This window comes from Heliobacterium mobile (genome assembly GCF_009720735.1).
Taxonomy (GTDB): Bacteria; Bacillota; Desulfitobacteriia; order Heliobacteriales; family Heliobacteriaceae; genus Heliobacterium; species Heliobacterium mobile.
On the sequence record NZ_WNKU01000014.1, the window covers coordinates 1 to 90,056 of the forward strand.

Annotated in this window: 95 protein-coding genes, 2 tRNA genes and 3 rRNA genes; 83 read left to right on the top strand and 17 right to left on the bottom strand. The window is 49.1% G+C overall.

What is annotated here, in order from left to right; translation table 11 throughout:
* From GJ688_RS11980 to rrf, 4 genes are all read left to right on the top strand, one after another.
* Nucleotides 1-181 (top strand): 23S ribosomal RNA (locus GJ688_RS11980); the annotation flags it as partial.
* A 59-nt stretch (nt 182-240) separates the two neighbouring features.
* Nucleotides 241-315: transfer RNA gene (locus GJ688_RS11985), tRNA-Asn, on the top strand.
* Between the two features lie 4 nt (nt 316-319).
* Nucleotides 320-395: transfer RNA gene (locus tag GJ688_RS11990), tRNA-Met, on the top strand.
* 4 nt (nt 396-399) lie between these two features.
* Nucleotides 400-516: ribosomal RNA gene (gene rrf, locus GJ688_RS11995) — 5S ribosomal RNA — on the top strand.
* A gap of 48 nt (nt 517-564) precedes the next feature.
* Here rrf and GJ688_RS12000 read toward each other — a convergent pair.
* Nucleotides 565-732 carry a hypothetical protein gene (locus GJ688_RS12000; RefSeq protein WP_155476795.1) on the bottom strand — a complete coding sequence of 56 codons (168 nt, stop codon included), beginning with the start codon at nt 730-732 and terminating at the stop codon, nt 565-567.
* A 188-nt stretch (nt 733-920) separates the two neighbouring features.
* On the opposite strand from GJ688_RS12000, the gene GJ688_RS12005 reads away from it, so the two are divergent.
* Genes GJ688_RS12005 through GJ688_RS12015 form a run of 3 tightly spaced genes read left to right on the top strand, consistent with a single transcriptional unit; the run spans nt 921 to nt 2,350 of the window.
* Nucleotides 921-1,346, top strand: coding sequence for a DUF3842 family protein (locus GJ688_RS12005; RefSeq protein WP_155476796.1), 426 nt, complete (start codon nt 921-923; stop codon nt 1,344-1,346).
* Entirely contained in the window at nt 1,339-1,536 is a 198-nt protein-coding gene (locus GJ688_RS12010) for a CooT family nickel-binding protein (RefSeq protein ID WP_170291923.1), read from the top strand. The genes GJ688_RS12005 and GJ688_RS12010 overlap by 8 nt, the downstream gene beginning before the upstream one ends.
* 46 nt (nt 1,537-1,582) lie before the next feature.
* Nucleotides 1,583-2,350, top strand: coding sequence for a YebC/PmpR family DNA-binding transcriptional regulator (locus GJ688_RS12015; RefSeq protein WP_155476797.1), 768 nt, complete (start codon nt 1,583-1,585; stop codon nt 2,348-2,350).
* Between the two features lie 108 nt (nt 2,351-2,458).
* Here GJ688_RS12015 and GJ688_RS12020 read toward each other — a convergent pair whose 3' ends face one another.
* Entirely contained in the window at nt 2,459-2,929 is a 471-nt protein-coding gene (locus GJ688_RS12020; protein WP_155476798.1) for an Lrp/AsnC family transcriptional regulator, read from the bottom strand.
* A 265-nt stretch (nt 2,930-3,194) separates the two neighbouring features.
* Here GJ688_RS12020 and GJ688_RS12025 point away from each other — a divergent pair, with 265 nt between their 5' ends.
* The 44 genes from GJ688_RS12025 to GJ688_RS12240 all read left to right on the top strand — a co-directional run bounded on the left by GJ688_RS12025 (nt 3,195) and on the right by GJ688_RS12240 (nt 47,003).
* Nucleotides 3,195-3,755, top strand: coding sequence for a hypothetical protein (locus GJ688_RS12025; protein WP_155476799.1), 561 nt, complete (start codon nt 3,195-3,197; stop codon nt 3,753-3,755).
* 59 nt (nt 3,756-3,814) lie between these two features.
* Complete coding sequence (ruvC, locus tag GJ688_RS12030; RefSeq protein WP_155476873.1) at nt 3,815-4,303, top strand: crossover junction endodeoxyribonuclease RuvC; 489 nt, start codon at nt 3,815-3,817, stop codon at nt 4,301-4,303.
* On the top strand, nt 4,300-5,067 hold the full coding sequence (gene ruvA / locus GJ688_RS12035; protein WP_155476800.1) for a Holliday junction branch migration protein RuvA: 768 nt from the start codon (nt 4,300-4,302) through the stop codon (nt 5,065-5,067). The genes ruvC and ruvA overlap by 4 nt, the downstream gene beginning before the upstream one ends.
* Before the next feature lie 14 nt (nt 5,068-5,081).
* Entirely contained in the window at nt 5,082-6,176 is a 1,095-nt protein-coding gene (gene ruvB, locus GJ688_RS12040; protein ID WP_155476801.1) for a Holliday junction branch migration DNA helicase RuvB, read from the top strand.
* A gap of 85 nt (nt 6,177-6,261) precedes the next feature.
* Nucleotides 6,262-6,804, top strand: coding sequence for an epoxyqueuosine reductase QueH (locus GJ688_RS12045; protein WP_170291924.1), 543 nt, complete (start codon nt 6,262-6,264; stop codon nt 6,802-6,804).
* Between the two features lie 2 nt (nt 6,805-6,806).
* A complete protein-coding gene (locus tag GJ688_RS12050) occupies nt 6,807-7,031 on the top strand; it encodes a DUF2905 domain-containing protein (protein ID WP_328597364.1) in 225 nt (74 codons plus the stop codon).
* 60 nt (nt 7,032-7,091) lie between these two features.
* On the top strand, nt 7,092-7,850 hold the full coding sequence (sigI, locus tag GJ688_RS12055; protein WP_155476802.1) for an RNA polymerase sigma factor SigI: 759 nt from the start codon (nt 7,092-7,094) through the stop codon (nt 7,848-7,850).
* Nucleotides 7,851-7,909: 59 nt separating this feature from the next.
* Nucleotides 7,910-9,085 (top strand): anti-sigma factor domain-containing protein, encoded by a 1,176-nt coding sequence (locus GJ688_RS12060; RefSeq protein WP_155476803.1) that lies wholly within the window; start codon nt 7,910-7,912, stop codon nt 9,083-9,085.
* Between the two features lie 152 nt (nt 9,086-9,237).
* Complete coding sequence (locus GJ688_RS12065; protein ID WP_170291925.1) at nt 9,238-10,653, top strand: SpoIID/LytB domain-containing protein; 1,416 nt, start codon at nt 9,238-9,240, stop codon at nt 10,651-10,653.
* Entirely contained in the window at nt 10,654-11,688 is a 1,035-nt protein-coding gene (queA, locus tag GJ688_RS12070) for a tRNA preQ1(34) S-adenosylmethionine ribosyltransferase-isomerase QueA (protein ID WP_155476805.1), read from the top strand.
* 141 nt (nt 11,689-11,829) lie between these two features.
* On the top strand, nt 11,830-12,954 hold the full coding sequence (gene tgt, locus GJ688_RS12075; protein ID WP_155476806.1) for a tRNA guanosine(34) transglycosylase Tgt: 1,125 nt from the start codon (nt 11,830-11,832) through the stop codon (nt 12,952-12,954).
* Between the two features lie 48 nt (nt 12,955-13,002).
* Nucleotides 13,003-13,266, top strand: a complete 264-nt coding sequence (yajC, locus tag GJ688_RS12080) for a preprotein translocase subunit YajC (RefSeq protein ID WP_155476807.1) — start codon at nt 13,003-13,005, stop codon at nt 13,264-13,266.
* A 167-nt stretch (nt 13,267-13,433) separates the two neighbouring features.
* Nucleotides 13,434-13,634: an aspartyl-phosphate phosphatase Spo0E family protein gene (locus GJ688_RS12085; RefSeq protein ID WP_170291926.1), complete on the top strand. Its 201-nt coding sequence runs from the start codon at nt 13,434-13,436 to the stop codon at nt 13,632-13,634.
* 61 nt (nt 13,635-13,695) lie between these two features.
* Nucleotides 13,696-14,358, top strand: a complete 663-nt coding sequence (locus tag GJ688_RS12090) for an HD domain-containing protein (protein ID WP_155476809.1) — start codon at nt 13,696-13,698, stop codon at nt 14,356-14,358.
* A gap of 138 nt (nt 14,359-14,496) precedes the next feature.
* On the top strand, nt 14,497-15,705 hold the full coding sequence (gene secD, locus GJ688_RS12095) for a protein translocase subunit SecD (RefSeq protein WP_155476810.1): 1,209 nt from the start codon (nt 14,497-14,499) through the stop codon (nt 15,703-15,705).
* Nucleotides 15,706-15,722: 17 nt separating this feature from the next.
* The gene (gene secF, locus GJ688_RS12100) at nt 15,723-16,604 is read left to right on the top strand and encodes a protein translocase subunit SecF (protein WP_155476811.1); all 882 of its coding nucleotides are present in this window, start codon (nt 15,723-15,725) and stop codon (nt 16,602-16,604) included.
* Between the two features lie 115 nt (nt 16,605-16,719).
* Nucleotides 16,720-17,622, top strand: coding sequence for a cation diffusion facilitator family transporter (locus tag GJ688_RS12105; protein ID WP_170291927.1), 903 nt, complete (start codon nt 16,720-16,722; stop codon nt 17,620-17,622).
* 195 nt (nt 17,623-17,817) lie between these two features.
* A complete protein-coding gene (locus GJ688_RS12110) occupies nt 17,818-20,022 on the top strand; it encodes a RelA/SpoT family protein (RefSeq protein WP_155476812.1) in 2,205 nt (734 codons plus the stop codon).
* 10 nt (nt 20,023-20,032) lie between these two features.
* Entirely contained in the window at nt 20,033-20,485 is a 453-nt protein-coding gene (gene dtd / locus GJ688_RS12115; protein ID WP_155476813.1) for a D-aminoacyl-tRNA deacylase, read from the top strand.
* Nucleotides 20,482-21,105: an MBL fold metallo-hydrolase gene (locus GJ688_RS12120; RefSeq protein WP_170291928.1), complete on the top strand. Its 624-nt coding sequence runs from the start codon at nt 20,482-20,484 to the stop codon at nt 21,103-21,105. The genes dtd and GJ688_RS12120 overlap by 4 nt, the downstream gene beginning before the upstream one ends.
* 32 nt (nt 21,106-21,137) lie before the next feature.
* Nucleotides 21,138-22,718: a coproporphyrinogen dehydrogenase HemZ gene (gene hemZ / locus GJ688_RS12125; RefSeq protein WP_155476814.1), complete on the top strand. Its 1,581-nt coding sequence runs from the start codon at nt 21,138-21,140 to the stop codon at nt 22,716-22,718.
* A complete protein-coding gene (hisS, locus tag GJ688_RS12130; protein WP_155476815.1) occupies nt 22,712-23,974 on the top strand; it encodes a histidine--tRNA ligase in 1,263 nt (420 codons plus the stop codon). The genes hemZ and hisS overlap by 7 nt, the downstream gene beginning before the upstream one ends.
* 206 nt (nt 23,975-24,180) lie before the next feature.
* Nucleotides 24,181-25,989, top strand: a complete 1,809-nt coding sequence (gene aspS, locus GJ688_RS12135; protein ID WP_155476816.1) for an aspartate--tRNA ligase — start codon at nt 24,181-24,183, stop codon at nt 25,987-25,989.
* A 3-nt stretch (nt 25,990-25,992) separates the two neighbouring features.
* Nucleotides 25,993-26,766 carry a tRNA threonylcarbamoyladenosine dehydratase gene (locus GJ688_RS12140; RefSeq protein ID WP_170291929.1) on the top strand — a complete coding sequence of 258 codons (774 nt, stop codon included), beginning with the start codon at nt 25,993-25,995 and terminating at the stop codon, nt 26,764-26,766.
* 92 nt (nt 26,767-26,858) lie between these two features.
* Nucleotides 26,859-27,131 (top strand): metal-sensitive transcriptional regulator, encoded by a 273-nt coding sequence (locus tag GJ688_RS12145; RefSeq protein ID WP_155476817.1) that lies wholly within the window; start codon nt 26,859-26,861, stop codon nt 27,129-27,131.
* Nucleotides 27,132-27,163: 32 nt separating this feature from the next.
* Nucleotides 27,164-27,493: a thioredoxin gene (gene trxA, locus GJ688_RS12150; RefSeq protein ID WP_155476818.1), complete on the top strand. Its 330-nt coding sequence runs from the start codon at nt 27,164-27,166 to the stop codon at nt 27,491-27,493.
* A 183-nt stretch (nt 27,494-27,676) separates the two neighbouring features.
* Nucleotides 27,677-30,145, top strand: a complete 2,469-nt coding sequence (locus GJ688_RS21355) for an EAL domain-containing protein (RefSeq protein ID WP_155476819.1) — start codon at nt 27,677-27,679, stop codon at nt 30,143-30,145.
* Between the two features lie 197 nt (nt 30,146-30,342).
* Nucleotides 30,343-31,719, top strand: a complete 1,377-nt coding sequence (locus tag GJ688_RS12160) for a putative DNA modification/repair radical SAM protein (protein WP_155476820.1) — start codon at nt 30,343-30,345, stop codon at nt 31,717-31,719.
* 280 nt (nt 31,720-31,999) lie between these two features.
* Nucleotides 32,000-33,364 carry a deoxyribodipyrimidine photo-lyase gene (locus GJ688_RS12165; protein ID WP_155476821.1) on the top strand — a complete coding sequence of 455 codons (1,365 nt, stop codon included), beginning with the start codon at nt 32,000-32,002 and terminating at the stop codon, nt 33,362-33,364.
* Between the two features lie 165 nt (nt 33,365-33,529).
* A complete protein-coding gene (locus tag GJ688_RS12170) occupies nt 33,530-33,982 on the top strand; it encodes an RrF2 family transcriptional regulator (RefSeq protein WP_155476822.1) in 453 nt (150 codons plus the stop codon).
* A gap of 84 nt (nt 33,983-34,066) precedes the next feature.
* Nucleotides 34,067-35,254 (top strand): cysteine desulfurase NifS, encoded by a 1,188-nt coding sequence (gene nifS, locus GJ688_RS12175; RefSeq protein ID WP_155476823.1) that lies wholly within the window; start codon nt 34,067-34,069, stop codon nt 35,252-35,254.
* Nucleotides 35,236-35,610: a Fe-S cluster assembly scaffold protein NifU gene (gene nifU, locus GJ688_RS12180; RefSeq protein WP_155476824.1), complete on the top strand. Its 375-nt coding sequence runs from the start codon at nt 35,236-35,238 to the stop codon at nt 35,608-35,610. The genes nifS and nifU overlap by 19 nt, the downstream gene beginning before the upstream one ends.
* 256 nt (nt 35,611-35,866) lie before the next feature.
* Nucleotides 35,867-36,997: a tRNA 2-thiouridine(34) synthase MnmA gene (mnmA, locus tag GJ688_RS12185; RefSeq protein WP_155476825.1), complete on the top strand. Its 1,131-nt coding sequence runs from the start codon at nt 35,867-35,869 to the stop codon at nt 36,995-36,997.
* 62 nt (nt 36,998-37,059) lie between these two features.
* Nucleotides 37,060-37,548 (top strand): PRC-barrel domain-containing protein, encoded by a 489-nt coding sequence (locus GJ688_RS12190; protein WP_170291930.1) that lies wholly within the window; start codon nt 37,060-37,062, stop codon nt 37,546-37,548.
* 20 nt (nt 37,549-37,568) lie between these two features.
* Nucleotides 37,569-37,751, top strand: a complete 183-nt coding sequence (locus tag GJ688_RS12195) for a hypothetical protein (protein ID WP_155476878.1) — start codon at nt 37,569-37,571, stop codon at nt 37,749-37,751.
* Between the two features lie 56 nt (nt 37,752-37,807).
* The gene (locus GJ688_RS12200; protein ID WP_170291931.1) at nt 37,808-38,830 is read left to right on the top strand and encodes an AI-2E family transporter; all 1,023 of its coding nucleotides are present in this window, start codon (nt 37,808-37,810) and stop codon (nt 38,828-38,830) included.
* Nucleotides 38,831-39,030: 200 nt separating this feature from the next.
* Nucleotides 39,031-41,682, top strand: a complete 2,652-nt coding sequence (alaS, locus tag GJ688_RS12205; protein ID WP_155476828.1) for an alanine--tRNA ligase — start codon at nt 39,031-39,033, stop codon at nt 41,680-41,682.
* 406 nt (nt 41,683-42,088) lie between these two features.
* Complete coding sequence (locus GJ688_RS12210; protein WP_155476829.1) at nt 42,089-42,361, top strand: IreB family regulatory phosphoprotein; 273 nt, start codon at nt 42,089-42,091, stop codon at nt 42,359-42,361.
* Nucleotides 42,352-43,296 carry an aldo/keto reductase gene (locus tag GJ688_RS12215; RefSeq protein ID WP_155476830.1) on the top strand — a complete coding sequence of 315 codons (945 nt, stop codon included), beginning with the start codon at nt 42,352-42,354 and terminating at the stop codon, nt 43,294-43,296. The genes GJ688_RS12210 and GJ688_RS12215 overlap by 10 nt, the downstream gene beginning before the upstream one ends.
* Nucleotides 43,297-43,299: 3 nt before the next feature.
* Nucleotides 43,300-43,725: a Holliday junction resolvase RuvX gene (ruvX, locus tag GJ688_RS12220; RefSeq protein WP_207708807.1), complete on the top strand. Its 426-nt coding sequence runs from the start codon at nt 43,300-43,302 to the stop codon at nt 43,723-43,725.
* Nucleotides 43,726-43,898: 173 nt separating this feature from the next.
* Entirely contained in the window at nt 43,899-44,171 is a 273-nt protein-coding gene (locus GJ688_RS12225; protein WP_170291932.1) for a DUF1292 domain-containing protein, read from the top strand.
* Nucleotides 44,172-44,314: 143 nt separating this feature from the next.
* Nucleotides 44,315-45,337, top strand: a complete 1,023-nt coding sequence (mltG, locus tag GJ688_RS12230) for an endolytic transglycosylase MltG (RefSeq protein ID WP_155476831.1) — start codon at nt 44,315-44,317, stop codon at nt 45,335-45,337.
* Between the two features lie 37 nt (nt 45,338-45,374).
* Nucleotides 45,375-46,751 (top strand): U32 family peptidase C-terminal domain-containing protein, encoded by a 1,377-nt coding sequence (locus tag GJ688_RS12235; RefSeq protein ID WP_235910949.1) that lies wholly within the window; start codon nt 45,375-45,377, stop codon nt 46,749-46,751.
* A 45-nt stretch (nt 46,752-46,796) separates the two neighbouring features.
* Nucleotides 46,797-47,003, top strand: a complete 207-nt coding sequence (locus tag GJ688_RS12240; protein ID WP_155476833.1) for a hypothetical protein — start codon at nt 46,797-46,799, stop codon at nt 47,001-47,003.
* Nucleotides 47,004-47,070: 67 nt separating this feature from the next.
* On the opposite strand, the gene GJ688_RS12245 is transcribed toward GJ688_RS12240, so the two are convergent.
* Nucleotides 47,071-47,217 (bottom strand): hypothetical protein, encoded by a 147-nt coding sequence (locus GJ688_RS12245; RefSeq protein ID WP_155476834.1) that lies wholly within the window; start codon nt 47,215-47,217, stop codon nt 47,071-47,073.
* Between the two features lie 193 nt (nt 47,218-47,410).
* Here GJ688_RS12245 and GJ688_RS12250 point away from each other — a divergent pair, with 193 nt between their 5' ends.
* A complete protein-coding gene (locus GJ688_RS12250; protein WP_155476835.1) occupies nt 47,411-47,659 on the top strand; it encodes an AbrB/MazE/SpoVT family DNA-binding domain-containing protein in 249 nt (82 codons plus the stop codon).
* A gap of 122 nt (nt 47,660-47,781) precedes the next feature.
* Here the strand turns inward: GJ688_RS12250 and GJ688_RS12255 are convergent, their stop codons facing one another.
* Nucleotides 47,782-48,315 (bottom strand): phosphatase PAP2 family protein, encoded by a 534-nt coding sequence (locus tag GJ688_RS12255; RefSeq protein WP_155476836.1) that lies wholly within the window; start codon nt 48,313-48,315, stop codon nt 47,782-47,784.
* Nucleotides 48,316-48,586: 271 nt separating this feature from the next.
* Here GJ688_RS12255 and lexA point away from each other — a divergent pair, with 271 nt between their 5' ends.
* Complete coding sequence (lexA, locus tag GJ688_RS12260) at nt 48,587-49,219, top strand: transcriptional repressor LexA (protein ID WP_155476837.1); 633 nt, start codon at nt 48,587-48,589, stop codon at nt 49,217-49,219.
* A 36-nt stretch (nt 49,220-49,255) separates the two neighbouring features.
* On the opposite strand, the gene GJ688_RS12265 is transcribed toward lexA, so the two are convergent.
* Nucleotides 49,256-49,456 (bottom strand): hypothetical protein, encoded by a 201-nt coding sequence (locus GJ688_RS12265; protein ID WP_155476838.1) that lies wholly within the window; start codon nt 49,454-49,456, stop codon nt 49,256-49,258.
* A gap of 103 nt (nt 49,457-49,559) precedes the next feature.
* Here GJ688_RS12265 and GJ688_RS12270 point away from each other — a divergent pair, with 103 nt between their 5' ends.
* The 5 genes from GJ688_RS12270 (at nt 49,560) to GJ688_RS12290 (ending at nt 53,531) form a co-directional block, all read left to right on the top strand.
* Entirely contained in the window at nt 49,560-50,363 is an 804-nt protein-coding gene (locus GJ688_RS12270) for a M48 family metallopeptidase (protein WP_170291933.1), read from the top strand.
* Between the two features lie 30 nt (nt 50,364-50,393).
* On the top strand, nt 50,394-51,017 hold the full coding sequence (locus GJ688_RS12275) for an RNA polymerase sigma factor (RefSeq protein WP_170291934.1): 624 nt from the start codon (nt 50,394-50,396) through the stop codon (nt 51,015-51,017).
* Nucleotides 51,010-51,213, top strand: coding sequence for a hypothetical protein (locus GJ688_RS12280; protein ID WP_155476841.1), 204 nt, complete (start codon nt 51,010-51,012; stop codon nt 51,211-51,213). Before GJ688_RS12275 ends, GJ688_RS12280 begins: the two co-directional genes overlap by 8 nt.
* Nucleotides 51,214-51,249: 36 nt before the next feature.
* A complete protein-coding gene (locus tag GJ688_RS12285) occupies nt 51,250-52,275 on the top strand; it encodes a DUF4367 domain-containing protein (RefSeq protein WP_155476842.1) in 1,026 nt (341 codons plus the stop codon).
* A gap of 95 nt (nt 52,276-52,370) precedes the next feature.
* Nucleotides 52,371-53,531: an FprA family A-type flavoprotein gene (locus GJ688_RS12290; RefSeq protein WP_155476843.1), complete on the top strand. Its 1,161-nt coding sequence runs from the start codon at nt 52,371-52,373 to the stop codon at nt 53,529-53,531.
* A gap of 65 nt (nt 53,532-53,596) precedes the next feature.
* Here the strand turns inward: GJ688_RS12290 and GJ688_RS12295 are convergent, their stop codons facing one another.
* Nucleotides 53,597-54,664 (bottom strand): HD-GYP domain-containing protein, encoded by a 1,068-nt coding sequence (locus GJ688_RS12295; protein WP_170291935.1) that lies wholly within the window; start codon nt 54,662-54,664, stop codon nt 53,597-53,599.
* A gap of 181 nt (nt 54,665-54,845) precedes the next feature.
* Entirely contained in the window at nt 54,846-56,459 is a 1,614-nt protein-coding gene (locus GJ688_RS12300; protein WP_155476845.1) for an MDR family MFS transporter, read from the bottom strand.
* A gap of 259 nt (nt 56,460-56,718) precedes the next feature.
* On the opposite strand from GJ688_RS12300, the gene GJ688_RS12305 reads away from it, so the two are divergent.
* The 9 genes from GJ688_RS12305 to GJ688_RS12345 all read left to right on the top strand — a co-directional run bounded on the left by GJ688_RS12305 (nt 56,719) and on the right by GJ688_RS12345 (nt 66,467).
* On the top strand, nt 56,719-57,498 hold the full coding sequence (locus GJ688_RS12305; RefSeq protein WP_155476846.1) for an ATP-binding cassette domain-containing protein: 780 nt from the start codon (nt 56,719-56,721) through the stop codon (nt 57,496-57,498).
* A gap of 16 nt (nt 57,499-57,514) precedes the next feature.
* Nucleotides 57,515-58,225: a GTP-binding protein gene (locus GJ688_RS12310; RefSeq protein WP_155476847.1), complete on the top strand. Its 711-nt coding sequence runs from the start codon at nt 57,515-57,517 to the stop codon at nt 58,223-58,225.
* A gap of 1 nt (nt 58,226) precedes the next feature.
* Nucleotides 58,227-58,874 (top strand): (Fe-S)-binding protein, encoded by a 648-nt coding sequence (locus tag GJ688_RS12315; RefSeq protein WP_155476881.1) that lies wholly within the window; start codon nt 58,227-58,229, stop codon nt 58,872-58,874.
* Between the two features lie 193 nt (nt 58,875-59,067).
* Complete coding sequence (locus GJ688_RS12320) at nt 59,068-60,141, top strand: S-layer homology domain-containing protein (protein WP_155476848.1); 1,074 nt, start codon at nt 59,068-59,070, stop codon at nt 60,139-60,141.
* A 145-nt stretch (nt 60,142-60,286) separates the two neighbouring features.
* Entirely contained in the window at nt 60,287-61,330 is a 1,044-nt protein-coding gene (locus tag GJ688_RS12325) for a cation diffusion facilitator family transporter (protein WP_170291936.1), read from the top strand.
* A 22-nt stretch (nt 61,331-61,352) separates the two neighbouring features.
* On the top strand, nt 61,353-62,984 hold the full coding sequence (locus GJ688_RS12330) for a putative manganese-dependent inorganic diphosphatase (protein ID WP_155476849.1): 1,632 nt from the start codon (nt 61,353-61,355) through the stop codon (nt 62,982-62,984).
* A gap of 170 nt (nt 62,985-63,154) precedes the next feature.
* A complete protein-coding gene (pepF, locus tag GJ688_RS12335) occupies nt 63,155-64,963 on the top strand; it encodes an oligoendopeptidase F (RefSeq protein WP_155476850.1) in 1,809 nt (602 codons plus the stop codon).
* 252 nt (nt 64,964-65,215) lie between these two features.
* Complete coding sequence (locus GJ688_RS12340; RefSeq protein WP_155476851.1) at nt 65,216-65,920, top strand: nitrite reductase; 705 nt, start codon at nt 65,216-65,218, stop codon at nt 65,918-65,920.
* 97 nt (nt 65,921-66,017) lie between these two features.
* Nucleotides 66,018-66,467 (top strand): hypothetical protein, encoded by a 450-nt coding sequence (locus GJ688_RS12345; protein WP_155476852.1) that lies wholly within the window; start codon nt 66,018-66,020, stop codon nt 66,465-66,467.
* 101 nt (nt 66,468-66,568) lie between these two features.
* On the opposite strand, the gene GJ688_RS12350 is transcribed toward GJ688_RS12345, so the two are convergent.
* From GJ688_RS12350 to GJ688_RS12360, 3 genes are read right to left on the bottom strand one after another with little or no spacing between them, the layout of a single operon-like run.
* Nucleotides 66,569-69,664, bottom strand: a complete 3,096-nt coding sequence (locus GJ688_RS12350) for an efflux RND transporter permease subunit (protein WP_155476853.1) — start codon at nt 69,662-69,664, stop codon at nt 66,569-66,571.
* Nucleotides 69,661-70,929: an efflux RND transporter periplasmic adaptor subunit gene (locus GJ688_RS12355; protein WP_155476854.1), complete on the bottom strand. Its 1,269-nt coding sequence runs from the start codon at nt 70,927-70,929 to the stop codon at nt 69,661-69,663. Before GJ688_RS12355 ends, GJ688_RS12350 begins: the two co-directional genes overlap by 4 nt.
* 18 nt (nt 70,930-70,947) lie before the next feature.
* Nucleotides 70,948-71,487, bottom strand: coding sequence for a PadR family transcriptional regulator (locus GJ688_RS12360; protein WP_155476855.1), 540 nt, complete (start codon nt 71,485-71,487; stop codon nt 70,948-70,950).
* A 337-nt stretch (nt 71,488-71,824) separates the two neighbouring features.
* Between GJ688_RS12360 and GJ688_RS12365 the strand changes: the two genes are divergently transcribed.
* Together GJ688_RS12365 and GJ688_RS12370 are read left to right on the top strand one after the other, a co-directional pair.
* Complete coding sequence (locus tag GJ688_RS12365) at nt 71,825-72,871, top strand: PocR ligand-binding domain-containing protein (protein WP_170291937.1); 1,047 nt, start codon at nt 71,825-71,827, stop codon at nt 72,869-72,871.
* Nucleotides 72,872-72,905: 34 nt separating this feature from the next.
* Nucleotides 72,906-73,361 carry a chemotaxis protein CheW gene (locus GJ688_RS12370; RefSeq protein WP_155476856.1) on the top strand — a complete coding sequence of 152 codons (456 nt, stop codon included), beginning with the start codon at nt 72,906-72,908 and terminating at the stop codon, nt 73,359-73,361.
* A gap of 128 nt (nt 73,362-73,489) precedes the next feature.
* Here GJ688_RS12370 and GJ688_RS12375 read toward each other — a convergent pair whose 3' ends face one another.
* The 5 genes from GJ688_RS12375 to GJ688_RS12395 all read right to left on the bottom strand — a co-directional run bounded on the left by GJ688_RS12375 (nt 73,490) and on the right by GJ688_RS12395 (nt 78,136).
* Nucleotides 73,490-73,774: a ferredoxin family protein gene (locus GJ688_RS12375; protein WP_155476857.1), complete on the bottom strand. Its 285-nt coding sequence runs from the start codon at nt 73,772-73,774 to the stop codon at nt 73,490-73,492.
* An 82-nt stretch (nt 73,775-73,856) separates the two neighbouring features.
* Nucleotides 73,857-75,218, bottom strand: a complete 1,362-nt coding sequence (locus GJ688_RS12380) for an FAD-dependent oxidoreductase (RefSeq protein WP_155476858.1) — start codon at nt 75,216-75,218, stop codon at nt 73,857-73,859.
* 19 nt (nt 75,219-75,237) lie between these two features.
* Entirely contained in the window at nt 75,238-76,410 is a 1,173-nt protein-coding gene (locus GJ688_RS12385) for an electron transfer flavoprotein subunit alpha/FixB family protein (RefSeq protein ID WP_235910950.1), read from the bottom strand.
* Between the two features lie 64 nt (nt 76,411-76,474).
* Entirely contained in the window at nt 76,475-77,293 is an 819-nt protein-coding gene (locus GJ688_RS12390) for an electron transfer flavoprotein subunit beta/FixA family protein (RefSeq protein WP_170291938.1), read from the bottom strand.
* Between the two features lie 111 nt (nt 77,294-77,404).
* Nucleotides 77,405-78,136: a SagB/ThcOx family dehydrogenase gene (locus GJ688_RS12395; protein WP_235910951.1), complete on the bottom strand. Its 732-nt coding sequence runs from the start codon at nt 78,134-78,136 to the stop codon at nt 77,405-77,407.
* Between the two features lie 281 nt (nt 78,137-78,417).
* Here GJ688_RS12395 and GJ688_RS12400 point away from each other — a divergent pair, with 281 nt between their 5' ends.
* From GJ688_RS12400 to GJ688_RS21360, 4 genes are all read left to right on the top strand, one after another.
* Nucleotides 78,418-78,639, top strand: coding sequence for an indolepyruvate ferredoxin oxidoreductase subunit alpha (locus GJ688_RS12400; RefSeq protein ID WP_155476859.1), 222 nt, complete (start codon nt 78,418-78,420; stop codon nt 78,637-78,639).
* 94 nt (nt 78,640-78,733) lie between these two features.
* Nucleotides 78,734-79,255 (top strand): DUF2867 domain-containing protein, encoded by a 522-nt coding sequence (locus GJ688_RS12405; RefSeq protein WP_155476860.1) that lies wholly within the window; start codon nt 78,734-78,736, stop codon nt 79,253-79,255.
* Between the two features lie 16 nt (nt 79,256-79,271).
* Nucleotides 79,272-79,511, top strand: a complete 240-nt coding sequence (locus GJ688_RS12410; RefSeq protein WP_155476861.1) for a type I restriction-modification enzyme R subunit C-terminal domain-containing protein — start codon at nt 79,272-79,274, stop codon at nt 79,509-79,511.
* Between the two features lie 45 nt (nt 79,512-79,556).
* On the top strand, nt 79,557-79,784 hold the full coding sequence (locus GJ688_RS21360; RefSeq protein WP_328597365.1) for a LexA family protein: 228 nt from the start codon (nt 79,557-79,559) through the stop codon (nt 79,782-79,784).
* A 209-nt stretch (nt 79,785-79,993) separates the two neighbouring features.
* On the opposite strand, the gene GJ688_RS12415 is transcribed toward GJ688_RS21360, so the two are convergent.
* A complete protein-coding gene (locus GJ688_RS12415; protein WP_155476862.1) occupies nt 79,994-80,203 on the bottom strand; it encodes a hypothetical protein in 210 nt (69 codons plus the stop codon).
* 236 nt (nt 80,204-80,439) lie between these two features.
* Here GJ688_RS12415 and GJ688_RS12420 point away from each other — a divergent pair, with 236 nt between their 5' ends.
* The 7 genes from GJ688_RS12420 (at nt 80,440) to GJ688_RS12450 (ending at nt 86,446) form a co-directional block, all read left to right on the top strand.
* Nucleotides 80,440-82,227 (top strand): PAS domain-containing sensor histidine kinase, encoded by a 1,788-nt coding sequence (locus tag GJ688_RS12420; RefSeq protein ID WP_170291939.1) that lies wholly within the window; start codon nt 80,440-80,442, stop codon nt 82,225-82,227.
* 510 nt (nt 82,228-82,737) lie between these two features.
* Nucleotides 82,738-82,884 carry a DUF1540 domain-containing protein gene (locus GJ688_RS12425; protein WP_155476864.1) on the top strand — a complete coding sequence of 49 codons (147 nt, stop codon included), beginning with the start codon at nt 82,738-82,740 and terminating at the stop codon, nt 82,882-82,884.
* Between the two features lie 217 nt (nt 82,885-83,101).
* Nucleotides 83,102-84,301, top strand: coding sequence for an EAL domain-containing protein (locus GJ688_RS12430; RefSeq protein WP_170291940.1), 1,200 nt, complete (start codon nt 83,102-83,104; stop codon nt 84,299-84,301).
* 97 nt (nt 84,302-84,398) lie between these two features.
* The gene (locus tag GJ688_RS12435; RefSeq protein ID WP_155476866.1) at nt 84,399-84,779 is read left to right on the top strand and encodes a response regulator; all 381 of its coding nucleotides are present in this window, start codon (nt 84,399-84,401) and stop codon (nt 84,777-84,779) included.
* Between the two features lie 167 nt (nt 84,780-84,946).
* Complete coding sequence (locus GJ688_RS12440; protein ID WP_155476867.1) at nt 84,947-85,303, top strand: response regulator; 357 nt, start codon at nt 84,947-84,949, stop codon at nt 85,301-85,303.
* A gap of 276 nt (nt 85,304-85,579) precedes the next feature.
* Nucleotides 85,580-86,023, top strand: a complete 444-nt coding sequence (locus GJ688_RS12445; protein ID WP_155476868.1) for a response regulator — start codon at nt 85,580-85,582, stop codon at nt 86,021-86,023.
* Between the two features lie 144 nt (nt 86,024-86,167).
* Nucleotides 86,168-86,446, top strand: coding sequence for a SpoVG family protein (locus GJ688_RS12450; protein ID WP_155476869.1), 279 nt, complete (start codon nt 86,168-86,170; stop codon nt 86,444-86,446).
* Between the two features lie 168 nt (nt 86,447-86,614).
* Here GJ688_RS12450 and GJ688_RS12455 read toward each other — a convergent pair whose 3' ends face one another.
* The gene (locus GJ688_RS12455; RefSeq protein ID WP_155476870.1) at nt 86,615-87,346 is read right to left on the bottom strand and encodes an SIR2 family NAD-dependent protein deacylase; all 732 of its coding nucleotides are present in this window, start codon (nt 87,344-87,346) and stop codon (nt 86,615-86,617) included.
* 305 nt (nt 87,347-87,651) lie between these two features.
* On the opposite strand from GJ688_RS12455, the gene nagA reads away from it, so the two are divergent.
* The 3 genes from nagA to GJ688_RS12470 form a co-directional block, all read left to right on the top strand.
* Complete coding sequence (nagA, locus tag GJ688_RS12460) at nt 87,652-88,827, top strand: N-acetylglucosamine-6-phosphate deacetylase (protein ID WP_155476871.1); 1,176 nt, start codon at nt 87,652-87,654, stop codon at nt 88,825-88,827.
* Between the two features lie 315 nt (nt 88,828-89,142).
* Nucleotides 89,143-89,577, top strand: a complete 435-nt coding sequence (gene mscL, locus GJ688_RS12465) for a large conductance mechanosensitive channel protein MscL (protein ID WP_155476872.1) — start codon at nt 89,143-89,145, stop codon at nt 89,575-89,577.
* A gap of 309 nt (nt 89,578-89,886) precedes the next feature.
* Nucleotides 89,887-90,056, top strand: a 16S ribosomal RNA gene (locus GJ688_RS12470); the annotation flags it as partial.

Genomic DNA, 90,056 nt, shown 5'->3' on the forward strand with positions numbered 1-90,056 from the left:
GTAGCTATGTCGGGAGCGGATAAGCGCTGAAAGCATCTAAGCGCGAAACCGACCCAAAGATGAGACTTCCCACTACGCAAGTAGGTAAGACCCCAGGAAGATGACCTGGTCGATCGGCCCGAGATGTACACGCCGTGAGGCGTTTAGTCGACGGGTACGAATCGGTCGAGGACTTGACCTTAATCGCTTTACTTTCCTTGGTGTAGTTTTTAAGGGACAAATCAATGTCCCTGATACCGTTCCTCGATAGCTCAACGGTAGAGCAACCGGCTGTTAACCGGTAGGTTGTAGGTTCGAATCCTACTCGAGGAGCCAATGACGCGGGGTGGAGCAGTTGGTAGCTCGTCGGGCTCATAACCCGAAGGTCACAGGTTCGAGTCCTGTCCCCGCAACCAATGATCTGGTGACAATGGCGGAGGGGTCACACCCGTTCCCATCCCGAACACGGCAGTTAAGCCCTCCTGCGCCGATGGTACTTGGGGCGTTGGCCCCTGGGAGAGTAGGTCGTTGCCGGATGAAAGCAAAGAACCAATGATGGAATGTCATTGGTTCTTTGCTTTTATTTTAACATTCAGTTTCTTCTGGCACAGGGACGACCGGACTAGTAGGAGGAAATGTACAAGGGGTACAGGGTCGATGGCGGCGGCGACGGCGACAGCGAGTGCGGATAATCACCTGCTCGCCCGGGCGCAGAGTAATCACCCGAACTGTCCTTTGACGGCAACGTCTCATTCAATTCACCTCCTTTGCAATCCCATATTACATAGTATGTTAAATGGAAAATAATTGTTATTTGATTCTCCTTTAGGGCGAATCATAGATTGGCGAAAAGTGAAAATAGCGATGTTGTTCATTCCACCAGTGAACGGTTAAAATAAAGATAAATATACCGCAAAAGCGGCTTATAGAAAGGGCGTTTCATGCGTATCGCAGTAATAGATGGCCAAGGTGGAGGTATTGGTAAACATATTGTAGAAAAGCTTCGGCAGGAATTTGCGGACAAGGTTGAACTCTGGGCTTTTGGTACCAATGCATTGGCCACAGCGGCGATGATGAAAGCCGGTGCTAACGATGGCGCTACAGGTGAAAATGCAATGGTTCAAAACTTGTCCGATGTCGACATTATCGTAGGTTCCGTTGCCATCGTTGCTGCCCATAGTATGATGGGGGAAATGACCCCTGTCATGGCAGAGGCGGTTTCGAAATCGAAGGCGAAGAAGATGCTAATCCCGATCAACCGGTGTCGAATAGAAGTCGTCGGTATCAAGTCAGAGCCTTTGCCGCACCAGGTTCATCATTTAGTGAAACGGATCCGAGATCTATGGGAGGTAGAACAGAGTGTGTGAGGCTAATGCCTATATCCGTCGGAACGGCCATGACGAATTAGTACTGGAGGCGGTCGATAAACTGATCCCCGAAAATAACCAAGTCTGCATGGTCAACATATTCGGACAACAAAAAACAGTGAAAGCTCGCGTCATAGAACTCTCACTGGTAGACCACAAAATCATCCTCGAAGAAATTACAAACATTTAAACTTATGCTAAAATACCTATTTGGATAATGTATAAGGGGGAAGCACATGTCTGGTCACTCTAAATGGGCAAATATTAAGCACAAAAAAGCGAAAGTCGATGCACAAAAGGGTAAGATGTTTACCAAAGTCGGCCGTGAATTAATTGTTGCCGCTCGCCAGGGCGGGGGCGATCCGAATAACAATTTTCGATTGAAGATCGCCATTCAAAAGGCGAAAGAAGTCAACATGCCTAACGACAATATTCAACGGGCGATTCAACGAGGCTTGGGCGGCACAGAGGGTGCTAACTATGAAGAGATCGTTTACGAAGGATACGGCCCTGGCGGTGTAGCTATCATGATTGAAGCGATGACCGATAATCGTAACCGCACTGCTGGAGAAGTTCGACATCTTTTCTCTAAGAGCGGCGGTAACTTGGGAGAGTCCGGATGCGTATCCTGGATTTTTGAATCCAAAGGTGTAATCCTTGTCAACACCGACCTCGAAGCAGGTGGGATAACCGTCGATGAGGAAGAGTTTATGTTGACAGCCCTCGAAGCGGGTGCTTTGGATGTATCTGTCGATGGGGAAGAAGTAGAAGTCCTGACTGCACCGGATGAGTTGTCCGCAGTTCGCCAGGCTATCGAAGATGCCGGCTACCCAATAGCCTCTGCAGAAGTCACGCTGGTACCTCAAAACACGACGGAAATTACTGACAAAGATATGGCGATAAAATTGCTCAAGCTGATGGACGCTTTGGAAGAGCATGATGACGTGCAAAACGCTTATGCCAATTTCGATATCGATGATGAATTGATGGATCAGATAGGCTAATCGCTAGTTTGACGAAATGACCTGAGCACGTATATAACTTGTATCACTATAAAATGCCAAACAAAAAAGGAGTCCCAGCGGGACTCCTTTTTTGTTTGGATCCATATATCAGGCTGACTGATCGTCTTCGCGAAGAGGTAAAATACTCTCCTCTTTCGGGGTGGCCAGTGCAATTGAGGTACGGGTGTGGCTGACGCCGGGAATGGTTAGAATGTAGGTGGTTAAAACGTTTTCAAGTTCTAATGTGTCTTTTACTCGAATTTTCAAGAAAAAGCCGTCTTCGCCAGTTACGCGATGACATTCCATTATGTAGGGACAACTTTCAACTTGTTCTATAAATGCTTGGTACGAACTGGGATGATCGAGCCGCAGGGATACAAATGCTGTTAGACCGAGGTCTAGGGCTTGGGGATTTAACCGGGCTTGAAAACCCCGAATGACCCCTTTTTCCTCCAACTTTTTGATTCTTTCGGCCACTGCCGGCGATGAGAGGCCGACGAGCGATGCCAATTCAGTTTGTGTAACTCGTCCATTGCGCTGGAGGTGCTGAAGAATTCGGCAATCTACGGCATCATACATAAATTTTTGGCCTCCTTGCCTAAAACCACCAACCATTTGATAAGAATATATAAAAAATTTGAGGAAAAGTCAAGGTATAAACCTATTTCAATCAAATATATAAGGAATGTTTCACCTTTTTGAGAATGGGAAAGAATAGTAAATGCAATTCTGGTTGAATTTGCTATAAGAGTACCAAAGGAAAAGGTGAATCACCAATATGATCCCTGTCGAACAGATTCGTACATATAAAAAAAGTGGGAAAGGTTCCTGGAGATTTGCCCTTTTGTCCTTAATCTTTCTTTATTTCCTGACTTTTACCTTGACGTATATGACGGTTTTCGCCTATGATTTTATGGTTGTAAACGGGCAAAGCTCCTGGGAAGAACGGTACGGGAAGGACTACCTCGATCATCCCATTGCGCCGGGCGTTGCTATCACCGTTGAAACGACTCATCAATTATGCGGACACAAGACGACAGAAAATCTCGAACGACCGGAAGATTGGACCGGTCGACCTTTCCGGGAGTTAATGCAGCGATATCCGGAAAAAGAGGGCTGGCAGTGGGAATTGCGACCGGGAAACATTATTTTTTCTCGTTCTGTTTCAGGTCTTTGCGCTGATGATAGTACCAAACGGCATCTCGGTGTGGCCGAAGGTGTCGTGGCTGTGATCGTAGGTCCTCCGGGGGTGTACGGTGGTATTGATCGACTGACGAACATAGAAGCCAGTCGCCTGCCGGATCCTCTCCGTCGGATGGCCGAATCAGGCTGGCTGTCACCGGAGCTCGAAGACCAGATATCCCTCTATCTGGATGGCATGGACGAATCTAACGGTCATAAATAAAAGGAATCCTCCGAACATCGTCGAATACCTTCAGGGTATAACACAGGGAGGTGGCAGAGCTGGTCATCCTGGGAATCGACCCGGGGACAGCCATTTGTGGTTACGGTCTGATTGAGATGTGCGGAAACCGACTGTCGGCGATCGCCTATGGCGCCATACGCACACCAGCCCATACCCCCCTGGCATCCCGGCTTCTGACAATATTCAATGACCTCGAAGCGATTATTGCCGAGTATAAACCGGAACTTATCGCCGTCGAGGAACTTTTTTTCAGCCGCAATGTAACAACAGCACTCGCCGTAGGCCATGCGAGGGGAACGGTTCTGCTGGCGGCGGCCCGGGCTGGGTTGCCGGTGAATGAATATAAACCGGCCCAAGTCAAGCAGGCCGTGGTCGGCTATGGTCGTGCAGAAAAAAGTCAAGTTCAGGAAATGGTTCGCCGCTTGTTGGCCTTGCAGGATACGCCTAAGCCCGATGATGTGGCTGATGCACTGGCCGTGGCCATCTGCTGTGCCCATAGTTTGACTTGGGAGGTGGCCTATCGATGATCGCTTTTTTGCGTGGCCGCCTCGTGGGACGGGGAGAGGACTGCCTATTAGTTGACGTATCCGGCGTCGGGTATCGCGTATTCGTACCGGCGACTCTCTTCGGCTCTTTGCCTCGGGAAGGCAAGGAGGTACTCATTCATACGTATTTTCATCTGCGAGAGGATCAAGCCCAACTATACGGTTTTCTGAGTGAAGAAGAGCTGGAATTCTTCCGGCTGCTTCTGGAAGTGAGCGGTATAGGACCGAAAGTCGGGTTGGGGATTCTTTCGTCTTTTTCTGCCACCGATGTACAGCGGGCGATCATCTCGGAAGATGTGATGGCCTTAACCCGGATTCCCGGAATTGGACGAAAAACGGCTCAGCGGCTTGTGATTGAACTGAGGGACAAGCTGCTGAAACAGGGGCTGCGGATCGTCCGCGTCGCCGTTGAGCGTCAAGAAACGGCTGAAGCGGAAACAGCGGTTGCCGCAACAATAGACACATCGACGGTGACGGAAACGGGACAAACACCTTCTGAGGTGAGTCCAGCCGGTTCCTCGGAAGCTTCCTCATCCCGTTCAAAGAAAAAATCTCCTGCCTCGGTGCCTCCATCCCGGTTATGGAAAACGACTGCCCGTGATGATGCTTTTTTGGCCCTGCAATCCTTAGGCTACTCATCCAATGAGGCTCGGGACGCCTTAATCGATGCGGCCCCTTCAGTGTCACCGGAGGCTGACGTGGAAATGTGGTTGAAGGCGGCCTTGAAGAGTTTGGCATCGAAGTAAGGGGGTAGGGCGAAATGGATGAGCGAATTGTCACTGCCGCCAAGCGGACGGAAGACGGAGAAGCCGAATGGAGTTTGCGACCGCGAACGCTGCGGGAATATATCGGCCAAGAAAAGCTCAAAGAAAATCTGACTGTTTTTATTCAAGCGGCTATGGGCCGCCGGGAGCCTTTGGACCATGTGCTTCTCTACGGGCCACCTGGTTTGGGAAAAACAACCTTAGCTCAGATCATCGCTCAGGAGTTGGGGGTTCAGCTGCGGGTCACTTCGGGACCAGCCATTGAACGTCCTGGCGACTTGGCTGCGATTTTGACGAATCTACAGCCGATGGATGTCCTGTTTATCGATGAAATCCACCGCCTAAACCGGGCGGTAGAAGAAGTGCTCTACCCGGCGATGGAAGATTTTTGTCTCGATATCGTCATCGGTAAGGGGCCAGCGGCCCGTTCCATTCGCATCGATCTGCCTCGTTTCACCTTAGTCGGGGCGACGACGCGGGCAGGTATGCTGACCTCTCCTCTTCGGGATCGCTTCGGTGTGATTCATCGCCTCGAATATTACCGTCCTGAAGAGCTAGAATATATTATCACTCGTGCTGCATCGATCCTTGGGGTAGGTATTCAACCGGAAGGAGCCCGGGAAATCGCTCTCCGTTCCCGCGGTACGCCTCGTATCGCCAACCGCCTGCTCAAACGGGTTCGCGATTACGCCCAGGTGCTCTCCGATGGAGTTATCAACCAAGGGGTGGCTGCAGAAGCGCTGCGCCGCTTAGAAGTTGACCCGCGGGGGCTCGACACGACAGACCAGCGCATGCTTGAAGCGTTAATCTGTAGGTTTGCCGGCGGTCCCGTCGGTGTAGAGACGCTGGCAGCGGCCATCAGTGAGTCCGTCGATACGGTGGAAGATGTGGTAGAACCCTATCTAATGCAGTTGGGCTTCTTAAATCGCACTCCTCGAGGCAGGATGGCCACAGTAACCGCTTGTGAGCACATGGGGCTACCAATCCCGCAAGGGTTGATGTCCCTGATTGATCCTCGTACGGCGACAGGGACGAAAGACAGCCTTTCGGAACAAGCAGGGTTACTTTTTGAGGACGAATCAGAGGTCTAAAAACAATCTAAATAATAAGTTCATATAACAAGAGTAAAAAGAGATCAACTCGTTAATTCAAATTCGCTACCTGAGGTGAGCCTGCGTGAAATTACTGTTGCATACCTGCTGTGCCCCTTGCGGCATTTATCCCTTCGATCTACTGCGGCAGGAGGGGCATGAGGTGACGGCATACTTTTATAATCCGAACATTCATCCCTATACAGAGTTTCGTCGCCGTAAGGAGACTTTAGAGGGGTATGCGCAGTCGATCGATCTGCCGCTCATCGTAGAAGGGGACTATGAACTAGAGGATTTTCTTCGCCAGGTCGCCCCAGACCCGGCGGGGCGTTGCCCCTTTTGCTACCGCTTACGATTGCAGAAAACGGCCGAAAAAGCCTGCGAACTAGGTATGGACGGCTTTAGCACGACCTTGCTGATCAGCCCCTATCAGGATCATGAAGCTTTGAAGCGCGTAGGGGAAGAAATAGGGCAACGAGCGGGAGTTCCTTTTATCTATTACGATTTTCGTCCCGGATTCCGGGAAGGGCAACAGCAGGCCCGGGAACGGGAATTATACCGGCAGCCTTACTGCGGCTGCATCTATAGTGAAAAAGATCGGTATTACCGACCGAAAGGGAGGAAATAGCGGTGATCGACGGAGGTTCTTTTGGCAAGTGGATGATGATGGTTGGCGCAGGTTTGCTGATTTTTGGCGGCCTCTTCTGGTTATTGAGCCAATTCATCTCTTTAGGAAGGCTGCCCGGCGATATCAGTTGGCAGAAAGGGAATGTTTCTTTCTATTTTCCCTTAGCCTCAAGCTTGCTCTTGAGCCTGATCTTGACACTGTTGTTAAACCTTTTCGGACGGAGGTAGGATTTACCCCTATAAATTGCATCCTGGTCCCGAACAATTTAGTAAAAGAAGGTGGACGAATTGAGGCCCTTTGTAAGCAGCATCGTCTCCGCATCAAAGCACCAAGAGCCAGAGATTCTCCTTGTTCGAGCCCAGGAAGGAGATACATTATCCAGGGAAGCCTTGATAAAAAAATATACTCCCTTTATCATGAGGGTCACTTCTCAAACGAGCGGTCGTTACGTCCGTATGGGAAGTGACGACGAAGCGAGTATAGCTTTAATTGCGTTTGATGAAGCAATCACAAGTTACCGAAACGAAAAGGGTGTTTCATTTTTATCTTTTGCCGAAACGGTCATTCGTCGACGGCTGATCGATTACTTCCGCAAAGCGTCGCGGTCCCAGAAGGAGATCCCCCTTTCCTCTTTTGAATACGACTCGGAAGATGAATCCGGTGAGGATACAGCCAACCGGATAGAGGTGCGGCAAGCTAAAGAAGCTTATCAGTTCGAAAATGAATCGATAGACCGCCGCGACGAGATTATCCGTTATAATCGGTTGTTGCAGGAATACGGCATCTCCTTCAGCGAGCTGGTAGATCTGGCGCCGAAACATGAAGATGCCCGCTGTAGGGCGATTCAGGTCGCCAAGATGATCGCTGATAACCCCCAATACCGGGAATACTTGAAACTAAAAGGTTCTTTACCGCTAAAAGAGTTGGAACGGGATGTCGATGTGAGCCGTAAGACCTTAGAACGGCAGCGCAAGTACATCATCGCAGTGACTGTCATCTTTATGGAGAATCTGGAGCATCTCAAAGGTTACATAGACAAGGAATAACCTCTGTCTATTGACCGATGCGATAGAATTTTGAAGAAGGTTAGGAGGGATAGGGCCAAGTGGACGAACGCGGTGTGGTAATGGAGATTCAGGGAAATGACGTGATTGTCCTTACCCCCAGCGGGGAGTTCCGGCGCGAACGCATCTCTCCGCCAGCACCTCAAATCGGTGATGAGATTCTTTTAACACCGGTCAACAAGCCTCAACTCAAGGAGAATGGAAGAGCTTCATCCGGTGGTCACCGTTCCCGCCAAGGGAACCAGTGGTACATGGTGCCATGGAAGTGGGCCTTCCCGGCGGTGGCTGCAGTATTGCTGTTCATGGTGAATGTTTTTAGCTCAGGTACCACGGGATTAAATCCCTCCCCTGAAAAACTGGCCGACAGTGAAGCCTTGCCAACTTATGTGGCTGCAGAAAACAAGACGCTTCCGGCTGGAGAACCGGTGAAGTTTGTCACCATTGACATTAATCCATCGATAGAACTCGGTCTAGATGAAAATGATTTAGTCATCTCTGTCCGTTCCCTGAACCAAGATGCTGAGAAATTGCTGACCCAAAGACAACTCCAGGGATTGCACGTGGAAGAAGCGGTGGCTTTAATCACCGACGAAGCGGTTAAGCTAGGCTATCTCGCTTCTGCAAAAGATAATGCCGTTGTGATCGCCGTCACCGGACAAAACAAGGAACCTGTGGGGAACCAAACCCTCGTAACGAGGCTGCAAGTCTCGGCCCGAGCGGCCATGGAAAAAGAAAAACTCTCCGCCGACAAAGTGCACATTGTCCGGGTTCCCAAGGAATCACGGGAACAAGCAGGTCAGATGGGGCTTTCTGTCGGGAAATATGCCATTTATCTAGAGGCTTTAGATCGAGGTTTGCAAGTGAAACCTGATGATCTGAAAAAAGCGTCGATCACCAAAGCCATCGCCTCGGCCGGGGGAAATCCCACAGAAATCATTCAAAAAGCGGTCAAAGACGAAAACCTATCTCTCAAAGCGGAAAAGTATAAAGATGAAATCGGTAAAAGGACACCATCGGCTGAACAACCGGTGAAACAAGATCCCCCTAGAGGAACAACTGGTTCATCCGAGTCAAAACCGGAAGAATCGAAGCCAGAAGACCCTCTCGATAAGGCCAATCTGATTACTGTATCCGAACCGGTTCAAGAACAAAGCAAAGATTCACCAAATATAGGTAGCTCTGTACAACCGGATATACCGAACGAAAACAGTAAATAACCGTTCCAAAAATTCACCCTTTATCATCAAAGGAGACTATCTCTATCGTGAGAGACAGTCTCTTTTCTATTTCATTGCATAGACAGGAAAGTGCCACCAGATTGTCGAATTAAAGCTCCATAGTCATACCTAGAAAAGGAGACAAAATGGAGATGGCACAAACAAAGCGGTGGGGGCTTCACTGGCTTCTTATGGCCCTATTCGGCCTGCTCATCACGACAGGAATAGTGACACCGGTTGAGGCGAGAGAATTGCCGTTGCTGCGGGTATTGCTGGCGCAGCAGACATCAGCCGATGTTCGCGTAATTTCCGGTACATATCAGTGGTTTGATGAAGAAACAAATGGTATTATTGAGGATGCTGGTCAAAAGACGTGGACGGCCAGCGCATCGGGCGCCGTCATCAACCTAGTAAAAGACAACAAGTCCCTGGCCAAAAGTTTTAACGGTCCCTTGCTGTTAAAAGCGGTTGGCAGCGGCGAGAATATTCTGGAGGTAAACGGCAAAAAATACCGGGGTAGCCTCCGAGTCTATTACTTGCGTTCCCAGGGAACCAACAGCTTGGCCTTGATCAACGTTATTGATATGGAATCCTACCTCAATGGCGTCGTCGGTATGGAAATCGGCAGCGGTGCCCCGGAAGAGGCGATTAAAGCGCAGGCACTTGCCTCAAGAACTTATGCGTTGCAGCAGCGAGACCGCCGGGATAGTTTTGGCTATTATTATGATGTGCAAGCTACCCAAAGCAGCCAAGTCTATCAAGGCATTGCCGGAGAAACGCCCCGGGTAACTCAACTGGTCAATGCGACGCGAGGACAGGTCGTTACATACGACGGAAAACTCATCGAAGCCGTGTTTCACTCCAATAGCGGGGGACAAACGGAAGATGCCCGGTATGTATGGAACAGCGATGTTCCCTATTTGCGGGGAGTTCCAGCACCGGAAGACAAATATGCTGAAGAAATGAAAGGTTCCGCTGCATTAGCCTATCACTGGCGCAAGCCTGTCACGGCCCGCCAGTTGGCCGGCCAGACCCTTTCCCTGACCGGAAAAGATCCCGGAGATGTCAAAAGTTTGCGCATTGCCGAGACGAGTCCTTCTGGACGTGTGACCCGATTAGAGGTCATTGGGACGAAAGGGATCATCTCTGTCGACAAAACAAAGGTCCGGCAGCTTGTAGATACTCCCTCCACCAAATTTACGATATCCGGAAGCGGGGGTTCTGGCAGCGCTGATCTTCAGGTTTTAAGTAATGGAAGCTCGGGAGTCACCAAAACGACCGTAGCGACGACCGGAAGCTATCAGCTAAAATCCAGCGGATTAGCCGTCTTAACGGCGACAGCCACCGCCATTTCTGCAGAGGGAACAACGACCTTATCAGGTTCGTCCTCAACAGCTAATGAATTCATCCTTGACGGTTACGGCTTCGGTCATGGTGTGGGCATGAGCCAATGGGGAGCCATGGGCTTGGCCAAAGCCGGAAAAAAATACAACGATATTATTGAGCATTATTACAACCAGGATCGCCGGGATGATCGGCTCCGTATCGTAGGAGAATGGGGAAATTAAATGGATGTCTCTTTGTTCGATTATGAATTACCGCCAGAGGCCATCGGCCAAACCCCGATGGAACCCCGTGATGCCTCTCGGTTGATGGTTTTAAACCGTGACAGCGGCGCTGTTACCCACAGCCGGTTTTGGCAAGTCGGCGACTATTTGCAACCGGGAGACGTGCTGGTCGTCAACCGGACCCGGGTGATTCCGGCTCGTCTTTATGGAATAAAACGGGACAGCAATGTACAGGTAGAGATGGTCCTGTTAACGCCAAAAGGAGACGATTGTTGGGAGACTCTCGTCCGTCCAGGTCGTCGTCTAAAACCGGGCACCGTCGTCGATTTCGGCGATGGTGCCTTAGCGGCTGAAATTTTGGAAACGACTGAATTCGGTGGACGCGTCATTCGTTTTCATTATCAGGGAGATTTCGATCAGATTCTCGACCATGTTGGTCAGATGCCCCTCCCACCCTATATTGAGGAACCGTTACCTCGCGAGTCGGCCGAACGATATCAAACTGTCTACAACCAGGAACGGGGCTCTGCGGCAGCACCGACTGCCGGTCTGCACTTCACTCCGCGGCTTCTTGAAGAACTACGCGAAAAAGGAATACTTATTACCTCAATCTTGCTCCATGTGGGCTTAGGTACCTTTCGTCCCGTTCAAGTGGACAAGGTCGAAGAACACCGCATGCATTCTGAGTTTTATCAAGTGGACCCAGAATCGGCCCACATCATCCAAAAGGCTCGCCGGGAAGGTCGTCGAGTCATCGCCGTCGGCACGACTGCTGCTCGCACTTTGGAAACGGTGGCCACGATAAACGACGGTGAAATCGTCGCCTCCTCGGGCTGGACAGACATCTTTATCTATCCAGGCTATGAGTTCAAAGCCCTGAGCGGATTGATCACTAATTTTCACTTACCCAAATCCACTTTGCTCATGCTCGTCTCTGCATTCGCAAGCCGAGAAAAAGTGATGAACGCGTACCATGAGGCTTTACGAGAGGGATATCGTTTCTTTAGCTTTGGAGATGCGATGCTGATTCTCTAAGCGAAACAACCGAACGAAAAGCCGTGGATCTCTTAGCGAACGTTGTCAATACATCCCCCCGATTTACCACGATTGTTGCTATTGCCCTTAATTTAATTGACCGTTGTTCCGAATGTTATCGACGAAAGGGAGGACTCACCATTGCCCCCTGTACAGTACGAACTGATCAAGGAATGCCCCCGAACGAAAGCCCGGGCGGGAATTCTGCATACGCCTCATGGCTCTTTTGAAACACCCATCTTCATGCCTGTCGGTACGCAGGCCACCGTCAAAACGATGACCCCGGAAGAAGTGCGGGAACTCGGTGCCGGTATCATCTTATCCAATACGTACCACCTGTACCTCCGCCCCGGATCGGAACTGGTGCGGCAGGCAGGAGGCCTCCATCGTTTTATGAATTGGCCCCATGGTATCTTGACCGACTCCGGAGGATATCAGGTCTTTAGTTTGGGACCATTGCGTAAAATTACTGAAGAAGGCGTCCAATTTAAAAGCCACATCGACGGGTCGACCCATTTTTTCACGCCCGAAAAATCGATGCAAATCCAGATGGACCTGGGTGCCGATATCGCCATGGCCTTTGACGAATGTCCACCCTACCCAGCCGAATTTGAGTACGCCAAGCGGTCCCTGGAAATGACGACCCGCTGGGCGAAGCGTTGCCAAGCCGCCCATACCCGGGAAGATCAGGCTCTCTTCGGGATCACTCAAGGAGGTATGCATGCCGATCTTCGCCGAGAAAGTGCCCGTCAATTGGTCGATCTGGATTTCCCTGGATACGGTATCGGCGGATTGAGCGTGGGAGAACCGAAACCGCTGATGTATGAAATGCTTGATGTGACTGTGCCCGAACTGCCGAAGAACAAGGCTCGCTATTTGATGGGAGTGGGAAGTCCCGATTGCCTGCTCGAGGGGGTTGCCCGCGGTGTGGACATGTTTGACTGTGTGCTTCCTACCCGAGTGGCCCGCAACGGTCTGGCTTTTACCACCCATGGTAAAGTGGTCATTCGCAACGCCGAGTATGCCCGCGATTTCGAGCGCCTCGACCCGGAATGCGACTGCTACACTTGCCGCAATTACAGTCGGGCTTATTTGCGCCACCTATATAAAGCGGAAGAAATCCTTGTATACCGGTTGCTCACTATCCACAATCTCCATGTGCTGCTGAATTTGATGCGCAATATCCGCCAAGCCATCCTGGAAGACCGCTTTGTTGAATACAAAAAGGCCTTTCTCGATAAGTACGGGCAGGAAAATCATTCGTAATTCTCGAACCAATGGAAGATGTTGTTTGGGAAAGGAGGATAGTTGTCTATGGATTCAAGCGTATTGCTTATCTACATGGCAGTGCTCTTCGGCGCTTTCTATTTCTTATTTATTCGCCCGCAAAAAAAGGCGCAAAAAGAACATAAACAGCTTTTGGACAACCTGAAAGTCTATGATCGGGTTCTTACAGCCGGTGGTATGTACGGAACCATCACTGAAGTGGGAACAGAAATCGTCACCCTCCAAGTCGCCGAAGGTGTTCAAGTGGAATATGCCAAATCGGCCATCTTGAGAGTCGTCGAAAAAGAATAACCCAACAATAACGATACCTTCCGAGTGACAAAAAAATTGCAAATTCTTTACAACACAGGCAGGAATTTTGTGGAATTAGTCGAATGAATAATATGGAAAAGATTCCATGTCTAACCTGACTGAGATCAAAGATATTTGCAGTCTTATTGTCGAAGGAGGGGGCAATTTTGGATTGCACGGTTTTGTTGCGCCGGATTCATCGCAAACGTAAGGAATTGGATAAGTTGGCACGGCGGTTCGACGCAAAGACGCTGACCAGCGGTGCCATTTACCGCAAGTCCTGTGAACTTGACCGCCTGATCGCAGAGTATATGCGATCAAACCGTCAGATGGAATTGGACTTTCCTGATTTGATTACCGGCCGCTGAGCAAGCCTCAGCGGCCGTATTTTTCTTTTATGGCCTATTTCAATGCATAAGGAAGATGATAATGTCGATCACGGTCACTTTCGAAGACATCAAAGCCAATCCTGAAGTGAGGGCCTATATCGAGAAAGGAAATGAACACCTCGGTGTGCTCGGTTACACAGAACATGGCTTACGCCATGCGGCACTGGTAAGTCAACAAGCCGGGCGGATCCTTTCCCATATACAGGCAGATCCCCGTAAGGTGGAACTGGCTTGCATTGCCGGGTTTATGCATGATATCGGCAATGCCGTCAGTCGGGACAGCCACGCTCAAATCGGGGCACTGCTGGCTCGCAGTATACTTCGGGAGATGGGGATGGACTTTGGAGAGATCGCTGAAGTCATTGCCGCTATCGGCAATCATGACGAATCGGTCGGTCAAGTGATCAACATCCCGGCAGCGGCCTTGATTTTAGCGGACAAGTGTGATGTTCACTTTAAGCGTGTACGTAATAAAGAACATGCTTCTTTTGATATTCATGATCGGGTCAACTACGCCGTACGAGAATCATCCGTGAATTTAGAAGGCCGCAATATCACCTTAGAATTGAAAACAGACTTACAAATCAGCCCGCTCATCGATTACTTCGAGATTTTTCTCCCGCGAATGGTCATGTGCCGCCGGGCCGCATCTTTCCTTGATTGCCAATTCCACTTAATAATTAACGGTGCACGATTTTTATAGTTAATATATTCAATCCAGATCTTCCTGTTTGACAAGCTTTATGACCGGGGAGTATAATTCAATTTGTGTCATATTCCCTGTTAAGGGGATACACTCGTCCGTGAATAGTGTAAATATAGCAAGGAGGCAGCGGGCACTATGAATGCACGCAAAACGCTCCAATTGGTGGCCCTGATTTTGGTCGTGGCCATTGCTGCCGCTCTCAGTTTCACCCCGATTCAACAGAACATGAAACTGGGGTTGGACTTGCAGGGCGGTCTTCATGTGGTCCTGCAGGGAGTAGATACTCCGGACCATAAAGTGACTCGAGATGATATCAAGCAGGTTCAAGCCATCATGGAACAGCGGGTAAACGGCTTGGGTGTTGCAGAACCGATTATCCAGGTGGAAGGCGACAACCGGCTGATTATCGAACTCCCCGGTATCTCAGACCCCGATAAAGCGATTGAACTGATCGGTAAAACGGCGGTCTTGACTTTCCGTACGGCTGACGGAAAAGTGGTCGTCGAAGGGACCGATCTGAAAGAAGCCAAAGAAGGCATGGACTCGAGAAACAATCAGCCTATCGTATCGCTGACACTGACTTCGGAAGGGGCTAAGAAGTTTGCCGACGTTACTCGTGCTAACGTGGGCAAACAGATCGGCATCTACCTTGACAACGATATGTTGCAAAATCCGAAGGTAAATGAAGCGATTACGACAGGTCAAGCTCAGATTACCGGATATGCCTCCCTTGATGAGGCCCATCGGATGGCCCTGTTGCTGAACTCAGGCGCACTGCCGGTCAAAATGGAAATGGTCGAGAAACGCACCGTCGGTCCGACTCTGGGGGCGGACAGCCTATCTAAGAGCCAGGTGGCCGCTATGGTCGGTGTTGGTCTCATCTTTGCATTCATGTTCCTCTATTATCGAGCCCCGGGCATTGTGGCGATCGTATCGCTCATCTTGTATTCTGTCATCGTATTAGGTGCTATGGCCATGTTGCATGCCACATTGACTCTGCCAGGCATCGCTGGATTCTTATTGTCCATCGGTGTAGCCGTGGATGCGAACGTCATCATTTATGAGCGCTTAAAGGAAGAACTCCGCGCTGGCAAGACCTTGCGCACAGCCATTGAAGAAGGGTTTAAACGGGCCTTCACGACGATTTTGGACTCTAACGTGACCACCTTCATCGCTGTTGCTGTTCTTTATTACTTGGGTACCGGTCCGATTCGAGGATTTGCTGTCACGCTCGGTATCGGTATTGTAGCCAGTATGTTTACGGCCGTCACCTTTACCCGTTGGTTATTGCGGGCCATGGTTGGCAGCGGTCTGATCAAAAACAATAAACTGTATGGAGCCTAAAGGAGGGAAACCCGGACATGAACATTATCGGACGCCGAAAGATCTGGTATGCCCTTTCATTGCTCATCATCATCCCGGGCATTATCTCCCTGCTCCTGCGCGGTCTTAATCTGGGGATTGATTTTACTGGTGGTTCGTTGTTGCAATTTCAGTTTGAAAATACGGTCACTGTTGAACAGGTTCGTAACGTCTTAGACCAGTCCCACTTGGGCAGTTCGACGATTCAGCTTTCCGATGGAAACAACGTACTCATTCGGACGAAAACGATGGACGAGAGCGAAAGGAACAAACTCGTCAACGATATTAAAGGCCAAGTGGGCAATTTAACTGTCCAACGAGATGAAATCGTGGGACCGGTCATCGGGAAGGAACTCGCTCAAAAAGCTTTACTGGCTCTGGCTATAGCCAGCGTGCTGATTATCGGCTATATTACCGTTCGATTTGAGTTCAAGTTTGCGATTGCAGCGATCCTTGCACTGATGCACGACGTCTTTGTCGTCATAGGCATCTTCTCAATCTTTCAGATTGAAGTGGACAGCTCTTTCGTGGCGGCTGTGTTGACTGTCGTCGGTTACTCTATCAACGATACGATCGTCATCTTCGACCGGATTCGGGAGAACCTGAATCGCAAGAAACGGACGGAAGATTTGGAGTCGCTCGTCAACCGTTCTGTTTTAGAGACGATGACTCGTTCTATCAACACGGTATTGCAAGTCGTCTTCGTATTGGTGGCGCTGTTGTTTTGGGGCGGAGAGACAACAAAGGTATTTACTCTGGCCATGCTGGTCGGAGTCGTCTCCGGTGCCTATTCGTCTATCTTCAATGCCAGCCCATTGTGGTTTGACTTCAAACAATTGGAGAAGGCTCAACGGAGCAAAAATAGAGCCAAAACGGCCTAAATGGTCACAGTGGCTTGATGAGAATGTGGGCACTCCAGGAAACTGGAGTGCTTTTCATTTTTAGTGAATATGCTACAATGGGTAATGACATGAATCTGAAAAGGGGTACTGGGTAGTGGATGAACGGCTGCAGGTGGCGAGATTATCGGTGGCTTCCAACACGGTACTCGTCATCGGCAAAGTGGCAATCGGCTGGCTGATCGGTTCTGTCAGTGTGATCTCCGAAGGGATCCATTCGGGACTGGACTTGATGGCTGCCTTGATTGCGTATTTTAGTGTGCGGGAAGCGAGTAAGCCGGCCGATGAGAGCCATCATTTTGGCCATGGAAAAATTGAAAATGTGGCAGGAACCATTGAGGCTCTGTTGATTTTTATTGCTGCCCTATGGATCATTTGGGAGGCCGTTCATAAACTGCAAGTAGGCGGTGCAGCACCCGAGGTGAGCTGGGGTGCTTTGATCATGGCCCTATCAGCGGGGGTGAACTATTTCGTTTCCTCTCGTTTGATGGCTGTGGCGAAAAAGACTGAATCAGTAGCTTTAAAAGCCGATGCGATGCATCTGCGAACCGATGTCTATACCTCTCTGGGCGTCCTCGTTGGTTTATTGTTGCTGAAGGTTACCGGTTGGTGGCTCGTCGATCCCCTGGTCGCCATCGGTGTGGCCTTACTGATCATGAAAGCTTCCTGGGATCTACTGCATCAGGCTTTTCTGCCTTTGCTCGATTCACGGCTTCCTGAAGAAGAAGAGGAGCAAATTCAAGAACGAATCGAACGGCATGCCGCTAAATATGTAAATGTGCACGAAGTACGGACGCGCCGGTCTGGGGCAGAACGGCATATCGATATGCATATGGTCTTTTGCAAACGACAATCGGTGGAAGAGACTCATGAGATCTCCGATACGGTGGAGAAGGAGATCCAAGAACTTTATCCAAAAAGTTCTGTCTTGATTCACCAGGAGCCCTGTAACGAACGGTGCGGTGAATGCAAACTTGGCAATAATCGAGGGAACCGATAACCCCCGAGTATACCGGGGGTTTTCTTAATCCAGATTCAGAGAAATCCTATGAAACAAATCGATGAAAAAAGAATACCCCTTAGAAAATTATGGTACAATGATTAATACTCACTACGCTGACAAATCAGATTACTTACTTGCCTTAAATTCAGTAAAAAGATATGTTTTTACGTAGCCTTTTGGGGAGGTGACAAGATGCAGGTTACCTTGGGACAACTTTTAAAACGAGTTCAAAGTTACACACAGGCGGAGTCCGATCTGGAATTTGTCCGCCGGGCCTTTCAATATGCCGATGTCGCCCATACCGGTCAGTTGCGCAAGTCCGGGGAGCCCTACATCTACCATCCCTTGGCGGTTGCCTTTATTTTGGCCGATCTAGAGCTGGACATGGCGACGATTGCTGCCGGTTTACTCCATGATGTGGTCGAGGATACGCCGATCACATTGGAAGAGTTAGAAAAAGAATTTGGTCCGGAAGTGGCCTTGCTGGTCGACGGAGTCACGAAACTGAGCCGGTTGGAAGTTCGGTCAAAGCAGGAGCAGCAGGTGGAAAGCTTGCGCAAAATGTTCCTAGCGATGGCCAAAGATATTCGTGTCATCTTAATCAAACTGGCGGACCGGCTGCACAATATGCGGACTCTCCGTCATCAAAAGCCCGAAAAACAGCGGGAAATCGCCGAAGAAACGATCGAACTCTTTGCTCCCTTAGCTAACCGTCTGGGGATTTCCCGGATCAAGTGGGAACTGGAAGATTTATCCCTCCGCTATCTCGAGCCGGAGACTTACTATGATCTGGTCCAGCGCATCGCCACCAAGCGGGCCGAGCGGGAGGAACGCATCAACGATATCATCCGGGAACTGAGTGAAAAGCTCGAAGCGGTTGGAGTCAAAGCGGACATATCAGGACGGCCGAAGCATTTCTATTCCATCTATCGCAAGATGACGAACCAGAAAAAAGACCTTTCTGAGATTTATGATCTGATCGCCGTCCGTGTATTGGTCGACTCGGTGAAGGATTGCTATGGCGCCTTAGGCATCATCCATACGATCTGGAAGCCAATTCCCATGCGGTTTAAAGATTATATCGCCACACCGAAGACGAACATGTACCAGTCCCTCCATACGACCCTTGTCGGACCGATGGGCGAACCTTTCGAAGTACAGATCCGTACCTTTGAAATGCATCGTACAGCCGAGTACGGGATTGCCGCCCACTGGAAGTATAAAGAGGGCGGCAAAAGCCAGGGAACAGGCTTTGAAGAAAAACTGGCTTGGCTCCGGCAGTTGCAAGAGTGGCAGTCGGAACAAAAAGATACGCAAACCTTTATGGAGTCTCTGAAGATAGAGTTTTTCTCCGATGCCGTCTTTATCTTTACCCCCAAGGGGGATGTGATCGAACTTCCTGCCGGTTCGACACCGATCGACTTTGCTTATCGAATTCACTCCAATGTGGGTCACCGCTGTATGGGAGCCAAGGTGAACGGCCGGATTGTTCCTATAGACTATAAGCTGTCGAACGGTGAAATCATCGAAATTTTGACCAAGTCGACGCCTGGTCCTTCGAGAGACTGGCTGAACGTAGTCAAAACATCTAACGCCCGGAACCGAATCCGCCAATGGTTTAAGAAGGAGAAACGGGAAGAATTTGTCGATCGGGGAAAAGAGAGCCTAGAACGGGAGTTGAAAAAACTCAACTTAGAACCATCGGAAGTCCTCAAGACGGACCGTTTGATGGATATCTCCAAGCGCTTTAATTTCCAGACCGTCGACGATATCTATTTCGCTCTCGGCGACGGTACATTGACGACCAACCAGATTATCTCCCGGTTGAAGGAAGAACTAAAAAAGGAAAAGAAGTTCGAGGAAGAAGCTGCTCCTCCGCCGGAGGTCAAACCTTTTTCTGGCTTCGGCAAACCGTCGCAAGGTGTGCGGGTCCGTGGCGTCGATAATGTGCTGATCCGTTTCTCGCGCTGCTGCAATCCCTTGCCGGGAGACGATATTCTCGGATATATCACCAAAGGTCGAGGTGTATCGATCCATCGGAGTGACTGTGTGAACATCGTCCACATGTCCACAGAAGAGAAAGAGCGTATGGTGGAAGTGACTTGGGATACACAATCGAATGCGACCTACCAAGTGGAGTTGGAAGTCATTTCTCTTGACCGTGTTGGGCTCACGACCGATGTGATGATCGCTGTGACCGATACAAAGACGTCGATCAATTCCATCTATTCCCGGGCCACGAAAAACAAGATGGCCCAGATCAACATGGTCGTTGAAATTCGTGATATGGGCCACTTGCGCTTTATTATGGATAAAATCAGCAAGGTGCGCGACGTGCTTGAGGTTCGCCGCTTGACACCCAGCACCAAACCAGATAAGGAATCGCTGTTAGGATAGGGAGAGTACCATGCGGGCACTGATTCAGCGTGTGTTGCGAGGCAGGGTAACTGTCGAAGGGCAAGAAGTCGGGGCGATCGGGCCCGGACTGGTTGTACTTGTCGGCGTGGGTCATGGCGATACTCGCGAGGACGCCATCTATATTGCCGACAAGATCGCCCACCTGCGAATTTTTGAAGATGACCGGGGAAAAATGAATTGTTCTGTCATCGATAGGGCCGGGGAAGTGCTGGTGGTCAGCCAATTTACCTTATACGGCGATTGCCGAAAGGGTCGGCGACCGAGCTTTACCACGGCCGCACCACCTGAAGTGGCACGGGTACGGGTCGATGAAGTGGTGAACCATCTTCGCGCATTAAAGTTACCAGTCGCCACCGGTCAGTTTCAAGCTCACATGGTCGTGGAAATCGTCAATGACGGACCGGTCACCATGTGGGTGGAAGGAAGGGGCAGCGAGACGTGATCATTCGTTCTATGGAAACAGGTATGTTAGGAGCCAACTGTTATCTGGTCATCTGTGAAGAGACAAAAGAAACGGTGATCATCGACCCCGGTGATGAGGGAGAACGGATCCTTAACCGGGTTAACGAGGAAAAAGCGAAGGTCATCGCCATCATCAATACCCATGGTCATGGGGATCATATCGGCGCCAACCGCTTTTTGAAGGAAGCTACCGGTGCACCCTTGATGTGTCACGAAAATGATGCCCCCAAGCTGGTTGAAGCCGGGAAAAATCTTTCCCTGTATATCGGAGTTCCCATCAGCAGCCCGCCTCCGGACCGCTTTTTACAGGAAGGCGATATCATCGAAATCGGCAGCACCATTCGCCTCGAAGTGCTTCATACACCGGGCCATACGGCCGGTGGTATCTGTCTCAAAGGGGAAGGAGTCGTTTTTACAGGCGACACCTTGTTTGCCGGATCGATAGGCAGGACCGATTTCCCCGGTGGCTCCTTTGAGGAGATCATCAGGTCCATTAATACAAAACTGCTCAGTCTTGCTGATAACACAGTCGTCTACTCCGGTCACGGTCCTACGTCGACCATCGGTGAAGAGAAACGGAGCAATCCTTTTTTGACATAAAATGAGCTACTCGAAGAAAGGGAGGGTCATCGATGGACGTCTACTTGCGGGGGAGAGCCCCGGGATTTGGGGTGACCTTGCAAGAGGTCCTTTGGCTTTTTTTCCCCGAGGCGAAAGTTTGTGAGCATGAGTTAGAACCGAATGAGCCAAGGCTTAACAGTTTTTTCGAAAACCAATCGAATGACGAGCCGTCCACTGATGGCTCTTTCGTTATGAATAAGCCAGAGACCGGTGAAGCGACCGCTTGGCTGATCTTTGAAGAACGCTGCGAACCATCAGGAGTGGTGATCAAGGCCTCCTTTCACCTAGATGGGAAAGTCGGTCAGGGAAAGGCCAACCTCCATTTAACGGTTCCTGAAGAAGAGGAGAATGATCGGCGGCGGGTATCGAAACTGGCTTTGCTCCGGGCATTGGAAGATTACACCGGTAAGTTGACCAACCAATGGGGAATTCTCACAGGTGTGCGACCGACAAAAATCGTTCACCGCCGGTTGGACAAGGACGCTCCATTAGATACTATAGCCCATGAGCTCACTCGGGACTATGCGGTTCATCCCGATAAGACAAGCCTGCTGATCGATATTGCCCAGCGGCAGCGGCCATTTTTTTATCAAGGCCCTGAGGACCGGAATAGAGTGGGCGTCTATATCGGTATCCCTTTTTGCCCGACCCGGTGCCTTTATTGTTCCTTTCCCGGCTATGAACTGAAAAAATATAAAAAATGGGTAGAGCCCTTTTGGTCGTCGCTACTCTTGGAAGTAGAACAAGTGGGCAAGGCTTTGACGCAGGCAGGTCAGCAAGTGGAGCACATCTATGTGGGCGGTGGAACGCCTACATCCTTGAATCCTGAGATGTTAGAGGGGCTCCTCCAACACGTACAGGAGCACATTTGCAGCCGAGAAACCATCGAGTTTACCGTTGAAGCGGGAAGGCCAGATACCCTCGATCAGACGAAGTTAGAAGTCATGCTGGCACGCGGTGTCAACCGCTTGAGCATCAATCCACAGTCGATGAACGCATCCACTTTAGAACGGATAGGCCGTTGCCATCGTCCGGAAGAGGTCGAAAAGACTGTTGCCTTGGCGAAAAAAATGGGCTTTCCCATCATCAATATGGACGTGATCATCGGACTGCCGGGAGAGACTGCGGCGACGGTAACTGAAACGATGGAAAGAATCGCCGCCTTGCAACCGGAGAACGTGACAGTACACACGATGGCTTTCAAACGGGCATCCCGGCTGACGGCGGAAAAAGGCCAGTGGGTGCTGCCGCCGGAAGAAGAGGTAGCCGCTATGCTTGAGGTGACCAAGGAAGCCGCCCGGAAGCTGGAGATGGTTCCATACTACATGTACCGGCAAAAACGCATCTTGGCCAATATGGAGAATGTGGGCTATGCACTACCTGGAACGGAGTGCATTTACAATATTCAAGTCATGGAAGAACGCCAAACCATCTGGGGTATCGGAGCAGGTGCCGCTACAAAAATCATCCGCCCTGAAGATGCCGTCATGTTGGATTCATGGCATAATCCGAAAGATCCGATGAACTATGTGGAGCGCATACAGGAGATCATCCGGCGCAAAACAGAACAACTGGAGGGAAAGACATGCTGACCAGCGCTCCGCGCGGGACAAAAGATATTCTTCCCGGGCAGTCCCGCCATTGGCAGACGATAGAGGACACCATTCGCCAGATCTGCCGGGAATACGGTTACGAAGAGATCCGCACGCCCATCTTCGAGCACAGCGAGGTCTTCCATCGCGGTGTCGGTGAAACGACCGATATCGTCCAAAAAGAGACCTATGATTTCCAAGACCGGGGCGGCCGTGATTTGACGCTGCGGCCAGAAGGCACAGCGCCCACCGTCCGGGCACTTCTCGAACATAAACTCTATGCCGGTCCCTTACCGGTAAAAGTCTACTACATCGGTCCCATGTTTCGCTTTGGCCGTCCCCAAGCGGGACGTTTGCGGCAGTTTCACCAGTTCGGCATCGAAGTCTTCGGCTCAGCGAGCCCTCGCGTCGATGCGGAAGTCATCGCCATGGCCATGGACTTCTACCAACGGCTGGGGCTAAAAAAGCTGCAGCTTCTGCTCAACTCCATCGGCTGTCCCAAGTGCCGCCCTGGCCACCGTCAAGCGTTGCAAGAATTTTTGCAGCCGAAAGCCACCGAACTCTGCGGCGACTGCCAGAAGCGGTTGGACCGCAATCCCATGCGGGTCCTCGACTGCAAAAACGAACGCTGTCAGGAACTCTCCCAGGGAGCACCGACGACGGTCGGGTACCTTTGTGACGTATGTGCCGACCACTTCGCTTCCGTCAAAGAACTGTTGGAAGCAGCCGGTGTGGAATACACTTTAGATGACCGGCTCGTCCGCGGCCTGGATTACTATAATAAAACGGCTTTCGAAATCGTCTCCACCGACATTGGCGCCCAGTCCTCCATCGGCGGCGGCGGCCGTTACGATAACTTAGTCGAAACCCTTGGCGGCCCCTCTGTTCCAGGCATCGGCTTCGGCCTTGGCCTCGAGCGGGTACTGCTCACCATGGAAAACCAAGGCCTCTTGGAGAGTGACAGCCGGGAACTACGGAACATCTTCATCGCCATGGCTGGTGAAGGAACAGCTCCCGTCGCTTTCGGACTCGCTCAGACCCTGCGCAAAAAAGGCCTTTCTGTCGAACTGGACTACCTCGAACGGTCTCTGAAAGCACAGATGAAAACGGCTGACCGCTTCCACGCTCCCTACGTCGTCATCGTCGGTCAAGGAGAAGTGGAACGGGGCGTCATCACCGTCCGAACGATGGGAACAGGAGAGCAGAGAGAGATTCCTCTCGGGGAAGCTACAGAAATCCTATCTGGGCTTTTTTAAGCAGAAACTAATCATTTCTATTAGACAATGAAAATTTTATTGTTTTATAAAAAGATAGAGAGAAAGATGATGAATTTGCAAATTGCTGGGATCAATACACCCCCCGCCTTAGCAAAAATTCTTTTTTTCTGGTATTATTACGATAAAACATCTTTTTGAATTGCCATTGAGACTCCCAAAGAAAGAAAGGACGAAGTAACCACACCATGGCTGACATGATGTTAGGAATGAAACGTTCCCACCAGTGCGGGGAATTGCGCAAAGAAAACACAGGATCTCAAGTAACCCTCATGGGTTGGGTCCAGCGCCGCCGGGACCACGGCGGTCTGATTTTTGTGGACCTTCGGGACCGTTCCGGACTCGTTCAGGTCGTATTCAGCCCTGAAGTGGGACAAGAAGCCTTCACAAAAGCGGAAAGCGTTCGCAACGAATATGTCCTCGCTGTCACCGGCGATGTAAAAGCCCGCCCGGAAGGCACTGTCAATGCCAACCTTCCGACCGGTGAGGTCGAGGTATACGCTCGGCAACTGCTGATCTTGAACGCGGCCAAAACACCACCCTTCTACATTGAAGATGACGTCGATGTCGATGAGATGGTTCGTCTCAAATACCGTTACTTAGACCTGCGCCGGCCTGAAATGCAGCGCAACCTCATCGTCCGCCATAAGACGGCCAAAGCCATGCGCGATTTCCTGGACCGCAACGGCTTTTTGGAAATCGAAACTCCTATGTTGATCAACTCCACCCCTGAAGGCGCCCGCGATTTCCTCGTTCCCAGCCGGGTTCATCCAGGAGAATTTTTTGCCCTGCCCCAATCGCCCCAAATTTATAAACAGATTTTGATGGTCTCCGGCATGGAGCGGTACTTCCAAATCGTCCGCTGCTTCCGTGACGAAGATCTGCGGGCCGATCGTCAACCGGAATTTACCCAATTAGATATTGAAATGTCCTTTGTCGAAATGGATGATATCCTTTCCCTGATGGAGAAAATGGTCTCCTTCATATTCAGAGAAGCCCTGGGTAAAGAAATCCCGGCTTCCTTCCGCCGCATTCCTTACAGCGAAGCGATGGGACGGTATGGTTCCGACAAACCGGATCTGCGTTTTGGCCTCGAATTGACCGATGTCACCGATGTCGTGAAGGATGTAGAGTTCAAAGTCTTTGCAGCTGTCGCCAAGGGCGGCGGTCAAATCAAAGGGATCAACGCCAAAGGTTGTGCCCACTTCTCCCGGAAAGAAATCGACGAATTGACGAAACTGACGGCCATCTACGGTGCTAAAGGTTTAGCCTATATTCAAATGACACCGGAAGGACCTAAATCGCCCATCTCAAAATTCTTTACGGATGAACAGTTTGCCGATCTGTTGCAAACGATGCAAGCGGAGACAGGTGATCTGCTCATGTTCGTGGCAGACAAGCCCTCCGTCGTGGCTGCTGCTCTGGGCAACTTGCGTTTGGAACTGGGACGCCGGCTGAACCTCATCGACCCTGAAAAACTCGAATTTGCATGGGTTGTAGACTTCCCGCTGCTTGAATATGATGCGGAAGAGAAGCGCTATGTGGCCATTCACCATCCCTTTACTTCTCCGAAAGACGAAGACTTGTCGCTGCTCGATAGCGATCCTGCGAAAGTCCGGGCCAAAGCTTATGATTTGGTTCTGAACGGGGTAGAATTAGGAGGTGGATCCCTGCGGATCTATCATCGGGATATTCAAGAGAAGATGTTCTCGCTGCTTGGATTCAGTCAGGAAGAAGCCACCCAGAAATTCGGCTATCTGCTGGAAGCTTTTGAATACGGCACACCACCTCATGGTGGTATCGCCTTCGGGCTCGACCGGATGATCATGCTCATGATGGGTCGCGACACGATCCGTGACGTCATCGCTTTCCCCAAAACCCAGTCTTCGTCCGATCTCATGGTCGGAGCACCGAATACAGTCTCTCCGAAACAATTGAAGGAACTGCACATCAAGTTAGATCTCCCTGCAAAACTAACAGGGAAGAAACAAGGATAAACAGTGAAACAGCATGTCTTTTCTCGAACAGAACTACTCATCGGCGAAAGAGGAATTCAAGCGTTAGCCAATGCCAAGGTCGCCGTCTTCGGCATTGGCGGCGTCGGTTCTTATACAGTGGAAGCCTTGGCTCGTTGCGGCGTCGGTCATCTGGTGCTCATCGATCACGATGACATTTGCTTGACCAATATAAACCGGCAGATTCACGCCCTCCACTCGACCGTGGGCGAAGTAAAGGTGGAAGTCATGGCAGCCAGGGTACGAGACATCAACCCGAAGGCCCGAATTGACTGTTTCCGCCGTTTTTACGGAGTCGAAGAAGGGGAAGAGATCATCACAGCGGACCTGGATTACGTCGTCGATGCCATCGATACGGTCAAAGGCAAGTTGACTATCATTCAAAAAGCAAAGGCGGTCAACGTGCCTGTAGTCAGTGCACTAGGAGCGGGGAATAAACTCGATCCGACCCGTTTATCTGTCGCCGACATTTTTGAAACATCGATGGACCCCCTTGCCAAGGTGATGCGCAAGGAATTGCGTCGTTTGGGAATCGATAACCTTAAAGTCGTCTATTCCACCGAACCCCCCTTACCCCCGCAGGGAGAAGTAGCTTGTGCCGAAAACTGTGTTTGCCCCAATCCGGAAACGGAGTTCGGCGCCACATGCCTAAAAAAGCGTCAAATCCCGGGAAGCATCTCTTTTGTGCCTTCGGTGGCCGGCCTCATTCTAGCTTCCGTCGTCGTTAGAGATATTCTCGACAAGGAACGACAAGGTTAATTTATCCGTCGCTGCCGTCCGTTGACAACCGTCACATACCCCGCTATAATTAAGTTGCATACCCGGTATGGGTATCTAGACTGGGGGTGGTGATGCTGGACTGCACGCATTCGAAGGAAGCCTTAATCCGGCGTCTCAAGAAAATTGAAGGCCAGATTAAAGGCATCCAGAAGATGATCGCCGATGACAAGGCCTGCTTAGATTTGCTCGTCCAAGTCGCGGCGGCAAAAGCAGCTATTAATCGTGTAGGTACGCTGATCATAATGAACCATAGCCGAAAATGCCTGCAGAATGTCCCCCTCTCTAGTGACCAGGAAAAAGCTCTGGAAGAATTGGTTGATGTTCTTGCGAAATTCACCAAATAGGTGAGTTAAGTTTCAAAAGGAGATGGAATTCGATGGCAAGTGAAAATGTATTGGTCCTCAGTGATGAAAACTTCCGGTCTTCCGTACTTGAATCAGAAAAACCTGTCCTCGTTGACTTCTGGGCAGCTTGGTGCGGTCCTTGCAAAATGATTGCCCCTATCGTCGAAGAAGTAGCTGCTGAAACGGCTGGTAAAGCTGCTGTAGGCAAGCTGAATGTCGATGAAAACCGCCAGATCGCTGCCGAATACGGCATCATGTCCATTCCCACACTGATGGTTTTTAAGAATGGACAGGTTGTTGACAAAGCCATTGGTTACAAAAACAAGGCTGAGTTAGTAAAATTATTGGAAAAGCATATTTAATTAGCACATATATTCGTTTTACAGGCCGGGGATAGTCCCCGGTTTTTTATTGTTTAAAGAGTAATCAATATTTCTCCATTTCTTCCTCATGTCCTTGACAGGTTTGCTGAATCGCTTAGATAATGTAGGTAAGCCATAAACGGAGTTCGTGTTTACATTTGCGTCTTACACGAAAGGAAACGTATGGGGAATAACAAAATTAAAACCAATAGTCCGCTCATACTTGTGGCTGACGACGATCGGGCCATGAGACTCGTTTTGAGGCGTGCCTTGGAGCGGGATGGTTACTCTGTCATCGAGGCGGGAGACGGAAAAGAAGCGTTGCTTGTCTACGACCAATACCGGCCGGAGTTGGTCCTCATGGATGTGGTCATGCCTGAGATGGACGGTTTTACGGCTTTGGCCCATCTCCAAGACCGACCAGGAGGTAAGGTTCCCGTACTGATGATCACCGGACTGGATGACGACAGCTCTGTTGAACAGGCTTTTCAGGCGGGTGCTATCGATTACATCACCAAACCGATCCACTGGGCCGTACTTCGGCAGCGTGTTCGGCGATTGATCGAAGCTCAACGGATGGAACAAGCGCTAATCGATCGAGAAACTCAACTGAGAGCCATCGCATCAGCTCTGGGGGAAGGGTTGTATGTGATCGACGCGGAAGGTCGTCTGACCTTTCTGAACCCGGAAGGGGAGAGGATTCTCGGGTGGACCCTTCAGGAACTGTGCGGTAAATACATCCATGATATCATCCACCGTAAACATTTCGACGGAAGCATCATCCAAGCGGAAGATTGCCCTATATTGAGAACAACCCGTTCAGGAAATACCTATCGCAGCGATGAGGATTATTTTACACGCAAAGACGGTGTTATCTTTCCCGTAGCCCTGGTTTCAACACCGCTGATTGTTAACGATAAAATCAGTGGCGCCGTAGCCGTTTTTCAGGACATCAGCGAACGAAAAAAGGTGGAGGAACAGCTGCGGTTGGCATCCAACGTCTTTGAAAACACCACGGAAGGTATCCTGGTGACCGATCATGAGGGATTAATTCAATCGGTGAACCCTGCCTTTACCGTTTCTACCGGATACAGTTTCGAAGAAGTGAACGGAAAGAAACCAAGCATCTTCCAATCGGGCCGTCACAATCCCGAATTTTATAAACAATTGTGGTTATCGCTATTGAAAACAGGTCGTTGGCAGGGTGAGATCTGGAACCGAAGGAAAAACGGTGAGTTATACGCCGCTTGGCTCACGATCAGTGCCATCTGTGATGATTTAGGACGGACGACCCATTACGCGGCCGTATTTAGTGATATCACCGAACATAAACAAGCTCAGGATTTAATCAAACATCAAGCCTACCATGATGCTTTGACCGATCTGCCGAACCGGTTGCTATTCATCGACCGGCTGACACAGGCCCTTGCTCATGCTGGACGGAACCACCACATGTTGGCTGTACTGTTTTTGGATTTGGACCGGTTTAAAGTGATCAATGATACGTTTGGCCATGCCGTCGGCGATCAACTGCTTCAAGGGGTAGCCCGGAGATTGCGTAGTTCGGTCCGCGAAAGCGATACGGTCGCTCGGTTAGGCGGCGATGAGTTCACCATCTTGCTGCCTCAGATCGGGAATGTAGAAGACGCGGCGAAAGTGGCCCAAAAAATTTTGTCATCTCTGCGCCAGCCTTGGCTCTTCTCAGGACAACAATTTTGCACGACCACCAGTATCGGGATCGCCGTTTTTCCGACCGATGGGGAAGAGGCGGACAGCTTGATGAAGAATGCCGATGCGGCTATGTACCGGGCGAAAGAACAAGGTAGAAACAATTATCAACTATATACACCAGCTCTCAATGCCTGGGCCTTTGAACGTTTGGCTATGGAAAACCGCCTCCGCCATGCGTTGGAACAAAATGAATTTGTCCTTTATTATCAGCCGAAAGTGGATGCTCACAGCCATGTGCCGGTCGCCGTCGAGGCGCTGATCCGGTGGCAACATCCTGATATCGGCATCGTTTCTCCCACAGAATTTTTGCGTTTGGCCGAAGATTCCGGCTTAATCGTTCCAATCGGAGAATGGTGCTTGCGTACGGCTTGTGAACAGTTGAAAGCTTGGCTGGATGAGGGGAACGGCCCCGTTAAACTGGCGATCAACCTATGCGGCAGGCAGATGCAGTACACCCAGTTAGATTCGATGGTCAACGATATCTTGCAGGAGACGGGAATTCCACCTTATTTAGTGGAATTGGAGATCGGCGAGGAGACAGTGCTGCAGTACGAAGAGTCGGCCCTAACGATACTTAACCAGTTAAAGGTTGCCGGAGTCAATATCGTCATTGAGCAGTTTGGAAAGAACTGTTCGCGGATTCCTCTCTTACAAAGCCTCCCTGTGGATACCTTGAAGATCGATCCTTCCTTCGTCTGTGACCTAGTGTCTAATCATCATCACCGGGAATTGATTCAGGGTTTTTCCGCCCTGGCCCACAGCCTGCATATGAAAATCGCTGCCGAAGGCGTAGGTTCCCTGGAACAGGCCGATTTCTTGCGCTCCGTCGGCTGCGATGAACTACAGGGGTATTATTTTAGTGATCCCATCCCAGCTGCAGAGATTAGGCAAATGTTTAAGAAAGGTCCACTCGCTTTGTAGCACCGGGTAAACAAGTTTGTAATGTGCGTAAAAATGAAAACACTATGAACAGATTATGATGGGCAGGGCATGTTGTGAAAAAACATGTCCTGCCTTCATTCATTGATTGATAAAACCAGGTGCTATCGTTTATGATAATACTGGAACCTATGTTCTAATTAGAAGGAATTCCGTCGAGTGAAGAGGGGAAAAGCCCTATGGATCTGAGTAACAAGTTGCAAATCTTAGCAGCTGCTGCGAAATATGACGTATCCTGTTCTTCCAGCGGAAGCAATCGGGGAAAAGCGAAAGGGAAGTTAGGGAATACAGCATCGTCAGGCATATGTCATAGCTGGTCTGATGACGGCCGGTGTATTTCTCTGTTAAAATTACTTTTTACCAATGATTGCTGCTACGATTGTTCCTTCTGTGTGAACCGGGTATCGAACGACGTGCCTCGAGCGTCCTTTACGCCGGAAGAACTGGCCGATCTCACCATCAACTTTTACCGTCGCAACTATATCGAAGGATTGTTCTTGAGTTCTGCCATCTCCAACAGCCCCGACCGCACTATGGAACAACTCGTGCAAACCGTTCGCATCCTGCGGGAGCGCTACCGTTTCAATGGGTACATTCACTTGAAAGCCATCCCAGGTGCTGACAGACGGTTGATCGAGGCGGCGGGAGCTCTCGTCGATCGGCTAAGCGTGAATATAGAACTGCCTACGTCAGAGGGTTTGCGTCGACTTGCCCCACAGAAAAAACGAGAAAACATTTTAAAACCGATGGGGCAGATCACCTCGAAAATCGTGGAAAACCGGGAAGAACGACGCCAGTTCCGGCGAACGCCGACCTTCGTGCCAGCAGGCCAGACGACACAGCTCATCGTCGGAGCTACTCCGGAAACAGATCTGCAGATCTTCCATTTGGCCGAAGGTCTTTACCGGAAGTTTCAACTGAAACGGGTCTACTACTCCGCCTACGTCCCTGTCATGCGAGATCCGAAATTACCGGCGATCCCGGCGCCTCCGCTGCTCAGGGAGCACCGCCTGTATCAGGCTGACTGGCTGCTCCGATTCTACGGATTTACTGCCGGGGAAATTCTCGATGGCTCTCAGCCCAATCTAGACTTGGATGTAGATCCTAAGACAGGCTGGGCTCTTCGGAACCTGCACTCGTTTCCCGTTGAAATCAACCGGGCCGACTACGAGACGCTGCTTCGCGTCCCCGGTATCGGCGTCAAATCGGCTAACCGCATCGTCGCCGCCCGGCGGGTCCGCCGCATCGAGTTTGAACATCTGGCCAAAATGGGCATCGTGCTGAAGCGAGCCCGTTACTTCATCACTTGTAACGGCAAATACTACGGCCAAGTCAGCCTCGACGCCGCCAACCTTCGCCAACAACTCATTCTCCCTCAAGCTCCCAAAGGCCTCACTCCGGGATGGGAACAAATGTCTCTCTTTACCGAAGCAAATGATCCGGCACAAGTTCCCCTTACCTTGCCAGGTGTTTTTTCGGAGACACAAAAGGGGTTGCTTGTTCCCGTACTTCCTTCGATGGAGGATAAGCTCGCTTTAGTTACAGGAGAAATATAATCAGGAGCTTGAATCAGAGGTAAGCCATTGATGACCTGAAAGAAGAAGCAATGCTATAAAAGTTTTGTCATAGTAAACCTGGGGGTGTATTGACGGAGTGAGCGTTTTGGGCGAAGCGGCGTCAGCGAGCGAAGTCTGCGGAGCGTAAAGGGCGCCACGGTTTACATGCAGAAAAGCCCAGAGGTTTGGCGCCCTAGCGGAGCAGACAAACGAGTAGCCGCGTAGCCCTTAGCGAACGGAGTCATTGCACCCCGGGTTAGTACACGGAAGGAGAAACAGCTTGATTCAAAACACCCGAATCCAATACCTAAACAATGCCGAAATCCAACAGGGCGAATACGTCCTCTACTGGATGCAAGCATCGCAGCGAACAGAATACAATCATGCCCTTGAGTACGCCGTCGAGAGGGCGAACCGCTTGGACCAGCCGCTGCTGGTCTATTTTGGTATCACTGATTCTTTTCCCGGAGCTAACGAACGGCATTATGGGTTCATGTTAGAGGGTTTGCAGGAAGTTCAAAGCAGCCTGCGTCAGCGGGGAATCGCCATGATCGCCCGGCAGATCTCGCCGGAAATCGGCGTCGTCCAATTGGCTTCCAACGCATCTTTGGTCGTGGTGGATCGGGGGTACTTACGAATTTTAAAAAAATGGCGCCAATTTGCAGCATCCCACATCGCTTGTCCCCTCATTCAAGTGGAATCGGATGTAATTGTACCGGTGGAGACGGCTTCCCCGAAAGAAGAATATGCGGCAGCCACCTTCCGCCCCAAAATTAAGCGTCAGCTGCAGGATTACTTGGTCCCACTGGAGATGCGAACTATAGTCAAAGCGCGGACGGACCTGGCTGAAGCATGTCTTTTTTTCGACCGGATTGACTTGGAAGATATCGAAGGTACCCTGGCCCGGTTGAACATTGACCGTTCTGTCGGGAGATTGAAATGTTGGCAGGGAGGGGCAAGCGCCGCCAAGGGGTTGCTCGATCGGTTCATCGCCACGAAGTTGGAACATTATGGGGAACGGCGCAATGATCCATCCCTAGAATATGTCTCTTCCTTAAGTCCCTATCTGCATTTTGGCCAGATTTCACCTCTCTACATGGCCCTCCGTGTGCAAGAATCGAACATAAGAGCCAGCGTAGACGCCTATCTGGAAGAGCTGATCGTCCGCCGAGAATTGAGTATCAACTTTGTCCATTACAACCTTCGCTACGATGAGTTCACTGCTCTTCCGGAATGGGCAAGACAGACCTTGTATACCCATCGTGTCGATTGCAGAGAATTCAACTATGGATTGTCTGAATTAGAAAATGGTCTAACGGACGATCCTTTTTTTAACGCAGCCCAAACAGAACTACGGAAACGTGGAATCATTCATGGCTATATGCGCATGTACTGGGGGAAAAAAATCTTGGAATGGAGCCCTTCCCCTGAAGAAGCCTTCCAGATCGCCCTCTATCTCAACGACAAATACGCTTTAGACGGACGAGATCCTAACGGATACACTGGTGTTGCCTGGTGTTTTGGGAAGCACGATCGCCCCTGGGGGGAAAGGGCCATCTTTGGGAAGGTTCGTTACATGAACGCGGCCGGACTGCGTCGAAAGTTCAACGCCATGGCTTATGTGCAAAAAGTGGAGGAATTATAAGCTAATCTCCGTTAAATCCAAAAAAGTCTATTCGGAGAGGCGATAAGGCTTTGACAAATCCCGAGTGCTATGGTAAACTATGACCCAAGAAATCCTATTAAAATAGTAGGATTTATTAGAGGGATTTATGACAAACACAAGCGTTTCAGACCGTGAGGTGAAGCGATGAAGCTCTCCACCAAAGGACAATATGGTGTGCGGGCCATGTTTGACTTGGCTCAGCATTTTGGTCAAGGACCGGTATCCCTGAAGTTGGTCGCCGAGCGGCAGGATATCTCCGAGCACTACCTGGAACAGATCATTGCCGGTTTGCGAAAGGCTGGTTTAGTGAACAGCATCCGGGGAGCGCAGGGTGGATATATACTGTCGAAAGAACCGTCGGCCATCACCGTCGGAGATATCATTCGAGTGTTAGAGGGACCTGTAGCGCCTGTAGACTGTGTCAACGAAGAATTGACCGAACGGTGCGCTCGGGCCGATCAGTGTATAACCAAGATGATCTGGGCCAAAGTACGCGATTCCATCGAGCAAGTTATTGACGGGATCACCTTGGCCGACATGGTAAAGGAAGCGGAAAAAATGAGATTTGCCGAAGGCAACTACATGTATCACATCTAGAACCGCTCCCAGACTCCACGAAGAGCCTTTGAAGAGGCTCTCACCCGTCTACAACAACGAATGCCGTCAGAGGAGAGAAAACCAATGCGACGTGTCTATTTGGACCATGGGGCTACTACCCCCGTACATCCGGAAGTCATTGAAGCGATGGTCGCTTGTATGCGGGATCACTTTGGAAATCCGTCCAGCGTCCATTCCTTCGGCCGAGAAGCGAAAAAACTCTTGGAAGATGCCCGGTCGAACGTGGCCAAATTGATTGGCGCTCGGCCGGAGGAAATCATCTTTACCAGCGGTGGTACGGAAGCCGACAATTTAGCCATCTTCGGTGTGGCCCGTGCCATGCGCAAAAAAGGCAATCATATCATCACCTCGGCAGTAGAACACCATGCTGTCTTGGATGCCTGCCTGGCGTTGAAAAAAGAAGGCTTCGAGATCACCGTATTACCGGTCGATGAATATGGCATGGTCAAGATCGAAGATCTGAAAGCGGCCCTGCGACCAGAGACGATCTTAGTCACTATCATGCACGCCAACAACGAAGTCGGCACGATTCAACCGATCAAGGAAATCACCCGCATCGTCAAAGAACATGGCGCCATCATGCATACAGACGCCGTCCAGACGGCCGGTAAAATTCCTGTCGACGTAAACGAACTCGGCGTGGATTTATTGTCGGCCTCATCACATAAAATTTACGGACCTAAAGGTGTCGGGTGCCTTTACATCCGCAAAGGGACGAAGATGTTTCCTCTCACCCATGGAGGCGGACAGGAACGGAAACGGCGCCCAGGAACGGAAAACCTCCCTGGTATCGTCGGCTTTGGTAAAGCTGCCGAAATCATGACCCGTGACCTGCCAGAAGAAACCAGCCGCATGACCAAACTGCGCAACCGCCTCATCGAAGGGTTCACCGCCATCCCAGAAGTGAAGCTGAACGGGCATCCCACCGATCGCCTGCCCATCAATGTTAATGTATCAATTCGTTACATTGAAGGTGAATCGCTCTTGCTCATGCTGGACATGAAGGGCATCGCTGGTTCTTCCGGTTCGGCTTGCACCTCAGGATCCCTCGACCCGTCCCATGTTTTGCTGGCGATGGGCATCCCCCATGAAATCGCCCATGGTTCGCTGCGGCTCACCTTGGGACGAGACAATTCGGAAGCAGACATCGACTATGTTTTACAAGTGGTCCCGGAAATCATCGAACGGCTCCGGGCCATGTCACCCCTATATGATCGCAAGGAGGCGCAAGCATGTACACCGATAAAGTAATGGACCATTTTATGAATCCCCGCAACGTTGGGGAAATTGAAAAGCCCAGCGGCGTAGGCGAAGTGGGCAACCCTACCTGTGGCGACATCATGCGCATTTATATCGACGTGGAAGACGATATTATTAAAGACGTCAAGTTCAAAACCTTTGGCTGCGGCGCTGCTATCGCGACCAGTTCTATCTGCACCGAACTGGTCATCGGCAAAAGCATCGACGAAGCTCTTAAACTGACCAACGAAGCCGTTGCCGAAGCCCTCGACGGGCTGCCCCCGCAAAAAATGCACTGCAGCAACTTAGCTGCCGACGCTTTGCACAAGGCGATTGCAGATTATAAAGCGAAACAGGAAGCGAAGTAGAGAAAAACCTTACTTAGCAGTAGGGAAAGTTTGGGGTGCATCGACGGAGCGAGCGATTTGAGCGAAGCGGCGTTAAGCGAGCGCAGTCCACGAAGCGTCCAGGGCGCTATGGTTCACATGCAGAACAGCCCAGAGGTTTGGCGCACTAGCGTAGTGGGCAAGCGAGTAGCCGCGGAGCTCTTAGCGAGCGAAGTCTATGCACCCCCGCTTTAGCACAATTTAACACTTTTACTGCAAGTGAATTGAGGTCTTCACAATGCCAGAGACAGTTGTAGTAGCCATGAGCGGCGGCGTAGATTCATCTGTGACCGCCGCTCTTTTGCTCGAAAAAGGATATAACGTCATCGGGGTGACCCTGCAGATCTGGCCGAAAGACGCGCCCGAAGGTGCCGAAGGGGGCTGTTGCTCCTTATCGGCAGTGGAAGACGCCCGTCGGGTCGCTTTCACCTTGGGGATCCCCCATTACGTGATGAACTTTCGCGACTATTTTGAAGAGGAAGTCATCAACTACTTCGGACAGGAATACCTGGCCGGTCAAACGCCCAACCCCTGCATCCGCTGTAACCGGGTCATCAAGTTTGAAGGACTGCTGCAAAAATCGTTAGCCCTCGGCGCAGACAAGGTAGCTACAGGTCACTATGCCCGGATCGAATACGATGCCGAACGACAACGGTACCGACTCGGACAGGCCAAGGATGCTAAAAAAGATCAATCTTATGTCCTTTTCAATATGACTCAGGAACAACTGAGCCGGACCATGTTTCCCTTAGGCGGATTTACGAAACCGGAAATCCGTGAAATGGCCCGGGCATACAACCTGGCCGTCGCTTCCAAACCGGACAGCCAGGAGATTTGTTTTATCCCGGACAATGACTACCGGCGTTTCTTGCAGGAGCGGTACCCGGAGAACAGCTTTGCCCCGGGGCCCTTCGTCGATACGAGCGGAAACGTCATCGGAACCCATCAGGGATTGCCTTTCTATACAGTCGGCCAGCGCAAAGGCCTTGGACAAGCTTTTGGCTACCCGGCTTATGTAGTGGGCCTCGACGTAGCGCGCAATGCAGTCATCATCGGCAGGGATGAAGACGTGTTCAGCCGCCGGTTGCTCGCCGGAGATCTGAACTGGATCGAGGTGAACCGGTTGACGGCGCCCATGGAAGTGCAGGCGAAGATTCGCTACAGCGCTCTTAAGGCCAAGGCGATTATCCGACCGGTTGGTGAAGGTGATCAAGTCATCGTCGAGTTCGAAGAGAAACAGCGTGCCATCACACCGGGTCAAGCCGTCGTCTTTTATCAGGGAGATTGGATTGTGGGCGGTGGAACGATCCTCGAAAACCTGGATTTGTCCTTACCGAGTATAAAGCCCCTGAAAAAAGGTCAAAAATAGTAAGCAAAGACCAGAGTGTGCGCCACGCAGGCTCTACGAACAACCTTATGGGAGATGCCCGCATGCTGAAAGGAAGAGACGTCATCCATCTGCCGCTTGTTCACCCAGCATCGGGTCAGACGCTGGGACGGGTAGCCGACCTGATTGTCGATCCCGAACAGGGAAGAGTGACGGAACTTCTCATCGATGCTCAGGCAGAGGGAGGGACTTCACGGATTTCCTGGTCCCAAGTCCAAGTGGACCAGGATGTAATCCGAACAGAAGCTCAACCGGAAGCAGCCTCCCAGGATACGGCAGAAAAAGGACTTTGTATTTCCCGGTTTGCCGGGTGTCCGGTCATGACACAGGGGGGACGGTCGATCGGCCAGGTCGGAGACCTGCTCATCGATCCGTCACAAGGTCATGTGACCGGAGTCGAAGTGACAGATGGTCTGATGCAGGACTTATTGACCGGACGGATCCAACTTCCATGGCCGGATGTGTTACGCTGGAGTCCCGAGACCATCGTCGTTGCCGAACACTGGCAAGACGCGTGGCAGCGGTCGCTCTAGGCGGAGATGGGGGGATTTCCATGGGCTGTCCTGTCTGTGGCGGAAAGCAGGTGGGCAAAGTCGGGGTGAACCAGTATTACTGCTGGAACTGCTTTATTGAGTACAACGAACGCAATGAAGTCTTTGAAGTAGCAGAAGATGGTACCTTGATGGCCATCGAACCGGAAGTCTTTTCCGACCCGATCACTCAGGCAACCGTATAAGCATAAAAGCCCGCCTGCCTATGCCGGGCTTTTTCCGTCTGGAGGTGGTGGCGGCCTTGTTGAAGGGCCGTTGGCGCATCTTATCGGTAAGCGGTTTTCTGCTTTGCGTCCTCCTTCTTGCTTATCTAACTCGTCAGACTTTGACGCCCTTCCTCGTCGCCGCCTTGCTGGCTTATTTGCTCTTTCCCGGTGTGATCTGGTTAGAGCGCCATGGTATTCCCCGCACTTGGGCTATCCTGCTTTTGTTCGTCGTCGTTTTCGGTGGATTCGCAGCCATAATCGCCTACGGGCTTCCGCTGATCCTCAGTGAGCTCAATCGTTTCAGCGTTCAGTTGCCTGGCTATGTGGAACAGGCACAAAAAGCGGCCAATGGAATTCAACAGAGCCTGATCTCTTCCGGGTTTCCACCGGCGATTCAACAGGTATGGGGAGAGACCCTGGCTCAGGGTGAAGAGACGCTGTTAAGAGCGGTGCGCTGGCTATTGAACAGCATCGTGACTTTGCTGTCCAACGCCCTCGATATTGTTCTGATTCCGGTGATGGCCTTCTATTTTCTTCGGGACTGGGAATCGATCGGTGAAGGCATCTTGCATCTGCTGCCCCAGCGATGGCGCAGTCATGTCCAGATCGTCGCTTTAGACGTAAACCGGGTCCTTAAAGCGGTCATCCGTTGCAACCTGCTCATGGCCGCTATCGTCGGTGCTCTGACGACAGTCGGTCTTTGGTGGATCGGTCTCGAATACAGTGTGCTCATCGGCATCATCGCAGGTGTGGCGGATTTGATCCCCTATTTTGGACCGATCATCGGCATGGTTCCAGCAGTCATGGTGGGCCTCCTCGAATCGCCGCGACTGGCCCTCTGGGCAGTCGGGATCATGATCCTCATCCAGCAAATCGAATCGAACCTGCTCTCTCCGAAAATACTGGGAGATTCGATTGGGCTTCATCCCCTGACGGTCATCTTTGTCCTCCTGGCCGGCGGGAATCTTTTCGGCACATTGGGAATGCTGCTTGCAGTGCCATTAACGGCCGTCGGGCGAGTGATCGGGCGATATATTCTCTTAAAAGTTTTTGTGTAAAAGCCTTGCTTTCGTGGAGTGGATTTACTTGACAGGGGAACGGGAAAAAAGCTATATTACAGGTTGGACAGATATCGACAGGATTTCGACCGGACGAGTCGTGTTCCAGCCCTAAAGGTACCGCGACGAGACTCGTCCCAGGTTCGACGAAGCAATCGAACCCGGGAGGGGTTTTTTGTTTATTTAAGGAGGCGTTTGGTTTGCAATTCACCGGCAACCGGGTGCGGCAACTGTTTTTAGAGTATTTCGAGCAAAAAGGACATACCGTTGTCGCCAGTTCGTCCTTGGTTCCCCATAATGATCCGACGCTTTTGTTCACCAACGCCGGCATGAACCAGTTTAAAGACCTGTTCCTCGGCTATGAAAAGCGTCCCTACGTCCGAGCCACGACCTCGCAAAAATGCGTTCGTGCCGGCGGCAAACATAACGACCTGGATACGGTCGGTCGTACGGCCCGTCACCACACCTTCTTCGAGATGCTGGGCAACTTCTCTTTCGGCGATTATTTCAAAAAAGATGCCATTCGTTTTGCTTGGGAGTTTTTGACCGATGTGGTCAAACTGCCGAAAGATAAGCTCTACGCGACCATCTATCTTGACGACGAAGAAGCTCATGAACTGTGGAAAAAGGAGATCGGAGTGCCGGAAGAGCGGATCATCCGTCTCGGCGAAAAGGACAACTTCTGGTCTATGGGGGATACGGGTCCCTGCGGACCTTGTTCGGAAATCCTCATCGACCGCGGTGAACACCTCCGTTGCGGCGCTGAAGAGTGTGCCATCGGAAAATGTGACTGTGACCGCTGGCTGGAGATCTGGAACCTGGTCTTCATGCAGTTTAACCGTGATGAGCAGGGAGTCATGACACCGCTGCCCAAGCCCTCCATCGATACGGGTATGGGCTTAGAACGGATCACCTCTGTGCTTCAAGATGTGCCCTCCAACTATGATACGGATCTGCTCCGTCCTCTCATCACCTATGTGGAACAATTGAGCGGTAAAGAATATCACCGAGATGACCGGGGCTTTCCTTTCCGCGTCATCGCCGACCATATTCGTTCCTGCACCTTTCTGATCACTGATGGCGTCCTGCCAGGCAATGAAGGCCGCGGATATGTGCTTCGCCGGATCCTGCGCCGGGCGGTCCGCTTCGGCAAAGTGATCGGCATCGAAAAGCCGTTCATGTATCAAATCGTCCCCGTTGTCGTTGAGCTGATGGGTGAAGCCTATCCAGAGATCAAGGAAAAGCAAGATTTTGTTCAAAAAGTCATCAAGATTGAAGAAGAACGTTTCCATGAGACCCTCCATGAAGGCATGCGCATCGCCGCCGACATAGTCGCTAAGGTCAAAGAGGATGGAGGCGGCGTTCTGCCGGGCCGTCAAGCCTTTACGCTCTACGACACCTATGGATTCCCTCTTGATTTGGCTGAAGATATCGCCGAAGAAAACGGCCTGACGGTGGACAAGGATGGTTTCGCTGCCGCGATGGAAGCGCAGCGGGAGCGGGCGCGGGCAGCCCGGCAAGATACGTCTTACGGCGCCGGAATGGAGATATGGGCAGACCTGCTGAATAAACTAGGCCCCACCGCTTTCACCGGTTATGGTCAGTTAAGCGGACAGAGCCAACTTCTCGCTATTGTCTCAGGACCGGAACAAGTAGCGGAAGCTTCTGTTGGAACGGCTGTGCAAGTGGTCTTAGCCGAAACGCCTTTTTATGCGGAGTCAGGCGGTCAGATCGGTGATACCGGGTACATCCGCACCGATAAAGCAATCATTCGCATTGACGATACAAAGAAAATGGCCGGCGGCCTCTTCGTCCATGTAGGGGTTGTGGAAGAGGGGACATTTCAAGCAGGCGAAACGGTCACGGCGGAAGTGACAGGATTGCGCCGTCAAGCGATCGCTCGTCATCACAGCGCCACCCATCTTTTGCATAGAGCATTAAAGGATGTCCTTGGTGAACACGTCAACCAGGCTGGTTCACTCGTCACCGGAGATCGACTGCGCTTCGACTTCTCCCATTTCACCCCCTTGACCCGGGAAGAATGGAAACAGATCGAAGAGTCTGTAAACCGGCAAGTGTTCCGTTCTCTGCCGGTCGAAGTCTTTGAGGCGACCCTCGATGAAGCGAAAGCCATGGGAGCAACAGCGCTCTTTGGAGAAAAATATGGCGATCATGTCCGGGTCGTTCGTATGGGCGACTATTCGATGGAACTCTGTGGGGGTACACACCTGCAGAACACAGCCCAGATCGGCTTGTTCAAGCTCGTCTCTGAAGGCGGCATCGGCGCCGGCCTTCGCCGTCTGGAAGCGGTCACTGGTGAAGCAGCCCTAGATTATCTGAATGAACAAGAAGAAATCGTCCGGGGACTCGCCGAAAAGCTAAAAGTTCCTCCCGTTGACGTAGCACACCGCGTAGAAACGCTGCAGTCACAAGTGCGGGAAAAAGAGCGGGAGATCGAACAATTGTTGGCTCGCCTCGCCAAATACCAAGTGGAAGACCTCTTAGCCAACCGTGAAGAGATCAGCGGCGTCCAAGTGTTGGCGGCGAAGGTACAAGCACCTGATATGGACGCCCTGCGCCAGATGTCTGACCTGTTGAAAGAGAAGATGGGCTCTGGCGTACTTATCCTCGGATCTGTCGTAGGGGATAAAGTCAATCTCGTCGCCTCAGCAACTAAGGACATCGTGGGTCGTGGTGTCCATGCGGGCAACCTGATCAAAGAAGCCGCCAAAACCTGTGGCGGCGGTGGCGGCGGCCGACCTGACATGGCCCAAGCCGGCGGTAAGGATCCAAGCAAGCTGGCTGAGGCGCTGGACGCGGCCAAGAAACTACTGAAAACGCAAATTAAATAATCGGTTAAACGTGAATTAATCAGTGATAAAACAGTGTACCTTTAGAAAGTAACATGAAACAAAGCTTGGGGTCTGTTGGCAGAGGGAGCGATTTGAGCGGAGCGGCGTAAGCGAGCGAAGTCTGCGAAGCGTAAAGGGCGCCAAGGTTCACATGCAGAAAAGCCCAGAGGTTTTGGCGCCCTAGCGCAGCAGACAAACGAGCAGCCGCGAAGCTCTTAGCGACCGGAGCCAACAGACCCCATGCATTTAGCACAATGTTATACTCTAGCCTGGTCTTGATTAAGACAACGAACAAACACTAGGCGGACTAAGTATTTTTTACACAAAGACAGAGGAAAATAGAAACTGGCGGAGAATATATGGCTGGAAGAGATTTTTTCTGCCGTCCGTTAGGGGGTTGGGACCGATGGCCAACGAAAGTTTTGACCAAACCATGATGTTTCAGGGCAAAGTCGACGACGAACTGGCGACGAGCGACATCCTATATACTGTGCACGAAGCGCTCAAAGAAAAGGGCTATAACCCGATCAACCAGTTAGTCGGTTATTTGCTTTCTGGAGATCCGGCCTATATCACCAGCCATAAAAACGCCCGCAGTTTGATTCGCAGACTTGAACGTGACGACCTGTTGGAAGAACTGGTTCGCTACTACTTGGAGAGCCACAAGGAATGCAAATAGAGCTAGGCCAAACTGGAGTTAAGGTATCCCGTCTCTGTTTTGGAAGCCTGACCATAGGCCCGTTGCAGGCAGGGTTGCCCCTTGAAGAAGGGGCAGCCCTTTTGCGATTGGCCTTTGAGTCGGGTGTTAATTTTGTCGACACTGCACAGATCTACGGCACTTACCCTTATATCCGCAAGGCTCTTCAGGGCTATTCTGGTGACGTGGTTATTGCTAGTAAATCCTATGCCTATACGGCCTCAGCGATGGCTGAGGCACTGGAGGAAGCCCGGAGAGACTTAGATCGGGATCGGGTGGAGATCTTCCTGCTCCATGAACAGGAAAGCGAACATACCTTGCGCGGCCATTGGGAAGCCTTTGAGTACCTGCTGGAGGCAAAAGCGAAGGGATGGGTGAAGGCCGTTGGCTTATCGACCCATTCGGTGGCAGGTGTACGAGCCGCCCTCGCCGTTCCTGAGATCGATATCATCCATCCGCTCGTCAATATGGCCGGTATCGGCATCCTCGATGGAACGGTAGAGGAGATGCTGGCAGCGATACAAGAGGCCCGCCAGAGGGGAAAAGGAATCTATGCCATGAAGGTCCTCGGTGGCGGTAATCTTTACGGCCAAGCTCAAGCGGCGATGAGATGGGCTCTGGGACAACCCCATATACAGGCGATTGCCGTAGGCATGCAGTCTCCGAAAGAACTGGCGTTGAACCTGCAGCTGTTTTCGGGAAACGATGGCGACGGCGAAACTTGGGCACAAGTACAGAAACGGGAGCGGCGCCTACACATTGAAGATTGGTGCCAAGGGTGCGGCAAGTGTATTCCTGCTTGCCCGCAAAAGGCTCTCCATTTGCTTGGTCCACAGGTTTACGTGGAGAAGGGCCGCTGTGTGCTCTGTGGATACTGCAGCCGTATGTGCAGGGATTTTTGCATCAAGGTGGTATGAGCGTTGCGGACGATGGGCTTAGACGTAGGAGAGAAAACCATAGGTATCGCCGTTTCCGATTTAATGGGATGGACTGCTCAAGGAGTTGAGACGATCCGCCGCACTCGCCTAGAGGCGGATCTGCAGCGTTTACAAGAGCTGATCCAGCAATGGGAGGTCGATTCCGTTGTCTGCGGCCTGCCGCGAAATATGAACGGTACCTACGGACCTAAAGCGGACGAAGTGCGGAAATTCGGAAGTCTTATTGAAAAGCGTCTTAAGATTCCTGTCCACTTTTGGGATGAGCGCCTGACGACCGTTGCCGCCCATAAGACCCTTTTAGAGGGGGATATGTCCAGGGCAAAACGCAAAAAAGTGGTAGACAAATTGGCGGCAGTGCTCATATTACAGAATTATATAGATGCCAATAGCTGTAAAAAACAAAGCTGATCTTATGTAAAAAGACGAAGGCATTCTCTATTGATGCGGAACTCTTTGTCATTATGAACAAGATGGTTAGCTATCAGACAGTTTGGATATACTTAGGTTGAGCTTTCGTTGACAAGGGGTTTTTCCTGGTATACAATGGCTTTAGTTTGGAAGCGAATAGAGGTGATTGACCGGTGGATCAAGAACAAGAAAATATCATCGTCCTGACGGATGAAGATGGTAATGAGTTAGAATTCGAAGAACTGGATCGTGTCGAGGTCGACGGTCGTGAGTACGCTATTCTCCTGCCTCTTGACGATGAAGAAGATGAAGCGATCATCTTGCGCGTTGAGTATGAGGAAAATGGGGAAGAAGTATTCAGCCACATTGAAGACGACGAAGAATGGGAAAAAGTCGCTGATTTCTGGCAAGAGATGAGCGAAGAAGAATTGGATGATCAAGAGTAAACTGCCTATTCAAAGCCATCCGGGAAACCGGGTGGCTTTTCGTTTTTTCGGGAAATATTGAGTTTGCTGTCGTATAGCGCGTATAATGGTACCGATGTCCTCCCTGAGTTAGATGGAGGATTTTTTTCAGAGGAGGAGAAATTGTGCGGAGAGAGAAGCGGGGCAGGTCGACGAAGCTTTTTTTTATGATCATTGTGATCATCGGTATCATCGCAATTCAAGTCTATTATACCTATCAAGAGGGAATCACCCCCCTGGAACCGGGTGCAGGCCATGATATTATCGTCAATATTCCTTCGAACGTTTCGGCAAAAGAAATCGGGGGCATTCTGGAGCAACAAAAGGTCATTCGCAGCAGTTGGGCTTTTAGTCTATACACTCGTTTTCACGGTTCTGAGTCGCTTAAAGCCGGTGACTACCTCTTGAATTCAGGATCATCGGTTCCTCAAATCCTTGATCAATTGAACGACGGAAAGACGTTGCTCTACACCTTTACGATTCCCGAAGGTTATACGGTTCGTCAAATTACAGACCTCTTAGCCAGCAAAGGTTTCGTCGATAAAGAGGCCTTTCGCAAAGCCCTCGCAACAGTGCCCTTCGATTACGACTATCTTCGAGGACTGCCATCGAATGAAAAGAGGTTGGAGGGGTTTTTATTTCCAGCCACCTATCGCATTCAGCGCGATACACCGCCTGAAGATATCGTCCGCATGTTGGTCAATCGCTTTAACCAGGAACTAACACCGGAAGTACGGGCTCGTCTGAAAGAACTTAACATGACCGTCCACGATGCAGTCACCCTGGCTTCACTCGTCGAGCGGGAAGCAGCGAAAGAGGAAGATCGTCCAAAGATTGCCGCTGTCTTTCTGAATCGGCTAAAAAAGAACATGAAGCTGGAAGCTTGTTCGACAGTACAGTATTTACTAGACCAGCCGAAGGCCAAACTGTACTACAAAGACCTCGAAATCGAGTCCCCCTATAACACCTATAAACATGGTGGACTTCCGCCGGGGCCCATCGCATCGCCAGGACAAGCCAGCCTAAAGGCGGTACTCTATCCAGATAATGTTGATTATCTCTATTTCGTCGCTAAGGGAGATGGATACCATTACTTCAGTCGAACCTACAGTGAACATCTGCAAGCCATGGCCAAATATAACAACTGAAGTCTTAGCTCCTGCAGGCAACTTGGAGAAGCTGATCATGGCTCTCCATTATGGAGCTGATGCCGTCTATCTAGCCGGACAAGCTTATGGATTGCGTGCCTTTGCCGATAACTTTACACTGGAAGAGATGGCCGAGGGGATAGGGTACGCTCACGAACGCGGGAAAAAAGTCTATGTCACCGTGAATATCTTCGCTCATAACCGTGATTTTGCCGGGTTATCCGAGTATTTACAGCAGCTAGAAGCTTTGGGTGCTGACGCTATTATCGTGTCCGATCCAGGCGTTATTTCAGTCGCTCGCCGAGTGGTGCCGAATCTGCCGATCCACATCAGTACGCAAGCCAACGTGACCAACGCTGAATCGGCTCGTTTCTGGGCCGACCAGGGAGCCCAGCGGATCGTTCTGGCTCGTGAGTTAAGCTTGGACGAAATTCGAGAAATCCGCCAAGCTGTCGATGTGGAGCTGGAGGTATTCGTCCATGGCGCCATGTGTATGTCTTACTCGGGCCGCTGCATGATCAGTGATTACCTCACGGGCCGTCAGGCGAACAAAGGCGAATGTGCCCAAGCATGCCGGTGGAAATATGCTTTGATGGAAGAGACCCGCCCAGGCACATACCTGCCTGTGGAGGAAGACGAACGCGGCTCCTATGTATTTAACTCCCGTGATCTCTGCTTGCTGCAAGACATTCCCGCCTTATTGGAAGCAGGAGTCCATAGCCTGAAAATTGAAGGGCGCATGAAAAGCGTCCATTATGTGGCTACAGTCACCCAGATCTACCGGCGCGCCGTCGATCGCACCCTGTTAGCCTGGAGCCAGGGGAAGGAACCGCGTATCGAAACGTCCTGGTGGGAAGAACTCGGTAAGATCAGTCACCGTCCCTATACCCGCGGTTTTCTTTACGGTCCTCCCGGTCAAGAGCCGGAGATCGCTTACCGTCGTGAATACGATTTTGTTGGCATCGTTCGCCGCTATGACGAGCAGCGGCGAGAGGCCTTGATTGAAGTGCGCAACCGTATCCGGCTGGGCGACTTGCTCGAAATCGCCGGTCCTTCTACGGCCCCGTCACTCCTCATCGTCAATGAAATGTGGGATGAAGAAGGAAATCCTCTTGAACAAGCACCTCGTCCTCATCAACGGATCACCCTCAAAGTCCACCGTACCCTGGCCCCCTTGGATTTGATCCGCCGCCCGAAGAGCGGCGGTGAGGAGTCCTTCTTAAAAGTGCGCATCAATCCGTCTCATATCTTTTATCTGGACATCATCTTAGAAGGCTTTGGTCATCTCGGCGTTCCGACAACCGTTGACAAGGAGTCTGGAATGGTCTTAATCCGAACGACTCCCGATACCAAAGAGGAGGTCATCCGGGTTCTCGAGAGCCTCCCCTGGCCAGCGCAGTGGGAGCAGGATTAATTTTTGTCATTTCCGGCAAACTAAGCTCGGAGGTGACGTCATCCGATGGAACTGAACACCCAGGATTTCTTGATGAAAACCTTGTTGAACGAGCAGGAAATGGTCCGGGATTTTCAAAAATTTGCCCAGACCACCAATGATCCGGAAGTGGCCCAACTGTTTCAGGAATATGCAGAAACCGATGCCCTCCGGGCCAATCGACTCAAAGACATCCTGCAGAACAAGTACGGCCATCCCATTGACGAAAAATAAAAAAATAAACTGCGAAGAACTAGAGACCCCGTTGGCGAAACGGGGTCTCTAGTTCTTCGCAGATAGATTAACGATACATAGGCCAAAGCAGGTGACCAAGATAAAAGGTGAGACCAATCGCGACAACATGCCATGCCCACCAACCGACATTGAGAAACTCAAAAGCCGTCCCATTTAAGACGTTACCTTTGGTTCGTTCCATGTTATTATCCAAGAATTACACTCCTTTCGTTGATTTATGCCTAGTATTTCCAGAACATAAGAAAGCCAAACCTATTTTCTAAATCATAGGTAAAACAGAAAAAAGTACCACCTTTATGGAAAATTAAGGTTGACAAAGAATAGTACGGGGTTTATAGTAAAGACATCCGAAATTGTCGAAGGTTGTTGAGAAGGGGGAGAAAACCATGAAGTCGACGGGAATTGTAAGAAAAGTTGACGAATTGGGGCGAGTAGTAATACCGATGGAACTGAGAAGAGTGATGGGCATCGGTGATAAGGACGGTTTGGAGATCTATGTGGAAGACGAAAAAATTATTTTGAAAAAATATGAACCAGCTTGTGTCTTTTGCGGAAGTGCCAATGATGTCCAGAATTACCGTGGGAAAGTGGTCTGCAAGGAATGTGCCGAATCGATGAGTAAAATGGTCGGCTAAGCTAAATCTACTTCACTAATAAATAAAAACGATACATATCTGAACTACCAATGGCGAGGCCTTACACTCCAGCGGAGATGCATTAGCCCCTTGCGACAGGTAAGAAGAGAGGGCAGTAACGTTTACACGTTACTGCCCTTTATTACTGCTCTTATATCTCCGATTCGGTAAGAAGCGAATGGCTTATCGAAGGGAGCGGTAAAATGCCAATAGACGGAGGCTGCCAGAAGAGAAGCCAAGACATCGCTAGGCCAGTGGACGCCGAGGTAAAGGCGGCTTATTGAAACGAGAAGGATGACAACCCCTGTGAATAGGGCACCCACCTTGCGATGGCGTTGACCTGTGAGCACAAAAACAACTGCCGGGAGCACCAACGCGATTCCGAGCGTATGTCCGGAAGGAAAAGAGGGACTTGCTTCCAGAGTCAGAGCTGGCACAACATCGGGGCGAATTCGTCCAAAAAGATACTTCAAGGGAAAGTTCAATAATCCCCAAGCGACCAGACTAGACGTCAAAATTTGAAGGGAATAGATTTCGCCTTTTCTGATCCCGTAAAGACCTGCCAGGAGCGTCGCAGGTACAAGCACTTTGACGGAACTGAGGCAAGTGATGTAACCCATAAATTCGTTCAAATTGTCGCTTCGCCAGCGGGACATCGTAATAAGCCCCCAGGAATCGAAGTATCTGATGCCTTCTGGGAAGAACAGAATCAAGCCGCCCAAAAAAAGAAGCACCGCTGATGTCACTGTAATCGCAAATGGAAATCGAGCAATAGGCACGAGATCGCCTGCTTTCTATGTGCTCAAGATGTAAAAAACGTATCACATTGAATTAATTTCGTCGAAATGACGTCAGATCCTCTATCGAACAACAGATGCTTGTTTTTGGCAGAACGTATGTGCTAATATGAAAGAGGAGGTGGGGATCATGAAGCTCACACCGAAAGAGCAAGCCGTCTATAACGTGATTAAAGAACATATTCGTGAAAAAGGTTATCCGCCGAGTGTACGGGAAATCGGCGAACAGATGGGATGGGCCTCTAGTTCGACTGTTCACATCTATCTAAAGCGTCTGGAAGAAAAGGGATACCTCCGCAAGGACCCGACCAAACCGCGTGCCATCGAACTGATTCCAGAACGGCAAGAGCGACTCGCCGAGAAAGGCCAAGAAAAAAGCCGCCTCGACTATGTACAGGTTCCTCTCGTAGGTGCCGTAGCAGCAGGGCAACCGATCTTGGCGACCGAGTATGTGGAGGATTATCTGCCCCTTTCTCCCGATTATCTCGGCCAAGGCGATTTTTTCGGGTTAAAAGTCAGAGGAGACAGCATGATTGAGGCAGGCATTTTCCACGGTGATACGGTGATTGTCCGTCGCCAGCCTGATGCGGCTAACGGGCAGATCGTGGTCGCCATGATGGATGAGGAAGCGACAGTGAAGCGCTTTTACAAAACAGCCGATCATGTTCGTCTGCAACCGGAGAACAGCGCCATGGAACCGATCATCGCTAGAGATGTCACTGTTTTAGGCAAAGTCGTCGCCGTCATGCGTCGATTACACTGAACAAAAGCCACCGTCGCGCCACGGTGGCTTTCAATGTTACAATAAGATACATTGGAATAGTTTGAGCAGTAAGTAGAAGAAGGAAAAACCGAAAATACCGTAAATGATTTGCATCTCCCGAAGTGATTCGTCCGCTTCGAGACACTGTCGGACTACACTTACCACTGAAGTCCGGCCTTTTTTCCTCGACGAAAGGGATCGGGCAGTCGGTACCTGTACATAACCGGTTGCTTCCATAATTCTACACGCTCCTTTGGAACTCATGTTCTAATTATAGAATATGAAACATGTGTTCCAATGTCAAGCCGGTTTTTCTACAATTTTCGCAATGAGGTCATCCATGCCAGTAAGAGAATTATTCATCCACCAAAACAAGGTTCCTGTGACTGTAGAAAAGAGCAAGCGATTGCGCAGTGTGAGCATGCGCATTTCCCCTCAAGGTTTGCTCGTTCGGGGACCGACCAGCCTCACAGAGGAAGAGATCCAGCAGTTCATCCGTGAAAAGGAGCGCTGGATCAGCCGCCATTGGACCCGCTTCTCCCTGGAAGGTCAGCGGCGAGCAAAAGCGATAGAAGAAAAGCGACTGTTCTTTTACGGTAAGCCTTATCGTCTGGTATTGTCACTGGAAGAAAAACCGATACCCTTACGAGAGCGAGTCCATTTCTCTGGCAACCAACTTGTTTTGCACATCGAGCAGTCAAAGGAAAAGGACTGGCAAAAAGAACTAAGAGAGTGGTTCCTTTTTCAAGCGAAGGTGGTCATTGGAAAGCGCTTAGCCGAGATTGCGCAGCACCTTCGATGTCAATACGGCACGGTGACGATTCGAGACCAAAAAACACGCTGGGGTAGTTGTTCTTCTCGAAAGAACCTGTCTTTCAACTGGCGTCTTGTGGCCATGCCGCCGAAGGTGCTCGACTATGTCATCATTCACGAACTATGTCATCTAAAAGAGATGAACCATTCTTCGAAATTCTGGTCTGCAGTTGGGCAGATCATACCGGATTATATGGTTCATCGCCAATGGTTGAAAGAGCACGGCAAAGAGATGACCTATATCCTCGACGAGGATTTTTTGCCGGGACAGCAGGGGGAAAACCCCTTGCCATCGAAAAGAGGTAGTGGTAAAGGAAAAAGGAACGGTTAGGGGAGCGCGCCGGGCATGGGGGGGGACTTATTGGAAGTTGAATCCATGATTGAACGTTTCAAGGCGGGAGATATCGAAGGTCTTCGGCTCATCTACGAGCGCTGTTATAAACCGGTATATCAAGCTGCCTTCTTCGTCACCCGCGATGCCGGGTTAGCGGAAGACGTGACCCATGATGTCTTCCTGAAGCTTGGAGAAAAAATCGATCAACTTCGAGAGCCATCCAAGCTGGAAGCCTGGTTGTGTCAGATGGCTGCCAATACAGCCCGGGATTTGCTTCGCCGTCGTGTACGCAGTGTTCTTTGTGCGGAAGTCAGGGAAAACGCTACGGAAATGACAGGAGATTCACCGGAATCGGCCGCCTTGGAGGAGGAGGAACGAGCACTCATCCGCCGCTGTGTCAGCGATTTGCCTCAGGAATACCGCAGTGTCATCTATCTCAAATATTACCGAGACCAGACGATAGAGCAGATCAGTTCTGCCTTGGACATCCCTTCCGGGAGTGTGAAGTCACGTCTCAGCCGTGCAAAACAAAGAATTAAAAAATGGCTGGAACGGGATGGACAAATCAAACGTCATAGTGTAGAAGATATAAATAATGAAACTATTGGCAGGATCGCCGAATTTGGAAAGGAGAATACATACCATGAGTGATGTTACAGAGAAGTGCCCAATTTACGCCTATATCGAAGTCAAATTCGCCGAGGATGTCTCTTTTTTAGAGAACTATCACGGAATGCCTCAATGGGAAGCCATCTGCACCACCATCTGCCCGGAAGTACTCGGTCATTACGAAGCTTTGGCCGACGGACGCTGCGCTGTTCGTGCACGTATGCTGCGCATCCAATAAGCCGTTGTCCAGACGGGACGGAGGGGTCGATGCATAATGAATAAATGGTCAGAGCCTTTTCTAGACCAACGCATTGAAGAGGCTGTCCGTGAAATGGTAGAAAATAGCCCCACTCCGGACTTGGAAGCGTCATGGTCGAAATTTGAACAGAAGCTGCAGGAGCGTCCAGTACCGACAAAGCCGTCTGTAAAGGGTCCGGCCAAACATTGGCAATGGGCCGTCGCTGCAGCAGCTGCTTTATTGATTGGAAGCTCACTTGCAGTTGGTTTGCCCGGACGCCACGGTGATGAACAAAAGGTAGCCAGCCTTTCCAGCAACGTTGTCGCCGGATCAGCAACTACGGCTAAAACAGAAGCGGCGAAAAGTACACCGGAACCGTCTGGCGATGCTTCCGGTATCTTGTCCTCAGTAAACCAAAGTAACCAGAGTCCGGTGGAGGCTTTCCCATTAACGACGCAACCAGCCCCGGAAGCTGAAAAATCACCTGCGAGCCCTACTGACACCTCAAAAGCGACAGTATCGATCGCGGAGAACAAAACCAGCTTACCTCCAAAGGCAGAGGAACCTCCTTCGGCTTCGGCGATTCAGAAGGATGTACCGTTACTTGCATCTGCTTCGGCAGATAAACCGGCGGTAAACGAGGAGAGCAGCCTCCGGATGGGGATTATGGCCATGGCGGAGCAACCGCAGGCAAAAAGGGCGCTTAAGCAAGCGAAGACGATAAGCCTAGAACTGGAGTATATTCCAGCTGGATATCAATTGGTAGCGAGTTCTGAATCGGAAAAAACGACGGAGAATACAAAAGAATTACGTTATAAGGGAACAGGTTCGACCTATTTTCGATTGTCTGCCACAGCAGATCCATCTGTTGAATCGCAGTCGACGATCACCCGAGAGAACCGTTCTGTCGAGAAAATGACGATCCAAGGTTGTCCCGGTGAACTTGTTTTCGGTAAAGACGGTGTTGTCCTGATCGACTGGGTGCGGGACGGCGTTTACTACCGGTTGGAAGGGAACTTACCCAAAGACGAAGCAGAAAAAGTGGCACAACATATAAAATAGTAACTATTACTAGTTGACAAGAATTGCATTATCGTTCACAATAAATCCAGATCGATATTTTGGGTTAAACACCCCGACAACTTGAGGAGGGTACCATGCGTCCGACCAAAATCAAAGACGACATCTATTGGGTGGGTGCAATCGATTGGGATCTACGCGATTTTCACGGTTACCTAACCCAACGCGGTTCAAGTTATAACGCCTATTTGATCATCGATGAAAAAATCACCCTCGTTGATACGGTGAAACATTATCTCGTCGACGAGATGATCGACCGGATTCGTCACATCATCGATCCGGCCAAGATCGATTATATCGTCTGTAACCATGTGGAAATGGATCACTCCGGCGGGATCCCGCGTATTATGGAACTGGCTCCGAATGCCACTATCGTCACATCGCCGAATGGCCAACGGGGACTCAATAGCCATTACAAAAAAGATTGGAATTACAAAATCGTCAAGTCCGGCGATACGCTCAACTTAGGTAAGCGGAATTTATCCTTTGTCTTGACGCAGATGGTTCACTGGCCCGATAACATGGTTAGTTACCTGGCCGAAGATAAAATCCTCTTTTCCAACGATGCTTTTGGCCAGCACATCGCCTCGACGGAGCGCTTTGATGACCAACTGTCGCTTCATTTGGTCATGGACGAAGCCAAAAAATATTACGCCAACATCGTCCTGCCTTATGGGGCTCAGGTTCAAAATGCCCTCAAAGCCGTCGACGGTCTGGAAATAGATGTGATCGCCACCAGCCATGGCATCATCTGGCGCAGCCACATTGCAGAGATCATCGAGGAGTACCACAAATGGTCACTCAACGAAACAGAACCGAAAGCGCTGATCGTTTTTGACACGATGTGGGAATCGACCCGGAAAATCGCCCATGCCATCAACCGGGCCTTTGAACACAAAGGCATTGATACGAAGATACTGAACTTGAAACACAACCATATCTCCGATATCATGACAGAACTGATCACGGCTAAATACGTCTGTGTCGGTTCACCCACCTTGAACAACAACATGCTTCCCAGTGTGGCCGCTTTTCTCACCTACATGAGAGGCCTGGCACCGAAGCACCGCGTCGGCCTTGCTTTCGGCTCTTATGGATGGGGAGGTCAGAGCGTAGGTCAAGTGGAAGAATCCATGAAAACGGCCGGCTTTGACATGCTCGAACAAGTCAAAGTGCAATACATTCCCGACGAAAAAGCCCTCGACGAGATCACGGCTCGCGTAGAAGCCCTTTTGTAAATATGAATGAAAAGCACCCCTTACCGTATGGTGAGGGGTGCTTTTTTGCAAAAACATGGGATAAGTCAGCTTACGTATTGCATGTCCGTCAGTAAGATATCTTTGCTGTCGAGATCGACGGCCAGCATCGTCGGCAAACATTCTTGTTCTTGTAAGGGAGGGAGCAGTCTAATTTTAGGCCGGAAAGGATAGGAAGCTTCCGTATCGACGACGACACCCACTTTCCCGTCGGGAAACTGGATCCGGGAACCGATCGGGTAAACGGCGATATTGTCACTTAGGGCGGTAACCACTCTCGGGTTAAAGCAGATACCGGAAAGGGCATGAATCTGTTTTAAGGCTTGGCAAGGTTGCATGCGGGAACGATAGGGACGCTCGTTCGTCAAGGCATCATAGACATCGACGACCGAAAGGATCTGGGCGAACTCGTGGATCTCATCACCTTTTAGCCTGCGAGGATAGCCATTGCCATCCCACCGTTCGTGATGTTGAAATGCACAGTGAGCGACAGTGATGTTCAAAAAGCCATTTTTACGAATCCATTCAAAACCGTTTTCCGGATGTGTTTCCACCAGATGACGTTGTCCCGGGGAAAGGGGATCGCGATGTCTCAATTCCAGATCGGGAATGAACAAGTATCCGATATCATGGAGCAGTGCACCCAAAGCGAAATCTTTTAAGCGCATGGGTTTAATACCTAGGGCAATGGCTGTGCGAATAGCCAGTACGGCGACATTGAACGTATGGGCGGCTAAGTACGTTTCCGGTAGGCGAACATCCATGTGATGAACCGGGGAATGATACCCCTGTACTTCATTGACGATGCTACTGGCTAACGTATCCAACTGCCGGATATCTAGAGTTCCCTTTTTCTTCTGAACTTGTTCAAACTGCTGATGGAGAAAAAATACGCTGTCAACGCGCATTTTTTCTGGAACAGCCCTCGGAAGAGGCAGTGAACCGATCACAGGATCCTCTACATAGATGAAAGGAAGATTCAAGCTCTGAATTCGCCGGATCGTTGTTTCGGTCAGTTTTACCCCTTCTACGAGCAGAACCCGTCCATCTGGGGTGTACAAGGTTTGACCGAGAGTCAGCCCAGGAATCACTTTAAGGGTCTCTACGGGTAGCATGTGGGGCCACCTTCTTTCCTCTGATGACACAAGTGACCTGAAAATAGATGACATAAAAAAATTCGCATAATCTATCAATCTATCTCTAGCTCAATTATACAAAATAATGGATAAGTCTTGTAGTAGTATTTAATATTCATAGAATCTTACGTCTAATCACTCATCTTTTTCTACAAGAACTTTATCGGGGCGATTTTTCGAGGATCAGCTTGTCCACATCGATATCTGCATCCCGCTCACTTTTTTGACCTGCATGGGAAGTACGTTGCCTGATTCGAATCGTCGGAAGGGTGAGAGCGATGAAGATGCTGGCCGCCGTGGCGGAGGCTGATACCCAGAAGACTTTATGAATCGATAGGGCCAAAGAGGATTTGATCACCGGTTCAATGGCAGAACGAAATGCAGCTGGCAGACGGGCCATGGCATCGCTCTGCAAGAGCATGGAAAACAAGGATTGAGGATTACTGTTTAGCAAGGCTCGAATCGGTTCCACTAGTGCTGCCGGGGCTTGGTCTAACAGCGGCAACAAGTCCTGCCTGAGCAAATTCCCCGAATAATAGTTCATGACAGCACCGAAGAGAGCGACACCAAAGGTTCCTCCGATGGAACGAAAAAGTTGTCCCGACGATGTAACTACGCCGAGCATGGTGCGTGGAAAGATTTCCTGCAAGGCGATGGTGAGCACGGGCATGACCAATCCAAGACCAAAACCGATGATGCTTAAGACGAAGGACGCATTCCAGCGGGTCGTATGGAGGCCTAACGTCGTTACGAGAATTGAGCCGGCTGTTAAAATCAAAAGTCCCACAAGGATTTGCGGCTTCACACCAAAGCGGCGAAGGGAAAAACCTCCGACTGTACTGGACAGCACCATAGAAAGCATCATCGGTGTCATCGACGTTCCGGCTTGGGAAGCAGATACTCCGATCACCCCTTGCATGAATAAGGGCATAAACATGATGGCGCCAAACATGCCCATGGACATGAGAAAACCGATCAAGTTGAGCGTCACATAAGCGCGGTTTGAAAACAGGGAAAGCGGTAAAATGGGCTCTTCAGCTCTTTTTTCAGCCCTTAGGAAGAAGGCCAGAAACAGAGCAAAGATACCTAAAAGGCTGATGATCTTCCAGGAAAACCAGGGATACTTAGTTCCCCCGAAAGAAAGGGCCAGCAGCAGACTGACCATGCTGATCGTGAAGGTGACAATACCGGTATAGTCGATACGGGCTTGTCCTTTAACTGCTTCATGGCGAAGCCCGAGCCAGATGAATAGAGAGGCGAGCAAGCCGAAAGGGAGATTGATATAGAAGACCCATTGCCAGGCCAAGTGGTCCACAAACCATCCGCCTATTTGTGGCCCGATAATTGATGATAAGCCGAAAATACCTCCAAAGACCCCCTGGAATTTAGCCCGCTCTTCACCGGTGAAGATGTCTCCAATGATGATCATGGCCATCGGCATCATAATACCGCCGCCGATCCCTTGTAAAGCCCGGTAGAGAATCAATTGTTCCATCGTGCCGGCCAAACCACAAAGGGCAGAGCTTAACATAAAAATCCCTAGCCCTGTTAGGTAGATCGGTTTTCGCCCGTAAAGATCGGCCAGTTTGCCTGCGATAGGAACGACGATGGTGGAACTGAGCATATAAGAGGTAGCCAGCCAAGCCATGAGTTGAAAACCGCCGAGTTGGGCGATGATGGTGGGCATGGCCGTAGAGGTAACGGTCTGGTCGAGGGCACCGAAGAACATAGCTAGGAAGAGTCCTGTAAGAAGGATCTTGCGGTTCTTTTGCATGACGACAGTCCTTTCTTAAGAAAAGTGCAGTTGTTCATAGATTACCCATCGATAAGTTCAGTCAAAAATAGTTGCCTCCACACCGTAGTTCAGTAAAGATTCAAGTAGATGATCCCTGTAAAAATGTACCTTCCTCGACGCTGTCGCGCTTTAACCGCCCTGGGCATAAAGTGAACGGTGTAAGGGCGAACAAGACACCCGGCATCTCCGCAAAGCTGAGTGATAGCCGGGTGGCAAGAACCCGTAGAGGAGAGACGCTATGATACGAGAAATTACGGTACTTCCAGGAAAAGACAAGACGGGAAGTTTGGAGAATTTTTCAGAGATCACCTTAAAAGCCGGTGAGACCATATCCATCGTGGGCCCGACAGGTAGCGGCAAAACGGCCTTCATCTCCGATATCGAATTGCTGGCCCAAGGGGACACATCGACAGGTCGCCATGTGTTGATCAACGGTCAACCGCCTTCAGATGAACTGCGCTACGACCCTGCGATGAAACCCATCGCCATGATCACGCAGAATACAAAGTGCTTCGCCGATCTCACTGCTGAAGAGTTCTTGCGGATTCACGCCCGGGCGAGAAAAATGCACGATAAAGAAATCGTGTACGAGACGATTGATCTCGCCAACAAATTTACCGGTGAACGAATCCGCAAAGATATGAAAGTGACTGTTCTCTCGGGCGGACAGACTCGTTCTTTGATGATCGCCGACGCCATCATGATTGGGGCAGCTCCGATTATCCTCCTCGATGAGATCGAGAATGCTGGCATCTTTAAGCAGGAAGTTATCAGATTGATTCAAAACACCGGCAAAATCGTCGTCTTTGTCACCCATGACCCGGTCATCGCACTGCTGACACAAAAACGGATCATCATGGGCAATGGTGCGGTACGTAAAGTCCTCAGCCAAGACGAATCGGAAGTTCGGGCCGCCCAGAACCTGATTGAACTGGATAAGCGGGTGGGCATCATCCGAGAAAAGCTGCGGGCCGGTCATGTGATCACCAAGGAAATGATCAGCGTCAATTTTGGTTAAAAGGGCGGTGTGAAGAATGAAATTGCTTGTGATTGCAGGGCCGCCTTCGGCGGGAAAAACGGCGCTGACCAAACAGATCGTCCGCCGGTTCAAAGATGAGATGAAAATCGCTTATCTGAAAATCGACGTGGTCAAAGCCTTTGAAGATGTGGAACTGAACCGTGAGTTTGACATCCTCACGAAAAAGGTCTACTCCGGTGACCTTTGCCCTGACCACGCTGGGGTCATGGTCTTAGGGGACGCCGTGGAATGGGCCGAACGGAACAAGGCGGACTTGTTCATCGTCGAGAGCGCAGGGTTGTGCCTGCGCTGCTCTCCCTACCTAAACCAGGGGCTCGGGATTATTGTCTTAAGTTCTATCTCCGGTATTCATGCGCCGGAAAAAATGGGTGCCATGGTCGCCTTGGCTGATATCGCCGTGGTGACGAAAATCGATTTGGTCAGTCAAGCGGAGCGGGAAGTATTCATCCAAAAAATCAAAGAAGTCCATCCCCATATCGGTCTCATGGAGACGAATGCCCTGCAAGGAACATCGCTGCAACGGCTTTACCAGTTTATCGAGAAATCGGAAGACATCGACAAAAATCATCTGGTCCTCAAAGGCAGCCCGCCCATCGGCACTTGCACCATTTGCATCGGTAAGAAAGAGATCGGCTGGGATCATCACTTTGGCGTAATCAAGAAACTTGACGGCCAGATCGCAGACTACCTGTACCGAGGTGAGTAACATGAATACAAACCAACCATGGCTCCCTCCCGGTAAGAACTGCGGCCTCTGTGGTGAAGATACCTGCAAGAGTTTTCTTCGAGCCGTCAACGCGACCCAAAAAAGCTACGACGACTGCCCTTTTTACCGAAACAGTGAAGGATGCTGTACCGAATCGGAATCAAAGTGCAGTTACGGCCCTGTCGATGTACTTGGAAATGATTACGATTTTATCTTAAAGCCCTTGCCTGGCGAGATATCGGCCCGAAAAATCGTTCTGCCCTTTCGGGGCGATATGGTTGATAAGCTAGAGATCAAAGCAGGCGACATCGTCGTCGGCCGTCCCATGGGTGCCGGATGCCCGATTCCCCACGTGTTACAAGTGATCAAAGCAGATCCGGTGACGGGACTCTTATACACCTGGGTCGTTGGACCGAAGTACTCTCGCGATCGAGACGTAAAAGATGTCGTCGCTTACCATATGGTCGGCTTCGAAGGGATCGCCGGCCACATTCGAAAAGAGCCTACGTTAGGTTATCGACATACATTCTTACCAGGGTTCTGCATGATGAATCTCAATCATACGGGTTTGGTAAATATGGTCCTGCAGAAAGAAGAAGGGCCCCATATTCGGATCGAGAACATCCTAATCCTGGCGAGCAAGGAGTAAGGGAAAGCCCTTACTCTTTTTTATTCTAGATCATCAATTTAGGTGAGTTAAAATATGCCACTATTGTATGGGTTTTAATATAATGTCGAAAGTTTTGCTGTTTGATAAGAAATAAGCTAAAATGTTGCTTGCGTTCGACCGTTAGGTGCAACCTTTTTTCTGCGGCCTGCGTCTATAAGACGGAGGGATATGTGTGCAAAAACAGAAAAACCAAAAAAGTGCATGGAAAATCGTCTGTTCTATAGCGATATCTGGTACAATACTTCTGCAGGGTGCTGTGACGGCTGCTTGGGCAGATAGTGATTACGCCAATCACTGGGCCAAAGAGGAAATCGGCAAGATGGTTGCCTTGCGTCTATACCAGGGTGATGAACAGGGGTTAATCAAACCCGATCGCGTCATGACCCGGGCCGAGTTTATGACCTTGCTCGTCCGAGCTTTTGATTTTCAGGTCAACTTTATTAAAGCTCCCGACATAAAAGATATCGTCGATGATGTTCCTTCGAACGCCTGGTATACAGATGATTTGATCCGTGCGGCCCATACCTTTCTACCGATCGAACATCGAATTTTTCATCCTGACGAAGGGATGACCCGAGAAGTCATGGCCCAGTGGGTCATGGCTGCCTATACCCATAAGAGCAATGAAGCGACTACAATCACTACGGAGAACGTTGATTTTACCGATGCAGGTGAGATAGATCCTCTCTATGTGGAAGCAGTAAAACAAGCGGCCTCGCTCAAATGGCTTACCGGTTATGATGATGGAACTTTTCAACCGAAAGCGCAGGTCACTCGTGCGCAGGCTGCCGTCATCGTCGCAAGGATGCTGCAAACTCTCCCAGAAAATCTACGCAAAGAGATCATCCCCTATCAATATCACAGCCGAGCGGACCAAGGGAAATGGGACGCTACCCCGCAAGGACTGATCCTCCGTTCCAAAGAAGATATCCGCGCCTTTGAAGAGAAATGGCGCGATCCATCGAGCAGCCTTTCCCTGCTCGACCCGACCCAGATCGATTTCGAAAAACAAGCGGTGGTGGCCCTCATCGGCTATCCCAGTTCCAGTTCGAATCCCCCTCTCGTTACTTCTATGGTTCGACAAGACGATCAGTTGACAATCCATCTCGAGAAGAAAACCGGTGTTATCGAGACGGCTGACATTACAGGTATCTATCGGTTCTATAGGGTTTCCAAAGAAAAGGTTTATGGGATTAAAGAAGTGCGGACCGATCTGCATACCATCACCGTAAGCCCCGAAAAATAGAAAAGCGATACAGAGTGAAAGCGATCAGCGAAAAAGGCTGATCGCTTCCTTGTCACAATGAAATACTGGAATCTATCGCTTGAATACGTTAAAATACCTTTGACGATCCTTCGGCAACAATCGACGGTATAAGGAGAAAGCCTTCGTGCCCAGACGAGTAATTACCCTTTTAAAACAGGCAAACTATACGGCTTTGCAGAGCGCCATGGGGAATTACTTTCTTGCGGCTGTCAAGTACTTCGCCTTTCAAATGTCCGGATCGACGGCAATGCAGGCGGAAGCGGTACACAGCTTTAACGACGGTTGTGCTCAGGCGGCCGTTTTTACTGGTTCCATCTTCGCATCCCGCAAGCCGACACCGTCTTTCCCCAACGGCTTTGGGCGATTGTCCAACTTAATCGTTCTGTTCGTGGCCATCTTCATGGCCTTTAACTCCTGGAAAGCGATCAAGGCTGGCTATGGGGCGATCTTTCACCCCCATGGGATAAACGATCTATCCGCCTACCTCTGGAGCGTGGCCACACTGATCAGCGGATTTCTCGTCGATGGCTATGTCTTATACCAAGCGATGAAAGACATTGCCCGTGAGGCCGATGTGGAAGCCAAAGGTTTCGATCTGGTTAAAGTCGCCATGAACAAATATCAACTGGCCTCGCCAGAGACCCGTTTAGTCTTCTTTGAAGACTTGCTGGCCACGACGGCCATTTTCATCGCCCTCGCAGGGATCACGGCCTCCTTCGTAGGTATTGCTTCCTGGGGAGACGGTTTGGCCGGTCTGGTCATTGGGCTCTTGTTGTTGGCCATTGCCGTCAATGTAGCTTGGGAAAATGTGAAAGGACTGATCGGATACACGGCTCCAGAGGAAGTGGTCGATGAAATCGCCGAAACCATCATGGACGTACAGGGAGTAGAAGACTTGTACGAACTGGATGTGGTCCGGGAAGGATCCTTCTTAGATGTAGACGGGACCATCGAACTGCCGGAGACGTGGTCGGTCGGACAAGCGGAAGACGTAAAAGAAGAAATCCAGCGCCGATTAAAGGTGATTTATCCCAATATACACAATGTCACCCTGAGCATCCATGAGGATGACGAGTTGAGCCGCTGGGGCTCCCGGGACTATGTCCGGCTGAAAAGAAAGAAAGTGGCCGACCGACTAGTCAAGACGGGAAACAGAACACGCAAATGACATAGGGAGGACGATTCAATCCATGGCAGTTTTCGTCATCGGACATCGCAATCCGGACACGGATTCGATCTGTTCGGCGATCAGCTATGCCTTTTTAAAAAGGCAACTGACTGGTCGTGAGTACATACCGGCCCGCTGCGGTAAAGTAAAACCAGAGACTCAATTCGTGCTGGACTATTTTAAGGTGGATGCACCGCAACTGATCACAGACGTGCGCGCCCGTGTGTCCGATTTGCTCAACGGGCAAGCTCCCGTATCGATCTGCAAGGACACACCGATTCGAGAAGTGGGCATCCTGTCCCGGAACAAGAACACGAAGTCCCTGCCAGTCGTCGATGAGAACAACCGGCTCCAGGGGATTATCTCTGTAGGCGATATCGCCCAACTCTATCTAAACCTGGACGAATTGAATAACTTAGAAAAAATGGGACTGACCCTCGGGGGAGTCCTGCGGACCATGGGCGGCCGCTTTTTAGTCGCGGCGCCTCCGGAGACGGTTCTCCGCGGCAAAGCGATCATCGGTGCCATGCATGAAGAGACCATGGTGCAACGGATCAGCGAAGGTGACGTAGTTATCATCGGTGACCGGGAAGGCTCCCAACTGGCTGCCCTAGAGGCAGGGGCAGGCTGCCTGATTGTCACGGGCGGTTTCGCCATCACTGAGCGGGTGGAGAAAAAAGCCCGTCAAAAAGATGTTCCTGTCCTGTCGGTGCCTTACGATACTTATAACACGGGCCGGCTCCTCGGCCTCAGTGCCCCCGTCTATTCGATCATGCATCAGGAAATGGTCACCTTCCAACCGGATGACTTTGTCGATGAAACCCGCAAGGTCATGCTGGAAACACGCTTTCGTAATTATCCCGTCGTAGACGACGAAAACCGCCTTCTGGGCGTCATCTCCCGGTATCACCTGCTGGCGGCGCAGCGCAAAAAGATCATTTTAGTCGATCACAATGAAAAGAGCCAAGCCGTAGCCGGGATCGACCAAGCTCAGGTGCTCGAAGTGATCGACCATCACCGTGTCGGGGACGTTCAGACTGGTGAACCGATCTACTTCCGCGGCGAGCCTGTCGGGTGCACGAGCACGATCATCTTCTCCATGTTTGAAGAAAACGAAATCGAACCACCGAGAGAGATCGCGGGACTGATGTTATCGGCGATTCTGTCCGATACGGTCCTGTTCAAAAGTCCCACCTGCACGGATCGAGATAAGAAAGCCGCCGAAAAGCTGGCCAAGATCGCCGGCATTGACATCGAAGAGTACGGGTTGAAGATGTTTACGGCAGGCTCCTCCTTAGAAGGCCGCACGCCCGAAGAGATCATTTACCAGGACTTTAAGGAATTCCACCTGGGCGCCATGCATCTGGGGATCGGTCAAGTGGAGACGATGGATCAAGCTGGGATTGCCCGCATGCAAGAGACTCTCATGGAAGCACTGGATACGATCCGGCAGAGCAAAAACCTCGACCTGGTGTTGCTGATGCTCACGGACATCATCAAAGAGGGAACGCTGTTGCTCCTGTCCGGTGAAAAGACTGAACCGATCGAGAAAGCCTTTAATGTCGCCGTAAAAGACGGTGTGGCTCACCTACCGGGTGTCCTTTCCCGGAAAAAACAAGTTGTCCCGCCGCTGTCGTCCTACCTGGGTACATAAAACCTAACAGAGTATAGACCTCATCGTTAAGAAAAAGCGAAATCTCGACATAGGGAAAAGCGGCCTGGTTAAAACCAGCCCGCTTTTCTATTTCTTGCTTTTCGTGGATATGTTTTCGTGAGTCAGTCATAATAAATTGAAAAGATACTAAATAGGTGGAGAGTGAATCGATGGAAAAGGAAAAAGCCTTGCCGACTCGCCAGCAAGTTCCAGACCAGTTCAAATGGAAGCTGGAAGACATCTACAGGAGTGACGGCGATTGGGAAAAAGACTACCAGGAAGCACCGAAACTAGTGGAACAGTTAAGCGGGTTAAAGGGAAAGCTGCAGGAAAAGGCCCTTAATCTGTTCAAAGCCTTGCAACTGCAAGACCAGATCGGGCAAATCATGGAGAAGCTCTTTACCTATGCGCGCATGCGACGGGATGAAGACAACACGAACGCGACCTATCAAGCTTTGACCGATCGGGCTGTTGCCTTGAACACGCAGATAGCAAGTGCCACGTCCTTTCTGACGCCGGAGATCTTGGCGATCCCTGAAGAGGTGCTGAAGCGCTTTCAGCAGGAAGAGCAGGGTCTGAACGTGTACCGTTTCTTCTTGGACGACCTGAAACGGCAGAAAGCTCATGTACTTTCAGAAGGGGAAGAAATCATCTTAGCCCAAGCTGGTGAGATATCCCAAGCTCCCGGGCAAATTTTTACGATGCTCAACAATGCCGACTTGACCTTTCCGACGATCAAAGACGAAGAGGGCAAAGAGATCGAGATCACCCACGGCCGCTTTTCCCGCCTCATGGAGAGTCGCGATCGCCGGGTGCGGAAAGATACCTTTCATGGCCTTTATAGTTCCTATAAAAAGCTGGAGAACACGCTCGCATCAACTTTGAACTCTGTCGTCAAGCGAGACATCTTTTTCGCCCGAGTGCGTAAGTTCCCTTCGGCTTTGGAAGGGTCTCTTTTCGGCGATAACGTGCCTGTACAAGTCTATGACAACCTCATTCGCACCGTCCGGGCGCAAAACAGCGCTATGCACCGCTATGTACGACTACGGAAAAAACTCCTCGACTTAGACCAGTTGCACATGTACGACATATACGCCCCGATGGTCAGGGATGTGGAGTGGAAAGTCCCCTATGCAGATTCGGTGGAAATGGTCAAGAAAGCCTTGGCTCCGCTCGGGGCCGATTATGAACGGGTACTGGCCGATGGATTCCAGCAGGGCTGGATAGACGTATATGAAAACAAGGGTAAAACGAGCGGCGCCTATTCTTGGGGACCCTTCGGTACACACCCTTATGTGCTCCTCAACTATCAAGACCAACTCAACGACGTATTCACTCTGGCCCATGAGATGGGCCATGCGATGCATTCCTATTACTCCCATAAAGAACAGCCTTACATCTACTCCCAGTACACCATTTTTGTAGCAGAAGTAGCCTCTACCGTTAACGAGACGCTGCTCACCAACTACCTGCTTGATAAAGAACAAGACCGGGCAAAACGCATGTATCTTATCAACCACTACCTGGAGCAATTCCGGGGCACCGTCTTCCGCCAGACCATGTTTGCCGAGTTTGAAAAGGCCATCCATGGGAAAATCGAGGCGGGAGAAGCGTTGACCCTACAGGCGCTGAAAGAAATCTACCATAAACTGAATGTGGACTATTACGGCCCTGACATGATTGTCGACGAAGACATCGATATCGAATGGGCCAGGATCCCCCATTTCTACAACAATTTCTACGTCTACAAATACGCCACCGGTTTTTCGGCGGCTACAGCCCTGGTCCAGAAAATCCAGTCAGAAGGTCAGCCAGCTGTCGACCGCTACCTAACGTTCCTAAAAAGCGGCGGTTCCGACTATCCTTTAGAACTGCTTAAAAAAGCCGGTGTCGACATGACTTCGCCCCAGCCGATTGAGCAAGCGCTGACCGTATTTAACAAACTTTTAGATGAGATGGAGACGTTGACCGCAGGGTAAAAAAGGTCCAAAGTGAGCACTGATGAACAAAACGAAACAGGCCAACTACAAATAGAACCTAGAATCGTAAGCCCGATGGCACCTGCTTCAAATGTACCCGGAACTGATCGCAAACAGTTCTGGGTTTTTTATTCAAATCAACTGTTCGGAAAAGTCAAAAAAAGAGGATAAACAACATATATGTAGAAGAAATAGATAGTGTTTTTATAGAGAAAGAGAGATTGATTTTAGGCATAGAAAGGAGTTCCAACTGTGGGAAAGGCCATATTTAAGCAACGAAATGGTGTGTTAGGCGTCGGGATCGTGACGCCTTGCGGGTTTATCACGCCAGAGCAACTTTGCGGATTGGGAAAATTGCTTCCTGAGGTGGGTGCCTTAGGGAGCAAGCTGACGACCCGGCAAACGATGGTCGTCTTGATCCCAGAGGAAGCTTTTGACCGTTTTGTTGCCGGGATACGAGGTCTGGGTCTGGATGTCGGTGTTTTTGGAGATGTGGTGCGGAACGTGAAAGGTTGCCCAGGTAATGGCGAACTTTGTCATCGCAGTCTAGGCAACGTCTTCGAACTAGCCGTAGAAATTCAACAGCGGTATATAAACCAACCGACGCCCCATGATTTCAAAATCAGTGTGGCCGGTTGCCATCGGGGATGCACCGATCCTCATTGCGCCGATTTCGGCGTCATCGCTACGGGGCCGAAGACCGTCGACGTATTTTTGGGCGGTCGCGGCGGCAGCCGTCGTCCCCAACACGGACAAAAAGCCTACGCCAATATCCCGAAGGAAGCACTTTTTGTCGTCTTAGACCATGTGCTGGATACATACCGGAAACTAGCCGAAGAGCATGAACGCCTATGCAATACCATGCATAGGGTGGGCCTGGATCCCTTCATTTTGCCGGCGGAGAAGTTGCCGGTAATGGCCGAAGAAGATGAATTTGCCGATTTTCTGAACAGCTAATTCTTGAAATGATCTTTCTGGTTTTTTCTGAAAGGGATACTGTCTTCGGTTCGAATAGTCTGCTCGTTCATGAATCGAAGTGAGGAGCGATTTGGAGATGATAGCGGAGAACGAAATCAATTTGCAGGAGATCCATGAAAAGCTAAATAACCTTTGTTTAGATGGAGAAGTATGTTCAAACTGTGAAAAGAATAAATGTCTGATTTTTTTTGCCAAAAAAGTAGCCAGCTATGTCTTGACGAAGAAAGTGACGACGATTCGCCAGGGTATGGCCATGATCCCCAACCACGATTTAAAAACATATTCCGAAGACGACATGATCGAGACGTTGGCCATGGTGCTGCAGCAATGCAAGGACTGCCGAGATAACCATGATGACGATTGTACAATCAACCTGATCCGGACGTGCATGGAATATGCCTTGTTTGGCGATAAGCTGCCTTACCAGGGAAGCGTCACCTTATATCTGCTGGAGGCTCAGAAAGCGAACGGCCGCGTGGGGGATAGCTTGAAAGCAAAATATCTGAACCGAAAGAAAACCAAATAACCCATAAAGGAACTCTTAAGGGAGCTTTTTTTTTCTGAGGTATAAAAAACCTACTGCCATTTTTTGAGGGCAGTAGGTTTTTTCATTGATAAAAGAAATGACTAGGAGGAGACTTTGCCTAACCGATTCTTTTTGATTGCAGCCAAAACTGTGTAGAAACAAGGGACGATAACCAAGGTGAGCATCGTCGAAAAGAACAGGCCTGAGATGATCGTCACGGCCATGGGCTGAAAGAGTACGTCGCCCGATACAGCAAGAGGGAGCAAGCCGGCGATGGCCGTTCCGGAGGTGAGCAAAATAGGCCGCAGTCGCGCTTCGCCCGCCGAGATGACTGCCGGGATCAGTTCTTGTCCGCCGTGACGGGCTTCTTCGATAAACTCGACGAGGATGATACCGTTTCGGACGACGATACCGGCTAGGCAGATGGCGCCCATCATGGTCATGAACCCGAGCGGTGTCCGGGTGATGAAGAGTCCGATCAGACTGCCGGCAAAAGCGAGGAAGATGGTGCTCAAGACCAAGAAGGGAATTGAGAGGGAATAGAACTGCATGGCGATCAAAATGATGATCAGGAAGACTACGACGATCGACAGCCTGCCCATATCGACGAAGACATCGCTTTGATCGGAAGTCTCTCCGCCGATCTCATAGCGGTATCCATCGGGTAGGCGAAGGCCCTCCAGCTTTGGCTTCAATTCCTTGATCGCCTCTGTAGCTGTTCGCCCTTTTAAGTCCGATGAGATAGTAACGACGCGGGAGAGATCGCGGTGAGAAATCGAAGAGATGGAAAAGGCAGGTTTGACATCAGCTAATTGATAGAGGGGGATCTGTTCGCCACGGGAGTTTGGGACGGTTAGGCGATGAATAGCCGTCAAGGGATCTACCTGTTGAGCCTCGCTGTATAGGGTGATATCGATCAGATCGCGGCCTGTATCATACTTGCTGATCGATAAGCCTTCGCTGACGAGGCGAATCGTTCGAGATAAATCGGCCTCGTTTACCTGCAGCGCGTCCATCATGTCTTTACGAACTTGAATGTTGAGGGCGTACTTGTCTACCCCAAAGGAGTCATTAATGTCAAAGGTGCCCGGCATATCTTTGACGATGTCCTGGACTTGCTGGGAGAGGCTGCGCAGTTTTTCTACGTTGCTCCCGAAGATACGGACGACGATCGGACTTCCCACCGGGGGTCCGCCTTGCAGCTCTTTGGGAATGATCGTCGCTTGGGGAAAATGTTGGGCCAATTCTTTATCCCATAAGGCGATGGCTTTCTCTGTAGGCAATTTCTTCTTATCGACTTTGACGACGATTTGGCCGATATTGTCGGCCGATCCTAAGCCCGTATCGCCGCTAAACATTTTCGGGGCGAACTGCCCAGCATAACCTGCTGTCATGGTCACTCCAGGCTGTTCATTGAGCCATTTGCATACTTCGTTGACGGTATGGGCTGTTTCCCTAATGCTCGTGCCGACAGGTGTGCGCACATTGACGAGCATTTCTGCTCGGTCTGCCGTAGGGAACAGTTGGATCGGCGTCAGGGGGATCAAGGCATAACCGATGAGGGCGATGCCGACACCGATCAAGCCGGTACGCAGTGGATGCTGAAGCATTTTCGGCATCAGCGTGCCTGCATAATAGGCAGTCAACCGCTGGATTTGCGGTCCCAGTAAACCAGCGGGTTTCCGATAGAAGTCCTCTTCAGAGTCGCTTTTGGGAGCATGGCTGCTTTGACGACGGCTTTCCCGCCATTCCCGAAAGATGGGGATGACCGATAGGGACATGACCATGGAAGCCAGCATGGATAAAGTGATGATGATGGGGATGGGCTTGATGAAGGAACCGACATTTCCATCGAGTAAAGCCAGTGGAGCGAAGGCGCAGATCGTGGCTAAGGTGGCCGTTAAGATCGAAACGGCGACTTCTTTGCTGCCTCGAACGGCGGCTTCCGTCGGCGTTTCGCCGAGGACGGTGAGACGGCGCTCGATGTTGTCGTTGACGACGACAGCGTCATCGACGAGAATACCGAGAACGATGATCAAAGCGATGACGGAGATTTGATTCAAGGTCACGCCGAAGCTGCTCAAGGGGATCAGACCGACGGCGAGAGAGATCGGTAGCGCCATCATCACCACGAAGGAAGTGGTCAGGTTTAAGCCTAATGTGCAGACGAGAACGACGGCGGCGATGGCGATCAACGTTTCCCGGGTGAGGTCGGAAAAAAGTTCGTCGATGCGCTCGTTTTGCTCATAGACCAGATCGATGGTGGACCAGTTGGGCAAGGTCGTTTTCAGATAAGCCATCGTCTTGTCGATATTTTTTTGCACCGAAGGGATGTCGCTGCCGGTTTCCGGACTGACGCTGATACTGATAGCGGGGCGACCATTGTGATAGGCGTATACTTCAACCGGTTTGGTCGTCAGTTCCACCTTACCGAGGTCATTTAAGTAGACGGGAGTCCCTTCTGAAGTTCGTGCGATAAGGGAGCGGCCAAACTCGGCTACATCATTGACCTCCCGCAAGGATAATTCATAGGTTCGTTCGTCCCCTTGAATATCGCCGAGGGGGGCCTTTTCGTTTAATTGCTTGACCGCGTTTAAAACCTGTCCCCAGGACAAGCCGAAATTGCGCAGTTTTTGGCTGTCCACAGTCACCCGAACTTCCTCATCAGGCAACCCGGTGACAGTCACATTGGACACGTTCGGTATCGTCCGGAGTTGGTCTTTCCAGTTTTGGATCATCTCGCGCAGGGAATAGAGGTCTTCGTGCCGGTCGGCAGAGATATTGAAGGTTATGATAAAGGTACGGTTCAGGTCATCGTTGACGACCGGTTGCTTACAGTCTTCAGGTAAATCTTTCTCGGCATCTTTCACTTTTTTCCGCAGTTCTTCCCAGCGACCTTCCGGCTCTACGTCATCTTTACATTCCACGATGATGGAAGAGACGCCTAGGCTGGATGTGGAGGTGATCGATTTCAATCCGTGGATCTCTTTGATTTGCTCCTCAATCTTCCGGGTGACTGCCTGCTCCACTTTGGAGGGCATAGCTCCTGGATAGATGGTCGTGACGGAAGCTGTACGGACCACGATATCGGGCTGTTCTTGCTTCGGCAATCCCCAAAAGCTAAAGAGCCCGAGCAGGGTGATCATGACGAAAAAAAGTAAGGTGATTTTGCGTTTCTTTACGACGTATTCGATCATCCTTCTTGGCCTCCGCTGGTGGAGGGGGCAGACTTGGAGGAAGGTTGATCGAGCGGGGTGACGGCATCGCCATCAAAAAGACGCTCAACGCTGCTGGTGATGATCTGTTCACCCGGTTGGAGCCCTGACTTGATCTCCAACTGGTCGTTGATCAGGTCACCGATATCGACAAAACGTTTGACCGCGCGGCCTTCTTGGAGGACAAAAAGATAGGGTTTCTCTGCACCGCGACGAACGACGGAACGAACGGGAGCCCAAAGGGCTTCTTTTTCTTTGGCCTTATGGTAGACGCGGACGACCTGACCGGATAACCAATCGTGGTTTGGATTATCCAACCAGATTTCGACGCCTACAGTCCCTGTGCTTTGACTGGCGGCGGGGTATATGTACTTGATTTGGCCGTCTCGTTTTTGACCGTACAGGTTAACGGTGACGGTATCTCCCTTTTGCCAATTGGCGATTTCCCGATCAGGAACGGGGATGACCACTTTTAAGGTATCGATGGAGGCGATCCTGTAGATGGCTGCTCCCGCATTGACCAGTTGACCGGCGTTGGTCAGTTTGGCGATGACCGTCCCGGAGAAAGGGGCTTTTAATCGCGTCTTGTCTAAGGTCAAAGCAGCCTTTTTCTGACGAGAGAGGGATTGCTCATAGACAGCTTGGGTTTGGTCCCTCACTTCGTCACGAGCGCCATGGAGGACGTTCTGATAGACTTGTTCGGCATAAGAAAAATCGTTTTCAGCGACAGTCAACTGGGTTTGGGCACTCTCAAATTCCTTTTTCGATAGGGCACCGCTCTCGTAGAGGACCTTGTAACGATCAAAATCAGTTTTGATTCGATCTAAGTTGGCCCGGGCTTTTTCCATGGTGGCTTGAGCCTGATTGATTTCATAGCTCGTCGCTCCGTTTTCGACTTGTCGCAAGTTAGCGCTGGATTGGGCCGCCGCAGCTGCGGCAGCGTCTAAGTCTAAGGCGTAGTCGGAAGGATCGATCTGAGCCAGAACGGTTCCTGCGGAAAGGCTGTCACCTTCTTTGACCAGGGTGGAGGCAATGCGACCGCCTACCTCAAAGGACAATGTGGCTTCTTCAAGGCCCTGCAGCGTTCCGGAAAATTCACTGTTTAGATGCTGTGTGTTCATCGCCGCCATAATCACTTCGACACTGCGGGCGCTGTTTTCGGAAGTCTGGTCTTTCCCGCAGGCTGTCAACAGCATTGATACAGATAGGATGAGGGCGGCTGTTCGGAGCGTATGATGATTCGCCATGATGTCTCCTTCCTAGGATTAAAATGTCTTTTCGTTTTGACTGGAGCATTCGAATTCCGCAATGATGTTCTCCAGTTCAGTAACGCCGGCTTGTTGAATCGCTATCCCGAATCGGAGAGCAAGCTTTTGACAGGCACAGTAACAGTCACAAGAGTCTTCTTGTTGGATTTTCAGCTTTAGCAAGTCTTCTTTTAATTGGTTCAATTCTTGATTAAGCCATTCCAGGATTTGCTGTTGAGAGACGTGTTTGCCGAAGACCAGCCGCATCATAAAATCATATTTTATGGTTTTCGGTTCAATGGGACTCTGTATGTAGGCATGAAAGGCTTCTTTTCCCATTTCGGTGATATGGTAGATGTTCTTATTTGGTTTCCCCTCTTGGAGGATGATTTCTTTCTCGATCAAACCTTCTTTCTCCATGCGGTTTAATGTGGGATAAATCGTGCCAAAGGAAGCCACGAACATATCGGGAAAGTGCTTCTCAAAGTGATGCTTGATGTCATAACCGGACATGGGGGCTTCCAAGAGAACGCCAAGGATCACATCTTGACCTTTCAAGGACTAACCTCCTTAATAGCGATGATAGATGAACGCGCGAGTATTCCCAATGTTTATATTCACATTGTTAATATAGACTTGGGGGTATCTTTGGTCAAGAGGTATTTGCAGTAGGACATTTTTAAAGAAAAGGGCCAATCGTTCCACCTTGCCTGTTGAACGATTGGCCCTCTATGAATACTTACATATAATGGTGTGGATGAGTCAGGTATACATAAAGTATTTATACATCAGAAAGGAATATAACATAAATTGTCGAACTATAGAACATACTACATGTGGTTTCTTGCACAATCTTGCTTTTATCAGAAATATTAAACTTGAGAGGGGTATCGAAATGAATGTAACAAAATATGGAGCAGAGGATCTTCTCGATTTAAGTAAGGTAAAGCTGGTTGATGTGATTGATATCGAGTTTTTACAGAAATTTCAGGATGATTTCGCCGTTGGACTCGGTTTAGCTAGCGTTACTGTAGATTTGGATGGTAAGCCTGTGACAAATCCGAGCAGATACACTAAGTTTTGTATGGATTTTACTCATTCCACAGAGATAGGTGATAAACGGTGTGCCGAATCTCACCGAAAAGGGGGAGAAGAGGCAGCGAGAACAGGAAAACCTTATATCTACGAATGTCATGCAGGATTAATCGATTTTGCGGTTCCGATTATGCTGGAAGGAAGGCAAATTGGTACGATCCTCGGCGGACAGATTTTAAGCCATACGCCAGAATTGGATAAGTATGATAGAATCGCCAAGGAAATAGGTGTCAATTCTCAAGAGTACATAGGTGCTGTTAAAGACGTAAAAACATTGGAGATGGAAAGAATCGAAGCAGCGGCGAATGTATTATGGACTGTGGCCAATAACATCACAAGAGCCTGGTACGACCAGCATAAGCTCGGTGGAATAGCGAAGATCCTCAATGAGAATATTACACAGATGTCAGCTACCACGGAGCAAATGGCTGCCTCCGCTAACGAAGTGAACGAGAATCAAATCAAACTCAACAAAGAAATCCAAAACGTAAGCACTTTGACGGGAAAAATTAATGATGTTATCGATTTCATTAAAGAAATCGCCGATGAAACGAGACTCTTAGGTTTAAATGCTGCTATTGAAGCAGCGAAAGCAGGAGAAGCAGGTCTTGGTTTTGGCGTCGTTGCCCAAGAGATTCGTAAGCTTTCAAGTGATTCAAAACAAACAGTAAACAAGATTAAAGAATTTACCCAAGAAATTAAAAATTCTGTGGCCCATACCGTCAAGATGGGAGATTCGACGACCACTGCGACCCAACAACAAGCCGCAGCAATTGAAGAGGTGAGTGCCAGTCTTCAAGATATCGCAGGACTTTCTGATACTTTGGAAAATCTGGCTTCTAAATGATGCAATATAGATGTAGGAGAAGGGGTGAAAGGATATGGCAATTGTTCAGTTAGTTACTTTTGAATTATGTGGAGAAGAATATGCGATAGATATTACGATGGTTAATGGAATTGTAAAATTCAAAAATTACAATATCGTTAAAATTCCGAACGCAACCAGAGGCTTAGAAGGCTTTATCAATTTACGAGGAAAAGCAATTCCCCTATTTAATTTAAAAAAGAAGTTTCAGTATGATCACGAAAGTATCGATGAAGATAGTAAGATTATTGTTCTACATCATAACGGGACCATCGTCGGCTTTATCGTTGATGAGGTTACTGACATATTTAAGCTTAAGGACGAGGAGATTGAGCCCGTACCCAATAGCATACGTAATAATTGTGACAAATACATAAAAGGAATTGGAAAAGCAGATGACAAAATGGTAGTGATACTTGATCTAATCAAAGTATTAACGGATAACGAGATCAGACAATCCCAGGCTATTTGACGACCACGAACACAAAAGCCCGCTGCGTTAACTTTACGCAGTGGGCTTTTGTCTAAGCCAAAACCTAATTTTCAGTCGAAGTACCGTTCGGCTGTGTGTAGACTTTTGCATATATGAACAGAGATTGATCATCCAAACTTGTACATCACTCCAAAGCCACCTCGTGGGTTGACCCAGTGAATGTTATCGCGTGGGCAGCCATAGCGACAGGTGCCGCACTCCAGGCAACCTTCATAGCCTACGTTGATCGCCTTAACTTCCTCGTTCCACTCATAGACTTTCGCCGGGCAGATATAAGTGCAGGGCTTGTCGGGACAATCATGCTGGCATAGCTCTTTGTTATTTATATGGATGTGGCTGTGATCATCCGGTTGAAAGCGAACGAGAAAGAGCTTGTCTTCTAAGGTCTGCATCGTATTTGTGTACCTCAATCAAGATCGTTATGGTTACGAATGAATTCGGAACTTAAATGGAGCGTTGCCTCTCATTTGTTCTTTAACCCAGGGTTCGCCATAATCGGTACATGTCACCGGCGATATTCCATATTCCCCGTCGAGAAGTAACCTCGTGCCAGATTTTTTTCTGTTTATCCTTCTTTGGTACGTTATCGACGGTGAAAAGTTCTCTTGCCGAGTACCGGGCGAGCTTCGGATATAGGGTAAAGAAATGAGGATTAGACTGTAATAAAGCAGAGGCGTTTTCGTACTTCTTCAAGTCTTTCAGAATGAAACTGTCTTGGAGTCGATCATGGTAGGCTTTTAAGGTGACTGAGGAGAAGTCGCCCTTTTTTTTCGCTTCGATGACGGTTTCAGCAGCCAACTTGCCAGAGGTCATCGCTAAGTTGGAACCTTCCCGGTGTACACCGTTAACCAGCATGGCGGCATCGCCGCAGATCAGGACCCCGTGAGCATAGAGCTTGGGCACCTGATGGTAGCCGCCTTCGGGAATGATTTTGGCGAGATACTCCTTGGTCTCGCCACCGGCCAGCAAGGGGCGAACGGCGGGGTGTTGTTTCATTTTTTCTAAAACCGTGTTTGGATTCATGCCCGATCGGGACAACTGATTGATCATGACACCTACACCGATGGACAAGGTATCTTTGTTGGTGTAGATCCATCCCATGCCGAACATGCCCTGTGTCGACTCACCGATCAGCTCGATGGTTGCCCCTTGTCCTTTTTCCACGTTGAAGCGGTCTTCAATCGCACCTTTGGGTAAGGCGATGACTTCCTTCACTCCCACGGCCAAGTCACCGGGGGATAGATCTTCTTGCAGTCCAAGGCGCTGGGTCAGAATGCTGTTGGCGCCCTCGCAAATTAAGACCACCTGGGCGCGGATCTCTCCCTGTTCCCGGTTCGTGACGACCCCGGCAACTCTTCGCCGGTCTGCTCTTTCGTCAAATAAAAAGTCGGTGACCACTGTTTCCGTGATTAAGGTCGCTCCGGCTTCGACGACTTTATTCGCCATCCAACGGTCAAAACGGGAGCGGAAGACGCTAAAGTTGTTGTAGGGTTCTTCGTAAAAACCAGGGTCTTTAAAGCCGATGGAGACGACTGATTCTTCGGCCAGCAACCAAGCCCGTTGTTCCACGATGGGCCGCTCTAAGGGGGCTTCTTTCCAAAAATCCGGAATGATTTGATGGGTGGGATAGCTGTAGAGAATGCCGCCCATGACGTTTTTGCTGCCGGGAAAATCTCCCCGTTCGATGAGCAGGGTTTTAACGCCGCCTTTGGCCAAGGTATACGCCGCGGCTAACCCGGCGGGTCCTGCCCCAACAACGATCGCTTCGAATTCCAAAGGGACATCTCGCCAGCGTTCCTGATTCAGTTGTTGTTGAGTCGGCTCTTGAACCGTCATGAACGATTCCTCCCGGTTCTTATAGCTGGCGTTCGGTGCCCAAAGGGGCGCCGTGCATGCGTGCTCCCAGTTCCTGCGTGATAGCGGGCAGGAGGGTTGCAGCATCACCGACGATGCCATAGGTGGCGACACGAAAAATGGGCGCATCGGGGTCTTTGTTGATGGCCACGATGACGTCGGAGTTCTGCATGCCGACCAGATGCTGAATGGCTCCCGAAATCCCGGCGGCGATGTAAAGCTTGGGACGGACTGTGAGGCCTGTTTGTCCAACCTGATGAGAGTAGGGTGCCCAACCCGATTCGACAGCAGGGCGGCTGGCTCCGATCATACCGCCAATCGCCTGGGCGAGTTTTTCTACGAGCTTAAAATTATCCTTGCTGCCTAGTCCCCGGCCGCCGGCGACGATGATATCGGCCTCATCAAGGTAGCCTTCAGTTCGCTCATCGAGGATGCGTTCGACCACTTCCATGACTGTCTTCGACGGATCGAGGCCCAAGTCGCTCCATACGACGGCTCCACTGCGCTCCGGCTGCTTTTCCGGCTTCGAAAAAACGCGCGGTCGAACCGTCGCCATCTGAGGCCAGCGATCACGGCATAAGATCGTTGCCAGGATATTTCCGCCGAAGGCCGGTCGAGTCTGCAGGAGTTTGCGGTTGTCTACGTCTACATCCAACTGGGTGCAGTCCGCTGTCAGACCGGTCCGCAGAGCTGTAGCCACAGAACCGGAGAGATCCCGGCCGGTTGTGGTGGCTCCGATGAGCAGGATTTCCGGATGGTGAGCTTGGCATAATTGGACCAGGGCAATGCTATGGCACTCGTTCGTGTAGGGTTTAAGCATAGGGTCGTCGATGGCATAGAGGGTATCGGCGCCGTATTGGAAGGCTAGCTCGGTCAGGGGTTGAATGTCATGACCGAGGAGAACGCCCGATAGAGGACAGTTTAGCTTATCGGCCAGTTGTCGCCCGACCCCCATGAGTTCCCATGAAACGGGGGCGACTTCGCCTTGCAGTTGTTCGATATAGACCCAAATGCCATGGGCTGGGAGGTTTTTGGGTGCTTCGATCGACTCAAGCGGGATCTGTTCGTGAGCTTTAGTATCTGATCTTTCTGGATTATCGGTGATAGGTGGAACAGTTTTTTCGGTGAACGCTGATGGCGGTGCCTTTGGTGACTTCTTTTTCTTTGCTGTCAATATTCATCCCCCGATGAACTAAACCTATGATTGCCCAATCGGTGCGTAGCACCTATGCTTATCTTTATCGATTCGGTACGACGATATGGGGAATCAGCTTGTCTGCAAGGATACGGGCTGTTTCGGCGGGAGCCACATCGCTGCCAGCCAGGACTTCTCCCTTTTCCCGCATGGGAGGCGTAGAGATCTTATTGACCCAAGTCGGTGAACCTTTAAGGCCCAACTGGGAAGCATCCAAGCCTAGATCGGCATTCGTCCAGACTTCTACAGGATAATGAGCGGCTCGGATTAAGTCGGGAAGCGGTGCGTAACGGATTTCGTTGATCTCTTTTACCACCGTCACCAAGGCGGGCAATCGGCAGCGGACCACTTCCCGGCCCACTTCGATTTTACGTTGCACCTGAAAAACTTGATTCGTAGGATCGATTCCGTCGATCTTAGTTACATAGGTGAGAAGTGGCCAGCCCAAACGACTGGCGATCCCCGGCCCCACCTGCGCTGTATCTCCGTCGATGGCTTGTTTTCCACAAAAGATGAGATCCAGGGGCTCCCGGTCCATCAACCGTCCTAATGCGCCTGCCAGGATGTAACTGGTGGCTAAGGTGTCGCTGCCAGCGAAGGCGCGATCGGTAAGCAATATGGCATGGTCGGCGCCGTAGGAAATCGCTTTTCGTAGAGAATCGGTCGCTTGTGGAGGCCCCATAGTCAACACCGTCACTCGACCGCCTAGTCTGTCCCGGATTGTCAACGCTTCTTCCAGGGCATGCACATCATAAGGATTAATGATGGACGGAATCCCTTCCCGCATGAGCGTATTTGTCTTGGGATTGATGCGCACCTCACTGGTGTCGGGGACTTGTTTTAAACAGACGGCGATGTTCACGAAAGCACCTCCAGTTGAGCCTAATGTGCCAACATTATCGCTCAAAAATACAAACTATCACGTAAAGCCAGCTTTCCCGTCGTTGGGGGCTGGCTTTTGTATACTGGCGATTTAGTAGGATTTCCCGACAGAAGCCATATAAATGGTCGTCTCCGACGTACCGTCAACGCCCAAAAGCTGGTTCACTTCTTCGTCAAAAAATGCGCCTATCGTGCAGCAACCAAGACCGAGAGCGGTCGCTGCCAAGTACGTATTTTGGCCCACATGCCCTGCGTCCATATAGATATATCGGATGCCTCGTTCGCCGTATTTCCAGAAGGTCCGCGGCAGAACAGCCGTCCAGATCAGATTGACGGCTGATTTTTGCAGCATCCCTTGACCTAGGGACGCCGCTGCTAATTCTTTCCCAAAGTCGCCTTCTTTGAGCAGAGTAAGGCCATGGCGCGGTACACTGTAGTGGTATAAGCCCGGCTCAATGCTAGAGACGCGGTGGACGGAGACATACATTTCCACCGGAAAAAGGCCGCCTGCAGAAGGGGCCGTGCGGAAAAAGAAGGATTCTTCACGAGCAACTCTTGTCGCCCCATAAGTACCCCAGAGTAACTGGCCAAGAATCTCCAAGCTTAATGGTGCCTCCGAAAAGCGTCTACCTGACTTGCGTCGGGCTAAGGCATCCCAAAGAGATAAGCCTCCTTGCATATTTGGTTTAGGCAGGGGAATATGGGGACCGTCATGTTCCTTATAACTATCGGGTATGGTCGACATGTCCAGTCGACGGGAAGGCATAGCATCCCGTTGGTATTTGGTCGCTGTCTGATATTCGTAGCCCAGATGGGTTTCCAAAGCACGTACCTCCTTATTGAGCAGAGCTTTTTAGAAGCGGATCTATTCTGGAGAGACTACCTGTTCCGGAGTGAATTCTATTTTGGGTACAGGGAGTGATCCTATTTCTCAAATTATTATCTCTGAACAGAAAGAGATCAATCGAACAACGATGTTATAGATCTAATGAGATCCTTCCCTTATAAAGGATATTTCGCGCCTGATATCGAAAAACCGTAGAAGCGATTGCAAACCTATCTTTCCAGGTCGACTTTATTTTTCCGTAAGGAGATGGATTACATATGGAAAGTGAAACAACTAATTCGTCCAGGGAAACAGAGGATACCCAAATTGCCTATTACAGAATCAACGATGCATGTATTAACTGCGGTAACTGTCTGGAAGCTTGCTATGTCGAGGCCATCGAAAAGGGACGTACTCACTATATCATCACCGATGAATGTATTGCTTGCGGTGTATGCTCAGAAGTTTGCCCGAAATCAGCGATTGTAGAAAACTTTTAAGCGAAAGATTGGAGCGTCATAATTTTGTCGGCGCCAGCCTGGTAATCGGGTTAAGAACCATAGGGATATCTGTGTTCAAGGGTGTGTCACAAGGATGAATGAAACGAAGGTAGAAGAAATTCCAGTTCCCCCACAGGCACTGATTGCTCAAGCCTTACGTCGAGTCGATTATGGTGATGCTTATCGAATCCGTTGGCCCCAGGAGCTTGAACTGGATATCATCGCTTTTGTTCGTATATTGTTTACATCGGCCCCTTCTTGGGTGACGAAACTTACCCTTTTGCGCAACCGGATAGTGAAATTATTCGGCATAAAAGTACCTGATAACGCCGCGGCAAACACTCCCGTCGATTTCTCCTTTGAACCGGGTTCGAGCGCCAGCTTTTTTCGGGTTTATGAACGCAGGACAAATGAGCTCCTGCTCGGGGAAGATAATCGGCATCTGGACTTTCGGCTCTCCTTTTTTATCGAAGAGCAAGACGGCGTACACTATGCGGTGGTGGCTACGGTTGTTCAATTTCACGGTTGGGCAGGCCGAGCCTACTTTCTGCCAGTCAGGCCTTTTCACCGGTTGATGGTTCCGGCGATGTTGAGGAGCGCTGTGAGGAATTTCTGAGCCTAGAAATGATAACATGAAGGCCCTCTCGCTATTCATCAAGGAGCAGCATCTCAATGCCAACCAGATTGTTTTTGTCAATAAAGTGATTGATTACATCGAACAGAATGATTATGTAGAGAACGTGGCCGAACTTACGAGGCCGCCCTTTGATAAACCGCAAAGTTTCATCAAACTGTTCGATGCCGATAAGCAGAAGAAACTGGTGAATATCATTAATGAAGTAAAGGAAAATGCGACGAAAGTGATAAGCTAATCGATAAAGTAAAAAGGGTGCGTACTTCAATTTTGGTTCATAAGAATGGAGAAAACAGCCCGGATTTGTCGGGCTGTTTTTTACTCGAACGAAGAAAAAGTGAGGCAGCGGTTCATTCAAGAGCTGAAACGGTTTATAAAAATGGGTCATGCGATCCTGCTGATGCCGGAAAATGAGAAATATGAGCCTATACAGATAAATAGTGACCAGGCGAGGATACTCGGGGTGGCCTGTGCAGTGGTGAAGAGGAGTATTAAATTGAAACAATTTTGATATAAGAAGTGAACAATGAAGATCGTTCCTTCATTACGATTCAAATTCCATGAGGTACAGGAATGCTAACGTCTGCAGGTGGATATGCGGGCCGATACATTGGTCAGTTTCATCTAGGTTCAAGAACTAAGGAAAACAAATGTTATAGAAATAATAGAAGCTCGCCGATTATAGCGAGCTTTTTTAATGAGAAGAGATCAACTCGAAAATTATCCTATGTTACGTTTTTCCTTCAATGCCCAAATCCGAACAATATCTTCTTCTACTCCCAATCTAACAAGCTCTTTACCCAGTGCTACGGCGTAATCCTCGTAATCATTACAACCTAGTTGAGCTTTAGAGATTGCTTGATAAAACATATTGAGAAGACGTTCAGTCGCCAGTTCCCCCACCTCCACCGGACAATCTTTAGTTCTCACTATCGTACTCAAGAAAGTACCGAGTGATACCATTTTTAAGAAGTCCGGTTATTGCCCGGCTGCATATCGACCGATATGCGATCTCCTCGGTTCAAGTTGATCTTTCATCGATAAGGTAGAACCGAGAAACTGCCGAAAACAACAAAAGCCATTTGTCATGGATAAAGTTTTTCTTGCTTAGTATGGAAATCCATTGGATAATGGTTACAAAAATCGCATTTTAGGGGATGCGTAACTTGGGGAAAAAAGATAACCAACTCCTTAAATCGATGAAAATGTCCGAACTTGAACGTTTTCTGAATCTTTCTTTAGACATATTTATTGTTTTTGATTTTGAGTGGATGATTATTACGATCAATCCTTCCGTCGAAAGAATTTTTGGATATAGCCTGGAAGAAGTTATCGGTAAAAACGGGAAAGATTTTATTCACCCGGATGATAAAGATAAAGCAATCGCTATTATTGAATCGAACATAGATCAATCCAAACAAATTTATAGTTCGAACCGTATACTGTGCAAAGACGGAAGCTATAAGTGGGTTGAATGGAATAGTATCCCTTTTGTGAGCGAAAACCGAGTTTTTGCCGTAGGAAGAGACGTTACAGAAAAGGTTCTATTAGAACAAAAACTGAAAGGCTCTTTGGAAAAAACAAAACAAATACTTGAAGGAATATCGGAGACATACTATTCCATCGATGAAAAATGGCGTTTTGAGTATGTTAATCAAAATTTTGTAGATAAATATTTTCCGCATCGTTATAAATCGAAGAACGATTTAATCGGGCTTTCCTTACTGGACGTCTTTCCAGTAAATGTGTATCCAGACGTTTATTCGAAAGTTGAGGAAACGATTAGAGAACAAAAACCGACGAAGTTCATTCGGAAATCAACTTATCGAGATAAGTGGTATGAAATGCATCTGGTTCCTTCTAATATCGGACTGACTGTATTTTCGCAAGATGTTACAGAACATATTAAGTTAACAGAGCAGTTACGCCAATCTGAAGAGAGTTTTATTAAGGCTTTTCATTTCAGTCCCACGATGGTATCCTTAGCGGAAATGCCTGAGCGGAGATTTATGGATGTAAATCAAAAATGGATAGAGCTCTTAGGGTATACACAGGAGGAGTTTAAAGGACGTACACCATTAGAATTGAACCTATATGTAAACCCAAAGGAATATGAAGAAGTAACTGATAAAATCAATAAAAGTGGACATATAAGTAACGAAAGGGTCCTTTTGCGAAGCAAGCAGGGAAAGGAAATCATCTGTTTGTTTTCAGGCGTAACGATCGATGTAAAAAGGAAGAAGTGCTTTCTAGCTAACTTTGTTGACATAACAGATTATTACAAATTGGAAACGGAATTATTGCGGCTGGAGCGGATGAATTTAATTGGGCAACTCGCTGCAGGTTTAGGCCATGAGATTCGTAATCCTTTGCAAACGGTGAGGGGGTTCTTACAGTTACTCGAAAACAAGTATCAGACAGAACGAGAATATTTTGACTTGATGATTGCTGAGTTAGATAGAGCAAACTATATCATCACTGAATTTTTGTCCCTTTCAAAAAGTAAATCAGATAACTTAAAATCACTGCTCATTGACGATATCGTTACGCATCTCTTTCCTTTGATACAGTCAAAAGCGTTTCTCGAGGAGAAAGATGTAAAGTTAGAATTAGACAATTCAACGAGCATTTTTGGTGATGAGAAAGAACTGAAGCAATTAATCTTAAACTTAGTACGAAATGGTATTGAAGCGATGAAACTAGGCAAAATTCTGACCATCAAAACATTCACAAAGGGCGAACATGTTGTGCTAGCCGTAGTGGATCAGGGAGCCGGCATCGCTCCCGAGATTCTTTCCAAACTAGGTACGCCATTTGTCACCAGTCGAGCAGATGGTACTGGTCTTGGTTTGGCTGTATGTTACAGTATAGCGGAACGGCATAACGCGAAAATCGAGGTGGACACAAGCCCAGAGGGTACGACTTTTTTTGTCAAGTTCCCCATCGTGAATTGAGCATTGACAATACAGAGATGGTCAGTAAATTAATTCAATTCAGTGTTTCTCGAAATGAAGGTAAAATGAAGAGGGGCTGCTGTCAATTCAGCAGCCCTGAAGGTCATCCATATTGGTTATTAAGGAAGCCGTCTACAACGAAATAGTCCTGTAGTAACCAAACGATTATTTCGAGTTACCCGGAAGCAGATGCAGAATCCGCGAGGAACACGTACCCGAGGAGTTATACGAGCCATTTCATTTCCCCCCCTTATGCCACTGAAATTGAACGCCAAAACCGTTGTGGTTTGTGGCTCAATATAACCTATGCGTCAAGGAAAGAAATGGAAACCGCCATAAATTTCGCCTCGGGTACCTTTTCAATTTAGCGCTCTTAAGGAGTGAAGCAGGCTAAACGGTGGCTTAAAAAGCCTTCGTAAAAGGAAACATTAAAAAGTGCTTATTAATGGAAAAGTTCTATCTGAATAGGAGGGAATGATTCCACCCATATTAACACTGGAGGTGATTAAAATGGGTGAGATTCATTGCCAAGTGGAAGAATGTGTCCATAACGCTTCTAAAATGTGTAAAGCGAGCGCGATTAACGTTAAATCTAGGGGTACACAAAGACCTAAAACAACTGATGAGACCGCTTGTGAAACCTTCAAATCTCGATAATTTCCTAGGCAGGGCTTAACCCTGCCTTATTTTTTTGCTATTGTGATGTTAATGAAAGAGCGAATCAAATAAATATTTTAAGGGTGACTAAAAAAGAGAATCGTATTCAAACATTATTATTTACCTATTCATACATTCGACATATTGTGACTTTAGTCGACGCTGGTTATAATCAAGGTTGTTAGACTAGTTTTGATGACGTAAAGGAATGAGGCTTGTGGATTCGATTGTCGGTAACATAGAGCGCGTTATTCCACATTTTCAACCGATTATAGCCGTGGATACGCAGCAAATTTATAGTTATGAAGTGCTCGGTAGATTTAAGACCGATAAAGGAATCCAAAGCCTGGGTCCTTTCTTTCATAATCCCAAGATTAGCATTGAGGAGCACATATTTATAGATCGGCAGATTCGTCGGAAAGCCTTTGGTAAGTTAGCTTCTGAAACAGTGGATACTCGTCTCTTTATTAATCTAAACCCAAATTGGATTTATAATTTTAGGAATCGTCGTTCTGATATTCCAACAATACAGTTCCTTCGGGAATATAACATTGATCCGTCTAGAATTACTGTAGAAATAACAGAAGACAACTTTATGGATAACATCGAGGAATTAGCTGATATCGTACAAGTATATCGAGAAGTTGGATGCCAAATCGCCATTGATGATGTCGGTTCCGGTTTTATAAATTTTGACCGTATCGCCTATATTAAGCCTAATATATTGAAATTGGATCTAGAATTAGTAAGAAAATGCACAAAGGAATCATTTTTCAAAGAAATATTAACCTCCTTCTCCATAATGGCAGAGAAGATTGGTGCTTTTGTTCTCTTTGAGGGCATAGAAACAGAGGAACAGGTTCAGATTGCCTTATCCCTCGGCGCTCGGTATTTACAGGGTTATTATTTTTCAAGACCACAGGGAGAATTTCAAAATCCTTTCTCCTTTAGCTCCAGTCTGAACAACCATATCTCCAAATATGTCGATTATTCACTGTGGTTACAGCATTCAGACCAAACCACATCTGAAGCGATCAATAAAACGATTAAAGATTGCCTTGCTGGTTTTGATGATATGATAATAAAATCAAAGATATTATCGGTGGATTTCTTAAAAAGCGTAACACAAAAAGTCCCTCAGAATGTAAAGCGGGTCTATATCTGTGATGAAAGAGGAGACCAACGGTCGCCGAATTATTGCTTCGATAATGATAAATGGGATATTGATGAAAGTTTTATCGGGCGAAATTGGACGTGGAGACCTTACTTTCTCGATAATGTCGTAAAATCGTTATATCAAGAGAAAGGGAATCTGTCGACGTATTATACGGATGCGCACACGGGTGAGAAGATGAGGACGTTCATATATCCGATTAATGGGAAACTGTTTATTTGTCTAGATGTCACAGGGTCATAAATGGGACTCGACTCATAGAGTAACGATTGACACAGATTACGCATTGACGGAAAAGCTAAAAAGGGATTATGAAATTACTCAGTCGGGTGGTTAAATCATGAAAAAGAAAATTCTAATTGTTGATGATGCATTATTTATTCGAAGCATATTGAAAAAAATGCTAGAGGAAGCTGGGTATCAAGTTTTTGAAGCCGTGAATGGCGCTGAAGCCGCAAAAATATGGAGTACTCTCCGTCCAGACCTGGCAACGATGGATATTACCATGCCAGAGATGGATGGAATTAGTGCGATCAGAGCGATAAAAGTTATGGATCCGAAAGCTAAAATCGTTGTTTGTAGCGCCATGGGTCAACAAACGATGGTAAAAGAGGCGATATCTGCAGGTGCCATGGATTTTATCATCAAACCTTTTGAAAAAATTCGAGTTCTTTCGACCATAACAAAATGTATTTATACACAAAAACAAAAATTAGTGTAGATTGTTTTAAAAATCGGTCTTAGCTTATAGACCGATTTTTTTCGGTTCTTATCGCGTTTGATTTGTTCGGATTAGTACAATTGCCATCTAGTCTGTTATAACTTATAATGGAAAATAATACACCATTAAAAATTCAGTACGTTACATAGCGGCGAGGTGGTAGTCTTATGCCTAAAAAAGTTCTCATTGTAGACAACTCACAATTTATGAGGCTGTTACTTAAAAAAATGCTGATCGGAACTGAGTATGTAGTGCACGAAGCGTCAAGCGGTTCAGAAGCGATCTATCTTTGGAAAAGCATACAGCCTGATATAGCTACAGTCGATATCTCTATGCCGGAAATGGACGGGTTTGAGACTATTAAAGCAATAAAAGTTTTATACCCTGGAGCAAAAATTATTGTATGCAGTGCTCGAAATCATGAAAGCACGGTCGACGATGCCCTTCGAGCGGGAGCGGTTGACTACCTCGTAAAACCAATCACAAAGGAAAAATTACTTTCGATGTTGAAAAAAATATTGTAATTTAATGGAGAAACACCGCTCTTCGGAGTATAGCAACCCAGTCTATTGATCATAATAAAAACGCAATCGCCTATTTTCACGGTCTACCCAAATCACTCGTTGTCGGGAGGCCAGTGAGGATGGGCGATTTTATAAAACAAGCCCAATTTTGATGCGCTGGAAGAAAATATCTGTGAAATAGGTCTTTAGTCCTCTGTCGAGATATTTTGAATACGGTATAATTTATATAAATCCCATGATGTGTATTTGAGGTATAGTGTTTAGGGGGCAATAAAAATGGGTACCTCATCAGACAAAAAATCGGAAAATGGTAAAACCATTATTCAAACGGACAATTCAAGCGTAACCGTTCTTCTTGTGGAAGATAATCTTATGAATCAAAAATTAATGAAGATTTTGTTAAATAAACTCGGGTATAAGGTTGACTGTGTAAATAACGGACTCGAATCGCTGACGGCAGTAACTGAACATCAATACTCCCTTATCCTAATGGATATTCAAATGCCGATCATGGATGGATTAGAAGCCACTCGCAACATCCGAAAAAATGAACATCAGTATGTTAAGAATACTCCGATTATCGCTGTATCTGCCAATAGGATGGACGAATATCGTGATCGTTGTTTTGCAGCAGGTATGAATGATTATATTAGTAAGCCCATCGAAATAGATGAATTAAAGACGAAGTTAAACTATTTTCTTTCTAAAAATTGTGCTTGATCAAAAATGCCGTAATACGCAGCCAGAGGTCCATTTCCTCGGCTGTTTTCGTATATAAAATATAAATACACTATCCTTATACAGTTTTTTAGGTTACAATGGTGTAAGTGATAATAGTTTTCAATTTATCGGGAGGTGTAGTGAATGGTTATCACAGACGTAAAAATCAAAAAAATCAACCTTCACGGGCCTGTCAGAGCCATAGCTTCCGTTACATTGGAGAATTCCTTTGTCATCCATGAAATAAAAGTGGTTGCAGCGGACAAAGGGACTTTTGTTGCTATGCCGAGCAGAAGAAATCATGACGGAACTTATCATGATATCGCCCATCCAATTTCCCATGAAGCTCGAACTGTACTTACAGAAGCAGTCATGAAAGCGTTTTATTCTTCTACATACGGCGAAGGCTTAGGAAAACCTTAAACACGTTTAAGGTTTCTATTGTGGTCATTACCGCAAAGTGGTAATATGAAGATGACAGAATGATAAGTCGCCATAGCGCAAAGTTACGGCAACCCCAACTTTTAATAAAGTTGGGGATTTGTTTTTTGGAAGGTGATCCACCATACTTGACGCTTTTGCTGGTGACCATCAGCCCCACAGTTTTGGTAACACCGTTCCTGCCATTCCGTGAAAAACGAAATCAGCCATATGATCATACATCGTCGGTTCTTTGTTAATGATGACTAAGGTGCTGTCTGAGTGTCGGCGTAAGATCAAGGAGTTGGCTGGTGTCACTGTTAAAGATGTACCAACGCATAAAAGCAGGTCAGCCTGCCTCATCCACTCTTGTGCAGTGTTCCAATCGTCCAAGTCGAGCGGGTCCCCAAAAAGAACGACATCAGGCTTCAAAATCGCCCCGCAGGAGCACTTCGGTAGTTCGCTTTGTTTAAGCGATGTTTTGACTGTTTCCATGCTTTCTTTTGCTTTGCATTTCGGACAAGTGGCGGTACGTAAATGACCGTGCAGTTCAATCACCTGGGAAGAGCCGGCAGCCTGATGAAGTCCGTCGATATTTTGTGTCGCAATCCTTACCGTTTTTCCCATGCGTTCTAAATTAGACAAGGCTAGGTGGCCAGCATTGGGAAAAACTTCTTGCCACTCTAGGAATAATTCTGTGAAATACTTATAGAAATTCTGGGGCTGGATAAAAAAGGTCTCCCGGGTGATGGCAGATTGCACCTCGGGTTTACGCCAGAGTCCACTGGGACTTCGAAAGTCTGGGATCCCCGACTCGGTGCTGATTCCCGCTCCAGTCAGAACGGCGATTCGCTGTGCCGCTTGAACGCGTTGGGCACATAAGGATAATTCTTTTTCCTTCATTAATACTCCTCTTTCACGATTCCGACGTAGATGTGAAGCGATGTCTAGAATTTTATTGTAACGTGTTTTTTACCTGAACACATCGGCATTAAAAAATTCTTATGTTCAGCGGCAACTCTGGCCTATCGGTACAAACTCATTGCTCGTTGTAGCCCGCGGAAGGAATTCTTACCCAAAAGAAAAATGTTTGTAGTGACAAAACCGCAGATTGGCGGTTCGAATCGTTTAGAAGTCCGGTGAAAAAAGTCGGTTTGCCCCGGTTTTCTTAGTAGGGCCAACGGTTCGATTAAAAGGATGCGAATTGTGTGACCGTAAAACCGATGACATATGCGCTGACGAATTGCACAGTCTATACAGGGGAAGAAGTGCTTCCCGATGCTGCGATCATCATCCGTGGAAGTAAGATCGAGACCATCGTAAGTGCTTCTAAAATTCCGCACAACATACCGAGCTATGACCTTACAGGGTTGATTGTTGCGCCGGGTTTTATCGACATCCAAGTTAACGGCGGCGGTGGCTATTTATTTAACAATAACCTATCACTCCAGGTAGTAAAAAAAATCGCCGAAGCCCATAGGCGTTATGGAACGACAAATATGTTTGTCACCTTACTTACTACGTCTTTTGAGAAGATGAGTAAAGCTGTGGACGTGATGGAAGAGTGTGTACGTGGAGGAATGAGCAGCGTCCTAGGGGTCCATTTAGAAGGGCCTTATCTTCACCCTCGAAAAGCTGGAGTACACGACAAGCAGTACATTCGACGTCCCGATGAAGAAGAGTTATGCAGGCTTATAGAAAAGGACTCATTAAAAACGATTCGTATGATGACAGTTGCTCCAGAGATGTTTGAAGACCGTCATTTGGCTCTTTTAGTAAAGCACGGAGTGATCTTATCGGCTGGTCACTCGATGGCGACTTACGAACAAAGTGTTCGTGCCTTTTCTAGGGGAATTCAATGCGTCACCCATTTGTTTAATGCCATGTCTCAATTCGGGAGCCGTGAACCCGGTTTAGTCGGTGCTTGGCTTGCTCATGGAAGGGGAGTTTACGCCGGGATCATCGCAGACGGCTATCATGTTCACCCGACCGCTATTCGTATAGCCAAGCAGTTGAGTGATCGTAAGTTGTTTTTAGTCACTGATGGGACGCCTCCAGTGGGTGCGATACATCGACCCTTTCGTTTAGGTAACTACACGGTGATAAGCGAAAAGGGGAAATGTGTTACCCAAGACGGTACCCTTGCAGGCACTGCCCTAGATATGGCCAGTGCCGTCAGATATTGTATAACTGAGGTAAAAATTCCGATGGATGAGGCATTGCGAATGGCTTCAACTTATGTTTCGGAACTTATCGGGACCGATGAACGTCTCGGAAAAATTAAATCAAGCTATGATGCGAATATTGTAATTTTTGACGATGCCATCGATGTAAAAGCAGTCGTGTTTGAGGGGGAACTCCAAATATTTGATTCGGCGCGTTAGTAATATCTTACGAAGGATTATTTCTTTGGATAGTAGTATTGCCACCAATCCTTCCCTTATAGCCCGGAAAAACAAACTTTCTAAATCATTTACGTGAAATCCGTCAAGTAATCTCTGATAAAACGATACTACTTGAGCAGCGTTGAGCACCAATTCTGCAACTACCATCTTCAAGATGTTTTTTGTAGAATTGCTTATTTAAAGTCTGAATAGTAAATAAAAGGAAGGAGGTTATTTATAGGATTTTCAGATATAGATGTTAAAATAAAGATTTAGGCTCGGAAACAATATTTAAACTAAAGATTGAGGTGGAGAATGTTAAAAGAGTTTAAGAAGTTTATGATGCGTGGTAATGTGATGGATCTAGCAATTGGGGTAATCATCGGTACGTCATTCAGCAAAATCGTTACATCCTTTGTTGAGGATGTTATTATGCCGCCAATTGGACTACTCATTGGAAAAGTTGATTTTAGTAATATCTTCATCAATCTCAGTGACCGAAGTTATCCAACACTAGCGGCGGCCAAACAAGCTGGCGCACCAACCATTAATATTGGATTATTCATGAACAATGTCATAAATTTTACAATAATCTCATTCGTGATTTTTATTACTATACATCAAATAAATAGACTCACGAAAATAAAAGAAGATAAAGTGCCATTCACAAAAGAATGTCCCTATTGTCTATCCATAATCCCTGCGAAAGCTGTCCGCTGCTCCGCTTGTACATCACAACTAAATCCTTAGCTGTTGAAAAAGCAAATATAATAACAGGAAGGTACTAATGCCAAACAAATTGGAAATAAGTACTAGTTGCAAAAACGAATTGATTGTGTGATAATAATCAAGTTCGCCGCTGCGATAGCGAAATGTGACGCAGAGGCACGGTCCTTGAAAATCGAACAGTTGTAAGCAAAGCGTGCGAACCAAGTCAATTCGGCCCACGTAAGTGGGACGGATAATTTCTTAAGAGTCGATGAACTTCTGAAAGAAGTTCTTGATTCAATAAGAAATACTTTATATCAACAAGAGCTTGACTCAAGCTTATCTACATTTTATGTGGAGAGTTTGATCCTGGCTCAGGACGAACGCTGGCGGCATGCCTAACACATGCAAGTCGAACGGAGAGCTAAAGTTTCGATGGAGGCTCTTAGTGGCGGACGGGTGAGTAACGCGTGGATAACCTGCCTGAGAGTGGGGGATAACAGCCCGAAAGGGCTGCTAAT

Excerpts from the sequence above, each read along its gene's own strand:
- GJ688_RS12210 (WP_155476829.1), top strand. The coding sequence starts at position 42,089 with ATGGCCAACGAAAGTTTTGACCAAACCATGATGTTTCAGGGCAAAGTC.
- GJ688_RS12365 (WP_170291937.1), top strand. The coding sequence starts at position 71,825 with ATGAATGTAACAAAATATGGAGCAGAGGATCTTCTCGATTTAAGTAAG.
- GJ688_RS12445 (WP_155476868.1), top strand. The coding sequence starts at position 85,580 with ATGGGTACCTCATCAGACAAAAAATCGGAAAATGGTAAAACCATTATT.
- GJ688_RS12190 (WP_170291930.1), top strand. The coding sequence starts at position 37,060 with ATGCTGAAAGGAAGAGACGTCATCCATCTGCCGCTTGTTCACCCAGCA.
- GJ688_RS12270 (WP_170291933.1), top strand. The coding sequence starts at position 49,560 with ATGCCAGTAAGAGAATTATTCATCCACCAAAACAAGGTTCCTGTGACT.
- GJ688_RS12410 (WP_155476861.1), top strand. The coding sequence starts at position 79,272 with ATGAAGGCCCTCTCGCTATTCATCAAGGAGCAGCATCTCAATGCCAAC.
- GJ688_RS12290 (WP_155476843.1), top strand. The coding sequence starts at position 52,371 with ATGCGTCCGACCAAAATCAAAGACGACATCTATTGGGTGGGTGCAATC.
- ruvB (WP_155476801.1), top strand. The coding sequence starts at position 5,082 with ATGGATGAGCGAATTGTCACTGCCGCCAAGCGGACGGAAGACGGAGAA.
- queA (WP_155476805.1), top strand. The coding sequence starts at position 10,654 with ATGGATGTCTCTTTGTTCGATTATGAATTACCGCCAGAGGCCATCGGC.
- GJ688_RS12405 (WP_155476860.1), top strand. The coding sequence starts at position 78,734 with ATGAATGAAACGAAGGTAGAAGAAATTCCAGTTCCCCCACAGGCACTG.
- GJ688_RS12375 (WP_155476857.1), bottom strand. The coding sequence starts at position 73,774 with ATGCAGACCTTAGAAGACAAGCTCTTTCTCGTTCGCTTTCAACCGGAT.
- GJ688_RS21360 (WP_328597365.1), top strand. The coding sequence starts at position 79,557 with ATGGAGAAAACAGCCCGGATTTGTCGGGCTGTTTTTTACTCGAACGAA.
- GJ688_RS12455 (WP_155476870.1), bottom strand. The coding sequence starts at position 87,346 with ATGAAGGAAAAAGAATTATCCTTATGTGCCCAACGCGTTCAAGCGGCA.
- GJ688_RS12315 (WP_155476881.1), top strand. The coding sequence starts at position 58,227 with ATGAATACAAACCAACCATGGCTCCCTCCCGGTAAGAACTGCGGCCTC.
- GJ688_RS12280 (WP_155476841.1), top strand. The coding sequence starts at position 51,010 with ATGAGTGATGTTACAGAGAAGTGCCCAATTTACGCCTATATCGAAGTC.
- hemZ (WP_155476814.1), top strand. The coding sequence starts at position 21,138 with ATGGACGTCTACTTGCGGGGGAGAGCCCCGGGATTTGGGGTGACCTTG.
- GJ688_RS12425 (WP_155476864.1), top strand. The coding sequence starts at position 82,738 with ATGGGTGAGATTCATTGCCAAGTGGAAGAATGTGTCCATAACGCTTCT.
- GJ688_RS12255 (WP_155476836.1), bottom strand. The coding sequence starts at position 48,315 with ATGTCCCGCTGGCGAAGCGACAATTTGAACGAATTTATGGGTTACATC.
- GJ688_RS12440 (WP_155476867.1), top strand. The coding sequence starts at position 84,947 with ATGCCTAAAAAAGTTCTCATTGTAGACAACTCACAATTTATGAGGCTG.
- GJ688_RS12145 (WP_155476817.1), top strand. The coding sequence starts at position 26,859 with ATGCTGGACTGCACGCATTCGAAGGAAGCCTTAATCCGGCGTCTCAAG.
- GJ688_RS12450 (WP_155476869.1), top strand. The coding sequence starts at position 86,168 with ATGGTTATCACAGACGTAAAAATCAAAAAAATCAACCTTCACGGGCCT.
- GJ688_RS12195 (WP_155476878.1), top strand. The coding sequence starts at position 37,569 with ATGGGCTGTCCTGTCTGTGGCGGAAAGCAGGTGGGCAAAGTCGGGGTG.
- hisS (WP_155476815.1), top strand. The coding sequence starts at position 22,712 with ATGCTGACCAGCGCTCCGCGCGGGACAAAAGATATTCTTCCCGGGCAG.
- nifU (WP_155476824.1), top strand. The coding sequence starts at position 35,236 with ATGTACACCGATAAAGTAATGGACCATTTTATGAATCCCCGCAACGTT.
- GJ688_RS12240 (WP_155476833.1), top strand. The coding sequence starts at position 46,797 with ATGGAACTGAACACCCAGGATTTCTTGATGAAAACCTTGTTGAACGAG.
- GJ688_RS12170 (WP_155476822.1), top strand. The coding sequence starts at position 33,530 with ATGAAGCTCTCCACCAAAGGACAATATGGTGTGCGGGCCATGTTTGAC.
- GJ688_RS12345 (WP_155476852.1), top strand. The coding sequence starts at position 66,018 with ATGATAGCGGAGAACGAAATCAATTTGCAGGAGATCCATGAAAAGCTA.
- GJ688_RS12020 (WP_155476798.1), bottom strand. The coding sequence starts at position 2,929 with ATGTATGATGCCGTAGATTGCCGAATTCTTCAGCACCTCCAGCGCAAT.
- trxA (WP_155476818.1), top strand. The coding sequence starts at position 27,164 with ATGGCAAGTGAAAATGTATTGGTCCTCAGTGATGAAAACTTCCGGTCT.
- aspS (WP_155476816.1), top strand. The coding sequence starts at position 24,181 with ATGGCTGACATGATGTTAGGAATGAAACGTTCCCACCAGTGCGGGGAA.
- GJ688_RS12110 (WP_155476812.1), top strand. The coding sequence starts at position 17,818 with ATGCAGGTTACCTTGGGACAACTTTTAAAACGAGTTCAAAGTTACACA.
- mscL (WP_155476872.1), top strand. The coding sequence starts at position 89,143 with ATGTTAAAAGAGTTTAAGAAGTTTATGATGCGTGGTAATGTGATGGAT.
- GJ688_RS12305 (WP_155476846.1), top strand. The coding sequence starts at position 56,719 with ATGATACGAGAAATTACGGTACTTCCAGGAAAAGACAAGACGGGAAGT.
- GJ688_RS12370 (WP_155476856.1), top strand. The coding sequence starts at position 72,906 with ATGGCAATTGTTCAGTTAGTTACTTTTGAATTATGTGGAGAAGAATAT.
- secD (WP_155476810.1), top strand. The coding sequence starts at position 14,497 with ATGAATGCACGCAAAACGCTCCAATTGGTGGCCCTGATTTTGGTCGTG.
- pepF (WP_155476850.1), top strand. The coding sequence starts at position 63,155 with ATGGAAAAGGAAAAAGCCTTGCCGACTCGCCAGCAAGTTCCAGACCAG.
- GJ688_RS12235 (WP_235910949.1), top strand. The coding sequence starts at position 45,375 with ATGGCTCTCCATTATGGAGCTGATGCCGTCTATCTAGCCGGACAAGCT.
- GJ688_RS12435 (WP_155476866.1), top strand. The coding sequence starts at position 84,399 with ATGAAAAAGAAAATTCTAATTGTTGATGATGCATTATTTATTCGAAGC.
- GJ688_RS12295 (WP_170291935.1), bottom strand. The coding sequence starts at position 54,664 with ATGCTACCCGTAGAGACCCTTAAAGTGATTCCTGGGCTGACTCTCGGT.
- GJ688_RS12310 (WP_155476847.1), top strand. The coding sequence starts at position 57,515 with ATGAAATTGCTTGTGATTGCAGGGCCGCCTTCGGCGGGAAAAACGGCG.
- ruvA (WP_155476800.1), top strand. The coding sequence starts at position 4,300 with ATGATCGCTTTTTTGCGTGGCCGCCTCGTGGGACGGGGAGAGGACTGC.
- GJ688_RS12005 (WP_155476796.1), top strand. The coding sequence starts at position 921 with ATGCGTATCGCAGTAATAGATGGCCAAGGTGGAGGTATTGGTAAACAT.
- GJ688_RS21355 (WP_155476819.1), top strand. The coding sequence starts at position 27,677 with ATGGGGAATAACAAAATTAAAACCAATAGTCCGCTCATACTTGTGGCT.
- yajC (WP_155476807.1), top strand. The coding sequence starts at position 13,003 with ATGGATTCAAGCGTATTGCTTATCTACATGGCAGTGCTCTTCGGCGCT.
- GJ688_RS12300 (WP_155476845.1), bottom strand. The coding sequence starts at position 56,459 with ATGCAAAAGAACCGCAAGATCCTTCTTACAGGACTCTTCCTAGCTATG.
- secF (WP_155476811.1), top strand. The coding sequence starts at position 15,723 with ATGAACATTATCGGACGCCGAAAGATCTGGTATGCCCTTTCATTGCTC.
- GJ688_RS12015 (WP_155476797.1), top strand. The coding sequence starts at position 1,583 with ATGTCTGGTCACTCTAAATGGGCAAATATTAAGCACAAAAAAGCGAAA.
- GJ688_RS12355 (WP_155476854.1), bottom strand. The coding sequence starts at position 70,929 with ATGGCGAATCATCATACGCTCCGAACAGCCGCCCTCATCCTATCTGTA.
- GJ688_RS12380 (WP_155476858.1), bottom strand. The coding sequence starts at position 75,218 with ATGACGGTTCAAGAGCCGACTCAACAACAACTGAATCAGGAACGCTGG.
- GJ688_RS12400 (WP_155476859.1), top strand. The coding sequence starts at position 78,418 with ATGGAAAGTGAAACAACTAATTCGTCCAGGGAAACAGAGGATACCCAA.
- GJ688_RS12285 (WP_155476842.1), top strand. The coding sequence starts at position 51,250 with ATGAATAAATGGTCAGAGCCTTTTCTAGACCAACGCATTGAAGAGGCT.
- lexA (WP_155476837.1), top strand. The coding sequence starts at position 48,587 with ATGAAGCTCACACCGAAAGAGCAAGCCGTCTATAACGTGATTAAAGAA.
- GJ688_RS12000 (WP_155476795.1), bottom strand. The coding sequence starts at position 732 with ATGAGACGTTGCCGTCAAAGGACAGTTCGGGTGATTACTCTGCGCCCG.
- mnmA (WP_155476825.1), top strand. The coding sequence starts at position 35,867 with ATGCCAGAGACAGTTGTAGTAGCCATGAGCGGCGGCGTAGATTCATCT.
- GJ688_RS12330 (WP_155476849.1), top strand. The coding sequence starts at position 61,353 with ATGGCAGTTTTCGTCATCGGACATCGCAATCCGGACACGGATTCGATC.
- nifS (WP_155476823.1), top strand. The coding sequence starts at position 34,067 with ATGCGACGTGTCTATTTGGACCATGGGGCTACTACCCCCGTACATCCG.
- GJ688_RS12265 (WP_155476838.1), bottom strand. The coding sequence starts at position 49,456 with ATGGAAGCAACCGGTTATGTACAGGTACCGACTGCCCGATCCCTTTCG.
- GJ688_RS12065 (WP_170291925.1), top strand. The coding sequence starts at position 9,238 with ATGGCACAAACAAAGCGGTGGGGGCTTCACTGGCTTCTTATGGCCCTA.
- GJ688_RS12090 (WP_155476809.1), top strand. The coding sequence starts at position 13,696 with ATGTCGATCACGGTCACTTTCGAAGACATCAAAGCCAATCCTGAAGTG.
- GJ688_RS12160 (WP_155476820.1), top strand. The coding sequence starts at position 30,343 with ATGGATCTGAGTAACAAGTTGCAAATCTTAGCAGCTGCTGCGAAATAT.
- dtd (WP_155476813.1), top strand. The coding sequence starts at position 20,033 with ATGCGGGCACTGATTCAGCGTGTGTTGCGAGGCAGGGTAACTGTCGAA.
- GJ688_RS12215 (WP_155476830.1), top strand. The coding sequence starts at position 42,352 with ATGCAAATAGAGCTAGGCCAAACTGGAGTTAAGGTATCCCGTCTCTGT.
- GJ688_RS12350 (WP_155476853.1), bottom strand. The coding sequence starts at position 69,664 with ATGATCGAATACGTCGTAAAGAAACGCAAAATCACCTTACTTTTTTTC.
- GJ688_RS12250 (WP_155476835.1), top strand. The coding sequence starts at position 47,411 with ATGAAGTCGACGGGAATTGTAAGAAAAGTTGACGAATTGGGGCGAGTA.